Below are 115,343 nucleotides of genomic sequence, written 5' to 3'. Positions count from 1 at the left end.
AGAATTCTATCCTCAAAATGAGGAGGGGAAAATTGTTCCTCGGCTTCTCGTAACTTGGCACGAGGATACGCTCCACGGTCTTGTGAAGACCTGGTATGAAACTGGTGTCATGGAGAGCCAGCGCGAGCTCAGCGCGAATAAGAAGCAGGGGCTCAGCTTCGCCTGGTATAGAGATGGCTCGCTCATGCTCAATGAGGAGTATGATAATGACAAGTTGATCAAGGGCACCTATTTTAAGAAGGGAGAGAAGCTACCAACCTCTAAGATCGATGATGGAACCGGAACTGCCACACTTTACGACTCGTGGGGCAAGTTTTTGAAAAAGGTTAATTATGAGAAGGGAAAGCCTGTCTTCGATTAAAGCGGAGCAGAGAACGCTTCTGAGAGAGATACGCGCCTCAATAAGTGAAGCGAGGCGCAAAGAGGCGGAAGATGCGCTCTTTTTAAACCTGAAAGATCAACTTCAACACTTCAACTACATTCTCTCCTTTGTCAGTCTTCAAGAAGAGATCCAACTTTCAACTCTAAATTTCCACCTCGCAGCTGAAAAAAAACTTCTTCTGCCGAGAAGAAGCGGCGATAAACTTACCATCCATCGGATAAGCGACCTAACCTCACTCGAATATCGAAAGCCACTTTGGGAACCTTCGCAAAGCAGCAGTGAAATCTCTTTAGATAAAATCGAGTGCATCCTTATTCCTGGTTTAGGCTTTGACAAAAAAATGCAGCGCATTGGTTATGGAAAAGGCTACTACGACCACCTCCTTCACACACTAAATATCCACAACCTAAATCCACTACTCATCGGCGTAGGTTTCAAAGAACAGCTCGTTCCTGAACTTCCAATTGATGCGCACGACATGCCGCTCGACAAGCTTCTCCTCTTCTAAGAAGAGCGCTCGGAGAAGAAATGGACTTTAATGGACGAGCACGGACAGGAAATGGACAAAAAACGGACACGCGCTGAAGAAAGAAAGAGTGGACTTAGCTTCCTTCTCTCTTGCCCGCCTGTCCGTTTCTTGTCCGTGCTCGTCCTTTAATGTCCGTTGCTGTCCATTTTCTCCGGCGGGCCCTCTTCTCCGAGCGCTCTTCTTCTGTTCATAAGTTGGATCAAAACTTGTTCATGAAGCTGTTCACGGATGCAAAATGATCACATCTTCCGACTTATGATCCAGCTCTGAACAAACTATCGACAGGAAATTTTCATAGAGAAGCTGTGCACCCTTATCGACATTTCCACACCGCTAAAATAGGAGTATACCTTAGTATATATAATAGATTAATTAGAGAGGCTGTGAGAAGTGTCGACATCTCCCTACACCCCTTCAGAGTTCTTTGATCTCTCTCAATTTGCGCATGCTTCTCTCTTTGAAGAGTGCAACTATCCGTGGGAGGCTCTCATTCATCTTTCAACTTATGTGAAGATCAACACTTCTGGAAAAATCGAGATCGATATTCCTCAGGGTGTCTTTCTTGTTAACCCAGAATCCATCTCAATTGGCCCAGGAACAGTGATCGAACCGGGAGCCTACATCCAGGGGCCTTGCATCATTGGAGCGCGCTGCATCATCCGTCATGGCGCATATTTAAGGGGTGATGTTCTCTTGGGAGATGATTGCATTATCGGGCACGCCACAGAGATCAAACACTCGATTCTTTTAGATGGAGCTGCAGCTCCGCACTTCAACTACATCGGTGATTCTATCTTGGGTGGGAATGTGAATTTAGGCGCGGGTGTCGTCTGTGCGAACTTAAGGCTAGATCACGCTATTGTAAAAGTGGATTGCAATGGAAAAAAGATTGAAACGGGAATGAAGAAGCTGGGAGCGATCATTGGCGATGGAGCTCAAGTGGGTTGTAACTGTGTTCTCAATCCCGGAACACTTTTAGGAAAGTCTTCTCTCTGTTCTCCCTGTCTCAATATTTCTGGATTCGTAAAACCTCACTCTAAAGTAAAACCATTTTACAAAGCGTAACACATGACAGCGCAGATCTTCTCTATTAAAAATCAGACCGAAAAGAGCGCTGCCTCTTTTTTCTACTCGCACAAGGATAAGATCGAACAGGAGATCGCAAGAAGCATCAGCTCATTTGGAGAGAAGAGCAAGCTTAGAGATGCCGTTGAATACTCTCTTACGAGTGGAGGAAAGCGTTTCCGACCCGTTGTTGTTTTTCTGATAGCCGAGGCGCTTAAGCACGAGCTCAACGTCTCTGATGCCGCACTCTCTGTGGAGTTTTTTCATACCGCCTCGCTTATCGCCGACGATCTTCCTTGTATGGATGATGAAGATGAGAGACGGGGGAAGCCTACAGTTCACAAGGTTTTTGGGGAGACGATCGCTCTTCTTTCTAGCTATGCGCTTATCACAGCAGCCTTTGAAAGAATTCATAAAAATGCGGAAGCCATGAAAGAAGCGGGCGCTCCTTTTTCTAATTTTAGCGAACGCGCCTGCATGATCGCCCTCGAAAGCGCCTCTCGCTGTGCGGGAATTCTCGGAGCGACGGGAGGACAATTTTTAGACCTCTTTCCCCCCAACCACTCACTTGATACTGTAAAACAGGTGATCTACAAAAAGAGCGTTACACTCTTTGAAGTTGCGTTTGTTTTTGGATGGGTATTTGGCGGTGGAGATCTCTCTCAGATCGAGATGATCAAAAAGACCTCCTACCACCTCGGAATGGCCTTTCAAATAGCAGACGATATCACCGATATCGAAAGCGATGAGAAGAAGCAGCACGAGATGAATCTAGCTAGGCTCATCGGCAAGGAGCGCGCGCTCTATGTCTTTGAAGAGGAGCTAAATAAATTCCGACAAGCTCTTATCGATTTAAAGCTGAACACCCCCTCTTTTGAAAAGTTGTGCGGGATGCTCTCAAAGCTTGCCACTAACGCCTAAATTAGCTAGTTTGAGTTTTTTCAACTTCCCATATGAGGTGGATCGTGAAAAAATCTCTCCTGTTTCTCCTTCCTTTTCTTTTTCCACATCTAGTAGATGCAGCGGAAAAACCACGCGTTAAACAGGTAGAGTCTCCAAGAAGCCAGCGAAGGGTCGTCTCTAAACCCAAACAGGTAGCAGCAAGACCCCAAGCAGCGAGGAAAGTTCTGGTTGTCGATGCCTCTGATGCTCCCCCCGATCTATCCACTTCTTCTCCTCCAGATACCTCTGCAGACAAGAAAGAAAAGAAGTGCAAAGAGCCGTATGGCATCTATCTCACAGGAGATTTTCTCTACTGGACCGCTTCAGAAGAGGGCCTGACCTGCGCCTCCACAGGCTTCAACACAAATGAATCGGGAACCCGAGAAACTATAGTGAGCTCCGTAAAGAAAGGAGCGGCAAAAAATTTTCACACAAAGTGGTCGCCTGGTTTTCAGATTGGAGCTGGCGGACGTTTTCGTGAAGAGACTTGGGATGTCTATTTAAACTGGACGCGCTTCTACCAGCACAACACGAGATTTGTGCACAAGATGCCTCAAGAACTGCACACTCCCCTCAATCCAAATATGTCTCCCACACCGCTGAATACAGAGTGGATCTATTTCAACGTCGACTATGGCGAATCCCTTAACTTTGCGCGTGCAAAGTGGAGATTGCACTACAATACCCTCGATTTCGAGCTTGGAAGAACTTTCACGCCTAATCACAACCTGAGCCTGCGACCTCATGCGGGACTGAGAGGCGTTCTCATTCTGCAGAGATATAAAATTGACCAAGAAGAGAACCATCCCGGCATCACTCCTCCTAATCAGCACGATTTTGTGAACAACATTAATAATTTTCGCGGAGTAGCTATACGAGCGGGGCTTGACACGGTCTGGTATTTTGCCAAACATTTCGGGTTATATGGAGATTTTGCCGCTTCACTTGCATCTGGAAAATTTGAAATTTTGAATCGACAGAGAACGCAATCGCCTCGCTTCCCCGACCCCTACATCAATCAGGAAGACCACTTCTTTGCAATCAAGCCCTGCTTAGAAGCTGCGCTTGGTTTTCAATGGGATACAGGCCTCTGCTGCGAGCGCTACCACATCGGTCTCGACATCGGCTGGGAGATGCTCTGGTGGCCGCACCAGAACCAGATGAGACGCTACCTAAGCAATCCTGTACCGGTTAGCACCGTAGTAGGAGGAGAGCTGCTTATGTTAGACGATGGTCGTTCGATCACTGAGAAGGGCGACCTCAGCATTCAGGGTCTTGTCGTTGGCTTAACTTTTGGATTCTAGATTTTTTCTTTTTTGAGAAATTGACCTATCCGAATTGCTGCTGTTACAAACACGAGAAAAGCAAAAAGATAGGATAGAAAGAGATAGCTCTTCGGAAAGAGGATCATGATCGAAAAGAAGATAAAAGCTTCAGCCCTTTCTATTAATCCTGGACTATAGAAAAAGCCTTTTTGAGTTTTGTTCTCCGTAAAGATCCCCACGACTAAAAAAGAAGAGACGCAGATTAAGATGCTTCCCAGCATTACGATCGTCGGCAAAGCTCTCGAATGCGGATCGATAGAGTAGAGTCCTAGTAGGATCGCGAATTCGACTAGACGATCTGATACAATATCTAGAACAGCGCCTTTCGAAGAGGAGATCTTTAGATAACGAGCTAGAGAGCCGTCAAGCGTGTCTAAAAAACCGGAAAAAATCATGAAGATAAAGGCTTCAATGTAGAGGCCGAAGAATAATAAGGGAGTGACACTCAACCCGAATAAAGTAGAGAGACAGGTAAGAAGATTGGGAGGAAGCTTGTAGATAATTTTAAAACGTAAAAGAGGATCAACACAAACTGATTGATAGATTTTACGAAAATTAGCTTCGATCATCTGTTTTTTGTTTTTTTAAACCTCTTTATCAAGATGGGGACCAGAGACAAAACTCCTAAGAGAGAGAGAGCTATTTTGATTTCTGTATTAAATATAGCATTTAGAGAGAAATTCTGCTCGCTTTCCAAAATCTTCTCAAGCCCCCCTCCTGCAAGAGTGAAAACAAAGGATCCTGGAGTTATGCCGACAAGTGTTGTCCAAATAAAAGTACTTAATGCCACGCCAAAGAGCGCGGGAGCGATATTAACAAGCCAGAAGGGAAAGATAGGGACAAAACGCAAGAATAGAAGATAGCTCGTAGCATTTTTCTGAAAGTTTTTTTCCATTTTTTTCAAAAAGGGACCAGCCTTTTTTCGCAAAGAATCGCCTATGGCCGTACGGGCAGCCAAGAAAATCGCAGCGGCTCCGCAGGTCGCCGAAAACACCACGTAAATAGTGCTCCATGGCTGTGGAAAGAGGTAGCCGCCAAGTAGAGTTAAAAAAATTGCACCAGGAATGGAGAGAGCGACAAAGATGATGTAGGTCAAGATGTAAATAATGGGAACAGAGATGGGATGATCGGCGAGAAATATTTTTAATGCGTGATGATGCACTTTTAAGCTTTCAAAAGAGAGGAGTTTAGCAGCTCCGAAAAAATAGGCGATGAGCATTCCGGATAGGATGATGAGAATTGGCAGCCATCTTTTTAGAAATTTATTCATTTTTTTCTCTTAAATAATGAGAGAACAGTTTGAGTGAGCCACATGTCAGCGGCCTTTCTAATGGCTTGGCTGTAAGTTGGATAAGGAGGAATTAGCGAAGCCAGCTTGCGAAGCGGCATCTTAGCATGCATGGCAGTTGTAAGCTGTCCCAGCATCTCTCCAGCCCTGGGCGCCACAATGCTGCAGCCGAGAATCCGACTACTCCATTTTTTTGTGATGATTTTGATGAATCCCTCAGTTCTTCCCGCGGTGATCGCTCGATCTACTAGATCGAAGGGAACATAGTAAGTTGCGATTTTGTAAGAATCGGAAGCCTCTGCTTCAGATAAGCCGACGCTTGCGACTTCTGGATCAGTATAAGTCACTCTAGGTATTGGCTGCTTTAGGTCTAGTTTCTTTTTAAAAGAGAAAGGAAGCAGAAGAGAGGTCAAGACAGACCGTGCTTGATTTTCTGCGGCATGCGTAAAAAATGGGGCTCCTTTTGCATCGCCTATCGCCCAAATATGTTTCTGATTTGTCCGTCCATACTTATCAACAGGGACTCCCTTCTCCGAGTGGATGACTCCTGCGGCAGAGAGATTGAGAGAGGAGAGATTGGGCCTTCTTCCCACGCAAATGAGTAGAGCCTCAGATTCTAATTTTCTATTCTTGTCTAAGCTGATTTGAAACTGCTTATTTTGATAGGTGATCTCTTCGATTTTACTTCCGAGAAAAAGAGAGATCTTTTCTTCTTCAAACTGTTTTTTTATCACTATCTGTACGCAGAGCTCCTCTTTATTTAAGAGCTGGTCGTGCGAGTGGATTAAAGAAACACTACTCCCAAGTCTCTGAAATGCCTGGGCAAGTTCGCATCCAATCGGACCGCCTCCCATGACGGTGAGACTTCTTGGAACCTCTTCAAGATCGAAGATAGTCTCATTTGTCAAGTAGGGAGTGCCCTCTAATCCCCTGATCGAAGGAATAAAAGGAGTAGATCCTGTTGCAATAACGATCTGTTTGCCTCGGATCTCTTGGCCGTTTACTTCTAAAACATGAGAAGCTTTGAAGCGAGCTGTTCCAGTGATGGTTTCGATGCCAAATTTTGTTAATGCCTCGACATCTTCGTGAGATCTGGTTTTACCTACGATTTCCCGTACACGTTCAAGAGCTTTAGATGCTTCAAAATCAGAAGAGGTAAATTTAATGCCGAATTTTTGCCCGCTTCTCACTGCATTAGCTACATAAGCCGACGCGATCAGGGATTTGCTTGGAATGCAGCCGAAGTTTGTGCAGTCGCCCCCATAAGGCCCCTTTTCAATGAGAAGGACCCTCTTGCCGGCTTTTGCAGCCCCAATCGCAATAACAAGCCCTCCAGCGCCCGCCCCGATAACAACAAGTGGGTAGGATTTCATGTGCCTACTTCTGAATGAATTTTAAGGCTGCAGAATTCATGCAGTAGCGCTTTCCCGTAGGTGGGGGCCCATCATCAAAAACATGGCCTATGTGCCCTTCGCACCTGCTGCAATGAACCTCAGTGCGCGTTCTGAAGAACGATCGATCTTCACTATAGGAGACATTTTCTGGGCAGATCGGCTTAGAAAAGCTTGGCCAGCCAGTCCCGGATTCATACTTATCTTTAGAGCTATATAGAGGGAGTTCGCAACCCGCGCAAAGATAAATACCCTCTTTTTTATTATCGAAATAGGCGTTTTTAAAAGGCCGCTCAGTGTCTTTTTCCCGCAGCACCTTAAATTGTTCTGGACTCAGGCGGGCTCTCCACTCTTGCTCTGTGAGAACGAGTTTTTCTCCGTCAAAGCGATACTCAGGTAGGCACTCTTCCTGAGAAGTAGTTTGGATTTGACATACGCCTTGTGTCGACGTATTAATAAAAAAAGCAAACAACAAGATAAGAAGTTTTATTTTGCGCATATATTTGTTTTAGTCTCATTTTTTAAACATCTTGTCAAGGTAAGAAGATGAAATTGAACGTTATAAAAACTGTAATTTTTATATTTTGCAGTGTGTTCGGTTTAGCAAGTGCAGCGGAGCAAGACGCCCCTAAGAAGCTAGATTCAGCGACATTTGCAGGGGGCTGTTTCTGGTGCATGCAGCACGATTTTGACGATGTTGAAGGCGTGGTATCCACAACGGCGGGATACACTGGGGGCGTTAAAGCCGATCCGACCTACGAAGAAGTGTCAAAAGGCGGTACGGGGCATGTAGAGTCGGTTCGAGTTGAATATGATCCTAAAAAAATCAGCTATGAGCAGCTTCTCGACGTCTATTGGCATAATATCGATCCCACAAGAGACGATGGACAGTTTTGTGATTCGGGATCCCAGTACCGGCCTGTGATCTTCTACCATAATAAAGAACAGAAGAGGTTGGCTGATCAGTACAAAGAAGCGCTAATCCGGTCTAAAAAAATAGAGCCGATTCTCGTTGAAATTCTTCCTGCTAAGACTTTTTATCCAGCCGAAGAGTACCACCAAGAGTATTACAAGAAGAATCCCGGGCGGTATAAATTTTACCGTTACAATTGTGGACGCGATCAGAGACTCAAAGAGGTCTGGGGTAAGAAGTAGAGAGCTTTTTGGATGGTAGAAGAGAGGTGGCGATACCGGTTGCAAATGTAAGAGGAATTCCTAAAACTGCCCAGTACCAGGTATAGCCTCCTGCTTCTCCATAAATCAGATAGAATCCCACTCCTGTCGCGCACCCCATTGCTATGCTAAGATAGGCTCCTAAACGAGATGCTCTTTTCCAGTAGAATCCTGCGAGCAGCCCAAAGGAGAGAGCGGCAATGGGGATATTTGCCAAGATCAGCTTATCAAACACGCGATCAACAAGAGTATTTGCCAATAGAAGGGAGATCGCTGCAAAACATAGGGTCGCAACTGCGCTTCGTTTGTAGTCGCGCTGCTTTTCTGAAGAGTGCTGTTTTAAGAAATCCCCAATCCACATAGCCGACATTGCACTCCACACCCCCGTAAGAGTTGTAGCAGAAGTTGCAAAGAGAAGCGCATAGGCTGCTCCCCTTATTCCCAGAGGTAGGCACTTATTGATTAGATAAGGAAGAGCCTGCTCGGATGAGTGAAAAGAGAAGCCCCGGTAGCGCAAAAATGCTGTGGATAGAATGGCAGAGCTATACAGAAGAAAAACAAGAACAGCCGAAGAGACTACTGCCCAAAAGGCTACTCTGCCAGATTTTGCAGCGAAGATCTTCTGCCCGTACCAGGGGGCAAGAATATACGTGAACATCGTCAAGATCGTCAGAGAAAAGACAAAACGTAGGGGTAGTATAGCTTGAGATTCAGCTAGAGAGGGTAAAGAGTAAGAAGGATCTGGAAGAGAGGGGCTCTTCCACATAAATAGCGCTACAAGAGGAAAAAATAAGACCATGAGAAGGAGGCTTAAAAGATCGGTGCGTATGATTGCGAGAAGACCTCCCCTTAGGCTCATGAGAAAAATGATTAAAAGAAGAAGCGTGCTGAGCAGCCACTGGTTCAGTTGAGGAAAGAGCGGTAGAAACAAAAGAGACAATGATTTGATGTAGGCAGCGCTAAATCCCGACATCGCAAGTAGCAGTAGCAGGCTTGCAAATCTGCCTAGGCCCTCCCCGTAGCGCTGGCTAAAAAAACCAGCTACTGAGACGCCATCAAAGGCCTTCCACTTTTTTGCGACCGTAAGGGCATAAAAAAGAAGGCCGATAAGAAAAATACATGGGATGATTAGGGCCCAGAATCCCGCTGCATATCCCAATGAGGAGAAAGAGATTAGGGTGGCGCTGTTAAATTCAGTCATGACAAGTGTTGCCGTGAGAGCTGCCCACTCTATCTTTCTCTCTCCAAATAGGTAGGAGGATTCAGAGCGAATCGCTCTAGACTTATAGATGCCAACAGAGGCGAGAAGGAGGATAATCGAACCAAATGCAATAAAGTCGAAGATCGTCATATCTCACCTCTAAAACGGTAACCGCTTGAGCTCTTAGACTTCAGCGAGTTCAGCAGCAGATTCTGGGGCTTCTTTCTGAGGAAGACCTCCCTTTTCTGAAGATGATGCCATGATCAGAGTCTCAATCTCATCGCAGAGCTTTGGATTTTTTCTCATCTCTTCACGCGCGGCTTCCCTTCCCTGGCCAAGGCGCTGACCTTTGAAGCTAAACCAGGTTCCCTTTTTCTCGATGATGTTGAATCCAACGCCGAGATCGATAAGCGAACCGATACGAGAGATTCCCTCGTTGAACATGATGTCAAACTCTGCTGTCTGGAAGGGAGGGGCCATCTTGTTTTTGACGACCTTTACTTTCACGCGATTTCCCACGTCAGCATTGTCGGCTCCCTTAATCCCGCCGATACGGCGGATATCCATACGGATAGAGGAGTAAAATTTAAGAGCGCGTCCCCCAGTTGTTGTCTCTGGGTTGCCAAACATCACACCGATCTTCTCACGGATCTGGTTGATGAATATCGCGGATGTATTGCTCTTAGAGAGGGTAGCAGCGAGTTTGCGGAGCGCTTGCGACATCATGCGCGCTTGCAGGCCCATGAAAGAGTCTCCGATCTCTCCTTCGAGTTCGCTTTTTGGCACGAGAGCAGCAACGGAGTCGATCACGATGACGTCAATCGCATTGGATCTTGCGAGCATCTCTGTAATGTTAAGCGCTTCTTCTCCTGAAGAGGGCTGAGAGAGTAGAAGCTCGTCTAGGTTAACGCCAATTTTTCCTGCATAAGAGGGGTCTAGCGCGTGCTCAGCATCGATGTAAGCTGCTATTCCGCCATTTTTCTGCGCATTTGCCACGATGTGGGTTGCGAGAGTGGACTTTCCAGAAGACTCTGGACCGTAGATCTCGATGATTCTTCCTCTTGGAATGCCGCCAATGCCAAGGGCGATATCCAGTGAGATCGCTCCTGTTTTGATGACGCTCACTTCATGACTCAGCGAGTGTTTGCCGAGCGTCATGATCGAGCCTTCGCCAAACTGCTTCTCGATGTGTGAGATAGCGAGTTCTAAAGCTTTCTTCTTAGCGTTGTCGTTTGACATGAGACCTTCTCCTTCTTTTATTGGATAGGCTCATTATGCTATAAGGAGCAAAAAAGAGGTAGAAGGATGATTTTAGCAGGAGATGTCGGCGGAACAAAGACGCACGTGTCGCTCTTTCCAAGTGAAGGAGAGCTTAAAATGCTGCGCCATGAGAAGTATCATAGCAAAGATTTCCAGAGCCTATCTCAAATTATCGACCTCTTCCTCAAAGATTATAAGGGCAAGATCCGGAAGGCGTGCGTCGGAATTGCAGGGCCTGTTGAGAATGGAGTCTGCCGCGCGACAAACCTCCCTTGGATTGTGAAGAGCAGCGAGATCGCAGAGCATTTAAAAATAGATAAGGTCTGGTTAATCAATGATTTAGAAGCAAACGCCTACGGAATTCCCCGCCTTCAGCCGTCCGAGCTTCGCGTGCTAAACGAGGGAAAGCGGCAGAGTGGAAATGCTGCTCTCATCTCTGCAGGAACGGGTCTGGGAGAGGCTGGGCTCTTCTGGGATGGAAAGAGGCATACTCCCTTTGCTACGGAGGGGGGCCATGCCGACTTCGCACCGCGCGACGACTTAGAAGTTGACCTCTGGCGCTATCTGCATGGACAATTTGGACACGTCTCTTATGAGAGGGTCATCTCTGGGCCCGGCATCTATAATATATACCGCTTCCTCATCGATACCGGTCTTGAAAAAGAGGATCCGGAGGTGAGAGAGCGTATGCAGAAAGAGGATCCACCGATGGTCGTGACCGAGTTTGCGGTTAAGAGAGGGTGCGGCGCCTGCTTCCGCGCTCTAACCTGGTTCTGTTCGATGTATGGAGGCGCTGCGGGAAATCTCGCTCTTAAGTTTCTCGCTGTAAATGGCATCTATCTAGGAGGCGGGATCGTGCCGAAGATCTTGGAGTTCATGAAAGAGGGTAAATTCGTCGAATCTTTCTGCGCTAAAGGTCGTTTTGCTCCTCTCCTCTCACAGATTCCCATTACAATTGTGTTAAATGAGAACACAGCGCTCCTCGGCGCCGCCAGCTACGCTAGAGGAAGCGGTTGATGACGAAGCGAAGATCTTTTGGGTCTAGGGTGTTATCCCAGAAGTTGACAGGGCGGCGCTTGTGTCCGGTGAAGACCTCTTCAAGACGAGCGAGCAGGTCGCACTTCACGACGCCAAAGCCTCCCCGGCTCTCAATTGTTTCAGCAGAATTTAATACGATCACCACGTGCCCCTTCCATACGATGAGGTCAAGAGGCTTAAGCATCGCTTGAATCTCTTTAGGGGATTTTCCATCTATAGACAGGCTCTTTCCAAAAGTGACAAGCTCAGAGGTGTTTCTCGGCGAGCAGCCATCTGTTGCCCAGTAGAGGAGTCCGGAGCAGTCGACGCCCTGAAAGATCCAGGTTTTTAAAGATTTTTCATTTAGCAGGGCCCTTGGAGGGTAGAAGTCGAGCATCTGTGGAATGCAGGGCCAGCTTCCTCCCCAGACATACATGGATCCAATCAGGCTGCGCATTCTATGCAGGATAAGCTCTGGGTTAGGCCAGATCCTCTTCCTTTCTGGAGTTTTGAAATCTGCGGGAGTAAGAAATCTCTCATCCACAAAAAGATCGCCGCCCTCATAGTCAGCGGTCTTAACGCGTAAAATATGGCCGGCACACTGCTCGATGAGTTCAAATTTTGTCTGAGGTAGAGCTACGGTTTCGACGGCGCGCAGGAGCCCCTGTTCGTCTAGAGGAAGCGCCTGGCAAAAAACGTCGCGAAAGCGAGGAGTATTGAGAATTGGCGTGGGAAATCTGGCGATAGCAAATTTTCGAGACGGATTCATAGTCTATGAAAAAATCGGATTCAGGGTTACACTGCAGCAAAAATCATGAGGTCGATCGATGCTGAAGCCAAGGGATCTAGTCTTATTCGTTATTGTGGCCCTCTCTTTTTCTTCTTGTCAACCCTCTCCAAAGCAGCAGAACAGGCAAGCCCTTAGGATTAATCTCGCTGAAGATCCTCAAACTCTGGATCCAAGAGCCGCCCGCAACCTGAACGATTGGGCCGTGATGCGCATGTTCTTCGAAGGCTTAACGCGCATAGATAAAGAGGAGAAGCCAGCGCTTGCACTCGCTTCTAAAATAGAGGTCTCCGAAGATCTAAAAACCTACACCTTCCACCTACGCCCCTCTCGCTGGTCTAACGGCGATCCTGTTACCGCGGAGGATTTTGCCTACACATGGAAGAAGATTTTAGATCCGCAATTTCCTGCAGACTACGCCTTCCAGCTCTATGTACTTAAAAATGGAAAAGCTGCCAAGCAGGGCGCGGTCTCTCTTGACGAGATCGGCATAGAAGTTGTGGATCCTCTAAAGTTAAAAATAGAGCTCGAACAGCCCACTCCCTATCTACTGCAGCTTCTCGCTTCCCCCTGCTTCTATCCCGTGAATAAGAGGGTCGATCAGACGGATCCCACATGGATGCAGAAAGCTGAAACGTACGTTTCCAATGGGCCTTTTCTTCTTACAGAACTCAAGCACCGCGATCTGATAAAAGTCAGAAAAAATGAGAAGTATTGGGACAAAGATGCCGTCTCATTAAACGAGATTGAAATCGTGATGGTGCGCGAAGAGACAGAGCTCAAGATGTTCGAAAAAGAGGAGCTGGATTGGGCGGGCTCTCCGCTTTCCACGCTTCCTGTCGACGCGCTCAAAGAGCTTAAAAATGAGAAGATCCTTCAAACCAAACCGATTCTAGGAACGCACTTTCTCAGAGCAAACGTCGATCGCCCCCCCTTTAACCACCCTTGGATTCGCTGGGCATTTGCTCTCGCTGTCGACCGTCAATCGATCATCGAACACGTGATGCAAGGAAACCAAATTCCCGCAACAGGGCTTGTTCCCGTTGCCCTCAATCTTCAGAAAGAGCCCTACTTTCAAGATGCCGATGGAAAGATGGCCCTCTCTCTCTTCGACGCGAGCTTGAAAGAGCTAGGGATAGAGCGAAAGAAGTTTCCCGAAATCACCCTGACTTACGTGCAGAGCGAGCGCAACCATCTTCTAGCGCAAGCCTTGCAGCAACAGTGGTTTGAGGCTCTTGGAGTACGCGTAAAGCTCGAAGCTGTAGAAAGAAAGATCTACTTCGATCGCATCTCAAAACAGGACTACCAGCTCTGTTCAGGATCGTGGATCGCCGATTTCAACGACCCTATCAACTTCTTGGAGATCTTCAAGTATAAGAAAGCAAGTACCAACAATACCCAGTGGGAGAGCCCCCAGTTTGCGCAGCTGCTCGACACCTCTTCGAAGCTTCTCGATCCAGAGCAGCGCCACGAGGTTCTAAGCCAGAGTGAGAGAATCCTTGTCGATGAGATGCCGATGATCCCTATCTTCCACTCGACGCTTCTCTATCTTAAAAACAAGAATTTACAAGGGGTCGTCCTCACTTCAATGGGGCATATCGACTTTAAATGGGCCTACTTTGAGGAACAAAAATGATCAAGGCGTTATTTTTTTCGCTTCTGCTACTGAGCGGCAGCTCGGCCTTTGCATCTTCGGTTCGTCTTGTCAATGACAGCCCTACTAAACTTCGCGCCGTTGTGCGGGGAAGCAGTGGAAACAACCTGGGAGAGATGATGATCGAACCCAACCAGTCGACCACCTGGACCGATCAATACGATACCACCGGGAATCTGCAAAAGGGGAACATCTACCAGAACCAGCCCTCTAAGTCGCAAACACCTTACACCGTCCTCTGGTACTGCATGGATGGCAATGACTTCTCCTTTTGCGAATACGTCAACACTGGCAATACCGTGACTGCTAAAGGCTGTGCCGGTACCCGCCAGTGCAAGCTCGTGAAGAAGAAAGAGCAGCAAGAGCCAGAAGAGCACGAAGCCTTCTTCGAGCGCGACGCGAAGCGCGAGCAGGACGCTGTCGGCCCTCCCAAATACTAAATCGATCATTTTGAGTGGTAAATCCACGAGAAAATATCGGACAAATGTTCCCAAAAATACTCGAAAGGTCGGAGATCTTTCACCTGATGATGGAGCATATTTTTCCATTCAGACAAAAACTCCGCTTTTTGAGGATGTTGCTCAATTGTCACTAGATTGGGCATGGGCATCTTTTTAAAGGCGCATTTGCCCTGAAGGGACTCCAAGAGCTTTTCTATGTCGGTCAGTCGATGACGTTCTTGGTAAAGGTGGACAATGTCATAGAGATCACGGGGCCGTGCTCTCTCTGCCAAAGCTCGCAATTTTTCAGCGAAAATTTCTTCATATGAATAGCTTAGAATTCGTGGTGTTTCGATTGGGCAATCGGAATACTCGTGAAAAAGAATCCTCTTTTCTGGCCTAAGCACAACTTGTTCATTGGCTGTGAGATCCAATTTGATAGAAGGATAGGGAGCTGGTTGCTTCAGGGGGCCTCGGTACGCTAACTTGCCTTGCACAGTTAGACTGCGATGCGGATCTAAGGAGATCTGGTTTTCAGGGATTTCGATCCCAGACTGTTCATAGATCCATTGTGCGATCTGTTTTAAGATTGGTCTTAGCGTTTCTTCTTTTATTTGTTGAGAATCCAGCAGAGTGAAATCTAAATCCTCCGAAAACCGATACTTGTTGAAATAACACTTCTTAAGGCATGTACCCCCTTTAAAAACCCATGAGTCTCTTGTCTGTGGGTGGTTCTGAATGCCAATCAGTATCCATCCCAAAACGTAGTCTTTTTCAATAGTGGAGGATTGCAATCCGCTCTCTTTTGCTTTTCGAGCAATTTCAAATTTATTGATCAACGAAATCCTCCCTCTAATCCTTCAGGAATCCATAATCTCCACCTTTTGATGAGGCGCTTTCCTTTTGATGCTGGGTCTAATTGTGAATTTCCTTGGCTCAAATGTTCTAGGCACTTTGTAATCCAACGAGTCTCATCGGGCTTTAGTTTTGATAATACAAACCCTAAACGCTTGAAAATTGCTTTGTTGTTCATCTTTTCTGCATATTGGATCAACACGTTCAGGTCGCATTCATTCGAAGATAGATATTTTTGGAAAAAGTCTACTACAGAGCGAATTCCTCCTCCAAGCGATGGATCATCGAAGATATCGATAATCGTCTTATGAATATCCGACACTTGTATTTTGATTTGATCTTTCCAAATGCCTTTTATGCCGAACATTTTATCGGGTGTTAATTTTTTTATCAAAAAAGTCAGCTCTCCGAGAGACTGTTCATTTTGATTAAAACGTCGTGACGTGAGAACAATGGTTGATTCGAAAATTTGTTCTGTTAGATCCCAATGCTTGGCTGCCGACCATCCTCCAATGTAACAGGGAGAGAAAACCTGAGATGCGATCACCCAGGGGTCAAGAAGGACCTCATCGGGAGTTTCGGCGGTTAAATCTACTGGGCAATATAGTCCTCGCCGAATTCTCCGCAGCCAGCCATTTTTTGCCCATGAGGACAAGTATAGCCTTGCTTGTTTCCTTGGGACATTTAATGTTTCTGCTACCGAACTTACTGATATACAGCCTTTTGAATTGCGAAGTACGTCTGAAAGTCTTTTGCGAGATAATTTGCCTAGCCCAGCCAGCTCATCCATGGTACATCCAACGCAGTAATAGTACACTAAAAAGCATGTTATTCATGATTTAGATATACCTTAATGGTATATTTTAAACAAGAAAATAGCATTTTAGTCTACTATTGGTGATTCCAATATACCTAAGTTTTCGCCTTTTTGATGAATATGATAGTGAAAAGAATCTGGGTGATAGGATTCGAACCTACGACCCCAAGCACCCCATGCTTGTGCGCTAGCCAAGCTGCGCTACACCCAGATAGAAAGATTAGATAGTTGTGATGCCCTCGAATTGGAATTCAGAGCGCTTAAACTCTTTAACTCCAATGCGCGCGCACTCTTCGATAATTTTCTCGAGAACATCCCCTGCGTGAACTTCAGCAGCAGAGATGTCGACAGAGATCGAAGCGGTGAAGTTGACCCCGCCACGGACTCCCTTCACTTTGAAATTGGCAAACATCGTCTCTTTTTTCTTAGAGATGTTCTTAAAACGGATTAGATTATTTTCTGCCAAGTCGTGCATATTAGTGGGACCTCGAATATTAGTTTGTGCGAGAGCGTAGAGGCTGAAGAAGGTTTCTGTCAAGTTAGAGAATAGGTGCATCAATGAATATGACCCTAGAGCCAAGTTGGCATGCAGCGCTTAAGAGCGAGATCGCAAAGCCCTATATCCAAGAGCTTAAGAAATTTTTAGAAAAAGAGAAGGCTAGTGGAGAGGTGATCTATCCGCCAGAGCCGCTGGTCTTCAACGCTTTTCGTCAGACTCCCTTTGCTCAGACTAAGGTCGTCATCATGGGGCAGGATCCCTATCATGGCGAGGGGCAGGCGCACGGACTCTCGTTCAGCGTTCCCTGCGGAATTCCTCAGCCTCCCTCCTTAAAAAACATTTTTAAAGAGATAGAGAGCGATCTGGGGATCTCCCCTCCCAAGGATGGGTGTCTTTCGTCGTGGGCAAAGCAGGGGGTTCTGCTTCTGAATGCGACGTTAACAGTGCGCGCGGGGCAGGCTAAATCTCATCATGGCAGAGGATGGGAGGAGTTCACCGATGCGGTGGTCATGCGCCTTATCGAGAGAGAGGATCCTCTCGTTTTTGTTCTCTGGGGCAGATCAGCGCATGAGAAGTATGAGAAGATCAAACGGCACCAGAAGGTTGAGCACGCAGTTCTGATGGCAGCTCACCCCTCACCTCTCTCTGCTTATGCGGGATTTTTGGGATGCAAGCACTTCTCGCAGATCAACGCCCTCTTAAAAAAATTTGGTAAAACTCCTATCGATTGGAAATTAGATTAAATGATGCTACCTCCATTTAAACGGCAGCTTCTGCCCTATGCGATCGTCGTTCTCTTCGCCTTCATCGGCTTCTCTCTGCCGCTGCCGATTTTTCCGGCGATGTTTTTGGATCCAGTCGCGTCGATCCTGCCTGAAACTTTTTCAATGCAGAGAAAGATGATGATTCTTGGGCTTCTCATGACCTGCTATCCGCTTGGGCAGTTGATCGGCTCTCCCCTTTTTGGACGCCTCTCTGACATTTACGGCAGAAAGAAGATCATTTTGATCACCCTTTTAGGCACGACAATCGGATATATCATCACAGCTATTTCAACCTCCTTTGTTATAATCGAAGGGATCTTTGTTGGTCTCTTGCTATGCGGTTTTTTTGAAGGAAACATCGCGATTGCTCAAGCGGTAATTGCCGATCTAACTCGAAATGAAAATCCCCAAGATAAGATTTTTCACTTTGGCTGGATCAACCTCTTTGTATGTATCGGTTTCATCGTCGGACCTTTTTTGGGAGGGATTCTGGCCGATCCGACTCTGGTCAGCTGGTTTACCTTCGCAACCCCTTTCTGGATCGCTGCTGCGATGACAGCTGTCGGTATTGTCATCATCTATTTCGGATCAAAAGAGACGAGGATGATCACGCTAGATATGCCGGGTCCTTTTCTTAAAGAGCAGATCTCTATTCTTGTAAAACAGCCACTACGCACCTTATATATAGCCAATTTCTTCATCTCGCTTGCAGCCTTTAGTTTCTTTCGTTTTTTCCCCGTCTATCTGGAACAGGTTTTTGATTTCACCTCTTCGCAGCTCGCCTATGTCATGGTCTACAACTCTATTGCCTTCGCTCTCTGTCTTCTCTTTTTTGCTGCGCGCTTTTCGCAGAAACTTGGATCTAGAAAAGCCGCGATTCTTTTCACGCCTCTTCTTGGAGTCATGTTTATAGCAATCGTCCTGCCTTCAACGATATCGGGAGTGATGTTTATAGTTCCTCTCGTTGGAGCTCTTTTAGCTATGACACTCACAAATGCCAGTGTGATCGTATCGAATGCAGCAAGTATTGAGGCTCAGGGTCAAGCGATGGGCACTCTCACCTCGGTGCAGGTGTTTGCTGAGCTCCTTGCAGCAGTTATTGGAGCCGCATTTGCTGCGCTTCTCCCCTCCCTTGCAATTGTATTTGGGGGAGTCATGGCAATTATTGGGGCTCTTATTTTATGGTTGCAGAAGAAACAAAGAGAGGTTTTATGAGAGGAGCATTTGTCGCGGTTCCTACGCCATTTACTGAGGCGAGAGAGTTCGATCAAGAGGCGTTTCAAGAGCTCATCGAGTGGCAGATCCAAGAGGGCACAGACGGCCTTATCGTGTGCGGCACAGCTGGAGAAGCTCCTACCCTTTCTGAAGCCGAGCAGAGAAAAATAATTGAGCTTGCCGTCCAGATTTCAAATGGAAGGGTTAAGATTATCGCAGGCACAGGATCCAATGATACGCGCAAGAGCCTCTCTCTAACCGAACAGGCGAAGGGATGCGGAGCAGATGGCTGCATGGTCATCGTCCCCTACTACAACAGGCCCTCTTTTGCAGGTTGCGTAGCCCACTATAAAGAGGTGGCAAAGGCAGAGCTTCCCATCATTCTCTACCACCATCCTGTAAGAACAGGATTAAGGCTTACTGGAGCCCAGATTGCAGAGCTCTGCCAGATCGAGCAGATCGTTGCAGTTAAAGAGGCCTCGTGCGATTTAGATCTGATGCAGGAGCTTCTCCAACTGACAAAGAAATCGATCTTTACCGGCGACGACTCCTTCACTTTAGCGACCCTTGCAGCAGGCGGAGCTGGAGTCATTTCCACTGTGGGGAATTTAATTCCTCGCGAATGGAAAAAGCTCATTACACTCATGTCAGAGGGAAATGTCTTAGCAGCGCGCGAGCTCTTCTTACGCTATCTTCCCCTTTGCAAGGTTCTCTTTTTAGAGGCAAATCCTTCCGGAGTGAAGTATGCGCTTAGCCTGATGGGCAAGTGCCTGCCTCATCTCCGCCTTCCCCTTGTTGAACTCCAAGAGTCGACAAAGCTGCGCGTTTCAGAAGTGCTAAGTAAAGCTGTTTTACTCAGCAACCTCCGAGGATGCCTCAAACCTTAAGTGAAGCGGAGTGGGAGCGCGCGCGGAGAAGAGGCCCGCCGGAGAAAATGGACAGCAACGGACATTAATGGACGAGCACGGACGGGAAACGGACAGGCTGGCAAGAGAGAAAGAAGCTAAGTCCACTCTTTCTTTCTTCAGCGCGTGTCCGTTTTTTGTCCATTTTCTGTCCGTGCTCGTCCATTAAAGTCCATTTCTTCTCCGAGCGCTCTTCCGTTAAAAACCTCTTAGAGACGAGATCGTAAAAGCCACTCTCTAGTCCTATCATCACTGCGCTGTAAATCTTGAGCTATTGAGGGACGTAGGCGCAGCAAGCAGATAACAACATTCCCAGCTGCTGTAGCTGCTCTTGAGGCAAGACCTGGCTGATGGAATTTACGCCAGACATCCCAAGCAAAGTAGTGGGTGTAGTGTTTATCAAGCTCTAAGTTTAAGACTGCGGGCAGGTTCCGAACGGCGTCGATAATCTCATTTAATAATTCTGGATCCTCTTCTTTTGCTTTGGCACAACTTTTTGCAAGCTCTGGCAAAGTTGTTTTAATGTGTTTGAAAGAGGATTCAAGCGCAAATTCTCGCGCTCTTGTTGAGCTGGCTGTGCTAGTCATAATTGTATGTCCTGTTTCAAGGAAGCCAAGGGCAGCAAAGTAGGCCTGTCCCTATGAAACCAGCAGCAGATTCTACAGCGGTAACAGCGCCTGCGACACCTCCCGCACTCGAGACTGTAGCAACAGTAGCTTCCGTTGCAAGCAGAGTGGCAGAAGGCAGGGAGCCGATTGCACCTGCGACGAAGGCAGTACCTGTTGTTGTTGAGGCCGTTGCTACCAGACCTCCTGTAAGAGCTGTTCCCCCAGCGCCTGCTATCGCTCCTCCAGTTGTTATAACTGCCGCTGCGCCGGCTGCAATAGCCGCTCCGTAACAGATCGCTTTTGTGCCCCAGTAGCCGATCCATCCTGCAAGGGGACCTCCTCCAGGCAAGCGGTAGTTGAGCTCAAGACCATACTCTTCCCCGCTCTTTTTTAACCTGAGATAGCCAACACTCAGGCTTTTTTGCAGTTCACTTGCCGAAATTCCACGAAGCTCGCTAGACAGATTTGCTCGCGGAATTAAAAAACTTTCCGCTCTTTCGTTAATTACAAAAAAATCGCGGCCGTTGTGTCTTACCTCTAGGTTGCCTAAGCTGGTTGGGATGCGGAGATTCTCTTCGCTAACTCTCGTAGAGGAGAGTTGCACAAACACATCTGCATCAATATCGAATGAAACTGGAGATGCCATAATCGGCTCCTTGGTTAACATGTTCTTAACAAAGGAGAGAGTTTAGAAGAGTGTGAATATTTTTTTCAAATCGTATTAGATCTCGAGAGGCGGCAGAGAGGGCTTGAGGTCGGCGTGTTTTTTTAAGATGGGGGCGACCTCATCTTTAAGGAACTCTTCGATCTGCTCCTTAGCGCGACCGGTAAAGAGTTCGATGCGGCAGAGATTTGCGATCTCTTTTTGGGTAAGGCCGATCTCTCTATCTTTCGAGATCTCCTGTAGGAGAGAGGAGGCGTCCCCACCCTCTTTTATCTGCAGTGCAGCTTGGTGTGCATGCTCTTTAAGGCGAGCATGGATCTTCTGTCTATCTCCTCCTTTTTTCACAGCTTCCATCAGGATCGTCTCTGTGGCGAGGAAAGGGAGCTCTTCATTCAGATTCTTTTGAATGATCTTGGGGTTTACGACAATTTTTGAAGTGACGCTAGCGAGAAGGTTGAGCACTGCATCTGCCGTTAAAAAGGCCTCGGGAAAGGCGAGTCTGCGATTTGAGGAGTCGTCGAGGCTCCGCTCAAGCCACTGAGTGGCAAAAGTGTAGGAGGGGTTCTCTCCGAGAGAGAGGAGGAAGCGGGCGAGGCCGCAGATTCTTTCCGAGTGAATGGGATTGCGCTTGTGAGGCATCGCTGATGAGCCGACCTGTTTCGAAGAGAAGGGCTCTTCTAGCTCTCTCATGTGGGCGAGGAGGCGCATATCTGTTGCGAACTTGTGGGCAGATGCGGCTATACCAGAGAGAATTGAAATGATTCTCATGTCCTGTTTGCGGGTATAGGTCTGGCCGGAAAGCGAGAAGAGCTTGGAAAATCCCATCTCTTTTGCGATGAGCTCGTCGAGTTTTTTTACTTTCGACTGGTCCCCTTCAAAGAGGAAGAGAAAGGAGGCCTGGGTTCCGGTCGCTCCCTTGGCTCCTAGAAAGGGGAAGTCGTTTAGAAGTGCATCCAGATCTTTTAGATCCAGGAGAAGATCTTGAATCCATAGGCCAGCCCTGCGTCCAACGGTTGTCGGTTGAGCAGCTTGCAAGTGAGTGTATCCGAGGCAGGCGAGAGCTGCATGGTCTTTTGCAAAGAGGCTTAAGTTGCGGATGACATGGACCAGCTTGCCTCGCAGGATCTTCAATCCCTCATAAGCTTGAATCAGATCGGTGTTGTCGGTAACAAAGCAGGAGGTAGCTCCCCAGTGGATAACCCCTTTAGCAGTTGGGCAGACATCGCCAAATGCGTGAATATGCGCCATCACATCGTGGCGGAGCTGCTTCTCATGCTCCGCGGCATTCTTATAGTCGATATGGCGCAGCTGCTTCTCCATCTCCTGGATCTGAGAGTCTGCGATGGGAAGGCCGAGCATTTTTTCTGCTTTAGCAAGGGCGATCCAGAGGCGTCGCCATGTTGTGTATTTGAATTCAGGAGAGAAGACAAAGGAGATCTCGGGGCTTGCGTAGCGGGTGGCAAGCGGGCTCTCATAAACTCGGTGTGAGGACATGAACCTACCCAGAAATTAGGGAGTTTAAAAGCTCTTGAATCTCTCGTTTCTGTTTAGACGAGGGAGAGAATTGCGGATCGCGAAATAGCTTTTGCAAGCGGGCAAGTGAGCTAATCGCTAGATCTGCAAGGTCTTGCGCCCTTCTATCCTCTTTTGCAAGTGGGAAGGTCTGCCTAATTAGAGAGAGGAGTTCCTGCTTGGGCTGGCCCTTGTAATTTTCAATGATCTCTCTCTTCTTCTCTTCGGCGCCGGTTCTGCTTGCAAGCGCGTAGACCGCTTGACGAGGCATCTCCTCGATCTTGGTATGAAGGGGCTGGGGAAGAGACTCGTAGAGTTCGAAGTACTGGAGGAAGTTGTAGGGCGTTTGGCGGTTTCCGTAGGTGGCAACAAGCCATGAGCTGAAAGCGCCGTCGCGATATTTTTTTAGCAGCTGTTGAGCCTTTTTGATCCGCTCTCCATGAAGAATGGCCGCCTGGTTGTTGATCGCTTTCACCTCTGTCGTGATCTTCGAGAGCTCGATGAGGTCTTCAGATACGTTTGCATCTTCAGTGCTGTGCTGGCTTAAAATCTCCTGAAGAGCTTCATGCTCTTGAATCGAAAGAGGTGTTACGCGGAAGATCCCCGAAAAGCTCGAGAGATCGCCCTTTGTTGAAAGCTCGGCCAGAGCTGTCATTTTGGAAAATTTTTGGGTGGCCTGTTTCAGTCGCTCTGTGAGGAAGGAGTTCACTTTTGCCATGTCAAACCGTTTTACATCCGTATTAAAAGTTCTTTCGCGAGGCCCATGTAGTCTTCTGCTGCCCGGCTTTTAGGAGAGGTGTCAAAAATAGGTTTTCCGAAGATAGAGGCTTCGGCTACGCGGATGTCTCGTCGAATTTTTGTATCCAGAAGCTTATTCGGGAAAGTCGTCTCAATCACATCCAGAAAGCTCTTGTTGCTCTTTCCTCTAGGGTTCCAGAAAGAGAGAGCGACGCCGATCACATCCATGGGATGTCTCTCCCCAATATTGGAGATGAAGGTCGCAAGGCGCTGCAGCCCTTTCACGCTATAAAACTCGGGCGTTGCGCAAACCAGAGAGTGGTGTGAGGCGATCAGCGCAGACTCTGTTAACCAGCAGAGCGAAGGAGGAGTGTCGATGATGATCGTATCATACTTTAGTGGGATGAGAAGCTGCTTGAGTCTCTCGTGGGAGTAGCGATCCGCTGCAAGCGGTCCCGTAACCTCCACGCGTTCGAGCCAGGTGTCTGCGGGAATAAGGTGCATGTTTGGAACGCACGTTTTGATAATGAGCTCTTCAGGCTTCTTCGTTCCCTGAAGCGCTGCCGCCATGCTCTCTTGGGCATCGGGATCATATCCGAGGCCCGTGGTCAAATTTGCCTGTGCGTCAAAATCAATAAGCAGAACTTTCTGCTTATGAAAACGCGCAAGAGCAGAAGCGAGGTGAAGGGCCGTGGAGGTCTTTGCGGTTCCTCCCTTAAAGCTGCTGACAGCGATTCTTTTCATCCTTTTACCCAGCGTTTACCTGTGTCGAATAGGGAGAGTGAAGAGCGCGCTCTGCCTGCTCTTTTTGCAAACTATGCAAGAAGCTATCGATCTGGATCTCGCCATGCACCACGTTGTCTCGTGTGCGCATTGCAGCTGTACCGTTTTCGATCTCTTTATCGCCTACTGTGAGCATGTAGTTAATTTGCATAAGCTGTGCATTCCTGATTTTTTTATTAACGGACTCGTTTGAATCGTCAACATCACAAAGGAAACCAGCCTTTCTAATCTTCTCTGCTAGCTCATGCGCATACTCACTATGCCTATCGGCCACAGTGATAATTCTAACGGGTAGAGGAGAGATCCACAGTGGGAACTTGCCCACGAAGTGTTCGATCAGAATCCCCAAGAACCGCTCTATCGAACCGAATAGCGCTCTGTGCAGCATCACTGGTCGTTTGTGATGGCCATCGCTATCCATATATTCCAGTTCAAATTTTTCGGGAAGAGACATATCTAGCTGCACAGTGCCGCACTGCCAAGAGCGATTGAGCGCATCGCGAATATGAATATCGATCTTGGGTCCATAAAAGGCGCCGTCTCCCTCATTAATCTTGTAGGGCTGACCCCACTCGTCGAGAGCCTCTTTTAATCCATTTGTCGCGCGCTCCCACTCCTCATCGGTCCCGATGCTCTTCGCAGGGCGTGTCGAGAGTTCAAGGCGATAGGGAAGGCCGAAGGTTCCGTAGATCTCTTCGATCAGCGCAACAATTCTTAAGATCTCCTCTTTGATGCTCTCGGGGCGCATGAAGAGGTGGGCGTCATCCTGGTGGAAGCCTCGCACGCGGAAGAGACCGTTCAGCGATCCTGAAGGCTCGTGGCGGTGTACGTGACCAATCTCTGCTACGCGCAGAGGGAGCTCGCGGTAGCTATGGCTCTGAGAGCGGAAGTAGAGCATGCAGCCTGGACAGTTCATCGGCTTAATTGCAAAGTGGCGCTCTTCGATCTCGAACGAGTACATGTTCTCTCGGTAGAACTGCCAGTGGCCGGAGCGCTCCCAGAGCTCTTGACCCATCAGCTGTGGTGTTTTAATCTCGACGTAGCCCGCTCTCTGGTGGATCTTGCGCCAGAAATCTAGCAGCCGCTCCCACATGATCATCCCCTTCGGAAGGATGAAGGCTATGCCAGGAGACTCCTCCATCATGGCGAAGATGCCGAGCTTAGGCCCCAGTATCTTATGGTCGCGTTTTTTTGCTTCTTCCAGAATTGTCAGGTACTCCTTCAGCTCTTTTTTATCTGGGAAGGAGATCCCGTAGAGGCGAGTGAGCATCTCGCGCTTGGAGTCCGCTTTCCAGTAAGCTCCTGATGTCTTGAGCAGTTTGAACGCTTTAATTTTTCCAAGGCTTGGAAGGTGGGGTCCTCTGCACAGGTCAAAAAACTCACCTTGTGTGTATCCCGAGATCTCTCCCTCAAAACCCTCGATCAGCTCGCGCTTGTAAGGATTGTTTGGGAAGCGTGCGAGCGCCTCTTCGCGGTTTTTGAAGACCTGTCTTTTGGTGCGGAAGTTCTCTTTTAGAATTGCCTCTACCTCTTTTTCGATCTTCTCAAAATCCTCTTCTGAAACAATGAGATCGGCAAAGTCGTAGTAGAAGCCATTTTCAATTGGAGGGCCGATCGTCGGTTTTGCGTTTGGAAAGAGGCGAAGAATCGCTTGAGCGAGCACGTGAGCCGAGGTGTGCCAGAAGATCTCTTTGCCCTGCGGATCTTCAAAATTGAGAAGGATGACCTTGTCTCCCTCTTTGAGGGGGTGTGGTAGATCGTAGAGGGTCCCGTTGATGTTCATCGCTAGAGATTCATTCGGACCTCTTCGGTTCAGCTTCTCAGCTAGATCCAGGCCGCTGCCGCCCTCTGCGATCTCAACTTCTTTGCCATCAACGTAGACTTTCATCTTTGGAATCCTGATTTTTAAGGTATTGATAGAGTTCCGGATAGTGGCTCTTCAACCAGTTTTGCAGCTGCCTTTTTGGTTTTACCAGCTGCTTTCCGACATATCTTTCATCTGTAAAACGCGCATCTCTAACAAAGGGGCCGACATCGATTTTAACCGCGCGGTCTCCAATAAAGCCCAAGTTGGTTTTGACATTCGGATCGAGATCTTTGATCCCCTTGCGCGCAATCTGCGCTGGCAGGAGAAGGATCTGATCGACTGCCCTCTTGGCGCCTTCTATGTTGTTTTCAGCCATTAAACGATCGATGTGAGAATAGGCCATCTCAGCCTTTTTTTGCAGGAGAAATTGCACATCGTCTGCGAAGAGCAAGTGGGCGATTCCCAGCTTATCCACCAGTGTAAAGGAGGTCTTGAGCTCCTCATCCCTATTTAGGTGAACGCAAAGTAGACCCGTCTCCTCTTTAAATTCTTGGAAAGCGAGCTTGCAGCTTTCGAAGACCCTCTCCCTCTTTTTCCCATGGAGATGGTGCTGTTTGAAGAGTTTAAGAACATACTTTCCGTCGGCGCTTTGAAAGGCGTAGCAGGAGCCCCCGCTCGCCAGATAGAAAAATTTCTGAGAGAGCGCTTCGATGACCACAGGATCCGCTTTTTTCTGCGCCCCTCCCTCCATCCGAGTAAGTACCTTCTGCAGCGCAAAGCCATCCGTCTGCCAGTGGCAGAAGCGCTCGACACCCAGAAAAATCAACAGGAAGAGAGCTGCTTTATAAACTACTTTCATAGGAAACGTGTTTTAGTGAAAAATGATAACATGAATGGGATCCCTTTTTCAAAGACCTTCTTAGAGCTCGTAGAGGAGCAGCCTGCTGGGGAGCTGGGGGAGATCTTCGATCTCAAGCAGGAGGTTAGCCTCTGCTACGCGGACAGAGAAAGGGTCTTTAAAGAAAGTTTTAGATTTAGGGCGACGCGAAGGGCGCGCCTAACTGCCTGCTACCTTATAGATGAGAAGGGAGAGCTAAAAAGAGAGGCTCTACTAAAGCTGATTGGGCTTGGAGAGAAGATCCCTTACATCTTCTACCCTGACGGGACCTCTGATGCCAAGTTCATGCGCAGGTTCTGGAAGCTCCTTAAAAAATTAAGCCAGGACGCCTCTTTTGCAGCTCAACTTAAAAAGTTTTATGCTCCTGTCTGCCACCTTGCCGCTGAGCAGCTGATCCGAGACTCCCTGCTTCTTCCCTCCTCAGCTCCAGTTAGAGATGCAGAGGTCAAAAGAGCCGCTTTAGCCTCCTGCCTCTCTTCTCTTCGCCAGAACGTCGGCTCCTGTTTTGCAACTGCGCCAGCGATTCTCGTCCACGAGGAGCAGGTCGCAGCCTACCTAAACGACCTCTACGAACTCCTCACAACGGGAAGGCTTAAACGCACGATCGGAGGAGTGGAGCTTGTCGTTCCTCTAAGCCCTAGCTGGGGAGCTGATGAGATTAAGAGAAGAAGTCTCCTCACAGATCCGCACGCTCAGACCGACTGCGCTCTGCTTAAGGCCTGGGAGTTTACCATCGCCTCTTTTTGCGATGTGAAGATGGATTTTTCCAAGTGGAATCTCTATGCGAGTTTGGGACTTCATCCCGAGGAGAGAGGGGGCATCGGAGAGAGAATCCATCAGGAGCTGAGCGAGAAACTCGCGGAGTATAACCGCGAGATCGAAAAGGCGACAATGGATTATGAGATCGCTTTCGACCAGCTTAGAATGGCCGAAGTTCTTCTAAGACAAGCCGGATCAGAACGCGAAGCGAGCTCGAGAAAAGCTGAGTATCAGGCCAGGCACTACCACATGCAGGCCTGTTTAGAAAAGAGGGATACGATCTATGCCAAGGCGCAGGGTCTCTCTCAACTTCTCCCCTTTCTTCTCAAGCAGTATGAGGAGAAGTTCGTCTCCTATTTTCAAGAGGCGTACGATCCCGAGATGCGCGGGTATAAAGCTGCGCCTTATGAAGATAGCCCTGCCGGCTTCCGCTTAATTTATAAGCGAGGCCGCACCGATCCCTCTTTTTGGACCTGGATTCACACTCCTGAACAGTACATCGACTCTCTAGTCGACTTTTTTCGCAGCACAGAGAATGAGATTCTCGCCGCTTGTAAAACGACTCCAGAAAGGGAGGAGATCGTCAAGATTACAACCTCGATTATTCACCATCTTAGAAGTCAGCGCTTTCTCGAGGGTGCGATTCTCCGGATGGCAAAGGCGCACGAGGTGCCTCTCGTCAGAGATCCTCTTGCAGATCTGGATAAGATTGAAAAGAAGCCGTGGGCCTACACCTCCGGAGGCACGATGAATACTCTTTTAAAGAGCTACTTCCGCAGGGAGGGGATGGTCTCAGAGGAGGTAAAGCGTATGGAGGGAGCAGTTGAGCTCGGCATCTTCCTCGTCGATGCCATCAAACACCTTTCAGCTCACCTCTCCGATCCTTTTGTGAAGAGTCCTGAAAAGGGCGTTCTGATGCAATCTCCCACCCACGCTTTTATCCTGCATCCCGGCTCCCCTCTCTTTAAGGAGGGGTGGCAGGATGAGATCTACACCTACACGTGGGTGCGGGATAAGCTTCTCATTCCCGGAAGAGAGTTTTATGAGAATATCCGTCTAAGTCTCAAACAGCAGCAGCACCTGGTTGATGCTTTTGCCGATCTGCTCCCTCTCGATCTCGCACATCTTCTGCGCGGAAGGTTTTCCCCCTCAACTATAGATGCCACTCCATTCGAATTTAGGTGCGGGATGCTGGACGAGCTCGGCTCGATTTTCTCAGGGCAGGGAAGAGAGACTCCTGCATTTCTTGCGGATATGATCGACTCTCTTCTTTATGAGTCGCTGCCGCTTACCGATGGAAGACGCTGGAAAGAGAAAGTTAGAGATCTGTTGGGAGAGGATCCAGAAACAGAGAAGATTTTAGATGAGGCTACCTCTTATCCCGCACCATTTTTAGGAGCAAGAGAGATCCAAGAGGCTGCAAAGATCTGCTACCTCCTCTCTCAAAAAAGCGCCTTCACAACCGTCGATCTACATGAACTTGTCCTTGAACGCGCCCGTGCGCTCGGACTCTCACCCCCAGCTCCCTTCATCTTTGCCGACACCAACTGGACCGATAGTTTTTTTGCTCTCATTGTCAATCCCGGCAGCAGTGAGCTCGAGCTATGGCGCGTCGACCCGCTGGGGATAAAAGGAGAGCCGATGAGTAGTTGGAACTCCCACCTCCAAGCAAAGAGCCGCCACCCCTGGATCATCTACCCCCGCACCTTCGAATACACCATATGAAGAAGGGAAAGTAAAGCTACTCTAAAAGTTGGCCGAAATCGACTACCCTATCAAAGTAACCCTCATCTAAAACGGCATCTTCTATCCCGTTTACATGTATTAACACTGGCCTAATCGAAAAACGCTTCGGTAATTTTAAACGTTTTATTTTTTTCTCTATCTCTTCGATGACTTTTTTACTGATAGGGTCTTTTGAAAATTTGATTTCGCACAAATACAGATTATGAAAACGCGTTTGGATCATGTAATCGACCTGACACCCAGATTGCCTGATTGTTGGACTTTGAAAAAAAGGTCCATCCATGACTATTTCTTCGACTGAAATATTTAACATCTTCCAAAGAGCTTTAAAGTTATGGACAACAAGATTTTCAAATTGCAAACCCATAACGCCTTCCCAGCCAGGGAGATTATTCAACATGGAAGCCGATATCTTGCCCTTTTCAATTTTGATCCGATTCGGCGCTATATGTTTCAAATAAAAACGCAAATAATTATCGCTCAAGCGATAACGACTCAATTTTCTCTGCTTTCCGCTTTTTAGATCCCAGATGAAATCCCTTTTTATAAAGCCGGCTTTTACCAATTCATCTAGATACTGGCTATACAACCCTCCCTGACTTTTCCCAAGTTCCTTGCAAATTTGCGTAAGCTCTTTTGGACCATTCGCAAGACACGTTACAATTTTCTTGTGAATTCCCTTGCTGCGTGAAAAGAGATCGGAAAATATCTCATCAAATTCTCGGACGAGCAAGCCGCCTTTGGTAAAACAGAGGTCTCGAATGTTTTGCTCGGCAGGTAGGTTTGCTCTAATTTGCTCTAGATAGAGTGGGACTCCTCCGGTTATGGATAAAAGCTTGAATTTTTCGTAGGCTGAGATACGCGTTTCTTTGGGATGCCAGAAGGCATTACAGGAGCGCAGAGGAAGCTCTTCAAGGACAAGATCTATGGTGATCCTTCCAAGAAATCCAGTGCTGCTGAGAATGTTTTTTTCGATCCACGAAGAAATCGAGCCGCAAAGCGCAATAATTAAATTTGGATTTTTGCTGAAATACATATCCCAAGCAGTTTTCAGCTGTCCTAAGAAATGAGGGTCTTTGCCTCCCATCCAGGAGATTTCATCGAATACGATGAGAATCTGCCCTTCCAGGGTATGCTTGGAAAGATGCCAAAAAAGATCGCCCCAATTATCCGGCCTGACACCAGGAATCCCTGCTCTTTGGAGCTGATGAGCAAAGACGTCTCGTTGAGATTGAGCTGTTGTCCCGCGTACTGGAGGGTTTCCAGAAAAGAAAAAGCTTTTCATCTCTTTTCCAAACTCGGCCAAAAGCCTGCTTTTACCAATACGCCTCCTGCCTCGCACCACAATAAGGCTGGCGCTGTTTTTGCTTAAAAGTCCTTTCAGCCTATTCATTTCAGTTTCGCGACCAATAAATGGGGCGTGTTTCATCCAATTGCTCCTGTATTTTGAACGGCCCCTCGCCGCAATCCCGGCTCCTTCAGGGCCGGGTCCAGGCGGGATTCATATTCTCTTTTATCCTTAGCCGAAGAGAATCTCCTTTCTTCAGGAAGGAGTTCTTTAACATAAAATATCTTTTTCCCTATATAAGATCAATCCGTAAATAGGCAAAAGTCGATTTGCGGATAAATTTTTAGAGTCTAAAATACATCCGTAAATTAGCAAATGTCAATTTACGGATGTGTTTTTTAGCTATCTTTTTTAGAGCGCGCGCGACCCGGCTAAGTCTTGATTTAAGTCTACAAAGAAGGGGGGTGTTTTAGAGAGCAGGTCGGTATAAGACGGGGTTGTTTTATAGAAAGGCCCAAAGAGAGACATCGTAGCTCTCCAAAAAATGAATTCTAACTATTTAATATACAGGTTGTTATAGATTTTCATTGGCTAAGGCCTGCGGCACCTTGCAAAATCGAGGCCGGAGTTCGAATTTACAAGGTCGGATTAGAAGTTAGTCTTCCAGCCCTGGTGTTTTTTTAGAGGAATGATTTCGAAGCGCTCGACAGGCTGGTAGATCTGACGGTCTGTCACGCACTTGCGCTGCTTCTTATTCTTGGTGAAGAAGAACTCATAGAAGGGCACATTCACAATGATCTGTCCTTGGTAGTTGGTGCCAAAGAGCCCATCATGGCTCGCGACAAATTCTAGAGCGAGGTAGTCTCTGAACTGAGGGCGCACGCGCACCCTTCCGCCCCAAGACTCACGATCTGAACCAGAGAGGTAGTAGGGGCCTGCAGCTGCATAGAGCAGGAAGTTTGAAGACTTCACTATCATGTATCCGGCCTCGCCGTTAAATCCAGAGAGTGAGAACTCCCTTCTGCGGAAGATCGCAAAGAAATCCCCATCGAAATCATCGAATACGCACTTAATCTCATGCTCATGTCTTCCAAGTGGGATATAGCCGTTCACACGGAACTCCCACCGTTTGCAGAGCAGCTCTGTACCAAGGCCTAGCTGGTTGTAGTTGCCCATGCATCCTTGGCGGAAGTCGTAGTAGGCGTTCACGCCAAAGATGCGGCATCTAGAGTCGAAGATCTTTCTACCGATAATGCCCACGTTACCCGCATAGGTGTCGCCATACAGGTGGTGGGCTCTTAGATCTACCATCGGAATCGTATCGCCCTGGAGAGAGGCGGGAGCCAAGAGAAGTTCGGCTGTTGCATATCCTCGCTTGTAGCCAATTCCCTCTCTTTCGATAGAGCGGAGAGTGCCTCGTTTAGGCACAAACCAGCGGTTTGACTTCACATAAGGCTCGCTCGGGCTTTTTTCAGCGTTCAGGGAGTGGGAGGCGCTAATACTGGCTAGACTGCTTTTTGCCCTTTCTAATAGAGAGCCGAATCGAGGATAGACAGCTAGTTGTTCTCTGAGTTCATCAAAATTAAAGTAGGCGGATGGAACTCCAGATTTTCCAGAGAAGATCACCTTTCTTTTCTCGATTTCGTACTGAGAGTTTTCTCCAGAATCGAATAGATGCGCTCTACCTAACTTCTCTTGTTTATTCCAGATAGCAAAATCACCTTGTGCTTCAGGCTCGAAGAGGAGGAAGGTCTCTCGGTAAGGTAGAGAGCCTTCTTTTGTAAGAATCGGAGCTTGTAGCGACTGTCCCTTCCCCCCGTCTTTTTTAGATAAGATTTCTTGGTTCTGGTCAGGATTTTGATCGGAAAAAAGTGCTATTTTGGGGTTTTCTTGGGCATGTAAGGGCCCGCGCACGATCCCACTGGAGCATGCGATCACCATGCCGATAAAGACGTAAACTACTGACAATAAGGCACTCAAATTAGCTCAAAACGCCTCCTTCCCTCTTGCGTAGAGGGTCCCATTTCTCATTGTGCCAGGAAAAAAATGTATATTCAATTTTTTACTTGATAGTCGGAAAAGAAAAAGGGGTCTTTAGAAATTGCTGCAGCGCTGAAGGAGGCTTCGTCTACGGAAAGCTGGTGGTAGCGAGGCTGCTTTGGCAGTAGTTGTTGCTGAACGCCGCAACGCCATAGGTTACGGGTTCATTTTCGCCTCGGTTATGATCTTCAAATTGAAGAACATCTGCTGAGGTAGAGAAGATGCACTGCCCATTTCGGAAGATCCGATATCCTGCTGTGCTGGGATTAGGACTCGGCTCCCAACTTAGGACGTTGTAAAATTCGGTAAAGATATTGAATGCATTTGTTTTCTGGGTAACGCCCAGGTTGGTTGGAGGAAAAAAAATCGTTCCGGTTGTTGTCGCGCTGTGAACCACATTGTTCATCCCATCGAAATGGACCCAAACTGCAGCTTTGTAGTAGGAGTCTTTTCCTGCAGAAGCCGCTACACGAGGATAGCCATTCTCAGCTCCTTGGGATAGTGTATCATAACCCGGGACCCAGCAAGGACTAACAGCGAGAGAGACCAGTTTTGATGAATAGATTTCAATTGAATAGTTCGAAGAGTTATAGGCCATCATGGCAGACGTTGCAAAGCCGCACGGGTCCACAGAGAGATCAAAAGAGTAGCCGTATAAATTTGAACTTACAAAATCTAATTGTTGAGACCAGCTCTTTCCAAAAGGAGATATCGAACTTGAAGCTGAAAAAGAGAAGCCGTCATACGAGTTATTCCAAGTGGCGATTCCATTTCCATAGTCATCAATTGTTACCAGTGCTGTAAGAAAAGCAGGATTGAAGATGCCTGGTGGTGAAAGATCTGTCGGAGTCGTCCAACTTTTACCGAAAGGCTGCGAGGAGGCCTGTACCACCACTTCTGAATAGATATCTCCGCTGGCGTGATAGCGATACCAGATTGCGATCGCATTCCCGTTTTTATCAACGGCAACTTTCGGATATGCGCTATTGTATGAGTGGCTTGAGATGGTTTGAGCGCTGCTCCAGCTTCCATTCACTATTTTACTTGCTGCGAAAATGGTATCAACAGATGAGATCACCTCACGCCAGACTGCGACCGCTTTTCCATTTGCTCCAATTGCGATTTGCGGAGAGTCGGCTCCTTTATCGGAAAGCAGATCGGGTGTAGCTTGCCAGCTACCACCAGATAGTTTTGTCGATGATTCAATTCCATCGGCTCCAACCCAAACAGCAATTAAGTTGCCGCTTGTATCTACAGCAATTTGCGGTGAAGAACTTGACGAGGATGAGAGCGAGATGGGGGTAGACCAGTTTTTATTGGATGGTTGAGATGAGGTCCAAATCAGATCATTCTGTATCCAGATAAGGGTTGCATTTCCGTTTATATCGACGACAAGGCTCGGAGAAGAGGCTTGAGAGTCTGAGACAGCTATGGGCTCAGACCAGCTTCCTTCGAATGAGAAGTTGCTAGAGATCACCACTCCATTTTCAATCCAAGCTGCAACTGCATTGCCGGCGGTGTCGATTCCGATCCGCGGATCTGAAGCGTCTTGTCCTTTTGAAGAGATCGTCACAGGGGGAGAGGTCCACGACGACGCCTCGAGAGAAGAAAAACAGTGAAGAATTACTAGCGCAAAACAGAGAGATTTTTTCATTTTTTCCTCTTATCTTTTGACGGAAACTATAAAGAAAAGCTGAAGAAAAGCAAAAAAAATCTTGCATGCAATCATTTTTTTAAGATCTAATTGCCCACTTGGCAAATAAATGATTCTGGTGTGAAGAACACCTCACGCAAAACGACACCGCTCCTCTACCGACAAAGTCCCTCCACAAACGAATACCGCAAGCCGATGAATCTCGAAGAAGAAGAGTTAAACCCTGCATAATGCAGCCCGAGTAGGGGTTTAATTCGAAAAAAACCTTCAAGCTCGGGTTGCAATGGCGGTAAACATGAAAAGGTTTCTGATTCTTGCGCTGGCGTTAAGCGCTCTCTCTTCAGAGCTAATGTCCAACGATCTCTCTTGGAACTCTCCGGTCACGGTCTCAACTGCAGGCGTCGATGCTAGCGATCCAAACATCGTGATGGATCCTAGTGGCAATGCAACAGCAGCTTGGGTTGAAGGTGGATTTGTCAAAGCCAGCTCACAGCCTGTGGGCGGAAGCTGGAGCGCACTCACAACGCTTTCTGGTTCTGGAGCGTCTCTTCCAAAATTAGGAATTGATACAGCCGGGAATGTCACTGCAATCTGGCTTGAAGGCGGAATTGTTAAAACTGCAGCTCTGCCTTTTGGCGGAAGCTGGAGCGTTGCAAGCAACGTCTCTGGAATCATAGGAGCGGCATCTGATCCTCGTCTTGCTGTGGATAGCTCAGGAAACGCAGTAGCTGCCTGGGTTAAGGGAGGCCTCATTGAGGTTTCAAAAAAGCCATTCGGCGGAAGCTGGAGCCTTGTGAATACTTTTTCTTTAAATCCGGCTTCAGATAATCCCAAAGTAGCAATTGGCGGCGGAAGAGCTCTTGTAACATGGCATGCAGTCTCTAGTGGACAGGATCAGATTCTCGCATCGACATCGACGGTTGCGGGCAGCTGGGGAACAGTTCAAAATCTCATTTTTGCAGCAACTGCAGGGCATAATCACAACTATCCTCGCGGAGCGATGGATACATCAGGAAATGCACGCGTGATCTGGTTTAGATCGGATCTCTCTGGATCGGACTATATCAACGATGTCGTTATAAGCTCATCTCTGCTTAGCGGAGCTGCGAGTTGGGATACTCCCGTTCAGCTCTCAAATGTAGGGATGCGTAATCCCTCAGAGCTGATCAACCGCATCGCTTTTGATCAGAATGGCAATGCAATTGCTGTCTGGACCTCATCCACAGATGGTTCGACTTTTAACGTTGAATCGACTGTAGTGCAGCATGGGGGAGTTTTAAACAACTCTACTCAAGTTGCAGGGAATAACAAATATGCATTTTCTGCCGATCTTGCAGTTAACAGTTTGGGTTGCGCGCTAATCCCTGTAATGGTTTTTGATGGAACGAATTCATCTATTTTTGCTCAAGAAACGGATTTTGGTGGTTTTGAAGTTAACGTTTTTACCGATTCAGCCCTGATTTCTACAGGAGCTGATAATGCATATCCTCGCGCTGCGACGGGATACTCTGCCGGCACAGTCAATGCTGCGGTGGCTTGGATTAATTTCGATGGGGCGCATAAAGTCATACAAATTGCTACCGGAACAAAACCGATTGTTGCACCACCAACAGGTCTTGGTGTAGTACAAGGCAGCAGTAATTTTGGAGTGTTTACAGAGTATTACAATACATTCACTTGGACTGCAAGTACCGATCCAAATCTAACTGGCTATGTCTTTTATCGAGATGGCGTGCTGTTTGCAACTGCGGGACCTACTGATACACAAATAGTAGATCATAATAGGGTCCAGAATGGAGCTGTGACCTACAGTATAGCGGCCTTCGATAATAGGCTTATACAAAGCCCAATTGTTAGCGTTAGCTTCCCTTAAAAAAGGAGGAAGATTTTGAATCCGGTGGAGCTTAATAGCTCCGCCGGTCTTGTCCTTGTCGATCTTGAAAAACAAGATTAAGATCGCAAGCAAGCTGAAGGTTTTTATTTCAAAAACAAAGGTTGAACGATGAAAAAACTATTTACTCTCTTTTTCACGATACTCTCTCTTTCTCAGCTGATGGCTGATGATATCGTCTGGACATTTCCTCCCACCACTCTTTCGACAGCAACAGTGAACTCTTCAGATCCACAAATTGCGATCGATGCAAATGGCGATCTTGTTGCTGCATGGGTGGAAAATGGTTTTATTAAAGCTAGCACAAAAACTGTAAGTGGAAGTTGGGTAGCGCCTGTGACCCTCTCTGCTACAGGGGCCTCTTCTCCAAGGATCACTGCAGACTTGAGTGGAAATGCTGCCGCGATCTGGCTGGAAGGTGGAGTGGTTAAAGGGGCTACGAAGCCTTTTGCAGGAAGCTGGACGAGCTCTACCACTCTATCTTCAACGACTGCAACATCTCCAAGCCTCGCAGTCGACGCAGCTGGAGATGTAGTAGCGGTGTGGGCAAGAGGGGCAAATATTGAATCTTCAACAAAACTCTTTGGAGCCGCTTGGCAGGCAAAGGTGCAAATCACAAGTGCAGCAGCTGCAGCTCCTCATGTTGCAATTGGAGGATCTGGTGCAAATACAAGAGCGGTAGTTGTCTGGCAGGGAACATCAAGCGGAGCAAATGTTGTATTTGCTTCCTCTAAACTGATCTCTGGATCTTGGAGCGCGCAACAGGTGATCTCAGATATAAACCACAGTGCAGGATATGCGCATGTTGCTCTTGATGCGAGTGCAAATGCCACTGCTGTCTGGTATGAGTATAACCTGACAGGATCGATCTATTCGCAAGTTACTGCCCAAGCTGCGACGAGAGATGCAGCGACTGGAGTTTGGAGCCCAGCGGTTGCTATCTCCTCTCCTGGAGCTTTCAATCCTGCGAATCTGGTTGCTCGTGTAAGTTATGATGCAAATGGCAATGCTATTGCGATCTGGAACAACTCTTTTGATGGCGCAACTTTTACTATCCAATCAGCGGTAAAACCAGTGCGAGAAGACTGGAGCACACCCGTTGAAGTAGTAAATAATCTCTACGCGTATGAGGTGGATTTGGCCGTTAGCTCATTGGGAGACGCAATCGCCTCTTACATGTTCTATAACGGCTCCTCTCTGCTCGTACAATCCACAGAGATAAACTTCTCCGGCTTCCTAGAGAACGCCTGGGCAGTTCCTATCAACCTCTCTTCCGGAACCAACAACGGGTTTCCTCGCCTGGCTGCCACTCTCACAGGAAATGTGATCAATGCAGCTGCAGTCTGGATCAACTCAAATAGCCATACGACTATCCAGGCAGCAACAGGAACGAAAGCGGTTGTGCTTCCTCCTTCAGGGCTATCTGTAACTCAGAGCGTCAATAACTTTGGCGTCTTTAATGAGTATTACAACACTCTGAGCTGGACCGCTAGCACCGATCCAGATCTCGTTGGCTACGCTATTTTCCGCAATGGCGTATTCTTCGAAACAGTGGGTGCAACGGTTGTGAGCATCGTCGATCACAACAAAGCTCAAAACGGACCTGTGACTTATGGTGTGGCGGCTATCAATAGCCAAAACTCCCAGAGCCGCGTGGTTAACGTCAGCTTTCCTTAAACTGAAACAAACAGTTTTGTGAATTGCAAAGGCGCCTCCCTTCGGAGGCGCTTTTTATTTTTTTGGAAATTCTCAGAAAAGGTCCCTCTCTTCCTCTGTGATCTTCGTGATCTCTGTGGTAGAAAAATCTTCTGTTTTGATACGGAAAGCTGAGCATTTTTTAAAACATAAAATCATAAAATTATTAAGATTTTCTACCACAGAGATCACGAAGATCACAGAGGAAGAAAGAGAAAAGAGCTTATCTCACTAGTTAAAGAATCTCCTCTTTTTAGAAAGGAGTTCTTTAAAATAGTGGGATAGGTTCATAGGTTTATAACCGTTTGATGATGGTCATGAATGCGGCAATACCAGTGGTTGAGCCGTCAGTGGAGTTCATATTTAAGGTGTTAACATCGTTGCGCAGAACAAGAGTAGATCCGCCTGGAGTTGTGAGGTTGATGATAGTAGTAAGTCCAAATGGGAATCCAGGTCCACCTGTGCAAGCGTTGGTGAGTCGCTGGTTATTTGGAGCAGAAGCAGCGCCATTTATTCGTATAGAAATACTAGACTGTGTGTTGACGCCTACCTGCGGTATGATACCCCAAGTAATTTGATAATAACCCACATCAGCAATATTTATTCGAGTGCCTGCGCCGCCGCCGAGAGGTGTTATCGATATTTTTGATCCTACGGGCTGATTGGTAATTTGTGAAAACGGAATGGCATTGCCAGCAGTCACGACTATTGGAGCCGCTGCGTTTCCAGTACCCGGAACGAAAATCCATGCAAAATCATATGACAAGCTTCCTTGGGGTCCCGTGGGTCCCGTTGGACCCGTTGCGCCGGTGCGGCCCGTAGGTCCAGTCGGACCGGTCGCGCCTGTTGGCCCCGTGGGGCCCGTAGGTCCAGTAGGTCCAGTCGGACCTGTTGCTCCCGTGGGCCCCGTTGCACCAGTTGCTCCCGTCGGGCCTGTTGGCCCCGTGGGACCCGTTGCTCCTGTTGGACCTGTTGCGCCGGTGCGTCCAGTTGGCCCAGTAGGGCCTGTTGCTCCAGTAGGTCCAGTCGGACCTGTCGGGCCCGTTGCGCCGGTTGGCCCAGTTGCTCCAGTAGGTCCCGTTGCTCCTGTTGGACCTGTTGCGCCGGTGCGTCCAGTTGGCCCGGTAGGGCCAGTTGTTCCCTTAGGTCCAGTCGGACCCGTTGCCCCTGTTGGTCCAGTCGGACCTGTTGCTCCTGTTGGACCTGTTGCGCCAGTAGCTCCGGTAGGACCTGTTGCGCCAGTAGGTCCAGTTGGTCCTGTCGGTCCAGTAGGGCCTGTGGCTCCGGTTGGCCCCGTCGGACCGGTTGCGCCAGTAGGTCCAGTTGGTCCTGTTGTACCGGTAGGCCCCGTCGGACCGGTTGCCCCAGTAGGTCCAGTTGGACCTGTCGCTCCAGTAGGTCCAGTTGGACCTGTCGGACCAGTAGGTCCAGTTGGACCTGTCGCTCCAGTAGGTCCAGTTGGACCTGTCGGACCAGTTGCTCCAGTAGCGCCTGTCGCTCCAGTTGGACCTGTCGGACCAGTTGCTCCAGTAGCGCCTGTCGCTCCAGTTGGACCCGTTGCCCCAGTAGGTCCAGTGGGACCCGTTGAACCGGTAGGACCAGTCGCACCAGTAGCGCCTGTCGCTCCAGTTGGCCCCGTTACCCCAGTAGGACCCGTTGCACCGGTAGGACCGGTTGCCCCAGTAGGTCCAGTTGGTCCTGTTGTACCAGTAGGCCCCGTCGGACCGGTTGCCCCAGTAGGTCCGGTTGGACCTGTTGCACCAGTAGGTCCAGTAGCGCCTGTCGCTCCAGTCGATCCCGTTGCTCCAGTAGGTCCAGTGGGACCCGTTGCACCCGTCGGTCCAGTTGGACCAGTGGGGCCGGTCGGACCCGTTGCACCGGTAGGACCCGTTGCACCAGTAGCGCCTATCGTTCCAGTTGGCCCCGTTGCGCCAGTAGGTCCAGTGGGACCCGTTGCTCCTGTGGGTCCAGTCGGACCAGTAGGTCCAGTGGGACCCGTTGCACCGGTAGGTCCAGTCGCACCAGTAGGCCCCGTCGGACCGGTTGCGCCAGTAGGTCCAGTTGGGCCGGTCGGACCAGTAGGTCCAGTGGGACCCGTCGCGCCCGTCGGTCCAGTAGGACCAGTAGGTCCAGTGGGTCCAGTCGGACCAGTCGGACCCGTTGCTCCTGTAGCTCCAGTCGGACCAGTGGGTCCAGTCGGACCAGTCGGACCCGTTGCTCCTGTAGCTCCAGTCGGACCAGTAGGTCCAGTGGAACCCGTTGCTCCAGTCGGACCAGTTGGACCAGTTGCACCAGTGGCTCCAGTGGAACCTGTTGCTCCAGTCGGACCAGTTGGACCAGTGGGGCCGGTCGGACCCGTTGTTCCCGTGGGGCCAGTCGCGCCAGTTGGGCCGGTCGGACCCGTTGCTCCGGTGGGACCTGTCGCTCCTGTGGCCCCAGTGACTCCAGTGGGACCCGTTGCTCCGGTGGGGCCAGTGGCTCCTGTTGGACCCGTTGCTCCCGTAGCTCCAGTTGCACCTGTGCCCCCAGTGGGACCCGTTGCTCCGGTGGGACCTGTCGCTCCCGTCGGTCCAGTTGAGCCTGTGGCCCCTGTCGAACCAGTCGGGCCCGTTGCGCCTGTCGGGCCTATATCCCCTGTTGGACCAGTTGGGCCCGTTGCACCTGTTGGTCCCGTCGCCCCAAGAGGTCCATCTAGTCCCGTTGCTCCCGTAGCACCTGTAGGCCCTGTAGGACCAGTGACTCCGGTAGGACCCGTTGGTCCGCTGGATCCAGTTGCTCCGGTTGAGCCCGTAGGTCCCGTCGGTCCGGTGGCCCCCGTCGGTCCAATTGAGCCTGTTGAGCCTGTTGGTCCCGTCGGGCCAGTTGCCCCAGTGGGCCCATCAAGCCCCGCTGCTCCTGTTGGGCCTGTGGCTCCGGTCGGACCAGTTGGACCTGTTGCACCATTAGATCCGGTCGCACCAGCAGCTCCCGTCGGACCTGTTGGACCAGTTGCTCCTGTCTCTCCTATAGCAACCATTGGGCCTGTTGAGCCAGTCGCGCCTGTTGGTCCCGTCACGCCAGTAGGACCCTTCGAACCGGCAGCTCCTGCAGACCCCGTTGCTCCAGTTGGGCCTGTGGGTCCTGTCGCTCCCACGTGCCCCATCTCGCCTGTCGGTCCAGTTTGCCCCGGCCCTCCCCCGCCTGTGCAACCAGAGCACGTCCCAGTTGGTCCGACTGGTCCAACAGGACCTGGTGGTCCTTGGATGGGACGCTTGGGACAGTTGGAGCACTCTCCTTTGGCAACAAGGATGTGTCCAGGTGGAACAAGTCTGTCGTAATTTGTGAGATGGTGCAAAGGATCATCGTTTGCATCAGCGCTGATGAGAGAAGGAAGAGAGGCTAAAGCTGCAAATAGATATAGAGTTGATCTTTTCATTTATTGCAATTTGACGATGGTCATATATGCACAAACACCGGAGGTTGAAGTGTCGGTGGTATTTAGAGTTGCGTTGGTGCCATCGTTGCGTAGAAGAAGAGTAGATCCACCGGGATTTGTGAGTGCGATGATGTTAGTAAGCCCTGCCATTGTTCGGTTTCCTCCGGCCATTGTTTGGGTGACCTGCTGGTCGGCTTGCGCAACGCCATTTACTAACAAGGTGAACTTGAGGTTTGTTATGTTGGTGTTATTTTGCACACCCCAGCTAACCTGATAAAAACCCACATCATTAATAACTATTTGAGTGCCAGTAGGAGCGCCGAGCTGGTTTAGCGATATTTTAGATCCTGGAGGCTGATTGGCAATTTGTGAAAACGGAACGCTTGTGGGGTTGCCCGCCCCACCTACAAGTGTGTTTGTTCCACCAGGTTGAAAAATCCAGGCAAAGTCAAATAACATGGTACCCCGAGGACCTGTAGGCCCAGTGGGACCCGTCGGGCCTGTAGGTCCTGTTGGGCCAGTTGCGCCAGTAGGTCCAGTTGGGCCTGTCGCACCGGTTGGTCCCGTCGGACCAGTTGCTCCTGTAGGCCCTGTCCGACCTGTAGGCCCCGTTGGACCAGTTGCTCCCGTTGGCCCCGTCGGACCTGTTGGTCCAGTAGGCCCTGTCGCACCTGTGGGTCCGGTCGGGCCAGTGGCTCCTGTTGGTCCAGTAGGCCCTGTCGCACCTGTGGGTCCAGTCGGGCCAGTTGCGCCTGTTGGTCCAGTAGGCCCCGTCGGACCTGTTGGTCCAGTAGGCCCTGTCGAACCTGTAGGTCCAGTCGGGCCAGTGGCTCCCGTTGCTCCTGTCGGACCAGTCGCACCAGTCGGACCTGTTGCTCCCGTAGGACCTGTTGCTCCCGTAGGACCTGTTGCTCCCGTAGGACCTGTCGCACCCGTGGGTCCAGTCGGGCCAGTTGCGCCTGTAGGCCCTGTCGGGCCAGTGGCTCCTGTTGCTCCAGTCGGTCCAGTAGGACCTGTCGCACCTGTGGGTCCAGTTGCGCCTGTAGGCCCCGTCGGGCCAGTGGCTCCTGTTGCTCCTGTCGGTCCAGTAGGACCTGTCGCACCTGTGGGTCCAGTCGGGCCAGTTGCACCTGTGGGTCCAGTAGGCCCTGTCGCACCTGTAGGTCCAGTCGGGCCAGTTGCGCCTGTAGGCCCCGTCGGTCCAGTGGCTCCTGTTGCTCCTGTCGGTCCAGTGGCTCCTGTTGCTCCTGTCGGTCCAGTAGGCCCTGTCGCACCTGTGGGTCCAGTCGGGCCAGTTGCGCCTGTAGGCCCCGTTGGGCCAGTAGACCCTGTTGCTCCCGTAGGACCTGTCGCACCTGTGGGTCCAGTCGGGCCAGTTGCGCCTGTAGGCCCCGTTGGACCAGTAGACCCTGTTGCTCCCGTAGGACCTGTCGCACCTGTGGGTCCAGTCGGGCCAGTTGCGCCTGTAGGCCCCGTAGGGCCGGTTGCACCAGTAGGACCTGTTGCGCCTGTAGGACCTGTTGCACCTGTGGGTCCAGTTGCGCCTGTAGGCCCCGTCGGTCCAGTGGCTCCTGTTGTTCCTGTCGGTCCAGTAGGACCCGTCGCACCTGTGGGTCCAGTCGGACCCGTGTCTCCCGTAGGACCCGTTGGGCCCGTTGCTCCCGTCGGGCCGGTTGCACCAGTAGGTCCAATAGGACCTGTTGCTCCCGTCGGGCCGGTTGCACCAGTAGGACCTGTCGCACCTGTGGGTCCAGTCGGGCCAGTTGCGCCTGTAGGCCCCGTTGGGCCAGTTGCGCCTGTGGGTCCAGTCGGGCCAGTTGCGCCTGTAGGCCCCGTTGGACCAGTAGACCCTGTTGCTCCTGTAGGACCTGTCGCTCCCGTCGGTCCCGTTGGACCAGTTGGTCCTGTGGCCCCCGTCGGACCAGTTGGTCCTGCATCACCCGTTGCGCCAGTTGGCCCTGTCGCACCCGTAGGTCCAGTAGGACCTGTTGCTCCGGTAGGGCCCGTTGCACCAGTGGGTCCGGTTGCGCCTGTTGCTCCCGTCGGGCCGGTTGCACCAGTAGGACCTGTCGCACCTGTCGGACCTGTTGCTCCAGTGGGACCTGTCGCTCCAGTTGGCCCTGTCGCTCCCGTAGGTCCAGTCGGGCCGGTCGCACCGGTAGGTCCAGTCGAACCTGTTACTCCAGTAGGACCTGTTGCTCCTGCCGGACCAGTTGGACCAGTGGGGCCCGTGGCCCCCGTCGGACCAGTTGGGCCCGTATCACCTGTTGCACCAGTGGGTCCGGTTGCGCCTGTTGCTCCCGTCGGGCCGGTTGCACCAGTAGGACCTGTTGCTCCCGTCGGGCCGGTTGCACCAGTAGGACCTGTCGCACCGGTCGGACCAGTTGGCCCAGTCGCCCCGGTAGGTCCCGTTTCCCCCATCGCTCCAGTGGGACCTGTCGCACCTGTGGGTCCCGTTGGTCCGGTTGCACCGGTTGGACCTGTTGCTCCCGTCGGTCCCGTTGGCCCAGTGGGGCCTGTGGCCCCCGTCGCACCAGTTGGGCCCGTATCACCTGTTGGACCAGTCGGTCCAGTTGGCCCAGTAGGTCCGGTCGCACCTGTAGGTCCTGTCGACCCCATTAGACCAGTGGGGCCTGTAGGTCCAGTCGGTCCGGTCGGACCCGTTGGGCCTGTATCACCCGTTGCTCCCGTCGGTCCAGTTGGCCCAGCAGGCCCAGTCGCACCTGTAGGTCCTGTCGGTCCGGTTGGACCAGTGGGGCCTGTAGCACCTGCTACGCCTGTCGCTCCTGTTGGGCCGGTCGAACCAGTCGGTCCAGTCGGTCCGGTTGCTCCCAGAGGGCCCGTTGCTCCGGTTGGTCCAGTGGGACCTGTAGGTCCTGTTGTTCCCGTTCCTCCACCTGTACAGCTCGAGGAAGGGCCAGTTGGTCCTGTGGGACCAACAGGTCCCGGCGGTCCTTGGATGGGACGCTTGGGACAGTCGGAGCACTCTCCCTTGGCGACGAGGATCTGTCCAGGCGGAACTAGTCTGTCGTAATTTGTGAGGTAGCGCAAAGCATCATCGTTTGCATCTGCGCTGATGAGAGAAGGAAGAGAAGTTAAAGCTGCAAAAAGATAGCGAACGAAGAGAGCCCTCTTCCCAGATCTTGGGAATTTATTGACCCGTCGGGTAAATAATATTCGTCTTTTCATATCTGGAAAAAGCAAACGCGATGGAGAAATCGTAATAGAACTTTTTTACATCTTTTTTCGATTGGACTCAACGAAAAAATAACATGATCCGCATCAAGAGCTTGCTCACTTCTATTTTGCGTTGTAAACCAAGAGTACAGGATAAAGAAGATCGCCCTTAAAACTGGGCGGCAGGATGTGCAGGATAAGAGAAAATCATTATCCTCAATATCCTGCCGCTCCATTGAAATGGAGCGATCCTATCAGCGAAGCGGATCCTGTTTTCTTTGGATCTCTCTGGTTATCGAGCTGTTGCGGGCAAAACGCGGATTCGCGTAGTCTTCATGCGTGAAAACAATTATCGCTGCGCTACTTCTATTCTGCTGGATGCCGCTGGCTCACTGCTTGTATCAGGGAAATCCCGCTCTTCCAAAATGCCCTGAAGAGGGCTTCTTCCTTGCGAAAGAGGCGGAGCTCGGCTTGCGTTTGGGATACGAGGGAGATTTTGTCTGGAATCGCAAGATGAGTGGAGCTGAGAAGTTTCAGATCCTTGAAAACTTTGGCACAGCGACTGCTACTCTTTTCGATCGTCTGGATCTCTATGTCAGCGGGGGAAGTTTTTCTGCAGAAATCCGCAAGCAGAGCAGGATGCGGCGGCTAGAGTTTAATACGCATGCAGGGGCGGCGTGGAAGGTGGGCGCGCGGGGGGTGATTTACGAGTATGGAAATACCTTCCTCTCGCTTAGCGCCAGCTATCTGCAGGCGCATCCCTCGCTAAAAGAGGTCTCTCTGAATGGAACGCCTCTTGCAAGAAAAGGCGCTAAGCTCTTTTATCACGAGATAGGGGCGGGTCTGGGAGTTGCGCATAAGATCGATATCTTTGTGCCTTATGTTGGCATAGAGGGCTCCTATGCGAGAAGCCGGCTCGAGCATCTGAAGCAGATTGGAGAGAGCAGCATTAAACTGCATAGCCGCTCTCCCGTCGGTCTGTTTCTAGGCTGCGGATTCTCTCCCGGAATAAAAGTGATTGTCAATATCGAGGTGCGTCTTGTCGATGAGCAGGCCATTACACTCGCAGGCGACCTCAAGTTTTAGGTCGGATTCTTTTTCTTTGAAAAAAATGGCTTCTCTCTCTGAGAATGTCTCCTTCTATTCCACGCATCAAGGGCATCAAGGAGAATTTCGATGAAAATGTTAGAGCGTCTACTTCCGTTTTTTTGTGCAGCTACTCTTTTCACTGCAACGGTAGAGGCGGATACGATCGATCAGGGCGGTGCTGGAGGAGATATCGACGCTAGAGAGATCCAGGCTCTTCGCGAGTGGATCAACACGAAGCGTCAAGTTACCGTTAAGGAGAAGGGTGGTTCGCTTGCGATCAGCGGCGAGGTACGCACCGAGATGCAGGCGGCATACGAGACGGTAAATGGAGAGAGTCAGCGCGGCGCAAGGACTCCATTTGGAGTTCCTCACGAGGTGTTCGACGTCGAAGTCAATCTGATGTTCGACTATCGCACCGATCGCTCGTGGGCATCTGTGAAGCTCGAATTCGATAACAACGCCGGTATTTTTGGTGGAACTCTCAACAGATTGAAGCTTGAAAGAGCCTATTTTGGCGTGAGACTCATGGAGCTTAGCTCTGTGATTGTCGACGTTGAACTGGGCCGCAGAAGAATGAACTCCTTCCTCGACTCCAAACTTGAGGGAGACTCTTTCTTCGATGGAATCTTTCTTAAATACGATCAAGCTTTTGAGACGATTGCAGACTTCTACATTCACGCGGGTCCATTCTTAATCGATGAGCGCGCATATCAGTATGGCTACCTGGGCGAGATCGGACTTCTAGATGTGGCAGACACCGGCTTCTACACCAAATACCTACTTATCGACTGGAAGACGAAGCATTTCGAAGATCCAATTAAAAATGAGCGCTTTAACTTCATCGTCTCACAGCTGCTCTTTGGATATAAGTTTCTTCCTCCAACATTCCAAAAAATTGTTGTTCTCTACGCAGCAGGCCTATGGAACCACACCGCTAAGAAACTCAAAGTTACCAACCATAGACGCGCAAACTGGGGCGCATATACAGGCCTTTCTATCGGTGAGCTAAAGAAAAAGGGAGACTGGGCTCTCGATACAAGCTACCAGGTTGCAGCGGCTCAGGTTGTTCCCGACTTTGATGCAGCGGGGCTTGGCATTGGAAATACAGCAGGCGCGGGTCTTTATAACACTAAAGTCGATGGCACAGGTGTTGCGACTACACGTAAAAATGCGGCTGGGAATAACAACTACCAGGGCTACAACATTACCTTCGAGTATCTCCTCACAAACAACCTCGTTCTTTTCCAGAGCTGGACGCAGTCCTTCACTCTGGATGATTCGATAGGGCCTACTCGCCGTTACAAGCAGTACGAGATAGAATTCAACTACGCCTTCTAGGAAGACCCGCCCGGGAGAAGCGCTCGGCCCGCTGGCAAAGTGGACATTAGTGGACGGAGTGAACAAGCGGGCAAGAAAGAAGGAAAAGAGAGTCTCTTTCTTTCTTCAGCGCGCGTCCACTCCGTCCACTTCCTGTCCACCTCGTCCACTAATGTCCACCTCTTCTCCGAGCGCTCTTCGCTCTTCCTATTTCTTAAGCTGAACGGCCCCTCGCCGCAATCTCGGCTCTTCAGGGCCGAGTCTAGGCGGGATTCATATTCTCTTTTATCCTTACGCCGAAGAGAATCTCCTTTCTTTAGGAAGGAGTTCTTTAAAGGAGACGGTCTGGCGATAGGGGCCGGGCTGGATGTCGACGAGGATGTAGGAGGCGTTTGGGCGAGAGAAGCGCTTCCAGAAAGGAAGGGCCTTCGGATCGACTGCAGGAAGGGATGTTAACCCGAGGAAGCAGGGGCGCATCTCCTCTTTTGGTTCCGGAAGCTTCTCCCTGCCCTTTTCTGCTGTCAAAAAATGAACTGAGAAGAAGAGCTTATTGAGCCAACTTAAATTCTTTTCTGAAGATTTAATCACGAAAAGCTGAGCATTGGGAATGAGATCCAGGAGAATAAGAGCTTTCTTCATGCTCGGGTTTTCCAAGATGACGACCGCATCAGGCGACTTTTCCAAAAGTTCAGATCCTGTGATCTTAAGTTTCCAGAAGATGGAGGCCTTGCGAGCGAAGTAGGGTAGCGAGAGATCAGAGAGTCTTCCGATAAACCAGAGCGAGACCAGGAGGGTGCAGCCGCCAAGCACGGCAAAGCCTGTTGCAGAAGAGAGCTCGAGAACATTTCCAAATAGATAGAGAGCGATAGAGGCGACGAGAACGCCGCAAAAACTTAGAAAGTTAGCGGCTGCGATCACCTGCCCCCTGTGCTCATGAGGGCTGGCGAGCTGGGTATAAGAGTCGAAGGGAACGATGAACGCCCCGCCGAAGATACCCAGCAGAATAAGAAGTAGTACAGCGGTGATGAGGCTGGTTGAGGTGGCGGAGAGGAGGAAGAGAAGAAGCGAAATGGCCACTCCCGCAAGGCAGGAGAGCCCAAGTTCGATCTGCTTTTTTGAGGCCTTCCCTGCGATAAAGGAGCCGATGGCAATGCCAAGAGCGGTCGGAAGAAAGAGATAACCTCCCGCAATATCGCTCAAATGAAGAGATTGCATCGCATAGGGAATGATGTTGAGCTGGGTGAAGGCTCCGATAAATAGAAAGTAGGCCGAGCCGAAGATCGAAAGGAGTAGGTGCTTTCTTCCTTTGCAAAAGCAGAGAGTCCGGTAGATCTCGCGGAGAAAGAGGGGATTGATCTCTTTTTCAGAGCCTTGAGGAAGAGTCCTCTTGATTCCAAAACTGGAGGCCAATCCGATTAGCGCCATCACAAGGCAGAACGCGGCAGTAAGAACGAATTTGCGGCCTGTGATCTCTGTAAAAAACGAGGCGAAAAACGTTCCCAAGATCATGGCGAGGTAGGTGAAGCCCGTGATCAAGCCGTTTGCCTTTGAGACTCGATCGCGGACGACGATCTCTGGGATGATCCCATACTTGGAAGGACCAAACATCGCGCTATGTGACGCGAGGAGGAAGAGAAGAGTGTAGCCCGCCCAGATGCTCCGATATCCAAAGGCGAAGAGGGCGAGGGTCATGATAAGGACCTCTGCGATCTTCATCATTACCAGCAGCTTCTGCTTGCTAAAACGGTCGGCGAGCACCCCTGCAGTAGAGGAGAAGAGGAGAAATGGGAGCACGAAGGTGGCTCCTGCCGCCGAGACGATGAGATTTGCCTTTTCGGGACCCTTGATATCGATAACGAGGAAGACTAGGATCAGCTTGAACATGTTGTCGTTCATTGCGCCTAAAAACTGAGAGAGATTTAGAAACGCGAGGGAGTGGCGCCTCTCCTTGGAAAGTCCCGGAAGGCTAAGCATGTGACGCTTAAGAGCGGATAAAGAATCCCGAGAAAATAAAGACATGTCCCTATAAATTGAGAGTCAATAATCCTCACTCTAACAGCTATGAAAAATGCCGGCGAGCTTAATTCTCAAATTATTCTTAGCAATAAGCTGGAAGAGCTCGCTGACGCTTTGAAAGAGCGCCTCTTTTTTTCAGGAGGGCACCCCTTCGATCGCAGGGTAGTTATCGTCCCTAGTCTCAACATCAAACGTTTTCTTATGATGCGGTATGCAGACGATCCCGATCTGCAGATCGCAGCTGGCATCGAGATCTACACCCTCTCCCAAGCGATGGGGGAGCTATTTGAAAAAGATGAGAGGAGGAGGGTCCCCACTCTTCTAGAGCTCTCTTTCCAAATCGAAGAGGAGATCTGGAAGCTCAAAAGTGTGCAGGATGAGGACGAGAAGGCGCTTCTGTCCCCTCTCTTTTCATACGTAGCAGATGAAGAGAATATCGCTCCACTTAGCGAAGAGCTAGCTCTTCTCTTTTTGCGTTATGGAAGACAAGAGAGAGCATTCCTCGATGATTGGCTTGGTCAGGAGGGGTGGCAGCAGTCTCTCTGGAGAAGAATTTTTAATCCTACTTCCAGATGGATCCCACTTTCTCAGCTGGTTGAGAGCACATCTCCAGCGCCCTTTCCCCTCTACATCTTCCATTTTTCGGCTCTGCCAAGGCTCTTTTTAAACTTTTTTGGTAGATGCAATTCTATCTACTTTCTTCTATCTCCCTCGCCGCTCTTCTGGGGAGATCTCTGCAGCGATAAGGAGCGCGCCTATTTGCGCAAGCTTCTAGAGAGGCGCGGGGCAAAAGAGGCGCAGAAGAGCAATTTAGAGGCTCTTCTCGGGGATCAGAACTCTTTTTTTGCCAATCTTTCAAAAGTGGGAAGGGATTTTTTCAATGAGCTTTTAGATGCGAATCTCTTGGAAGAGGAGAGGTATGTTGAACCGTCTAATGAGTCTACGCTGCTTGAAAGGATTCAAGGGGATGTCTTTGAAATGCGCTCCCCCGAAGGAGAGATCTTTTCCAAAGATAACTCCATCGAACTGCGTGGCTCCTCTTCAAGATGGAAGGAGGTCGGAGCTCTCTACGAAGCACTATTAGAAGTTCTGGATAGGCATGCGGCGGACAAGGCGCCGATCTACGCAAAAGATATCCTCGTGCTTGCCCCCGATATTACCCTCTATCTTCCCTATATTCAGACCATATTTGGCGCCAGCGAAAGTCGCTTGAAATTTACGGTGCATGATCTTCCAAGAAGCCGAGAGAGTCAGCTGGTTCAAGGCCTCCATGCACTCATTGCACTTTCAACGCAGCGGTTTGATGTAAATGCAGCTCTCAACCTCTTCTCCGATCCTAGCTTTCAGAAAAAATTTGGGCTCGTTTCTGAGGATCTAACTCTTTTCAAGCGCTGGGCAGAAAAAGCAAATATTCTCTGGGGCGCAGATGCCGATCAGCGCTCTCACTTTCTTCACGAGACGAGCGAAGAGGGGAGCTGGGAGGCGGGTTTTAAGAGGCTGCTGCTGGGTCTTGCAATGGTCGCTCCTGAGGATGAGGAGCTCCTCTCTTCTACCTTCCCTCTTTCGATCGTCGACAAGACGGAGATGGAGAAGCTCGGTCTTCTGATTAGAATCATCCGCAGCCTTAAGATCGATTTAGATCCGATTCTGAAAGGAGAGAAGAGGCCCATAAGCGCATGGCTCACCTATCTAGAGCATCTCGCCCAGAGCTATCTCGAGTTTGAAAAAGAGGAGAGAGGAGTCTTTGGTGAAATTGGCAAGCTCTCCTTCTCCTGCATCGAATTAGAGTCTCCAGTCTCTTTCCAGAGGGTGATAAAGGCTCTTGAGAAGCAGCTCTTCCAAGTGAGAAGCAGCTCTCTTGCAAGCGCAGGACTCAATGCGATCTACTTTGGCAATCTGCAAGAGGGAGCGGCTCTTCCTGCGCGCATCATCTGTATGCTCGGAATGGAGGAGGGGGCCTTCCCGCGGATGGAGGAGAGCCGCTCTCTATGTGCTCTCTCAACCCATGCTTTAGGTAAAAAACTCCCAAAAAGAAACGAAGAGGATCGCTACCTCTTTCTGCAACTCGTCCTATCCGCGCGTGATTACCTGCTGATCAGCTATCAGAAGATCTCTGCGCAAGATGGTAAACCCCTTCTCCCCTCCCCTCTCGTTCAAGAGCTTGTCTCCTACATAAAAAGGGGATATGGAAGTGAGATAACAAGCGAGCTCACTCAAGTTTATCCTCCTCAAAAAGAGGCAAGGCCCTTCCTCTCCTACTCTACTCCAAGCGCCACCACGAGTTCTGGGTCATTTCAGGTGGATATTGCAGATCTTAAGAAGCTAGCGAAGAATCCCCTGCAGTTCTACTTTCAGAAGAGCTTGGGCCTTTCACTTAACTGGGAAGAGGAGGAGAGAGAGTTCTCCCTTTCTGCTCTAGAGAATGCACTAATAAAAAAACGTGCTCTACATCAGCCGCTCTCCTCCATTTTAAAAAGCGCTGAAGCGAAGGGCTCTCTACCCTTTGCCCACTACAAAGAGCTCACGCGCATCAAACTCGCTGAAGAGATCGGAGAGATGGACCATTTCTTTGAAAAAGAGGGGCTGAGCGGGGATGAGCTTATCGAGGTCGAATGGAAAGAGGGGTGCAAGCAGAAGGAGGAGTTGAGTAGCGGCAAGTGGATCCTTCCGCCGCTCGTCATCCCTCTGGAAGAAGGAAGCGAAGCGACTCTAGTGGGCAAACTATCAGGCGTTTGCAAAAGAGGCCTTGCTCTGCATGCAGAGAAGGGTTTTGAAGGTCTCATCAAGAGCTGGCCGGAGGTTCTTATGTCGATGCAGATTCCGCTCTTCGAAGCGAAGACGGAGACCTCTCTATTTCTTCTAAAAGATAAAAAAAGGGTGGATATCCGCATCGCAGATCCTCTGAATAGCCTGAAAGAGTACTTAAAGTACTACCAGATCGCATTACATGCTCCATCGCCTCTTTTTTCAGAGTGGGCAGAGCCCCTGATTCACGGTTCGGAACAAGATCTTGAGAAGAAGATGACAGCCAGCAAAAACAGCAGGGATCCCTATATCACCTGGCTTTTTGCGCGCGATCCCTCGCTTTCTGCAGCGCAGATCTTTGAAAACTGGTCGCCGCTCTTGCGCAACCTGTTCGATGAGGTTCCAACATGAGCAGCTTCGATGTGCTGAATAGAGAGCTGAATATTTTTGGCTCGCGTCTTCTAGAGGCCTCTGCGGGAACAGGCAAGACCTTTGCAATCGAGCATCTGGCTGTCCGTCTAATCCTTGAGAGCCAAGAGCCCCTAGTCCTAGATAAGATTCTCATCGTTACTTTTACGCGGGCGGCAACGCGTGAGCTAAGGATGCGCATCCGTTCAAATCTTGAATCGGCGCTCTCTCAGATACGAAAACGCAGCGCGAAATTCGACTATCTCACCGCTATTCTGGAAGCGGGAGAAGAGAGAGTCGCCGCGGCTCAAAGACGGCTTGAAGATGCGCTCAGCACTTTTGACCAGGCTCAGATCTTTACAATTCACAGCTTCTGTTTCCGCATGCTGCGCGAGTTTGCTTTTGAGGCGAAGCTTCCTCTTGATCTTGTCGATCCTGAAGAGGGGGATGAACCCGCACGAGTGGCTAGCAGCATCTACGATTTTTTCAGAAATGGTTTTAAGCCACCTCGCTATGGGATGAGTCAGATCCAGCAGGTGCTGAGCAAGCATCAGTCCGATTTTGCACTTCTTGCAAAGCGTCTGAAGCCGCTCATAGAGAGAAGAGCGGAGATCGAATCTGTCCCTTCATTTGAAGAGCTCAGAATTCAGTTCAATGAGAAGCTGATTGCACTGCCGAAACTCGACAAGGAGAGGGCGTTAAGCGACTATCGAAAGATCGCCCCGAATTACAAGAGGGTTTCCATTGAACAGGGGGAGAAGCAGCTCTCTACTCTCATCGATCTTACTGAGAAAGGAGGAGCCTCTCGAGAGGAGTTCGATGCTCTGCTCTCTGTTGAGGGCTGGTTTCTCCAGCCACTCCATGAACTCAATCTCAAAAAGAGAACCTCGATACCCTCTTCTCAAGAGCTCGCCTATCCAGGGCTATTTACCGATCTTAGAAGCGCCCTTCTTCCCCTGTTTGAAAGAGCAAAAGATCCTCTTCAAACAATGATGCGCATGGCGAGCGACTGCATTCAGGAGAGCTCTCAAAAAGGGCTCACATTTGATGGGCTCCTTCATAAAATGAGCGAGACGCTGAGCAGCAGAGAGTTCTGCCAGAGAGTGAGAAGTCGCTACCGCGCCCTCATCGTCGATGAGTTCCAAGATACCGATCCGATCCAGTGGAAGATATTTCACACCCTCTTTATCACTGGGGCTGAGCAGCCCTCTGCCATCTATCTCGTTGGAGATCCTAAGCAGTCGATCTACGGCTTTCGAGGCGCTGATGTCTATACCTATCTTGATGCTGCGCGCTGCATGCATGAGAAGGCGCATCTAGGAACAAACTTCCGTTCGGATAGCTCTCTTGTTGCTGCGCTTAACACTCTCTTTTCCGCAAGGGCTACTGGAGAGAAGGGGTGGCTTCCTCTGCCTTCTCAGGAGAGCAAGCTCGACTACATCCCTGTAAAAGATAGAGGCGGAAGCGAAGAAGGGTTTAAAGATGGAAAAGGAGCCGTCCACTTCTTTCTAGCCCAAGCAGAAGTGGGTAGAGAGAGAAGCTGGCCTACAGCAAAAATGGAGAGAGAGCTCTTCTTTCCTTTTATTGCAGAAGAGATCGATCGCCTAGCTTTTGAAAAGGGGCTTCCCTTCCGCAGTTTTGCCGTGCTTGTGAAGGATCGCTTTCAAGCCGAGCGGTTGAACGAGTATTTAAAACAGCAGCAGATTCCTTCCACAGTAAGCCGAGGAAGAAGCATCCTGGAGTCGCAGGGCTATCCCGTAATGCAGCAGCTTCTAGAAGCGCTTCTCTATCCATCAAAAATAAAAGCTCTTCTCACAACTCCTCTTTTTGGACTTACAGAGGAGGAGTTTAAGCAGGCGCCATTGGATCGATTCAGAGAGCTTCTTTCGACCCTCTCAAAAACAGGAGAAGAGAAGGGATTCGCCTGCATGATAGCCGATTTTTTAGCAGCTTCATGGGAAGGAAAGAAAATTTCCGAGAGAATCTCTGAGACTCCTGATCTTTATGAGGAGTTCACAGCAGTCGCAGAGCTTCTTATGGAAGAAGAGCTCAAGAGAGGAAGAGCCCCTCTTTACGCCCTTCTTCTCTTCATGCAGTCGCTGAAGAAGAGCAGCATGAGCAGTGAAGAGACCTCTCAGATGCGCCTCCATGCGGAAGAGGACGCGGTCTCCCTCATGACGGTCCATATGAGTAAAGGGCTCGAGTTTGAAGTTGTCTTTGCTCTTGGTATCGCCTCAAGACACACGCACAAAGAGGAGCTCATCTTCATTCGAGAAAAAAAGAGCGAGAGATTAGAAAAATTAGATCGAGATCTCGCCTCATCGCTTCTCTACCTGCAAGAGAGGGATGCAGAAAAAATGAGACAGTTATATGTCGCTCTAACCCGCGCCAAGAAGCGGGTCTACATACCTCTTGCGTTCCGCATGAACGAAGAGGAGCCTGCATCGGAACCGGAGCTTGGCACCCAGGCGCCTGTAGAACTCTTCTTCTCCTCTTTTAATTTGCAAGAGAGCCTCCTCTTTTTGGAAGAGGCGAAGCAGCGCGCAAGCATTACCTACTCCCTTCTCGATCAGCTCAATCCACCTCTCACCTCGCGAAGAGAGCTCCCCCAGCCTCCGGTTCCACAGATAAGATCTTTTAATATGCCTATCTTTGAGCGCTCTCTTCTCTCCTTCTCCTCTCTCGCAAAAAAGAGCGAGAGCGAAGAGCGCATCCTCCTCGGCGAGGAGAAGAGTGCTCACACTCTTCCCGTTGGAGCAGAGACGGGAACTCTCTTGCATGAGATCTTAGAGAAGATCTTTAAGAAGGGGCTATCTTCTTCTTCTCGAAAAGATGAGAGAGGCCTCCTCATCCAGAAAGAGCTGAAGGGGACCCTCTTAACCGGCTGGGAGGAGGTCGTTATTGAGATGATAGATGGCGCTCTTGCTCTACCCCTTCCGGGAATAGAGGGCTCCTTCTGCTTAGGAGATCTGCTACCGCATCAGATCGCGCAAGAGATGGAGTTTCTCTTTCCCATGCAGAATAACCTTATCAAAGGATTTGCCGATCTCTTCTTTGAGAGAGAGGGCAGATACTACCTGGTCGACTGGAAGTCCAACTGGTTGGGACAGACAGATGCGGCTTACACTCTAGAAAATTTAGAAGCAGCAATGAGATCGCACGACTACTTTCTTCAAGGATCTATCTACGCCTCAGCATTTGAGCGTTATGTAAAGCTGTTTGACAAGCGCCCCTTTGATCAGCTCTTCGGCGGCGCCTACTACCTCTTTTTACGCGGAAGAGCCGCCTACCATTTTATTCCGGATCTCCCATGAAAACAGAAAAACTTCCCTTTTCCGAGATCGATAATATCTTTGCTGCAAGCCTGATTAAAGATGGAAGCAGAGAGCAGCACCTCTTTATGGCAGCGCTCCTCTGGGCTTCCAGGCAGGGACACCTCTCTCTCCCCGCGCAAGAAGAGGAGCTGCTTGAGCTTTTTGCCTTAAACAGGGAGATCGCTTCAGCGATTCTAAAAGGGTCGAGGGAGATACCTTCAGAGCTTCTCGACGAGAAGGGCTTAGATCTTCCCAGAACGCCTCTCTGCCGTTTTAAACACTACTACTATCTCCAGAAAAACTGGGTCTTTGAAACCAGATTTTTGAAACAGCTAGAGAAGCTCCTAGCCTTAAAGGCTGAAGCTTTTTCTGCTTCTGAAGAAGAGGATCTAACCGAAGAGCAGAATAGAGCTGTCGCTGCTGCCCTCTCTCTTCCGTTCTCACTTCTCTGCGGAGGCCCTGGAACGGGAAAGACCTACACAGCTGCGCGGATTGTGCGCGCATTCAGAAAGAAGCATAAAGAGGCGCGCATCGCTTTGGCCGCTCCAACGGGAAAGGCGGCAAAGCAGCTCCAGCTGCAGCTTATCAAAGAGGATATCCGCGTAGAGACGCTGCATGCGCTCTTGGAAGTGCATCGAGAGAGCGATTTTTTTAGCGCGCCCTCTCCAGTAATGGCAGACCTACTCATCGTCGATGAGTGTTCGATGATCGATGCGCGCCTCTTCTCTCGCCTTCTCGAATCTCTCCACCAGGGAGCCCATCTCGTGCTGATGGGAGACCCCTACCAGCTTCCTCCCGTTGAGAGCGGCACACTTTTTGCGGATCTCGTAGATGTATTAAAAGGGGGCTTCTCACAGCATCTCACAGAGCTCACGCGCTGGCTTCGGTCGGACCGGCAGGAGATCTTGCGCTTTGCTGAAGCTGTAAAGTCTGGAAAGGCGGAAGAGGCGTGGAGACTGCTCAGTGGATCTGAAGAGGGGGCGCTGCACTATCTCGAATTAGGAGAGGGCCCCAGTGCGTTTGAAGCGATCTGGAATCTTGTTTCCAAGCGTTTTCCGCAACCCTCTACAAAACCTATCGACCATGCGGCTCTCTGGGCTGAAAAGGAGAGTTGTGCGCTTCTCTCCTGCCTGCGCAAAGGACCCTTTGGTGTCGATCAGCTCAATGAGATGATTGCAGAGCGTTTTACCAGCAGAATGGGAAGAGAGGAGCACCTTGCAGTGCCCATACTTATTACGCGTACAGATCCTGAATTGGGTCTCTACAATGGAGAGACGGGCATTCTTATCCGACGCTTCTCTGGAGAGGGCGAGTATGCTATTTTCGGTCCCGCTCCGTTTAGAGAGATTCCAGCTAGCAGACTTCCAGCTTATGAGTATGCGTATGCGCTCTCCGTGCACAAGAGCCAGGGCAGCGAATACGAGGATGTTCTGCTTCTAGTTGGCCCCGGTTCTGAATATTTTGGGAAAGAGGTGATTTATACGGGAGCGACCCGCTCCAAAAAGAGCCTTACCATACTCTCTCGAAGGGAGGTTTTAGAGAGCTCCCTCGCACGGGCATCTAGAAAAATATCTGCGCTACATGCAAGACTGCAAAAAACCCCTTAAGTAGGTTCTATGCGGCTTATCCGACGTGCTCTTTGCATCTCTCTCTGTTTTCTGCTCATTTCAGCGGCGGATAAGGAGACAACCTCGAAAGAGGATCTCCACTTTCTTAAAAACGCGATCGATCGCATCATTCAACAGGTCGATCCCAATGTGCACATCGGCATCGAGGTCATCTCACTGAAAAATGGGCAGAAGCTCTATGAGAAAAACCCTCGCCACATGTTTGTTCCCGCGAGTACGCAGAAGATTTTTACCGCAGCTTCAGCTCTCGCAATTTTAGGAACCGACTTTCGTTTTGAGACGCAGCTCCTTGCGATGCGCGAGCAGAAAGAGGGGGTCTTAGATGGAGATCTCTACCTTAAAGGTTCAGGTGATCCCTCTCTCGTTACAGAGGATTTGCAAGATCTCGTCTTTCAACTCTCTCTGGCAGGGGTGAAAACGATTAAAGGTGATCTAGTCATCGATAACTTTGAGTTCGATAATATCGTACAGGGACCGGGCTGGATGTGGGATGAGGGGGCAGAGTATTGGACCTCTCCTATCGACGCTCTTCTAGTTAACCATAGCAGCATCAGCGTCTGGGTAGAGCCCGGACAGCAGGTGGGAGCCCCTGCGCGCGTTGGGATCTTTCCAGAGATCGAAGGCGTTGTGATTCAGAACACAGCAAAGACGGGAGAAAAGAAGAGCGATCTGCGCGTCAGCCGCCGCTGGGTTACGAGAGAGAATCTCATCGAAGTTGACGGAACAATCGACCTGAAAAGCAAGCCGCAAAATTATAACATTCCCCTCGAAGCGCCTGCGATGTATACAGCAACGCTCTTCCGCGATCTGCTCCAGCAGAAAGGGATAGGGATCTGTGGAGAGATACGCTTTAAAAAAGCGCCGGAAAATGCTCTTCTCCTCGCAACTCACCGTTCAGCTCCACTGAGCGAACTTATCTACCCCGTTCTTAAAAAGTCGGACAATCTCTACAGCAACTGTCTTTTCAAGAAGATGGGTTCAAAGCTCCATCAAGCTCCCGGAACCTGGCCAAAAGGCTCTCAGGCGATGCGCTCATTTCTCTCCAGTCAGGCGGAGATCGATGTGGAGAATCTGGCTATTGTCGACGGAGATGGAGAGTCGCGCTACAACCTGATCAGCCCTCATCAGATGGTCTCCTTTCTTGTCTGGATGGAGGATCAGTTCCTCTTCTTCCCTGAATTTCTAACTGCTCTTCCCATTAGTGGAGTCGACGGAACTTTGAAAAATCGAATGGACGATCCAGTTTTAAAAGGGAAGATTCGCGCTAAAGGCGGAAGGATGACGGGCATTTCGGGAATCGCAGGCTATGCGTACACAAAAGACAATGAGATGCTCGCCTTTTCTATCATGATCAATGGTTTTATAAAGCCCGCAGAAGAGTACAAAAAGAATCTGGAAGATCAGATCTGCAAGCAGCTCACACAATTCTCACGCAAGCAACATTAGAGAAAGAGAAAAAAAGAGGGGTGGGGAGTTTCACAGAGATCACAGAGACACAGAGAAAGAGGAGAGGATCATTTTTTTCTGCGGAGGCAGAAAAAGTGAATACTCTGCCGCTTCGCGGCAATTTTCTTCCTCCTCCCTCTCTGTGTCTCTGTGATCTCTGTGTAAAACTCTTCAAGAAAAATGTGCGGTTTTCCGAAAGGAAAACGCGCACATCGATAATTACTTTGCGAGGAGCTTTTTAGAAAGGCGCGCTTTTACGCGGTTAGCCTTATTTTTTTTCAGAATGCCGCTTTTTACACCCTTGTCCATGATGCTATAAACAGCGCTGAGCTGCTCTTGAGTCTTAGCTTTGTCGCCAGACTGCATCGCTGCTTCAAGAGAGCGCACTGTTGTTAAAGCTCTAGATTTGAAAGAGCGGTTGATCAGGCGTCTCTTTTCGCTTTGGATATCGCGTTTTAGAGCCTGAGGACGTCTTTGCTTTGCCTTTTTTTCTTCTTCTGCCATAGTTTTACCCAATTCTTTTGGTCAATGAACGTTAGAATATACCTCGCGTGAGATTAATGAACAAGAAGAGATGGCTTATTCTACTGGTTTTAGCAGCTGGCGCCACCCTCTGGTTTGGCGGCCTGGCGCTTTCGCAGCTCTATGGCTATCTGCGTTTAAGAGAGCACGCACCAGCAAAAGTGGTGGAGTGGAAAGTCGCGGGGAGCTCTTCAAAATTTTTTATCACAGCGCACTATGTCTTTGAGGCCAAAGGCCAGCGGTATGAGGGGAGCTGCATGCTAAAAGAGCCCTCCTTTCTTAACCCCATCGCTGCTGAAGCCGAGCTTAAAGAGTGGGCAGAGTGCAGCTGGTCGATCTGGTATGATCCAGCCGCTCCTCAGCACGCCTCTCTTCAAAAACTTTTTCCCAATAAGCAGATTTTTAATGGGCTCGTGAGCCTCGGAGTTCTCGGCTATTTTCTCCTTTTGCCACGGCTCTATCGACAACTTTTTTCTAAAGCGGCCCCAAAGAAGATTTGATAGAAGCGTCGGATTTCAGAGAGTAGAGTGGGTTTTGAAGGAGCTCTCAAAATTCTTCTCTCCATTTCAAGCATGGAAGAGGCGTCTCCCTTTGCAAAATGATCGAGAAGATCCCCGGAAAAATAGAGGGGGCCTTCTCGGCTCAAAAGAGCCTTTGGAGCCTCCTTTCCCTTTATGAGATGCGGGGAGAATCTTATCGGCTCCTTCACGTTCACTTTTAGGCGAGGTCCAGAGAAGAGTCTTCTCCCTCGAAGGCAGATATCAAACTGGTCAAAGATTTCCCCATGGCCTTTTTCGTCGATATTAGTATAATAAGCGCCAGTTTTGCGAAGAAGCTGTTCTGCAGCGCAAATTTTGCGTTTATTAAACTGCTTCTCGTGCAAGATCCAGATGGGAGTGTAACCGATGCTGCGATAGTCAGCGCATCTGGAGCGCGCCTCCTGAAGGGAGATTGGCGAGTATTGAATTTCGAAGACGATTTTTCCTCGCTCCCAAGCGACATCGGCAATACGTCCGATCTCTGGGAAAGGCCTCTCCATCCTGGCCTCCCCAGAAGGGAAGAGCGCTTGAATGATCCACTGGATTCTGAGATGCGTCAAGCTCTTTTTGTGCTGCAGGCAAAGAGCGGGGACTGTAGGATGGTAAAAATGAGGTTGACGATGCGCTCCTTTGCGCAACCGAACCGCACCCTTGCATTCAGGGCAGCGGTACTCCTCATGCCTTTGAGCATGAGTTGCTAAAATCGGGAAATCTCCGTCTAACGCATAGAATTGCATGGAACTAATTTACAATTTTATTTATCAAGTTCACAAGAAACTTTAGATTTAACTCTTTTTATGACCGTCAAAGGAAGCTTCGGCACACTTTTTAGTCAGCAGCACCAGCAGAAGATCGAAGAGCTGGTTGCTATTGCCAAAGAGCAAGGATACATCACCTACGAGGAGATCAACGAGATCCTCCCGATGACCTTTGACTCTGCAGAGCAGATTGATCAGGTTCTGATCTTTTTGAGCGGCATGGACATTCAAGTCCTCAATCAGGTTGAGGTCGATAGACAGAAAGAGCGCAAAAAAGAGGCGAAAGAACTCGAGGCGCTGCCGAAACGCTCTGAAGGAACTTCTGACGATCCCGTTCGCATGTACCTCAAAGAGATGGGCTCAGTACCTCTCTTGACTCGCGAAGAAGAGGTCGAGATCTCGAAAAGAATCGAAAAGGCGCAGATCCAGATCGAAAAGATCATCATGCGCTTCCGTTATTCGACCCGCGAAGCGATCTCGATCATCAACTACCTCATGCAGGGAAAAGACCGCTTCGACAAGATCATTGCCGAGAAAGAGGTTGCCGACAAGCAGAGCTATCTCGCTCTCCTTCCAAGACTGAGCCAGCTGCTGCGCAAAGAAGATGGCATCCTAGACGGGCTTCTTCTCCAGTTGCGCAATCCGAAGCTCAAGAAGACCGACAAGGTAAAAATTTCCGAGGACATGGAGAAGTGCCGCATTCGCACGCAGGCTTACCTCCGCAGACTTCACCTCCGCCATAACATCATTGAAGACTTCGGCGAAGTCATCCTCAACGCTTATGAGCGCTTCCTCGTCCTTGAAAAAGAGACGCAGGAGCTCGCTCCACGAGCGCAGAAGAATAAATTTGCAGCGAGCAAGCTCTCCGCTCTCGAAAGACGCCTCCGCAAGCGCGAGCTAGCAGCGGGAAGATCTCTCGATGAGTTTAAGAAAGATGTGCGCATGCTCCAGCGCTGGATGGATAAGAGCCAAGAAGCCAAGCGCGAGATGGTCGAATCCAACCTGAGGCTCGTGATCTCGATCGCCAAGAAGTACACAAATCGTGGACTCTCCTTCCTCGATCTCATTCAAGAAGGGAACATGGGCCTTATGAAGGCTGTTGAGAAGTTTGAATACCGCAGAGGGTATAAGTTCTCAACCTACGCCACCTGGTGGATTCGCCAAGCGGTTACTCGTGCAATCGCCGACCAGGCGCGCACGATCCGTATCCCCGTGCACATGATCGAAACGATCAATAAGGTTCTGCGCGGAGCTAAGAAGCTGATGATGGAGACAGGCAGAGAGCCGACTCCAGAAGAGCTAGCAGCAGAGCTTGGATTAACTCCAGAGCGTGTCCGCGAGATTTACAAGATTGCGCAGCATCCGATCTCTCTACAAGCAGAGGTTGGAGAGGGCGGCGAGAGCCAGTTTGGCGACTTCCTGGAAGATACAGCTATCGAGTCGCCCGCTGAGGCGACCGGTTATGCGATTCTGAAGGATAAGATGAACGAGGTTCTCTCGACCCTTACAGATCGCGAGCGCACAGTGCTCATCGAGCGCTTTGGCCTGCTAGATGGCAAGCCGAAGACGCTAGAAGAGGTGGGCCTTAGATTTAAAGTCACACGCGAGCGCGTGCGGCAGATCGAAGCCAAAGCTCTCCGCAAGATGCGCCACCCAACCCGCTCCAAGCAGCTCCAAGCCTTCCTCGACCTCCTCGAAGGCGAATAATCCAGTCGCGGCGCCTCTCGCGCCGCTCAACATTTTACAAGATTTTCCTCAATTTTTTATCTGGTGCCGGAATAGACATGTCGGATGGTGTGCATATCGCACAGCAAAATTGCACCCGCAGGAGAGCGCGGCGAGCGCGCCAACGGGGTAGTACTCTGTACACCCCTTCTCCGAGGACGCGATTTGGCAAAGCGAGATGCAGCGCAAGAGGGTCGCAGGGAGGCCCCGAGAGAAAGCGAAGCTTTCCCCTGGCCTACCCGACATGTCTTTCTGCCAATATACACCAAATAAAAGCTCTAAATCAGATGGTGCGCTGCGAGCTTACATTGAGTTGGAGCAGGTGCCTGCAGGTACGTTTGTGACGGTGCCTATGTTGACTTCAATCTGTCCTATATTGCCTGTAGCTGGTTCAAGCTGGAACACGCCGCCGGCCTGATTAAGCTGATAAGCATGGGCAAACGGGATGGCAGTGTTGTCGACCAGTTTCAAACAAGTAGTCCCGTTAAATGAGGTCACGGTTGCAGCAGATGGTACATTACCAATAAACGTATTGTTTAAGATCTTCCAGCTGGCGAGGCCAGTGCTTGTCGCTTCCAAGACAATAGCGCCGCTTACATTCGCAAGGAAGTTATTCCCCGCAATTGTAGCAGCTCCGTTAGCAGTGGCCTCTATAAGTCCAAAAACTCCAAGTTCTGATGAAACAATTTTGTTATCCAAAATTTGAAGAGCGATCTGGCTGCTGTTTTGGGCGCCAAAATTGATTGGCTCATGGGAATTCTTATAAGTTGTGAGAGAGTTGCCCTGAATCGTTGCTGCAAGCTCAGAACTGTCTTGTGTGAGGAGTTGTAATATATTCTCATTGTCGCTTGAGAAGGCGTTGTTCGTGATTGTACATGCAACACTTGCGGAGCCGGATATGGGCGACAATATCATAATATTGTCCCAAGCATTCGCAATATTGCTATCTACATTAAGAGCTAGATGAGAGGCGTCGCCGATTGAGAACTCCATAATAGCGGCATCTGGCGTGAAGAGATTATTCGAAGCTATGGTTACCGCTGCATCAGCAAAATTTGACATTGACAGCAAGATATTTTCTCCTTCAGTCGTGATGAGGTTATTTGCAATGGAGAAGGTCTTAGGAGCAAGGTTGTCGATTGCATCGACCACATTGAGATTGATTGCATTGCCGGAAGAGAAGACATTATTTCCGCTAATATTGGTATAGGTTCCTAAACAATTCGTAAGGCTTATGTTAATACGTGGATCGCTTCCGGATTGGTTGTTAATCAAGTTGTTGATGATATGGTATTTAGCACCTGTAACGCCGGTGCTTAGGATGCTGATTCCAACGTCTTGATTGGTAATAATGCTATCTGCAATCAGCACTGTTCCGGAGATATTGTTAAGCGCAAAGCCATTTGCAGTGTCATCGCTTTGAATGGTGTTTTTTCGGGCGGTGAGATTAATGACCGCAGAAGGAGCGCTGATCCCGATCTGGCCGGGGTGTTGAATGTAGAATCCCGAGATCTCGTTATTGTTAGCAAGTGTGACAACAGCTCCGCCTCCGTTTGTAATAATAGGAGTGGTGCTCGCCTGTGCAGGCACAGTGATCAGGCCAAATGGCGTATTAAACTGGTTTGAGATCGAAGCTCCCAAGAAGCGCTGATTGTTCTTCAAGGTAATTCCCGCATCCATTCCTGTCGTGGTGTTATTGCCTGGGAAGACATAGATCACATCATTGGGGCTTGAGGCGTTCTGAGCTTGGAGTAGGGTTGGGTAGGGGCTTTCGAAAGTGCCGAGAGAGGAGCTCGTGTTGTCTACAAAGATAAAGAAGTAGGGAAGGCCTGTTTCTGGATTGATTGCAGCGCTACGCTGTGTGTGATTTTTAACTGGAATGATCTCTTGTCGGACGACGGGATCCATCATCCTCTGCGTGATCTTGACCGGGAAGGAGCTTCTGTTAAAGCAGCTCTTGCCGGTGCGTTTTACAGTAGATCTTGGACCGAAGGGTATGCGGATGCCGATCTCCCCTTGGAAGATATTATGAAAGACTCTGTCGTAAGAGTCGCTGATCTCTAAAGTGACGTAATCTGTGATCTGGCCGAGTAGGCGCGCTTTTCCACCCCAAGAGTGTGTCCCAAACGCTCCTGAGATGTAGTAGGGTCCAGCAGCGAGAGAGAGGTCGAAATTTTTACTCTTCCAGAAGTGCCAGCCGATCTCTGCATTCGCCTCTTTGAAGGCGAATTCAAACTTGCGGCTGATGATCGCCTCATGGCCTGAGAACTCTTCAAACCCGAGGTCGAACTGGCGGCTCTTCTTATCTCCCACTGGCAGGTAGCCATTCGCGCGAAAATCCCATCTCGTTCCCAGCGTCTCGAGACCTGCTCCAACCTGGTTGTAGTGCTGGCGGCGTGTTTTGCGGTAGTCGTAGTAGGCGTTCACTCCATACACTCTGCAGCCGAGAAGGCTGCGAATACCGAGACCCGCGTTAGAGGCGAGCCTCCCATCATTAAAGACGTGACCGCGCAGATCCAGGAAGGGCGTGATGCATCCTTTGGCAGGGTCGCGAGCGAAGAAGCCCTCGATCGTGGTGTACCCCTTCTTATAACCGATACCCTTCCCTTCGATATGACGCGCACCCAAACGCATATGTTGAGGGGCATCCTCCGCCTTCATTTGCGGCGAGGCGTCAGCATAGGTTGCTGCGGTGAAACAGATACAAGAGAGAAGAAGAGAGCTGAATGGCTTATGCATAAAATGGTCCTTTAAAAAATTTTTCTTAAAAGAACTTCTTTTACGCGGAGTGTGATTTTCGAACTAGAAAATTTATGGAGCGTAGCGGGATCGAACCGCTGACCTCAACAATGCCATCGTTGCGCTCTACCAACTGAGCTAACGCCCCAGAAATCGCTGGTAAATTCTAGGTCTTTCTGCCATTTTGTCACAAGGGGCAAGCTCCCCATCCAAAGGTATGTATATGGGTTTTTTTGAACACGTCACATTAGCTACGCCAGATGCGATTTTTGGGCTCATGCAGGAGTATAATGCAGACAAGAGGCCTGGTAAGATCAACCTCACGGTCGGGCTCTACAAAGACGAAAAGCTCATGACACCCGTTTTAAACTCTGTGAAAAAGGCGGAAGAGGAGCTCCTCGCTAGCGAAAAGAGTAAAGAGTACCTGCCGCTCGATGGAGATAGGGCCTATCTTGAAGGAGCGGGCGAGCTGATCTTTGGAGAGTTCTGGGCTCAGTCGAAAGAGAGAATTGCAAAGGCGCAAGCGGTCGGAGGAACTAACGCGCTACGCATCGGCGGCGAGCTCCTCTTCCACGAGAAGGTCGCAGAGACGATCCACATCCCAGACTACACATGGCCTAATCATAAAGCAGTTTTTGTACGCGCAGGTTTGAAGGTCGAGATCTACCCCTACTACAACCGCACCGAACATGCGCTGAATTTTGAGAAGATGATGAGCTACTTTAGCGCCCTTCCTCCGCGTAGTGCAGTGGTCTTGCACGCCTGCTGTCACAATCCCACCGGGATGGATCTCTCGTTAGAAGAATGGAAAAAACTCTCTGCTCTCTTCCTATCAAAAAGGCTGATCCCCTTTTTCGACATGGCCTATCAAGGCTTTGGAAGAGGATTAAATGAGGATGCTGAAGCGGTACGCCTCTTTGCTAAAGAGGGTCATGAGATGCTGGTCGCCTACTCGTTTTCTAAAAACTTCTCTCTCTATGCCGAGAGAGCAGGTGTCATTTTTATTATTGGAGATTCACATAAGACAAGCAGCCACCTAGTTAGCCGTCTTATCACAACGATCCGTCCAAACTACTCCAATCCCCCCTTGCATGGCGCCAAAATTGTGGCGACCATTTTGAACTCTCCAAAGCTTAGAAAAGAGTGGGAGCAGGAGCTAAATGAGATGAGGGGACGCATCGATGAGATGCGCACCTCTTTTGCAACAAAACTCATGAAAAAAGCTCCAAAGGTCGATTTTAGCTTTTTAAAAGAGAGAAGAGGTCTTTTTTTTATTCTTGGGCTGAACGAAGTCCAGGTCGATCGTTTGCGAACAGAGTCTAAGATCTACATGACACGCGATGGTAGAATCAATGTAGCAGGATTAAATCACGCTAATCTAGACTATGTCGTAGACGCTATTTCAAACATACTATGAGAAAGATCAACTACCGTCCCTATCTCCTTCTCGCTGGCTTCTTTTTTATCGTGCTGATCTGCCCAGAAACAGCAGCCGAAAGAATGAGACATGTCGCGGTGAGTTCTATCGCTCCCTCGTGGAGGCTTCTCACCTTTTTAAAGGGTTTTTCGCTTCAGCTTCTGATGATTACACCTCCTGGAGGAAGAGCGGGCAGCGCCGAACTCTCAGCTGAGAATGACGCATTAAAGCAGGAGAATCTAACCCTGCGCACGCAGCTTGCAAATGTGCGTCAGTGGCTCCTTCAAGAAGAGCGCGTCGATGAGCAGCTTCAGCGCTGGAAAGAGCTCTCGCATTCACAAGAGGTCTCTCCAGAGCTAAAAGAGTTTTATAAGAGAAGGGCCAGCCATCTAAAAGATGGTCTCGATCTGCAGCTCAGAGCTCTGCCTGCCCGCGTGATCTTTCGCGAGCCGACCTCTTGGAGCAGCTTCCTCTGGTTGAATGTGGGAGAGCGTGACAATAACGCGCTGAAGAAGAAGATCGTCGCTAAAAACAGCCCCGTCGTTATTGGAACCTCGCTTGTTGGGGTTGTCGAAGAGGTGAGCTACAAGCAGTGTAAGGTGAGGCTGATTACAGACGCCCGTCTCATCCCCTCCGTTCGTGCAGTGCGCGGTAAGGAGCAGAACCGCTTTCTGCGAGAGCACCTTGAAGGACTTCTTCTTGGCCTCGGAACGCGCTCCGACCTCTTTGCAACGCAGGGTGATGCGCAGGGGGTTATCTCCCTCCTTTCAAAGCTGCACGACCATCTGGGAAGTGATTCTGACGATCAGTTTCTCGCAAAGGGCGAGCTCTACGGAACGAGCATGCCTCTCTGGCGCTCGCGCGATCTCGTACTACGCGGCGTAGGATTTAACTACGACTACGCGGATGCAGAGGGGCCTTCTCGAGATCTGCGCACTGGTGAGAGCAAGGGTGAGAAGAAGAACCCTGCGCAAGTTGTGAAAGTCGGAGACCTTTTAGTGACAACTGGCATGGATGGGATATTCCCTGCTGGACTGCGCGTTGCAGTAGTCTCTGAAGTTACCGCACTGAAAGAGGGCGCCTGCTCTTATGACATCGAAGCAAAAGCCACTTGTGGAAACCTAAACCGCCTCCTTCACCTCACCGTCCTCCCCCCTCTCGAAACCGAATCATCTTCTGCAGGGGGAATACCATTTGATAAAATCTCCCAGAGGGGCTAAGATTTCATCCGTTCCCAATCTCATAAAAACGGAGTTTAATATGCGTCAACTTTGGATTGCCTTAACAGCAATGGTTTGCCTCTCTTCTGGATCTCTCTTTGCAAACGAAGGCAAAGAAGTAGTACAAGCTTCAACAGAGCAAGTTGCTACAGAACAAGCTTCTGCAGAACAGACAACTGCTGCTGCTGACGAAGCTGCAACACAAGAGAAGAACGGTTAATTTCTCTAAGAGGGTGTCTGCAAAGTCAGAAACTTTGATTTTTCTGCCTTTGCAGACACCCTCTAAGGCTGCACTTCTAGCTTTCTAGAAGTGCAGTTTCTATCTCTTTTTTAATCTCTCGAATCTCTCTCTCTTCTCCAAACGCATAATCGTAGATCTCTCGGCGCTTGTTTGAGCTGCCCTCGCTCGCATTCTCTAAAAACTTTCTGAGATTTCTGCTCTCGGCCTTAGGGATCTCTACACCGCACTGGTAGAGAGTCGGTTTTGCAGCAGCGCTCTCTTTTAGGTTGAAGAAGTAGAGAGGTCTATCGAATGCGAGGAAGTCGTACCCGATCGATGAGAAGTCGCCCAAATAGAGGTCTGCGCGCGCAAGCAGTGGATAGATCGCTGGGAAGCTTGTGACAAAGGCGAGGTTTTTTGCTCCTTCATAAGTGGTCTGGAGGTGTGCCAGGTGTGCCGGCTGCTGCTCTTCAAGAAAGGGGTGGGGTTTGATCAGAAGGTTGTAATCTGGAGCCAGCTGCTCGATGATCTCTCTGCACGTCTCAAAAAAAGCGGTCGGTTCTTCTCTGCTCGACCAGGTTGGCGCATAGAGAATTGTCTTTTTATCTTTGGAAAAGTTTGAGAAGACGCGCCTCAAGGCAAGCTCGTCATAGAAGGAGCGGTATCTTCGATAAAAGGGATAGCGGTAGTTCCCCGTGGTGATCGTTCCCCCGATCTCAGCCAGCGCTCCCGTGCGGGTTAAGAGATCCCTCATGTGATTTCCATAAACCAGAGCGAGGTCTTGAGGTGGATGAGAGCCAGCTGAAAGAGTTGAGCCCTTATCGGAGTTGCCATGGGGGCAGAGAATGTGGCGCATCCTCTTTCCAAAGAGGAGTTGAAAGAGTGGCTGCAATTCTAAACACCAGTACTTTCCGCAGCCGAAGAGAACGTCATAATTCGTAGCTAGAAAATCTAAGCTAAGATCGGAGTGCTCGATGAACTCTGTTTTTGCGTGAGGATAGAACTCTTTTGCCAGCTCATAGCTTCTCCTCTCCGTTACAATAAGCGGAATCTCCAAAAGCGACGCGAGAACACCCAGATGGTCCAGGTGCGTATCAGGTCCCGTACTAACTGCAGCAGCTCTCATGTAAACCCATTTTACAAAGGTGAATAAAAAAAGAGCGCGGAAAAAAGAAGCCCGCTCGGGAAAATGGACACTAACGGACGGGAAACGGACAGGAAATGGACGAGAATGGACAGGCGGGCAAGAGAGAGAAAGAATTCTTTCTTCGGCGCGTGTCCGTTCTCGTCCGTTTCCCGTCCATTAATGTCCATTTTCGTCCATTTCTTCTTCTGCGCGCCAGGCCGGAGGCTTTCTTGTGTCGAAGCAGTAGGTGTAGGTTGCGAGGCGGGCTGGGGAGAAGAGGGCGTCGCGGGCGCAGCCCTGTTCGATTTGGGTGTAGAGGTTGGCTGAGGGGTCGATCTCCGTTCCGCAGCGAAAGAGGTAGAGGCCGGGGTCATTTTGAGGATCTCTCTTATTCTTGTTGAAGAAGAACATCGGCCGGTCAAAGCTGAGAAAATCATAGCCGATCGAGGACATATCTCCCAGGTAGATATCGACGCGCTCTAAAAGAGGGTAGATAGGAGGAAAATCGGTGAGGATGCAAAGGTTTGGCTTCTTCTCTACATGCAAGCTTTCCTGAAATCTGAGATTTGGGTGCGGCTTAACGATTAAGTTAAATTTATCGGGTAGCTCTTCGATTAATTGCATTATAGCTTTGAAAGAGGAGGAGTCCTCCGCATCCTGCCAGGTCGGCGCAAAGAGGATGGTGCGACTCTTTGCGTTCAGCGAGGAGAAGATCTCTTTTTCTACGAGAGGAGCGTAAAAATTTCTGTGTTTTGCAGAAAATTCCCTGCGGTAGTTCCCTAGACGAATAAGCTTTTCGATCTGCTGGTATGCTCCTTTCTGAACGAGAAGGTCGATCATCTTCTGTCCGTAGACAAAGACGCTCTTCTCTTCAGATAGGGCCTCCATGAAGGGAGATGCGTGTCCCTTGTCCGAATTTCCATGCGGGCACCAGACTGCTCTTAGCTCCTTTCCCAAAAGCCTCTCTGCAAGGAAGAAGAGCTCTCGAAGGGCGGGCTTTGGAAGGGTGGTGATAAGGGTGTCATACTCTCTTGTGAGATCGAAAGCGAAAGAGTGTGGATTTAGCAGAATGAGGTCTACCATCGGATAGTAGGTGCGTGCAAGATGCGCAATCTCCTCGTCCGTCACTGCGAGAGGAGCTTTTAAAAGTGCGCAGAGAGGGACGATGTGGTCGAGATAGTGCTGTGCAGGCCCGTGGATGAGCCCTACCGGCCGAGAGAGAGTATCCATCCTCTCTTTTTTACCGACTTATTCATTAAAAGAGTAGTTGAGGTTGGGAAGAAAAAGAGAAGATCGGGCACCGGCACGGGCACGCACACGTTTACGAAAGAGAAGAAGGCAAGATCGGGTACGAGAATCGGAAAGATCTTTTTCTGTTCTTTCCTTCGTGAACGAGCCCGTGTGCGTGCCCGCGCCCGTTCTTCCTTTCCTCTCTTTTACTCATTAAATGGATAGGTGATGACGGAGGCGCGTTTTTTCTTTTGCGGTGCGGCAGAGGCGTAGTGGCGCTGGATCGGAGGAAGGTCGAGGTGGTTTTCCACCTGGTGAGAGAGGGTCATATTGCGGCTGTTTTGTCTATTCATTCTCTCGGCAAGAGCCATGATCTGATCGCGAAGAGAGAGGACTTCGCAGCTATTCTCATCTTGAGATGGAAGAATCTCTTCAAGCGGGGCCTCTTTTTGGACGCGTCCGGGCAGGAGTTTTTTTACCGCTTCCATGCGGGCGAGCCTCCAGGAGCCCAAGCGCTGGATGATGCCTGCACGCTCCTCCATCAGCTGGTTCCAGGAGTTGCGATCATGCATGAGCAGAGATAGCTCTTCTTGATGCAGATTGGTCAGGAGGTCTCTCATGAGAGTGACCTCTTTCTGCATAGAGAACATCAGCGCGCTATGAAAGTCGTTCCACTGGGTTTGTATCATCAGACCTCTTGCACAACCTCATTTATTTGACAAAATCGTTCTTTTTTCGCGGATTTTTATCGCTCTCTCTCGCCGACTCGCTCGTTTGATCCGAAACTGGAAGCAGTTTCTAAAAATCGGCAAAAAAATCTCCGATTTTTTCAAACAAAGCAGGTTATGCAAGAGGTCTATTTCCCCGTCATGCCACTTTATGTGGGTGATATGAATATATGCACCTGGCGTGCCAACTCACCTAACCATCTGATTTTTCGATACTTGAATTTTTTGTTCATCGGCTTTTATGCTCTCCACAGGGAAAAACTTGCCGATCAATCTCGGCTTCAAAGGGAAAAAGATGCCCTACTTCGATAGCTTTTCATTGAAAGAGTGGTTTTTAGAGGAGAGAAGGGCTCTTCCTTGGAGAGAGAATCCCTCCCCCTACAGGGTTTGGGTCTCCGAGATTATGCTGCAGCAGACTCAGGCAGCAGTTGTCATCCCCTATTTCGAACGCTGGATGCGCAGTTTTCCAACGATAGAGGCCTTGGCGCAAGCTCCCCTTGAAGAGGTGATCAAGCTCTGGGAGGGGCTTGGCTACTATGCGAGAGCTCGGTATCTGCATGGAGCCGCAAAAGAGCTCCTTCAAAAGCACGCTGGCGTCCTGCCGAGTACAAAGGAGGGGCTTCAACAGATCAAAGGGATTGGGCTCTATACGGTCGGTGCTATATTAAGTTTCGCATTTCATAAGAAGGCCGCTGCAGTAGATGGAAATGTCTTGCGCGTCCTCTCTCGCTACTTTGCCATCGAAGAGGAGATTGAAAAGGCAAAAAAAAGAATTGAAGCTCTAACAGAGGAGATTCTTCCCGAAGAGGAGCCTTGGGTGGTAATGGAGGCGCTAATAGAGCTCGGAGCTCGAGTCTGCCGAAAAATCCCCCTCTGTAACGAGTGCCCGCTGAAGAGGAGCTGTGTAGGCTATAGTCAGAAGATCGCCCATCTCCTTCCGAATAAGCGAGCGCGTCCCAAAACCACCCTTTTAAAAAGAGCTGTTCTTCTCATTTTACATGGAGATGAGATCCTAATCGGGAGGGTTGAAGGGAAGAAGGTGATGGCTGGTCTCTATGAGTTCCCCTACAAAGAGTTTGCTCAGGGAGAGCCCCTTGCCTCAGCAGAGGAGATGGTTTCGAAAGAGTTTAAAATCTCTGCGCAATTCATCAGAGACCTAAAAGAGGAAAAGCATAGCTTTACACGTTACCAAGCGACATTATATCCTTCTCTCTGGAAGGCCCACGAGAGGATCCGATTGGAAGGCTATGAATGGGTGAGTTTAGACGCCCTAGCCTCGCTCCCCTTCTCTTCGGGGCATCTCAGAATCATGAGAGAGTTTTTAAAATGAAAATATTACATACAGAGAGCTCCTCTGGATGGGGTGGTCAAGAGATCCGCATCCTAAAAGAGTCGCTCGGAATGCGTACACGTGGGCACACCTGTTTTTTTGCTATCGCTAAAGGTGGCGGCCTTGTCGCCAAAGCGGCAGCCGAGGGATTCTCGGTTACAGAACTCTCTTTTAAGCGTCCTCAAGCATTCAAAGTGATCTGGCAGCTTGTAAATCTAATTCGCAAAGAGGGAATCGATCTAGTCGTTACCCACTCTTCACTAGATGCGTGGCTAGGAGGCATCGCTGCGAGGCTCACTCGCACCCCTGTTATGCGGATGCGACACCTCTCCACGCCCATACGATCGGGATTAAACAGCCATCTCTTATATCGAGGACTCGCAGATTTTGTGGTGACGACATCGGAGCTTGCGGCCAAGATGATCATCGCCCAAGCCAAACGGACTCCTTCTACCTGTATCTCCGTCCCTACAGGCGTGGAGACAGAAGTGCTCGCTGTAAAGCCAGAAGAGGCGCGTGAATTTCGCAAGAAGATCGGCGTTCTTTCTGAGGAGTGTCTTGTGGGAAGCGTCTGCTTCGTGCGCTCATGGAAAGGGATTGGGGATTTTCTCCGTGCTGCAGCACTCTTAAAAGAGGAGAAGTGGATTAAGTGGGTGGTCGTAGGAGGGGGCTATGTCGATCAGTATAAACCTCTGGCGAAAGAGCTCGGCGTCGAAGGAAGCGTGATCTTCACTGGCCACTTAGAGTCTCCCTTTGCAGCGATGGCAGCCCTTGATATCTTCGCCCTTCTCAGCACGGCTCATGAAGGGGTCTCCCAAGCGAGCCTGCAAGCGGCCTATCTACAAAAACCACTCATCACCACCCCCACTGGAGGGCTGCCTGAAGTCTGCATACATGGTGAGACGGGGATTATCGTGCCTCCTTTCTCTGCAGAGCAGGTCGCTGAAGCAGTCAAGAAACTCGCGAGCGACGCCTCCCTCCGCAAAAGATTCGGCCAGAATGCCCACTCGCTTGTCCAAGAAAAGTTTACCCTTCCCTCCACTCTCTCCCAGATGGAGTCCATCTACCTCTCCCTAAGCAGAGCTTGAAGAGAAGATGAGAAAGTTTAAGGGAAATTAGATGGGGAAATAATAGACATGTCGGTGGTCCAGGGGAAAGCTTTGCTTTCTCTCGGGGACCCCCAGCTGCCCCCTGGGGCCTAACTAGGGCTTTGATCACCGCTCACTGACGTGAGCTATCGCGTCTCGGGTTGCTCGCCGTGCGGAGCACTGCTCTTCGCAACTTCACCGCAATTGCTCTTTGCCCTAGCGGCCGCGGCCTGCGCCTTACTGCGTGGCGCAGAAATGATGCGGCTTTGCCGCTATGAAGAAGAGATTGAAGGGGGAAGTCCTTAGTTTCTTTAGATATATCTGCGACTGGACGCGAAAGGGACCCACGTCGAAGAAAGTGGGATGAGCGCCTTGAGCAGCCCTTCGATTCAGATCGCAAAGCAAAATCGTAGCGCAGAAAAGCCGGTCAGGCGTGCAGGGTAGGGCGAAGGCCCACTCTGCTTTCGAGCACACGGTTTGGCAAAGCGAGGTGAAGCGCAAGAGGGTCGCAGGGAGGCCCCGAGAGAAAGCGAAGCTTTCCCCTGGCCTACCCGACATGTCTATTCACCTCACAACTATCTTTTCGTTTTAGGTTAGGATTGGGGGCCGATGCTCATGGCTAGTTGCTGCATGCTTTTGCCGCCGTGTAGTCCTAACAAGAGGAAGATTAGAGGAGGCAAGAAGATCGAGAGCACGAGCTTGAAGATCCCTAAAACTAGTTGTGTCGTCTGTTCCTGTTTGAAAACAAAAACGAACATTTTCTTAGCGAAATTGTCCACTTTTGCAGGAAAAACAGCTCCCAATATGCCACCAATAGCTGCAAATATTACCGCCCAGCCTGTACCAAAAAAAACAAAGCTGAAGAAGCAGGCAATGATAAAGGAGAGGCAGAATACGACTTCGATGCGATGTTTTTTTGCAAAGAGCTCTATCTCTTTCACAGTAACCCCTTCATTTTTTTTATTCTCATCCATAATAAAAACCGCTTAACACCAATAGGTGTCGTCCTTAATTCCGGATTTAATGATAAATATAATTTATTGCAATTGTATTTTTCGCTGTTTTCTCTTTGAGTTTTTTTTCGAATCTCATAAACTCGCTCTTCGATTTAGAAAAAATCCCTCTTCGAGACAATTCATGTTTGTTGGACAGCTCCATCAAGTGAAAGTGGAAGAGCTCCTCTACTGGGGGGTGCGGCTGCTTTGGGCGGCAGCGGCAGTGCTTTTTTTGGGGATCTACCTGTTTTTCAAGCTATCCAGTTCAGATTTCGAGTGGAGTGGGGCGCAAGCTGATCCCGGAAGAGGCCAGGGGGTGGCGGGCTATGAATCTATCGGAGGGGGCCCCTTATCTCTCAATGCGTCGCGCTCCTCTCAGTTCATCCCTCGTCTGGGAAGCGAGCTGCTCCTTCTGGGACGGAATACGCGGCCCGATGCTCACCAGACAGAAACCCTTATGCTTCTAGGATCTAAGGCAACCGGCGAAGAAAAGTGTGTAAAAGTAGGCGAAATCGTTTATCTTAGTGAGCTCGATAAGGAAAAAGATGGGAAAAGAGGGCTCCGCTTTAGTGGAGATGCCGCCTCGATTTGGGTGAAACCCATCGCAATGAATAGGCATAGTGTGACATTCGAAGTCTACCGCTTTCTGCAAGATGAACAAAAAGAGGAGAGGAGCCAGCTCGTGCTCTCTCCAGTAGATGAAATACAGAGAAAGCGCTCGATCTCTTTAAGCCAGAAGGATGAGACTCCGTATGCAAAAGCGGCAAAAGAGGCGAGGCACTGGGGAAAGGACCGCCTTCTAGAAGTGTATGGAGGGGATGAGTACCGACGGCTGAGAGAGAAGGAGAAGGTTCAATTCGGGCAGGATGAGGCGGGATCTGTATTCTTTGTCTCTTCGGGAGATCTCTTGGCTTGGGATGAGGGCAGATGGAATAAGGTCTCCTCTATTTCAGAGGTCTCTTCTTCGCAGCCTCTAGTTCAGATTAAGAGCGCTTCTCCACGAGGAGTGGAGGCGGAGCTCTGGGACGAGACGGGGTTTTTCAACCTTCCTCTAAAAATCTCCCCTCCTTCTGGAGGAAGCAAGTCACCTGGAAAAGAGACTCCCCTCTTTTCTGCAATTCGCTTAAGAAATGGGACGCAGGTGAGCTGCATCGCAGGAAAGAGACGCATGGTTCTGCGCGAAGGAGACTGGCTATTAAAAACGGCTTCCGGTTGGCGAAACTTAAAGAAAGCGGAGCAGATCGAAGATTGCATCCACCACAAACTACAGGGAGAGTTGTTTATTTTTGACGGATTAGAAACAGCAGCTGGAAAGACTCTGCTAAAAGGACATCTTTTTGACCCGATGCGCTCTCAGATGCAAGTGGTCTCTTTTCCTGTTTCTCCAGATAAGAAGACAACCAAATCCAAAGAGAGGAGGGGACGTCGATGAGAGTTTTCGCTGCCCTTCTAATGCTTTTATCTCTCTTCTCATCGGGCTTTGCGGCGAGTATCGAAGAGAAAAAAGCGCAGAGTATTCAGAAGAGAGAGGGCTCATCTTCAGCATCGGATCAGCTTCTTCAAAAGGTCAACCACGACCTTCTAGATCTACGCGCCCAGCTTGAACTCTCTTATCTCAAGGCCTCCGAGCTATATAACAAAGAAGCCCATGCAGAAGAGTACTCGATTCTCCTTTCGCAAGTGAGCGCGCTTAAAGCGCAGATGCTCGCCATTGAAGAGAAGTGGAGAGAGGCCTCTGTATCTGATGCCAAGGGAGAGGAAGAGGGGTATGCGCTCTGGGACCAAGAGGAGACAACCCTCGGACAGCTGATCATGGAATATGGCGCGATGGACTACCTCTACATCGTTCCTCCAGAGATGGCAGCTTTAAAACTCAACATGCACTCCAACATTCCCATTCCTCGTGAATCGTGGAATGAGGTGCTCGAGATCATCCTTTCGCACAACGGGATTGGAGTAAAAAAACTCAACCCCTACGCGAAGCAGCTCTTTCTACTAAAACAGGATCCCTCTTCCATCAAGAATATCGCTGCCAATCCCAGCGACCTGCTTCGAATCGCCCCTCACTCTCGCGTCTTCTACCTTCTCTCACCTCCTGTAGAGCAGGCGAAGAGCGTCTTTCAGTTCTTAGAAAAATTCGCCGATATCAAGCAGAGCTTCGTCTATCAGATCGGTGGAAAGATCGCGATCGTCTCCTCGAAAGAAGAGGTGGAGAGGATGCTCTCCCTGTATAACACCGTATGGGATGGCAATAAAGGCAAGGTTTCTAGAGTTGTTCCTATCGGTAAAATGGGCGTGAAAGAGATGGAGAAGATCCTCTCCTCCTTCTTCTCCGACTCACTAGATAGAACGAGAAATCCATTTGGAAAGATTGAAGGAGATGGATTGACCGTTCACACCTTAAATCAAGGAAGAGCGCTCATTCTCGTTGGATCGCAGGCTGTTGTCGATCGCGCAGAAAAGATCATCAAAGAGACGGAAGATCAGCTGCAGGACCCCTCCGAAATGACCGTCTTTTTATACTCGTGCCGCCATAGCGATCCTACTGAACTTGCAAAGGTTCTGGATAAGGTGTACACCTCTCTCCTCTACGCAGCTCCAGAAGGAGAGAGCGACAGCTACGAAATTAATTATGCCCTGCAGGGACCTGGAGTCAGACCTCCAGACGGCTACGCGCCGAATCCTCCCGCTCTAGCCAATCCTCCTCCTCCTGCACGTCCTTCTATCGTCTCCCATCTTGAGTATGAGCAGGGAGGTTCGGACCATTTTATTGCCGATCCAAAAACCGGAACGATTCTGATGGTCATCCGCAGAGATACTCTGCCTAAAATCAAAGAGCTTCTGCGCAAGTTGGACATCCCTAAAAAAATGGTGCAGATCGAAGTGCTTCTCTTTGAAAAGAGATTAAATACTAACAATAGCTTTGGCCTTAACCTACTCAAACTCGGCACGAAGTCTAATCATGTGAAGTACACATCGGCAAACGCTCCTGTAGGAAGAGGCGTTCTAGACTTCTTTTTCAGTGGAAAATCCTCTAAGCACTTCCCCTCTTTCGACGTCGCTTACAACTTCCTCTTAAGCCAAGAAGATATCCAACTGAATGCTGCCCCCTCTCTGATTACAGTTAACCAGACGCCTGCCACTATTGCGATCACTGAAGAGATCTCGATTAATAATGGCGCTGCACCAATCGATACGAATAAAGGGATCGCATTTGAGAAGTCGTTCACTCGAGCTCAGTATGGAATCACGATCGTTCTTACGCCAACAGTTCACCTTCCAGATAATGAAGAGGAAGCAGAAGAGGGCAAGGGCTTTGTCACTCTTCAGACCGACATCACCTTTGATACCACCAAACCCAGCCAAGATGATAGACCGCTTGTAGACAAGAGGCATATTCAGAATGAGGTGCGCGTAGTTGATGGGCAGACGGTTATCTTGGGCGGGCTGCGGCGCAAGTCGAGCCTCGATACAGAGGAGAAGCTTCCCTTCTTTGGAGATCTTCCAGGGATCGGAATGCTCTTTGGTTCGACAAAACTCATCGATCACAGCACAGAGATGTTCTTCTTCATCACGCCAAAAATCGTCCAAGATCCCAAAGAGGAGCTCGACCTGATACGCGCTGAAGAGTTGAAAAAACGCGCAGGCGATATCCCAGAATTCCTAGAGAAGGTGGTTGAGGCGCGCGACAAAGAGAAGAGAAAATTCTTTAAAGAGAGTCTGAAAACCTTTTTCACAACAAAAAGATGAGCTCTGAAACTGCCTGGGAAGAGTTAACTAGTTGGGCGAAAAAATTCGGAGTTGAGTGCAGCTCCGATCTCTCTCTCTTTCCTCTTGTTCAAGAAAAAAAAGCGCTTCTTCCCTACGCCTTTGTTAAAAAACATCAGATTCTTCCCGTCGCCGAAATGGAGACCCATTTCCTGGTAGCGACCTCAGATCCTCTCGATTTAGAGGCTCTAGAAGAGGTGCGCGTGCTTCTCGGTAGATCTATTCAGGAGCTCGTCACTCCAAGAGGAGTGATAGAGGAGGCGATCGAGCGCTGCTACCACCAGAAAGAGAATGAGGCGTCTCAGCTCATCGCGAGCTTCCAGGGCGGCCCAGAGAGCGGACAAGTCGTCGAAGCTGAGGGGTATGATCTGCTCGAGCAGCGCGGAGACTCTCCCGTCGTGCGCATGCTCAACGCGATGCTCTTAGAAGCGATTGGGCAGGGATCATCCGATATCCATTTTGAACCTCTAGAAACCGGCCTAGGCGTCCGCTACAGAATAGATGGCGTGCTGCAGATGAGACACGCTCCTCCAAAAGAGTATCAGTCACAGCTGATCACGCGCATCAAGGTGATGGCAAAGTTAGACATCGCAGAGCAGAGGCTTCCACAAGATGGCAGGATCAAGCTGCGGATGGGAGGCCGGCAGATCGATTTTCGCGTGAGCACAGTCCCTGTTGTTTATGGCGAGAGGATCGTCCTTCGTATTCTCGATAAGAGCAATGTCGTCGTCGGCTTGAATAAGTTGGGAATGAGACAGGAGATCTTAGAGAGTTTAAAAAAGCAGATTGCACACAGCGAGGGGATCGTCCTCGTCACAGGTCCAACGGGAAGCGGTAAGACAACTACACTTTATAGCGCCCTCTCAGACATCAGCTCTCAAGAGGTCAACATCATGACCATCGAAGATCCTGTGGAGTATAAACTTCAAGGGATGGCTCAGATTGGTGTGAACTCCAAAATTCACCTCACCTTCGCAACAGGCCTAAGACATATCCTGCGTCAAGATCCCGACGTCATCATGATCGGAGAGATCCGCGATAAAGAGACAGCGGAGATCGCCATTCAAGCGTCGCTCACAGGGCACCTTGTCTTAAGCACGCTACATACGAACGACTCTCCCTCAGCACTCACTCGCTTAGTGGACATGGGGATCGAGCCCTATCTCCTTACCTCCTCCGTTCTCGCTGTATTAGCACAAAGGCTTGTGCGTTCCATCTGTCCAGAGTGTCGCTACTCATACACCCCGACCTCTGCAGAGCTTGTGGAGCTGGGTTTAAATGAACAGGAGCATCGCAGTGCGTTTTTTCATAAAGGAAAGGGGTGCGCCAGCTGTTACGGATCGGGCTATAAAGGCCGCCTGGGAATTTACGAGCTCATGCTCATGAGTCCATCGATAAAGAGGCAGCTGCTGAAGAGCGCGGATGCCGAGGAGCTGCGCAGGATCTCTCTTTCTCAAGGAATGACCAGCTTGAGAAATGAAGGGGCCCTCCTCGTGATAAGAGGAGCCACAACAACCGCAGAGGTGCTGCGCGTGACGCGCGGCTGTGAAGAGGAGGTCGTGTAAATATGGCCCTCTTCCGCTACCAGGCCCTCACTCAGAGCGGTAAGAAGATCGCTGGCGTCATCGATGCCGACTCCTACGCCCTTGCAAAAGAGAAGCTGCTGAAGCAGCAGATCATGCTCGTCGAGCTGGCGATGCATGAGAAGAGGGAGATCGTCGTAGATCGCACCCTACTGCTAACCTTCACTCGAGAGCTGGCTCAGCTACTTCAAGCTGGCCTCCCTTTGTACGAGAGCCTGCTGACCATTGAAGAGAAGTATCGGAGTCACAAGTGCCATCCCCTCTTTTTGGATCTCTGCGACAGGCTGAAATCGGGAACCTCTTTTTCTGCAGCGCTCTCTCGCTATCCGAAGAGCTTCGATAGCATCTATCTGGCTCTAGTTAAAGCAGGAGAAGAGGGGGGCTGCCTTGAGACTGTTGTCCATCAGCTATCGCAGCTCATCGCGCGTCAGCAAAGGCTGCGCAAACAGCTAATTGCGGCGCTTACCTACCCAGCCATCCTTTTTGTTTTCTGCCTTCTAGTCACGGTAGGACTCCTCGTCTTTGTGGTCCCATCCCTTCAAGAACTATTTGAAGGCCGCCAGTTGCACCCCGTTACGCAGCTTGTTCTTGGACTCAGCAACTGGGTGAATAAATATGGTCTGCTGTTTCTTGGGCTGGTGAGTATAGCATGCGTCGGGATCGCGGCATTTTTTCGCTCAGATAGGGGCAAGACCGCCCTGCAAAAGGGACTTATGAAGATCCCCTTCATGCGCATGCTGCTTTTAAGATCTTCACTCACGCGCTTCTGTCAATGCTCATCGCTTCTGATCGTAGGCGGGCTTCCCCTTCTAGATGCGCTCAGGCTTTCTCGCAAGTCGATGAAATTTAAGCTGCTTGAAGAGGTAGTCGAAAGAGCTGAGATGAGAATCATTGAAGGAAAATCTTTAAGCGCCGAACTTAAACGCTCTCCACTTATTCCCTCCCTTGTCGTCCGCATGCTGAGCATTGCAGAAGAGACTGGCAAGATGGGCCATATCTTTACAAAGCTAGCCGAGATCTATGACGAGGAGCTCGAAAAAAATCTTATGCAGCTCTCCGCCTTTCTCCAGCCGGCACTTCTCATGACCCTCGGCGCCATCGTCGGCCTCGTCGTTCTCTCCATCCTTCTCCCCCTCACCGACGTCAGCTCCTTCCTCTCCTCCTAACAAAAGAAAAAGATCGGGCACGTTCACGAGAATCCGGAAAGTTACCCAGGAATTTCCTAATCTTCTCCCGCTTCTTTCGTGTCCCCTCTTTTGCTTTCGTGAACGTGCCCGTGTGCGTGCCCGCGCCCGATCTTCTTCCCTCTTCCCTCCCTCTTCCCACTCTCTTCTTCCAAAAAGAGGGGGGCATGTGTATGCTATGGAGGCTTAGCCTGAGGTGAAACCATGCAAAAGAGAAAGAAGCAGCCGCTGACGCTTTTAGAGATCATGATCGTGATCTTTTTAATCGGACTAATTGGAAGTGTGATTGGATATAATATGAAAGGGAGCCTCGATGAGGGCCGCTATTTTAAAACTGAACAATCCGCTAAACAGATCCGCGAGCTTCTCCTTCTGGAAGTAGCTAAAGGTGCATCGATCGACGATGTTGTCTCCGACCCAGAGTTCTATCTAAGAAAGACCGGGATAGTAAAGGATGCTAAAAAAATCTTGAAGGATGGCTGGGATAATCCTTTTAAGATCGAAAAGAAGTATACCGACGACATCAAGGTTACAACTGCCAAATTTACAGAGATGCGCTCCAAAAAGAATAAGAAGCATGACGGAAAAGAGAAGGCAGATAGCGAAGATGGCGATGAGGGGTAAGAGACCCTTCTCCCTTCTTGAAGTTATTCTTTGCATCGCAATTTTAGCGATCATCTCCGGTTTTTTGGGTGTCGAAATCAAAGATACGATCAACTACCAGCGTTTCGAAAGCTCCGTTGCGGGGTTTGTATCCGATCTAAGAAGAGTTCAGGCGCTTGCCCTGAGCTACCAGGGAGAGTTTAATCTTACACTTGTCAAGCATGAGAATGGGTATGCCTATGCCTTTTTCTCCGATGAGCCGAAGGAGATGGTTCGCAAACTGCCGAAGGGAACTCTCCACGGGGTTAAGTCGATGCATCTGGACAATAGGCTGCAAGAGAAGGTGTCGATTACCATTTTTGCAACAGGCAGGGTCGAGCCCTCTAAGAAGTTAAAAATCGGGACAGATTCCAGAACTCTTGCTCTTGACCTCGGCTCCCCTCTTAAGTTAATAGAGATGAAACACGAGGAGTCGTGATGCATCTTTCAAGCGCAGCTTTTACCCACCAAGGAAAGATCCCCTCGAAGTACACCTGCGAAGGAGAGAACATAAACCCTCCCCTTTCGATTAAAGATGTCCCATCACAGGCTAAAAGCCTCGTTCTCATCATGGATGATCCAGACGTTCCTGAATTTGTTCGCAAGGATCGCATGTGGGTGCACTGGGTAGCCTTTGACATGCCCCCGACATTGAAAGAGATCAAAGAAAATAGCCCAGCACCCGGCATCTCTGGAAAAAACACCGGTGGCAAACTCGGTTATCAAGGCCCCTGCCCTCCAGATCGCCAGCACCGCTACTTCTTTAAACTCTACGCATTAGATTCTCTTCTCTCTCTTCCTCAAGGCTCGACCAAGCAGCAGGTCGAAAAAGCCATGGAGGGACACATCCTCTCTTCTGTTGAACTCATCGGCACCTACAACAAAGCAGCTAATTGTTAGTTGTTGACAAACAATTAATTTAATTAGTAGCGTCAGGTTTGGGTATAAATCTTTATTTTAACTCCGTAGGGGGATGTATGATGATGGAGAATGCTATATTCCTGGCCAAAATTTTTGGGCCACTATTAGCTATCGTGGGCTTCTGGATGCTCACTTACTGTGACAATTGCAGCAAGGTGATGGCTTCTATGAAAGCTACACCAGGTGCTCACTATGTTTGCGGTGTAATGAATGTACTGCTCGGCCTTGTGATCATCTCGATGTATAACGTCTGGATGTGGCAGCCAGCACTGCTCGTAACTGTTCTTGGATGGTTTCTCTTATTAAGAGGCGTCAGCTGTCTCTTTTTCCCTCACTTTTGCATGAAGTGTTCGGCTTCAGACAAGTGTGGAATGAAAGTGTTATGTGCAATTCCTCTCGTTTGGGGACTTGCTCTCTGCTGGTTCGCATACTTAATGTAGGAAAAATATGGACATGATTAATCAAAAAGCTATCTGGATTGCTACAGTATTTGGTCCATTTTTGACCATCGTTGGCCTCTGGATGCTACTTCGTAAAGACGCGCTGATGAAGACCTATAGTTCGATCAAGGGAACACCTTGCGTGCTATACGTTCGTTCAACATGCAACATTTTTCTCGGCCTACTGATTATCAACCTATACAACATGTGGATGAGCAACGCTTTTCTGCTTGTTACGCTACTAGGTTGGGGCTTTTTAGTAAGAGGAGTTGTAACTCTTTTCGCTCCTCAATTTGCTGTAAAAGCTGGAATGTCAGATCAGAAAGTTCTCCGTGCGCGTGGGATCATCCCTCTCGTTTGGGGCCTTCTTCTGATGTGGCTCGCTTTCTGGAGATAAAATTTTCCTTAAGACTGTTCCCTCTTAATCGAGGGAACAGCTCTTGTCTCTAAACCTCTTATTTCCTATTCTGCATGTTAGATTTTCTAACGTGTTAAAATATTTTTTGAGGTTCTCCTATGCAAGCTCTTCTTCTTTTCGCATTTTCTCTCTTCTGTGCAACGGCACTGGTCTCAGAAGAGCCGCAGCAGCAGCTTGCGCTACCTCCCACAGTTGTTTCACTAAAACCGCGCCTTCCCCACTGGCGTCCGCAGATCGTACAGACCTACCCGAATGGCAATCCCGAGCGCGTCCTCTTTTTTGAAGCGAATGACAAAGATGAGAAGATCGCAGTTAAGCAGCAGAGATTTTATGAGAATGGCCGCCTGAAAAATGAGATGGATCTCACGACGGTAGCTGAAGGCTCAGCGGGATATGAGGAGTGGAAGAGCACGATTGTGCCCCATGGAATCAGCGTCTCTTTTTTCTCAAACGGCAAAGTTGAAAAGATCGCCACCTATGAGAAAGGGGTGATGAATGGAGAGCTCCAGATCTACTATCCAACCGAACAGCTCAGAGGCAAGGCAGCATATAAGAATGGACTGCGCGATGGGCCGATGATCTCCTATCACGAAGATGGTTCGAAAGCGGAAGAGGGCACCTACAAAGAGGGCAAACTCGTTGGAGAGTACAACCGTTTTACATCAAAGGGGGTGCGTGTTGCGCTTACTCCTTATGAGAATGGAGTTCCTCACGGAAATGCTCTTGAGTGGTATGAGAGCGGCGCTCTGAAGGCCAGCTACCAATATATGAAGGGCCTACTCCATTCCAATGGGCAGAATCCTGCGCTCATTGTTTATGGAGAGGATCGGTCGATTCAGGAAGCGCAAGATTATAAAGAGGGAGAGCCGGTCGGCACCCATTTTAAATACTACCCTAACGGAAAAGAGAGCTACAAAGTCGTTTATAGAAAGGGCAAAAAGCAGGGTAAGGAGCAGTTTTTTGCACAGGATGGCAAGCTGCTTGGAGAGGGCGAATACAAGGATGGAGTTAAGATTGGCAAACACTGGCGCAACCATGAGAATGGAAAAGCGGCATTCGTCGCCATCTACAATCAAGATGGGAAGCTGCTCGAGCCGATTGTCGAATATAGCTCAGAGGGGCAGAAGATTGCCGAATACTCGCTTATTGATGACCTTCGCGACGGCGCCTTCCGCGAGTGGTATCCAAACGGAAAGATAAAGACCGAGTTCTCCTATATCAAAGGGAAGTTTAACGGTCCGCAGAAGGAGTACTACGAAGGTGGACAGCTCAAGGTTAACACCTCATATAAAGAGGGCGTTCAAGATGGCGTCTATGAAGAGTGGTATGAGAGTGGCAAGCCAGCGGTCATCTACCATATCGCCAGCGGCATTAAGCAGGGCGAGTGCAAAGAGTGGTGCGCAAATGGACAGTGCCAGATCGAAGAGCACTACCAGAATGGCCTCCTAAACCAGATCAGACGCGAGTGGCACGAGAATGGAACTCTGAAGTTTGAGGGCGCGTTCCAGCTGGGCAAGAGAGAAGATCTCCACCGCGAGTGGAATGATAAGGGCGAGCTCATCTTTGAAGCGCGCTTCGAAAACGACCTTCCCCAGGGGCTGATGCGCACCTGGTACGCTAAAGGAAAGCCAAAAGAGTTTGCCGAGTTTAACAAGGGCAAGCAGCACGGTAAAGGCGAAGAGTTTTATGAAAATGGTCAGAAGCGCTCTATCGCTTTCTACAAAGAGGGGCAAGCCGACGGTCAGGTTCAGATCTGGCATGAAGATGGAACTCTCTGGCTAGTCAAAAACTACCGCATGGGTGTGCCTTGTGGAGAGCAGATCGAATACTTTTCAAAAGAGATGACAGAGAAGAAGCAGGCGCAAAAAGTTTCAAAACGCTACTTCTATAACGAGGAGGGCAAGCTCCACGGCGAGCAGAAGACCTTCTATCCCGATGGCGTTGCACAGACTCTTATCGTTTATGAAAATGGCGAGCTCCATGGAATGAAGGCGCTCTGGGACCCTAAAGGTAATCTGTTAGAAGAGTCGACCTACGATAAGGGTAGACTCAACGGGAGATTCTACGAGCTTACTCGCGATGGAAAGGAGATCATCTACAACTACAAGAATAACAAGAGACACGGACCTCACGAGGTCTTCTATGCGCCGCACGAGTTCTTCGGAAAGGTTAAAGCCCTCGAGGCGAACTTTGTCGATGATAAGGAGGAGGGGGAGTTCTGCGAATACAATGAAGCTGGCACAAAGGTTACTAGCACCTTCTACAAAGAGGGCATGAAAGAGGGCCCAGCCCAGGTTTTTGGAACGCAGGGCAATGTCATCATGCGCATCGAGTTCAAGAGAGATAAGAAGAATGGACCTGCCATTCAATACTTCCCAGACGGGAAGCTCTTCAAAGAGATCACCTTCGTCGATGATATGAAAGAGGGCGAGGAGAGGACCTACTTTGATACTGGCAAAGTCGGCTCTATTATTAACTACAAGAATAACGTGCTCGATGGGCCTTCAACAGAGTGGAATGCCCAAGGCGTGATCGTCTTTGAGGGCGAGTATAAGATGGGTAAGCGCCACGGCAAGTTTAACAAGTACTTTGAAGATGGCAAGCCGCGCCTCCTTCAAGTCTTTGTAAACGATGAGCTCCATGGCATCAAAAAGGCCTACGACGCTCAGGGCGCCTGCACCGAAACCCGTTACGATAATGGCCGCAAACTCTAACAAGTAAAGGGATCTTTTTTGGAGTGCGGCGACCCGGCGCCGCTTTTTTCGAGATCGACCTGGCGATTCGTCTAGCCGATGTTGAGAGAAGCGGCGCCGGGTCGCCGCACTCCAAAAGAGAGGTGTTTCCTAGATAGTTGCTCCCTTTGCTCTATTGTTAGGAGTTTAGAGGTTCGAACTCGTGTTCGGAGATAAGATCTTTTAGGCTTTCAGGAAGGCGAGGGTCGTGATAAAGATCCGCGTAGCTGCGGTGCTGGTGGGCATCGAGAGTGCCAGTGTTCATGCGCGTGCCTGCACTAAAGCGGTGCTTATCGAGCTCGTTGATTGCGCGCTCTCCGTCTGGGTTAAAGCGGAAGACAAAGGAGTGGGAGACCATCGGCGTGGAGGGAGGAAGCGCAGCTGTCGCATTTAGCTCTAGCGGCATGATGATCGAGAAGAGCAGTGTAAAATCCTGGAGATGGCGATCGGCCCTGGCAAAATATTGCAATAACGCGATATCTCCATGTAAGAGCTGTCTGAAGCTATTCTCTAGTCTATGTTCATTGCCAGTATCATCCATGATTACCGTTGCAATTCCCCGACCATCTATTGTCCCTCTGATCCCATAGTTTTTATATGACTCAGCCTCTTCATAGAATTTGCATTCGATCTGAGCGGTAAATCTTGCTCCACCCTCTCGACCGTGCTGGATGCTACTGCAGACTTCTGGGCAGAATTCCTCAAATTTCGTCGTAAGGAGCTGATCTAGCTGCTGCCTGCAAGCAGCTGCTGTTCTGGTAAGAGAGGCCTCTGAGGGAGAAAAAATCCAAGCGACAAAGATGCAGATGCGGTCGATTAGCTCGACGACGCACTCTGGAAGATAGTCGACGAGGCAGGCGCAGTAGCGCAGCTCTAGAATGGGAGGGATAGCATTCAGGTTGAATGGCACAGATAGTTGTGCAAGGGAGACGCGATCTAAAGCCGCATCATCGCCCTCGTCTCCTTCATGCTCTTGGACGAAGATCTCTGGAGATCCGGATCCCGAACCTACTGAACTTGCATGTGACATAATATCCTATTTTTTTATCTACCTGTAACCCGCACTAAGTTGAAGTCGGGATAAGCGCTGTCGAGATTGCTTTGATCCATTTTTTTTTCTTTTTCAGCCTTTGTCTCGTATGTTTCCCTCTTCTTTACAGGGGTAAAATCCTCTTCGGAGACAATATCTTTTAAAGCTTGAGGAATGAGACCACTTTTCTGAAAAGAGTCGTAGTCCCAGTGCTGATTGGTCTCGATATTGTGCATATTCCGCAGGTCAGTTGGCTTGATAACTGGTTCGACTGCGTTAAAGGCCCCCTCTCCGTTTGGATTAAAACACATGGCGAAGGAGAGAGAGTCCATTCTATCTCCGAAGTAGCGAGATTTTGTGAAGATTGTGAAGAGCAGGGTAAAATCCTGAACAAAGCGGTTGTGTCTGTTAACTTCTTTTGATAGGTGTGTATCGTAAAAGAGTCTTCTGAAGTTGCTCTCTCCTAAATGAACAGCTCCTCTCTCATCTATAAAACTTGTAGTCCCATCAGGATCTATGATTCCGGTGTGACTGGCGCTTTTGCAGCTCTCTGGTTTCTCATTGAATTTCAAAATGAATTGAGCAGCGTATCTGCCTTTTTCTCCATTTCGAAGCTTTGGACAGTAGTATTGAAAGCTAGTTGTAAGTGCTCGGTCCAGCTGTCCCAGGCAAGCATTATGTCTATTTATAAGAGAATTTAATGCAGGATCAAAAAATGAGGCGATGAAGATGCAGATGCGGTCGATCAGCTCGACGACGCTCTCGGGAAGATAGGCAGCCAGGCAGTCAAAGTAGCGGAAATTTGGAGTTTGGACAGGGAGATCCGGATACTCGTAGTAGCTGTGCTCTACCGAACTGGGTTGTTGCCCCGCTCGTTGTAAGGCTGTCATGATGGCTTGCTCTTGAGGGTTTAATTCTAATAATTATAAGTGAAATCTGGTTATTTTATAATAATTAAAATTAAATTTTGTGGTTATTCTACGAAGTTAATGCTCCCCTCCTTGAATATAAAGTGTCCCGCTTCGAGAACGATGTTAAAACCTTTTTGAGTGTATATATCGAATGAAGAAAAATTGTGGCATGAGAAGTGAGGCTCGTTTAGATGTCGATTATATAGAAATTTATTTAATGAGCCTGCGACCTCTTCATCCGCACCATGCCTCAGTTCAATGATCTCCAATTCGAAATAATTAAAGTTGGTCTCTTTGCCATAAGGGAGAATGTGAGTGTCGTAGAACTGTTTAAGATCTTGATGAAACCGTCCTCTCTCATCGTGTTTATAGGTGTATGATCCCTGAAATTCTTTAGGAAGAACGCCTGGGTTCTGAGAACGAATTACAATATGCAGAATCACATCGCGTACCGCGTCGTGATGCAGCGAGAGCCTCCAGGCCGTTTCTTGGATACCAAATGCATCGATAATCTGCTGACCGTTTTGGAGGTGGATAGCCGCAGCCTGCCTTGCAAAGGGCTCTTGCGATTCTAGCCGTCTAGAGGGCAAAACTTCTCTCCCCTTCTCTGGACTATAGCTGAAGCCGCGCACACTTCCGCTGATGCTCTGATCGGTGTGAGTAGTTAGTGTTGTCACGTCTAAATCAAAACTATGGATATCTTTGCCACCCGTTTTTCTAAGGGCATACTGAATAAAGCTCTCGATATCATGATGGAGAACATCACGAGGGACTGTTCTGTAGACGAAGACCCTATTGGTCGTGGAAGGTTCTTTGCGCGGGTCTTCAAGTGCTAACTTAATGTTCACGACGAGATGAATCTCTTCCGTAGAAGCGTCAAGCGGCTCCCAAGAGCGGACAAGATCATCTCTTGCGACGCCTAGCTCCTTGAGATTGCTCTGATGGATTGGATTAGCAAAGAGAGAGGCGATCCAACAGCAAAAAGATTCGAGGAGGTCGATGGCCCACTCCGGCAGCCATCCTTGAAGGAAGGCGCAGTAGTGGAGTGAAGAGGAGGGGGCGGGGTTCAACGGATCGAGAGAACTCAAGGTGGAGCCTCGGCGCTCTAGCGCTGCGTGTGAATGTGATTTTGCCGAGGCATGGTGAGGGCTTGCGGAGGCGCGAGCGGCACTCTCTAATTCAGATTGAGAAAGAGGAGGTGTTAGTTCTCGTGCTAAAAGAGGTGGTGCCATTGAAGTGTCTCCGCGGGTTTAAACGCGGAAATGTATAAACTTTTTTGGATTATAAATCCACCCTCGAAAAGCCTCCCCTCTTTGATTGAGCGGAGCGAAATTCCTGGAGTGCATATGACTTGGTCTAGCGTTTTGCAGACTAGAAGGAGTATGAAGAAAAAATAACAGGATCCGCTTCGCTGGCAGGATCGCCGCATGCGCGGCGGCAGGATAAGAGAGAGAAAAAGATTCTTTCTTTCTATCCTGCCGGCGCGGTTAGCGCCGATCCTGCCAGCGAAGCGGATCCTGTTTTTTTACTCTTGAAAAATCGGTGAAAGTCCAAAAAAGCTGCCAGCGGGATTTTTGCAATTACCTCTGGGGACCTCTTTTCGTTCGGTCAAAGAAAGAGAATATTCTTCAGGCTTTTTCTTGGGCGGGGAGGCGCTCTGGCTTGACCCAGCCTTCGAGGAAGGGAGGGATGTCATCAGGTTCTCTCGTCTCGTAATCCTCTTTGGAGTTAAAGGTGCGCGTATGGAGAGCTGCTCCATGGCAGCTGTAGTAGATGATTGTGCTATCCTCGTGCACTTGCATGACGCCAAATTTGAAATCGACGACCAGTTCATTGCGCTGCTCAACGAGTTCAAGCACATCATTTTCAAGCGCAAGCATGAGCGATTCTAAATTCCGATAGTTGTCTTGTGTAAGAGTTCTGATGCGAGCAACATGCTGAGGAAAACGGGGATTTTCTTTTTGTAGAACAACTTCGAGGTGGAGAGTAACTTCGCAGCTGAATGGCTGATCTAAATCTGTACGGTCATCAAGAAGATCAGCTATATTGCTGTGAATTTTACTGGCGATCTCTCTCTTCCAGGCCTCGAATATCACCCTTCGAGCTTCTCCTAATTCTCTTCTGATCTGAACCTCTGATAAAGCAGGAGCGGGTTCTGTGACGAACCAGGAGTAGACGAGAGCGCAAAGAGGCTCGAGCATGTCGAGCAGGCATTCGGGAACCCACCCCTCCAGACATCCGCTGAATCGCCGCGGTGCGGGAGCTGCATCTGGCTCCTCCTCTTCCGCAGGAGAAGCTGCTGCACTTGCAATCGTAGAGCGTGGGCTTGTCAGGGCTGTGCGCAGGTGCTGTTGTGCACTTCGCTGTCCAGAGTCACTCGAAATAAAGGGCGTTCCCTGCCTGCGGTGGCTGCCTTCGGTTAGTTTGTCCATGCGATTTTCTCTCCTGAAAAAAGAGAAAATATGAGCGAGTAGGGCTTAAATTCCAAGACTCAAAATTTATTCGTGAAAAACAGGCCCGCCATCTCCGCCAAACCTGGGGTCCGTTAAGATCTCCTGATATTTTTCTCTACTAGAGAAATGTTCAACTAGAAAAGGGCCCCTGGTTTGATCTGTTAGCGGACGATATGTGTATGAGAGTGCAGTTCCATCGACTCCGGCTTTAGGCTTGTGGAGTATCACACAGCTGAGTTGGAAATTAGTGCAGAGAGAGTCTGTTGAGTGCGCGGTTTTTATTTTATGGAATAGATCTATCATATTCTGATCAAAATCTTTACGCGTCTTCTGCGTATACGAAAGGTTTGTAGTGACAAACGGTTTTTCTGGCGTGCATTTCAACATGATAGAAACAGAGGTGGTAAACTCCTCCTCTTGGACATCTTTCTCTTTGAAATACTCTTTCCAGTAGGCTTTAAGCTCAACAAGAGCATCTTCAACCTGCATCAGATTGCGCAGAAGAAGCGCTCCCTCATCCGTAGGCATTAATTGGGCGGCCTGAATGCCCGCCTCTTGGAATAGAGGGGAGGAGGCTAAAAGAGTATCGGGAGAGCGAACTCCTCGGGTGGTTTTCTGATCGGAGAGAGTGACGGAAGGAGACTCGGGATCGAATTTGCATGTGACAAATTTTGACATGACCATTGGACGCCCAGCAAAAGACTCTTGAGAAACAGTCAAGAATGCCGTTTCAAAGTTCTCTAGATTATCTTCCGGTTTTTCTTGTGTGCGCAAATGACGAAGGATGTCGCGCCTTAGCTTCTCCCTGTTCTCATTGATGTAGAGCTTTGAGAATTTGATAAATTTGACCTGCTCATCTGGTAGATAGAGTTTGATGATCAGAGTGGCTTGGCAGGCAAATGGCGTAATTTTTTTGGTTCTTTCTGCAGACCTTTCTGCAAATTTAGAGTCGCGAATCCACTGCTCAGTGAGCTTGTCAACGCTATGCCAGAGCTGTTCATGAGCAGAAATGAGATCAGAAGCTTTTGATGCAGCAGGAGCTTCTGGAAAACATAGCTCGATTAGCTCTTTAAACCAGACAAGAACCGTGAAAATGCAGGAGGGTAGATTCGACTCTAGCCAGCCCCAGCAGCCAATATCGGACTCTTTTTTAATTGCGCTTTTGACGGGCGATTTGTGAGGTGTGCTGATGACATTGAATTCGGAATCCTCCTCTTTTACGTGGGGGGTGATCTCTTCTTCCGGTTCTTCAGCAGCAGCGCTATCTTTAGTCTCAGGAGCTTCGACTTCAGGTTCATCTTCTTCTAGTTCGTCTGTAGCTACAAATAGTTCTCCGGGTTTTGGCACGACAGGTTGAGCATCATCGAATACTTTCATGCTTGTGAGCGTGCTTCTGCCTGCCTCATCACCGAAGGAGATTTTTCTCTTGTGGCCAGGCTCGCTGGCTGGAGGAGAAGGGAGGCGGTCGGGGCCTTTGGATTCGAGCGGTAGAATTGACATAGTGCGCTTGGTGTGTAGAGTTTGCGAAATATTCTTACACTACAGCGCGAATTTGTGAACTATCTTTTTGATAGCTTCTGAAAAATCTGCTCTTCGATCTCTGCAGGGACAAAGTCGTGCAGTCGTCTTTTTTGGTGAGCGATCTCTTTGATGAGAGTGGAGCTGATGTGGCTGAGCTGGGGATCTGTGATGAGAAAGAGGGTTTCGATGCCGGAGAGCTTGCGGTTTGCAAGAGCGAGCTGAATCTCGCTTTCGAGATCCGCAGCAGAGCGAAGTCCGCGGATGAGAAGAGAGGTCTTCTTTCTCTTTGCAAAGTCGACAGTAAGTTCGGAGAAGCTCTCTACTTTTACAGAGGTTAGATTTTTAGTGAGTTTGCGCAGCATCTCCTCGCGCTCTTGAATGGTGAAGCTACTCTGCTTGGAGAGATTAGCAGCAATGCCAATGTGGAGCTCTTTGAAGAGAGGGGCTGCGCGTTTAATGATATCGAGATGGCCGAGTGTGGGCGGGTCGAAGCTGCCTGCAAAGAGTGCACTGTCCATAATTAGACATTATGAAACAGGCAGATATTGGTGCAAGATCGACCTGCCGAAGTGGCGTCTATCTTTGCAGATGAAGTGTTTGAGGGGGATGGGCTGCTTCTCCCACGGAGAGGGGTAGGCCTCTTCGATGAAGATATCCGCATGGCGCGCAAGCTCCATTCCGTCTAAAAGGGTGAGGAGTTCTGGATGGTAGGTGTTCTTCTCGTAGGGAGGATCGATGTAGATCAGGTCATACTTTTTTTTCATCTCTTCTAAACGGCGTAGAACAGTTTCTACATCTCCTGTGAGAAGTGTGGCCTGCTCTTCGAGTTTTAAAGCGCGCAGGTTCTCTTGGATGCAGAGGATAGAGCGTCTGTCGCTGTCGATGAAGGTTGCGTGTGCTGCACCGCGACTTAACGCTTCGATGCCGATGGCGCCAGAGCCCGCGAAGAGGTCGAGGAAGTTTGTCTCGACGATCCTATCTTTGCAGATGTCGAAGAAGGACTTCTTCAGAAGTCCAGTTGTGGGGCGCACGGGCGCTCCCTTCGGAGTTTTTAAGACGCGGCCGCGCAGCGCGCCGCCTAAGATGCGTAGTGACATAAAAAAATTTATTCCTCTGTGCTCTCCGTGGTAGAAAATCTTAGCAGTCTGATGATTTAAGCTCGAAGGGGAAGAATTTTTCCGGAATAAAAAACAGGATCCGCTTCGCTGGCAGGATCGCTGCTGACGCAGCGGCAGGATAAAAAAAATCCGAAGATCCTGCCGGCGCGGCTAGCGCCGATCCTGCCAGCGACGCGGATCCTGTTTTTTCTTTTTGTTTCTTTTTGCTTGCTATAGAGCGATATCGTTGCCAGAGGATTTTAGCAGTTCTTTGGCTTTTATGAGATGGGCAACTTTGCCCTCTCTTAAAAAGTTCTCGTACTGCTCCTTAGCACGCACCTTTGCCCAGCGCTTTTCTAGGATGCGAGGGGCTTTTGCTGCGTCTTTTAAAGAGATCTCTTTAGTAATGGTCACCCACTGATCCTTATACTTTCCTTGAATCAGGAGGGTAAAGTCGCCGAACTTGTTTAAAGTGCCTACAATGTCGTAGGGGCGCTTTGCAAACAGAGTTGGCATGTTGGATGTCGTAGGATAGAAGTGGATCTTGCTGCTGCCATCTTTTGGGATAGCGGTAACTGTCATGTTGGTAATCAGAGGATTACGCAGATCGAGCAGGAGCTTGCCGAGACGTCTAGGGAAGGCGGCGTGTGTGTCGGAGTAGAGGAGCTGGCCTCCACTGCAGCTGCTTAAGAGATCGAGCATGATCAGATTGTTTCCCTGTCCAACTGCTGCTGAGTGCAAGGTAACTTTCCCCTCATTCTTCTCGAGCCACTTGCCGATGCTTTTTTGATGTCTTACTGTCGCTTGCGAAGAGCCGCCGTCACTGAGCAAGATAGCGGTGTGAACCTCATCGTCAGAGAGGGTGCGAGGGATGATCTTTTCAAGAGAGGAGTAGAGATCTGCAGAGGCGAACATCCCGCCATGCTCTTGTCCTTCGAGGAACTCTTCTGCGCGGCTGATTGAGGCCCTTGAGAAGGGTAGCGAGCTTTCGCTTAGGCGTCTTACCTTCTTGTCGAAGAGGATGATGTTGAACTTGTCTCCCTCTTGCAGGCAGGAGAGAGCTTTTATGACGGCGCGCTTATAGGCTGCAAAGCGGTGGCGCTCGATAGAGCTAGATCTGTCGATTAGGAAGTAGTAGTTCTGCGGCTGGCTCTCTAGCTGGAGCTCATCTGTTGGGTTTAGGCTGAGAGAGAAGACGTAGCCTGCGCCCTCAGGATGAGGCATCAGCTGCATCTTCACTTCGAACGCTTCATCCCAACTTTGAGTCTGAGCGATCTGAGGAAGTAGGTAGGCGTCCACTTCGGGAAGAGAGTCTCTTGATGGGATTCCCAGCATGGAGCCCTCGCCAAGGGTGATAATGGGGCTCTGAGGCAGTAGAAGCGTAGTCTCTTTCTCGCTCTTCTCCGAAGAGAAGAGAGAGGCATCTAGTGCCGGCTTCAGCTCTTGTGGGGCTGCAGCGTTAGGTTCTTTGCTAAAGCTCTCCATGAATGAAGCTGGAGGGAGGGTGGATTCTGCCATTGCAATGGTTGGCATCGATTCAAAACCGAGGTCATCCTCCTCTTCTACGCCCTCTAGGACAAGAGAAGAAGTGAGGATGTTTTTTGGATCAGAACTCGCCCTCTTTTCAAGCGAAAGCTGTGGAAAGATAGTCTCCTCATCGCGCACGCGCTCCATCTCGTCGAAGCTGGCTAGAACAAAAGCGAGAGAGGGAGCGACCATTGTAGGTAGCTGCAAGCTCTCACTCTCTGTAATCTCCGCTTCAGGGAGAGGAGGAAGTGTAGCGATGATCTCTTCAGAAGGCTGCTTATAATAGTCGGAAGGATGGAAGCGTAGATCAAAAGGAATCTCTTTCTGATCTGGAGAAGCAAGCTCCTCGAATACCTCTTCAAGCTCTTCCTGTCGCACGAGATCCTCCTCGTTTGCAGCCACACTTTCCAGAGGAGGTGTAGATTTGCGGAAGAGAGAGGTAAATCTATTCTGCAGAACTAGCGGCTGCTTCACCAGAAAAGCGACCAGAAAGAGGTGCAGACTTACCGATATTAGAAGGCATGTCGCAAGAAGAGAACGCTTCTTATTCTTCATAGGCTTGTTGTTTTCTCTAACTTATCGCGCAGATAGGGTGTCAGTTCGGAATTAGAATTTTTCAGCTCTTCAAGCAGCGCATCTGCTTTGAGCTTCATCTCTTTGGCTTCCTCTTCGTTTTCTGTCAGCGCAGCTTGTGTTTGAAGAATTAGGGAGTCGATAAATTTCATGTAGGTGACAAAGAGTTGATCCTTGTCAGACTGACGCAGTCTGCACGCTTGATACTCTTGAGCATCTGGATCCTCTTCACTCAAGAACTCTTCTTTGGCACTCTTCAAGAGAGCGAGCAGTTTTTCAAGGCGCTTCTCCTGAGGAACGAGCTCAGATTTGATCAGCGCATAATCTAGAGCCGCTTCAAGGTGAATAGGCTCGCTAGTCAGCCGTTTCTTAATTTGAAGGTCTTTAAGAGCTGCGAGAATAGAAGAGAGGCGCGGATTCGCATCGCTCTTCTCCTCTTTTTGCAGGAGGCCATACTCTAGACGAGCGCGCTCTAAGAGTGCTGTATCCGCTGCAGTGGAGAGGGTGTGAGATGAGGTGTTAATGAGGTAGTCGTAGGTTGCAACAGCTCTCTCTGTCTCTTTAACATGGGCATAGGCTCTGCCGAGGTCTAAGAGGGCTCTTCTCTGGAACTTCCACGAGAGGTCGGGTTTTGCTTCATAGATCGACTTTAAGTCGCCTAAAAGAGCAATGGCCCCCTGGTAGTTATCTACCAGAGTTAGGAGCTCAGCATACTTCAAGGCCTCCCCTTCTAAGAATAGGGTATCGGCTGTGATCGCTTTGAGCTCTTTAAGTATGCGCTCAAAAAGCTGTGTAGCGCGTGCAGAGTAGTTTCCACCCTTATCCGCTTTAGCTCTTCCATAGTAGTAGTTGGCAAGCCAGAGCAGATTGTCTCTCTTGACTTCAACATCGTTCTGCATTGCGCACGCATAGAGGTGGTCTGCAGCTTTCTCGATGAGATCTTTGTCGCCTTGTCGCTGACCCGCCTCTTTGAGGTAGGCGTTGTAGAGCATGAGACGGAGAACGGAGCGGTTTTCAAGATTTGGATTTAAGGAGAGCGCCTGTTCAGCGTGAGTTAAGAAGTTCATCCCTTCGGTTCCAGCTCTATGGAGAGCGAGAGCCACGAGAAGGTGCGCTTCCGCGGAGGAGCTGGAGGTTGCAAATGCCTGTAAGAAGGTTTCTAAGCTTTTTGCGCTCTCTTCCCATCTGCCCATAGAATAGAGAGTTTTTCCCATGAGAAAGACATAGCTCTCTTTCTCTTCTTGTTTCCAGACCTGATCTTTGCTGAGGGCCTCTTTTAATACTGAGACGAGCATCTCATTTTTAGCTCCGAGCTGCTCTTCTTTTGCGTTTTTACGCTCCATCAGAGCTGCATGAACGAGCTGGTGCCAAGCAGATGCAGCTTGCGCGCTGGAGGAGAAGGTTTGAAGGAAGTCGGAGAAGGCTGCTCTGCCCTGCTCCCACTGTTGAGCTTTAACGAGAAGACGGCACTGTTCAAAAGAGAGGGCCTCCTTCTCTTCATGGTTAGGGAAGGCGACCAGTACTCTCTGGATCTGCTCTCTTGCCGCAGCCACATCGCCAAGTTCTTCAGCGACCTGAGCGTGAAGCACAAGCGTTTTTGCATAGTCTAAATCTTCAGGGAAGAGCTCTCCCATCTTTTTAACAGAATTCTCCATCAGAGAGAGGTCCCTTGTCTCTTTTGCACAGTTAATGAGGCAGAGTAGAGCGCTCTTAACTTCTGAAGATGAGGCCTGTTTGTCAGCTAAAAACATCTGGAGGGGAACCACTGCCAGCTTGTAATTTTTCAGAGCGAAATGGCTCTTGCCGATATAGAATTGAACGAGGGGGAGCTTCTCTTGAGCGAGATACTTTCTCGCAATCTCTTGTGCTGTAATGAGCTCGGAATACTTCTCCATTTGAAAGAGGAGGAGAAGCTGGTTGAAGGCTGCGGCCTTCGCTTTCTTCCCAGCGAGCTGGTAGACAGATGCGAAGGTTTTGCACGCCTCTTCTTTATTGGTCTGTACTTGCAGACACGCCGCTTGAAAGAGGAGCTCCTCTTTTTTATCTGGATACTTCTGCGCCAGCTGCAGAAATAGGGCTGCTGCTTCTGCGCTCTCTTTCATCTCTCTATGGATATAGGCCATTGGAAGGAGAGAGGCCTCTTTAAAAGAGGTTTTTTCTAAAATTCTATACTCCTGTTTGGCTTTCTCTAGGATGCGGAGCTTCTTCTCCTCATCTTTTGTCTGCATGCCTTGGCGCCAGAGCGACTCTGCGAGGAGGTAGTGGAGTTCGAATCTATCCCCGCCCGCTTCGTTCAATTCTCTTGCTGTCTCTTTAATGACATCGGGATAGCGATTGAGAGAGAAGAGTGAGCGCAGATAGTTGAGCTGCGACTTCTTTTTTAGATCTGCATCGGTGACTTTAGCATAGGCGTCTACGGCTTCGGCGTGCTTGTTGTCGAAGAAGTAGAGATCGCCGAGCATCGTGTAGAGCTGCTCACGCGCATTGGTGTCTGGTTTTTTTGAGAGAAGGTCCAAAATCTGCATTTTGGCAGCTTGATAGTCCCCCTCTTTCCAGAATTCTGCGATCCGCCTTAGCTGCAGAGCTTCTTGCGGAGAGGTGTTCTTAATCGGTTTCAGTGAAGGAAGAAGAGGAGCTGAAAGAGCGAGCAAACAAACAAGGAGATAATCTCTGCGCATGACTCACCTGGGGCTAAAGAGTTTGGGCCGATTATACTCACAACATATTATTTTACAAACTTCATGCAACGAAGAGGAAGAGAAGATCGGGCGCGGGCACGCACACGGGCACGTTCACGAAAGGGGGAACTGGGGAGCGGGAAGAGAAGATAAAGATCGGGTGCTGACAGGCAAGAAAAAAGAGAGAGTCCGATCTTCTTCTCTCTTTCGTAAACGTGTCCGTGCCCGTGCCGGTGCCCGATCTTCCTCTTTCACGTAAAGCGAAGCTTTCTCCTGGCCTACCCGACATGTCTCTTCTGCCAACTTATTAATATAATCTAGTTCTAATAGTGGGCGATGAGGTCGTCTGCGCGGGGATCGTTTGCTTTTTTGAGCTGCTCGTAGAGGAGAAGTGCTCGCGCGGTCTCCCCTTGCTTGAAGTAGAGGACGCCTAAGCGGAAGATTAGTTTATGGTCTTGAGGAGAGAGTTTTAGAAGGATCTCATACTCTTCGATCTCTTTCTGGGCCATTTCGAGGTCGTGATAGATGCTTGCCAGTTGCGCATGGACCCAAGGCTCGTTAGGTGCTAGGGCGTCGAGAATTTTAAACTCTTGAACTGCTCGAGCGGTGTAGGATTCAAACTTCTCTTTCATCGGCTTTGAAGAGTAGGCGGAAGGAGTCCAAGGCCAGCTCTGATCTGCACGCTGAAGGTTTGCCATTGTTAAATAGGTGTGCGAAAGCGCCGCGTGCGCTTCTAAATCTAGCGGCTCTTTCCTGATCAGATCGAGATGGTGCTCTATCGCGTTTGAAAGCAGCAGCTCCCTCATCTGATGGATCTCCTTCCAGTGCATCCAGACTAGACACTTCTCGAAAAGAGGCTGTAGAAAAGGGAGGGGAGCTGGCGACTGTGCGATCCACTTTTTCATCTCTAACAGATCTGAGAAGTAGCGGAGCGCGTAGGCTAGGAAAATGGAGTCGTCATCCGCTCCTTCACCTGCGGCCTCTTTGCAAGAAGAGAGATAGCGCGAGGAGATCTCTTCCATCTGCTCCGGTTTTTTCGCTTCCATATAGAAGGAGAGAAGAAAGTAGGAGAAGACGGTGAGGCAGAGTCCAGCGAGACAAATGGCGATGAAGAGAGATTTTGAAAGTGCTGAGAGGAGAAGAATGGCGACGAGTTCAGTGGCGGCGAGGGCGAAAAAGGCCAAGTTGAACTGTTTTGTCGCGTGAGTGAGAGAGAAAAAGTCTCTAAATGCGTTCTCAGCGTGGTGTTTTACCCTCTCCTGTACGACAGGCGAGTCGAAGAGGCGCACTTTTTTTTCTGTAGAATGTGTCTGTGTTGTCATGAAAGAAAAAGCCCTCTTAATGGGGTAAAAAACTAACTAATCGCTGCAATTTTCTCAAGAGAGATCGCGATCGCGACTACTCGCCAGTCTCAATCATGTAGTCGATCACATTTTGTGAGACGCCCGATTTTTTTAGATCGATGATCTGATCGCTTGTCAGATGATAGACGCTATTTGTCGCTTTAATCTGGTTGATGATCGTCTCATCTTTAAGTCCATTTTTGGACATGTTCTTAATGTCTTGGACTGTCATCTGCTGCCCGCGGTCGATTCTATCGAGAGTTTGAGGTGAGCGCGACTCCATGATCTTACGATCCTGCTCATCTAGGGCGTATCCAATTAATGCTCCAGTGCCTGCGCCGACTGCACCGCCGATCAGGGCGCCTGTTCCGCCACCGGCAACTCCTCCAATCAGAGCTCCGCCACCCGCTCCAACAAGTGCACCTGTGCCAGCTTTGCTTTCACAGCCTGCTAAAACTAGTGCAGCTCCTACAACTCCGAATAAGATCTTCTTCACGTCTACCCCCAGACTCTATATATTCCACTAATAACTGATAGTTTCCGAGACTGTCTATCTTTTTATTACTATGATTACGTTTGCCGAAGCGACTTCCCTTTGCAAAGAGATTAAAGAGGTTCTCTCCTCTTTGAGCTTTGCTTCCATGAGAGAGAGCTCAGAAGGGAAGTGGTTGATAAATTTTAACGAGGGAGAGAGGGAGAAGCATCTGCTAGTTTGCGTGCGCACCCCCTTTGAACGCTTTCACCTGGCTCCAGCGCACGAGGGAAGGGAGACTCCTTTTACAAAGAAGATAGAAGAGGAGCTTAGAGGAAGCGAGCTTACGTCCATCGCACTTTTGGGAGAGGATCGAATTTTAGAGCTTCAATTTAAAGGTAGGAAGAAGGGGCTATCTTTAATTTTAGAACTGATCCCCAGACACAGCAACCTCTACCTTGTGGACGAGAAGAGAAAGATCCTCCTCTCTTTTCGTCCAGCCAAAAGTGTCGATTATTCTCTGCCCCCGCGCAGCTTCACCCACGAGAGTGAACCCCACTTCTGCTCAAGCCCAGGGGTGAACGCGGAATATGCAAAAAAAGAGAGAGAGGCTCTCCGTGAGCAGAAGATCCACGCCGCAAGGGCGCAGCTTGTTAGACAGATTCGCAAGCAAGAGAAACGCGTAGCTCAGCTGAGAAAAGAGAGAGAGGAGGCGGAGAACTGGCCCGCAAAAGAACATGAGGCTGCACTTTTACAGAGCAGCTATTTCAAGTTGAAGCATGGAATGAGCAGGATTGATCTGGAGGATTGGGAGACGGGAGAGCTTCGAACGATCGAGCTGGACCCCTCTCTTGAGCCGAGTGCCCAGCTCAAGCGGGTGTTTGGATATGTGAAGAAGCTAAAAACTAAGGTCTCTTATGTTCAAAAATTTCTAGAAAGGGCCGAGAGCGAACTCGCTCTTCTCCAGAAACGTTTGGAGACTTTTGAAGATGAAGGAGCTGCTCTTCAACTTGAAGAGTTACCAAAACCAGAAAGTAAACCTCCCGCAAAAAAGGAGCACTCCTTTCGGGAGTATACCTCTGAAAAGGGGCTTAAGATCTATGTCGCAAAGAGCGCCAAACAGAATGAGGAGCTCACTTTTTCTTTTGGAAGGGGCTTGGATTACTGGCTTCACGTCTCCGACTTTGCAGGGAGTCATGTGATTGTGCGTGGGCAGAAGAGAGAGGAGCCAGACCAGGAGACCCTTCTGGACGCGGCACAGCTGGCGCTATATTACAGCAAAGCGCGTGGAGAGAAGGTGGCAGACGTCACCCTCTCTCAGGTGAAATTTCTCACTCGCGGGAAAAAAATGGGACAGGTCGGGGTGGGAAAGTATAAGACGATGACCATTCGGTACGATCCCGAACGCCTCGCTAGACTACAAAATTTTACTCCCTAAATCTGTAGCCGACTCCGCGGACCGTTTCGATCCAATCGAAGTTTGGCCCCAGTTTTTTCCGGAGAGAGGCGATATGCACGTCGATGTTGCGATCGACAATGAGCGCATCATCATTATTATTTACCTCTTCGAGAAGCTGGTTGCGCGTTAAGACCTTTCCTCGACTCATGAGCAGCTGTTTTAAGATGCCGAATTCGGAGAGAGTGATGGTCAGCGCTTTATTCTCTTTTTTCAAGAGGTAGCGGTCGATATCTAGAGAGAACTCACCGAATGGGATCGCCTTTGTGGGTTTTTCTGGCTCTCTTCCTCTGCGGAGAACAGCTTTTACTCTAGAGAAGAGAACTTTTGGCGAGAAGGGCTTTGCGACATAGTCGTCAGCTCCGAGCTCAAGTCCGAGAATCTCATCGATCTCTTCGCTTTTGGCAGTTAAGATGATGACGGGAGTGTTTTTTAGTTCAGGGGAGTTTTTGATCTTCCGGCAGACGTCGAAACCATTCATCTCCGGGAGCATGATATCCAGAATAACTAGATCTGGTTTCTCGCGTTCTACAGCACGGTATCCCGCGGCTCCATCGGTTTCGGTAAGCAGTTTGTAACCGAGGGCTTCAGCTTGCAGCTTGATGAGAGCGGCAATATCCTCTTCATCTTCGATCAGCAGTATTCTCTTTTTCTGACTCATTACTGTTTCTCAATGAATAATTGAAGTAACGGATCATGCTTTAGAACTCTTTTCGCATCAAGAATTTTGCACAACTAGAACATCACTTCTACAGAGGAGGAGAAGTTGCCCATAGATGTTGAGTTTGCAAAAAAATCTGCAAGAGCATCAATAAAAGAGATGGAAGGTCGAGGTTCTAAAACCTCCAAAGCCTTTCTTCTTGATCTGCCCGCTTCTTTTATTCTCGCAAGTAGACCATTATCGGAAACTCTGATTTGTGGATCCCCGTTTTCTGCGAGCTCAAGTAATCCATTGAGCTTATCCCTAGAAGTCGCGTTTGCAATGCAGCTTGTGTAGAGAGCTTGTTTAAAATGCTGTAAATAATGGGCTCTTTGTGAGGGGGAAGTTTTTGGTGAAAAGAAGATGTTTTTAACAAAATGAGTGATGACGATTCGTATCGTCCTAACATCCAGAGCTCCTAAAAAGCGTCTGCTGCGTAAGAGAACACGAGCGCCCTCTGGATCTGAAGCAAGGGCGATTGCCATCATCCCGCTTTCAGGGTGAGCTGTTGCAAAATCATACTCGCGAAGCGCAGGGAGGTAGTTTTTTATTACTGAGAAGAGACTCATTTCCTCTCCGCCATATCTTTTATGAATTTTTAGAATCGCAGAAGTAGCTTTGTGATCTGCATAAGTATGCGTATCCATAGCTCTACCCCAAATTCTAATAGCCTCTTTCGGGAAATAAAAAGATGAGACCTCGAGGCATTGCTCTGGATCGAGATAGGAGACGAGAATGGAGAATGCGCCTTTGATTTGCCAAAAGCCTTGAAAAGCAGAAGGTAACTTTTCAGGTTTAGAAGCTGCAGATTTATTCGAAAATAACATTAATTCTGATGTCATGCAAAATACCAATTGTTTTATTGGTATTTTATATGAAAATCTATTAAAAAACAATATATTATGAGTTAATTAGAAAGACGTTCTTTATTTTCTGATTCAAAAAGTTTTTACCTAGTTTTTGGAACTTTTCGGGATCGTCGGAGACAAAGAATTGAACCTCACCAAAGGTGGTTTGTTTATTTACTAGATCCTTCTCTATTAAGATCTTACGCGTTTCCTTTGCGCAACTAACCCCGGGGTCGATTAAGACTACCTGGTCTCCCAGCTCTCCTTTAATAGTCTGTTGGAGGAGAGGATAGTGTGTACAGCCTAGAAGAGCTGCATCTAAGTTTTTCTCTTTAAGTGGGTTAAGATACTCCTGAACAGCTAGTTTGGTTAGGAGATGCTCTGTATACCCCTCTTCTACGAGCGGGACAAAGAGAGGGCATGGGATCGCAAAAATCTCTGTCTCAGGGAGGAGCCCTGCGATCTTCTCCTGATATACGCCCGAGGCGATTGTGCCTCGTGTGCCCAAGATGGCGATTCTCTTGTTCTGTTTAAGTCGTGCGAGCTCGTCAATCGAGGGAGGGATAACGCCGATCACAGGAATTGAAAGTGTGCTTGAGAGCTCTTCCAAAGCATAAGAGCAGGCGGTATGGCAGGCAATCACGAGAAGCTTAATCTGACTCTTCAGCAAAAAGCTGCTATTTTCACGCGCATAGTTGCGGATCGTATCGGCGCTCTTATTTCCATAAGGAAGCCGAGCTGTATCGCCAAAATAGATGAAATTTTCAAAGGGGAGCTCATCGATGAGTGCTCTAAGAACGGTGAGCCCACCAAATCCAGAATCAAAGATCCCAATACTTGAAGGAGAATTAGTCATGTGGAAGTTTGATCTCTTGGCCTACGACGATGCGGTCGGAGCTTAGATCATTGAGTTTCTTGATCGCTTCGATGGTTGTGTGCTGCTGTTTTGCGATCTTTTCGAGCGAGTCGCCCGACTTAACTTTATACTTGCGGTAGGTGTGAGTGTTGCTGCTCTCTTCTCGCGACTTCTCCTTTAATACTTCGGAGAGAGATGAGAGAGTTCCTTTGAGCTTAACAATCTCATCCAGGCGTCTGTTTTGCGCTTGGATCTCCTGTTCGAGATCGTGAAGTTTTTCTTGCTGTTTCGCAAAGGTGGTGCTGGCTTGATTAGCGTGAGTCCCAAGCTGTCTCAGGTCTTGAGCTAGCTTCTCTTGACTCTTTTGTAGTTCTGCGAGCTTCCGGTCGAGCGTTGAAAGTTGAAGGGAGCTTTCGGCTCCCTTCACTGGTGTTTTCTGCTGTTTTATCTTCTCGTCGAGGATCTGCAAGTCGACCCTTGTGCCGCTAAGCTCATGTCTCAAATCGGATAGCTCGATTCTCACCTCTTCCAAGGCGACATCTGCTGGACTCCTCTCCTCCTGCCAGGAGGTCATACGAGAGGAGCAGCTGCTCAGCGCAACACAAGAGATCAATGCTAAGCGTTTCATTTAGCGCTGGTAGATCTTAAATTGTGCACGACGGTTTTTAGACCATGCCTCTTGGCTATGGCTGATCTCGAGAGGACGCTCTTTGCCGTAAGAGATAGTGTGGATCTGGTTGAGATCAACGCCTTTCTGTACGAGTAGTGAACGCACGCTGTTTGCTCTTCTTGCACCAAGAGAGAGGTTATAAGCCTCAGGTCCACGCTCATCGCAATGTCCTTCCACAAAGATGTAAGTATCAGGGTGGTCTTTCAAGTAGGCTGCAATGCGCTCGACTGCTGCAAGAGACTCTTTGCCGCGAACGCTATGCTCATCGGTGTTGAAGTGGATATTGCGGAAGATCGAAGCGAGCTCAGCACTTGGCATGCTAAACTGATTGATGCCAGGAACGCCGCTGCCTGCTTCTCCAGGAACATGGCGAGACTGTGGGATCGCTCCGTCAGCGAACTGAGATTTTAGATCATCATCGCGGAGAGGAACGAAGTCCTCGTGGCTTGGGCCGCCATCAAACTCGCTATCTGCGAGCTCGGAGCCATCATTACCCCAGAGAGATTGTGAGTGCTTATACTTATAGCTGGAAGCGGACTTCGAGTCGTCCCAAGTATTATCTTTTTTTCCGCAGCTGGTAAAGAGTGTGCAGAGTGCTCCACACGCCAGTGCCATTTTTAAAACATTCTTTTTCATTTTAGTCCTCAATAGTTCAGCTTGTTAAATTCTAACGTGGGCCCCATGTGGGGTAATGGTTTTTTCCCTGGCCTTTCGTAATTCTTATCGCATCCGGCTGGTTCAGATTCACGACATAAAGTTCAGAAGAGGAGGCGTCGGTCGAGTTAAAAACGAGATGCAAACTATCCGCTGCCCAGGTGGGGTTTTCTTTATTGCCTGCCCCAGAAGTCAGCTGCCTCTCCTCTTGTGTGGCGAAGTCGTAAATCCATATTTGCCTCACTCCACCAGTTTTAGCACTATAGGCTAATTTTCTTCCATCTGGAGACCACGAGGGGCAGGAGTTTTCACTATTCTGCTTCGTGATCAGCTGCGGATTTGCGCGTCTTCCGGAGCCTGTCGCGGGAATCACATAGATGCGCATGCTTCTGTCTTTATCTGACACAAACGCGACTTTTGTTCCATCAGGACTAAAGGTGGGTGATGCTTGCGTGGAGTGAGGATAGGAGAAGAGCTGCTGAGGCTTTCCTACTTCTCCAGTCTGAGGATTAAAGGGCTGCATGAAGAGGTCGGATCTGCCGGCTGCATCGCAAATGAATGCGACCTTGTCGCGCTGAGGAGAAATTGCGGGAAGAAGCTGATTTCCTCTTAGATCGATCAGACGTCTCCCTACTCCTTCTTTTAGAGAAGCGAGGAAGATCTTCGGCTGACCAGACTTGTAGGAGACGTATAAAAAGCGGTCGCTCGCACCTGGAAAGCTAGAACTAACAGGAATGAATACAGGTGTGACGCAGTAGCTTCTTTCGCTTGTGATTTGACGCGCATTGTGTCCGTCCCAATCGCACTCCCAGATCTCGGAAGCCCATCCGGCAGCATCGGGGCTGTCGGCTCTAACCTCTTTTGCTTGTCTTGCAAAGAGGATGCGACTGCTTGCAATGCCATCTCTGTTAAAGAGAGACTTGTGAATCCCATCCGCAAGTTTATGGATCTGGCGGCGGTCGTGAGCGATCTCTCCAGTGAGTGTGATATCGCTGAAGTGTTTCAGCGAACCAGAACTGGTGGTGAAGAGATCAAGAGATAGGGTCTTTCCAGTGATGAGCACTTTCATCACATGGGCGATTCCAAAGCTCTTCCATGCTTTTGGTGAAAAGCACTCTTTTGCCTCTTTTGCAGTAAGAACTTTCTCTTTCTGGTCGTTAATTGGGAGGGCTCGTGTCGATCCATTATTATTTAAATCGAATAGGAGGACGGATTCGAGCTGAGAGAGGTAATTTCTATCTAGGGATGTCTCGCCATCAAATCTGCCCATATAAACTGGAATCAGGGAGCTAGCAGTTGAGAGCTGAACGCGGATTTCAGGGTTTTGCGGGGCTTCTGCCTGAATGCTTGCGCAAAGAGTAATCAGACAGAGAAGAGTATTTTTAAGAATGTTCATAGCTACAACTCGTTACAAAATGTGAAGACAAAAGTCTCCTGTTTTCTACTTCCTTCCAATTGTGGAAATCTCAAACGGGGAAGGCTAGCCTCTAGATACTTCCTATTTTTCTCACTTTCCGTTTTTAAGACCACAAGATTTACGACGGAGCCGTCTTGTTTTAGCGTGAGCTGGATCTTCACCTCTCCATATTCGGGGAGATTGAGCGTCTCTTTTAGATATCCGATCAGAGAGGCTTCATAGCTCTCATCAATGGATGCGTCTCTCGATGAAGCATCGATACTCAAGGGCCCAATAGGTGCGACGGGTGACGGCGCATCGAATTTTTTCGATGCTGCTCTCTTTTTGTCTGGCGTAGGCTCTAACTTTGAAAGGTTATCCTCCAGCTCCTGCAGAAGTTTTTGAGACATCTTCTCTCTCTTCTCATCTTGCACGGGCTTTACCGGCGCTTTTTTCTTCGCTTGGACCAGCTTTTTATCGGCGATGGGGGGTGCTTTTTTTGCCGGAGGCTTTGCGGGCTTTGGTGTAGAGGCGGGTTTACTTGCTGGAGGGGCACTCTGTTTGGGCTTAGTCTGGCTAACAGCTCTGGTGGGTGATGCGCTCTTCTCTTTTGGCTGAGCGCTAGGTGTGATCGTCTTCACAATGAGAGGTTTATGCGACTTCTTGTTTTCGGGATTGAAAGACAGATGGATATAGAAGAGGAAAAAGAGGTGCGCCGAGAGAACCGTATAGACAATAGCGCGCTTCATCCTATATCAGCCGGGTTGCAGAATAATATCTAACTGCTCAAAGCCTGCGAGTTCAACGGCGTTTTTTACGATCTGGTAGGTGCCAAACTGCGCTTTCTTATCGTGAAAAAGTTGGGGAGTGCGAGTCGAGTGGTTCTTTTTCGCTTGCTTTAATAGAGGGAGGAGCTCCTCTTTAGAGACGATCTTTCCATTGAACCAGATGCTATTATCCTCGCGCACGCGGATCGTAACAGGGCTACTATCTTGAACAACCGCCATCTCTTTGCTCTCTTTCTGGCTTGCAGATGCGAGCTGGATGCGGTCGAGTTCCAGCATCGGGGCGATGATGATAAACATGATGAGAACGACGAAGACGACGTCGATGAGTGGAGTCAGATTGACGGACGCCTCTTCATCGGCTTGACTACCTGAAAATCTTCCTGGTCTTCGTCTCATAGTTTAGTTGACCTTGCGGTACTGGAGTTCAACTGTAGAGAGGAGGAGGTAGAGGAAGTCCTCCATATCTGAGGAGAAGGTGCGGACCGAATTTTTCAAATAGTTATAAGCGACGAGAGCGGGAATCGCAATGACCAGGCCAAGCACAGTGGTTGCAAGCGCGGTGGATAGTCCGCCGAGCATTGCCGCATTGGATCCTGCAGAGGCGCCGCTATGCAGTTCGGAGAAGGTGATTAGAATGCCCCAGACGGTGCCGAGCAGTCCTAGAAAGGGGGCTAAAGTGGCGATAGTCGAAAGAACAAAGAGGTTTTTTTCCAAGAGCTTAGTTTGAGATGAGATTGTTGTAAGGACGTGCGATTCGATAAGCTCGAGATCTTTTGGAGAGAGGTAGACGGGAGCTGGCTCAGGGCTATCTTTAGCCGAAAAGAAGTGGTTCTTATTGAGGAGTTCAACCGATTTTTGTTTGAGTGTATCAAAAATTTCTGCAAAGGGGTTTGGAAGTGCTCTATTCAGCTGTTTTGGAAGGTCTGCAACATCAAGTGAAAAGAGAGGGCGCTTGTTTTGGGCGATCGCTTTCTGAAAAGAGAGAGAGACTCTCTGGACATTACGCGTCATCCAGGTCTTCTGAATCAGAACGATCCAGCAGGCGATAGAGAGCGCAAAGAGACCGAGAAAAATAAGTTTACCGAAAAAGTCGGATTGAGAATAAGAGCTAAGGAAGATATTTGCCGCAAGAAGAGATGAAGTCATAAGCCTACCGAGATTACCTACATGCATAACGAATTCGAGGGGCATTTGTCAAGGAAACGCGGGCCGCTTGCAACAGTAATTAGTTTTTGTACAAATGATTGGCGGTTTCTGGAGCGCAGTATCCAAGAGGCGCGGCTCTTTTCCGATCTAATCATGATCGTTATTTGCGACCACTTTTTCGATGGGAGTCTTGAAGATCTTGCTCTCATTGAAGAGTGTTACAGGCGCTATCCCGATTGCAGCTTCATCGAATTCGCGTTTGACCCTGAGAAACCCTACGGCAGGAGCTCTCCCTTCGCCCATGAAGATTTAGACCGGGTGCACCACTGGCACAACACGACTAGGCTTCTTCCTTTCTATCTGCTACCCAAAGAAATAGAGAGCATTCTCTTTTTAGATGCTGATGAGATCGTGGATGGAAAGAGGTTTGCAGCGTGGATAAAGGATTTCCCTTTTGAGGAGTATTCGGCGCTTCGCCTTGCGACCTACTGGTACTCGCGATCTCCCTATACTTGCGCGAGTATCTTCCCGGATTCAACTATGTTAGCTAAGAGAAGAGCGCTCACACCCGACCTGCTTTTGCATGACGATGAGCGCATAGGAACATTTTTAAGAACTCCAGGACCTAAACAAAAAGGGGTAGTTGCAAAAGATGGGCTTCCGCTCGTGCATCACTATAGCTGGGTGCGCACAAAAGAGGAGCTGTTCAAAAAAACAGAGACCTGGGGCCACCATTGGGAACGGGACTGGAAGAGTCTGATCGAGAAGGCGGAAAGTGAAAAGCATATCGAGAAGGAGTTTGTTCGCGGTTATGAGATTGTTGAAACCTCGCTTTTTTTCGATCCTCTCTCGTTGAAACCCCCTGCTCTTCCCCAGATAACTTTAGAGACGCATATCCGCAACCTCTCCGACTTTCCTCACGTCCGACGCGTGACCTCCCAAGAGATTTTCCGCCTCGACCTTCTCCTCCACTGCCAATAATGAACATTTTTCTGATCAAACAAAAGCATTTCATTTTTTTATTATTTGGGATTTTTACTCAGTTTTTTTAGAGCCCAAATAGACATGTCGGATGGTGTGCGCTCGCGCCACACCTCCCGCGACCACCTTGCGCTTCACCTCGCTTTGCCAAACCGTGTGCTCGAAAACAGAGTGGGCCATTGCCCTACCCTGTACACCCCTTCTCCGAGGACGCGATTTGGCAAAGCGAGATGCAGCGCAAGAGGGTCGCAGGGAGGCCCCGAGCGAAAGCGGAGCTTTCCCCTGGCCTACCCGACATGTCTTTTCTACTATTAAAAACATTCACAGCTTTTTAATCTGTTGAAGGGAGCAACTTTTTATTTTATCATGAGCAGCATGATCATTGATACGCATGCACATCTTACGGGAGAGGAGCTGGCGCCGCTGGCGGATGAGATTCTCGGACGCGCTCAAGCGAAGGGAGTCCAGAAGATCGTCAATATCTGCACGGATGTTCAGAGCCTCGAAAAGGGGCTCGCGCTCGCTTCTCGCTACAATTGGGTTTTCAATACAGCTGCTACCACGCCCCACGACGTAGAAAAAGAGGGAGAGAGCTTCTTTCCTCTTGTCGAAGAGGCTGCAAAACAGAAGAAGCTGGTCGCGATCGGAGAGACGGGGCTAGACTATCACTACGAGCACTCTCCTAAAACGACGCAGCAGAAGTTTCTGCTCCGCTATCTTGCCTTAGCAGTAAAATACTCTCTGCCTGCTGTTTTTCACTGCAGAGATGCATTTGAAGATCTCTTTGCGATGACAGATGAGGTCTATAAAGGCAGACCGGCACTTCTTCACTGTTACACGGGGAGTGCTCAAGAGGCTGCCCGCGCAGTTGATAGAGGCTGGATGATCTCCTTTAGCGGCATTCTCACTTTTAAAAAGTCGGAAGCTCTTCGCGAAGTTGCAAGAGCAGTTCCTCTTAGCCATATCGTCGTTGAGACCGACGCTCCCTATCTCTCTCCTCAAAGCATGCGCGGCAGCCCAAATGAACCTGCCTTCATCACCGAGACAGTTGAGGTTTTAGCTCGCATCAAAAATCTTAATCCAGATGAAGTTGCACGCGCCACTTCTGAAAACGCGATTAAATTTTTTTCTTTCTGAAAAACTATTTAGACGAGTACAAGTATCTTTTCATTTTTTGGTAAGATGGATGAGTGTAGATACGACAATTAAGCTTCCGCGCGCTTTTATATGGAGAAGACTCCACTCTTTGATGGGCCTCTGGCTTGTTCTTTTTCTCATGGAGCATCTGCTTGTAAATTCGCAGGCGGCACTTCTGCTTGGAGATAATGGGAGGGGATTTGTCGAGATGGTCAACGGGATCCACAACCTCCCCTACCTCTCATTCATCGAATTCACACTTCTTGGAGTGCCGATCGCCATCCACTTAATCTGGGGTGTGAAGTATCTCTTCACTGCAAAGCCCAATGCTCACAAGACAGACGGGTCGACTCCATCCCTTCCCGAATATGGCCGGAATCGCGCCTACTCCTGGCAGAGGATCACCTCCTGGATTCTGCTTTTTATGCTCGTTGCCCATGTGGTTAAGTTCCGCTTTATCGACTATCCAGCTTCTCTAAATATCGGTGGAGATGTCGCCTACTTTGCGCCGGTAAAGGTTGACAATGGACTCTATACGGTGGCGGACCGATTGAAAGTTGCTCTCTTCGACAAGGAGGCAATAGAGATCGAAAAGAGAAGTTTAAAGGACCGCAGCGATGAAGAGGCTCTTTTTGAAGCGGCGGACTCTTTGAAGAAGAATGAGATTCTCACTTGGGACGGCCCCGCTTCTGTGAAATACGACTCTCAGCGAGAGGTAATTTTTACCTCAGCCCAGAAATTTCAAGATAAGATCAACTGGGTCAAGATGCTTGGGAGCTACTCTCTTGCCGATGATGAGGTGCTTGCTGTTTCAGATAATTTTGGAACGGCATCTCTTCTGCTCGTGCGCGATACTTTTAAAAGCCCGATCTACGTATTTCTCTATACGATTTTTGTGCTATCTGCCTGCTTCCACGGCTTCAATGGCCTATGGACATTTCTGATCACCTGGGGAGTCGTGCTGAGGATGTCGGCTCAGAAGTCGACGGCCACTTTTGCAATTGGACTCATGCTGCTTGTGGCATTTTTGGGGCTCGCTTCGATCTGGGGAACCTACTGGCTAAACCTGCGTTACTGAAAAATTCTATGAGTGCGAAGAAGATGGGAAAAGAGGTGATAATGGTCGGCGGAGGCCTTGCAGGTCTTTCTGCTGCGATGAAGCTGGCTGAAAATGGATGCCATGTCAAGATCGTCTCTGTTACAAAAGTCAAGCGTTCTCACTCGGTCTGTGCCCAAGGCGGAATCAACGCGGGCATGAATTTAAAAAACGAGGATGACTCTCCCCTCGTGCACGCATACGACACGATCAAAGGCGGAGACTTTTTAGCCGACCAGCCACCAGTTCTCGAAATGTGTATGGCAGCTCCTGGCATCATACGCATGATGGAGCGTTTTGGCTGCCCTTTCAACCGTACAAGTGAAGGAAATCTCGACTTCCGTCGTTTTGGCGGCACACTCTACCACCGCACAGCCTTTTGCGGCGCCTCGACAGGCCAGCAGCTCCTCTACGCTCTAGATGAGCAGGTGCGCCGTTATGAAACGAAGGGCAGAGTGGAAAAATTTGAAAATCACGAGTTCATGCGTCTTGTCATGGACGATGAGGGAAACGCCCGCGGAATCGTGATCATGGATCTCTTCACAATGAAGCTGGACATCCTGAAAGCAGATGCAGTGATTTTTGGAACCGGAGGGCCGGGCCTGATCTTTAAGAAGTCGACAAACTCTACTTTCTGTACGGGAGCCGCGAATGGACGCCTCTTCAAACAGGGAATGAAGTACGCCAATGGTGAGTTTATTCAGATCCATCCGACGGCGATTCCTGGAGAAGATAAGATGCGCCTAATCTCCGAGTCGGCTCGAGGAGAGGGAGGAAGGATCTGGGTGTATGGAGATTCGACAAAGACGATTGTCGATCCTGAAGGCAAGACGATTCAGTGTGGAAAGACGGGAGAGCCCTGGTACTTTCTAGAAGAGATGTACCCCGCTTTCGGGAATCTCGTGCCGCGAGATATCGGATCAAGAGAGGTCCTCCGCGTTTGTGAGCTTGGCCTTGGCATCGATGGGAAGATGCAGGTCTATCTCGACGTCTCCCATCTTCCCCCCTCTCAACAGCATAAGATCGAATCTGTTCTTGAGATCTACCACAAGTTTACGGGCGAAGATCCCCACAAGCTTCCGATGAAGATCTTCCCAGCCGTTCACTATTCGATGGGAGGCGCCTGGGTAGACTGGCCGGCCGCCGATGATCCCGATCGAATGACGCGCTACCGCCAGATGACTAATATTCCCGGCTGTTTCCAAGTTGGAGAGTCGGAGTTCCAATACCATGGAGCCAACAGACTAGGAGCTAACTCTCTCACGGCCTGTATTTTTGCCGGCCTTGTAGCTGGAGGCGAAGTTCCGAGATATCTGGATAATCTGAAAGATAGCTATGGCAATCTCTCTACCAAAATGTACACGGATACACTTGCAGCAGAAGAGGCGTTAAAGCACGACCTTCTTACGCGCAGTGGAAAGGAAAATATCCACCAGCTGCACGATGAGCTCTCCGATGTGATGATCAGAAACGTCACCGTAAAAAGAGATAACGAATCTCTTAAAAAGACGATGGATGTTATCAAGCAGCTCCGCGAGCGCTACAAGCAGATCTCTCTCGATGACAGAGGCGGTACGCTCAACCAGACCTATGCCTTTGCCAACCAGTTTGGCTACATGCTGGAGCTGGCACTTGTCATGACCAAAGGCGCACTTCTGCGCAATGAGTTCCGTGGAGCCCACTTCAAGCCGGAGTTTGCCGCACGCGACGATGAGCATTGGCTGAAGACGACGATAGCGACCTATGATCCGCAGAAAGATGAACCTGTGATTAGCTATACACCCGTTGACTTAAGACACTTAAAGCCGATAAAAAGGGAATATTCTAAAGCAAAAAGGTTCAAGCCTACTTTGGAGAATATCCCTTCAAACATAACTCTGCCGGTCTAATTACATGGAAAAACAGACTTTTACGCTGAAGATTTTTCGGGGGACCTCCGAGAAGCAGTATTGGGAGGAGTTTGAGCTTGAACTCCGTCCGCTCTTAAATGTCACCTCAGCGCTGATGGAAGTGCAGAAGTCTCCAGTGAATAAGAAGTCGGAAAAAGTGACTCCTGTGGCTTGGGAGCAGGGGTGTTTAGAAGAGGTGTGCGGATCCTGTTCGATGCTGATCAATGGTAGGCCGCGTCAAGCGTGCACCGCGCTGATCGACAAGATCATCGAGTCGACTGGAAGCTCGGTTGTCACTCTTGCCCCCTTCACCAAGTTTCCGCTTGTTAAGGATCTAGTTGTAAACCGCGATATCATGTTTGAACAACTCAAGCGCGTGCGTGCTTGGGTGGATGTCGACGACTCCTTCGATAGAGGTTTTGGACCAAAAATCAGTTCCAAAGCTCAAGAGCAGAGCTATCTTCTCTCAACATGCATGACTTGCGGCTGCTGCAGCGAATCGTGTCCTCAGGTGAGTGCTCGTTCTAAGTTCGTTGGACCCGCTCCCATCTCGCAAGCAAGACTTTTCAATGAACACCCCGTTGGTAAGCTCATGGCTGAAGAGCGAACTCGCTCTCTCATGACAGAAGGCGGCGTAAGCGATTGCGGCAATGCGCAGAACTGCGCTCAAGTCTGCCCCAAAAAAATTCCTCTTACAGAGTCGATCGCAGTCATGGGCCGCGAAGTGGCCAAGCAGGCCATCCGCGATCTTATCAATCTCCCTGGCCGCAACTAGCCCCAGCATCAGAGCAGATTTTTAATAACAGGATCCGCTTCGCTGGCAGGATCGGCGCTCACCGCGCCGGCAGGATGGAAAGAAAGAATTCTTTTTCTCTTTCTTATCCTGCCGCCGCGTATGCGGCGATCCTGTTAATTTTTCCTATGTCTTATCTTGAATTTTGTTCTTTGAGAAGGGGGAGCTTGCGGCGGATTTTTGTTTTTGGATCGGAGTAGGTAACCGTTTGAGAGGGGACTCCTCTTCTCGTGAAGTTGAGTAGATCTGTAAGTGTTGTTAGCTGAATCTTTGGGTCTCCATTCTTAACAAGAAGAGCTTCGAGCTCCTCTTTCTTTAGTGGAGGGCTGACTCCCTTCTCTCCCTTCTCTTTCTCCTGCTCCAGAATGGTTTGTAAAACACTCTCTCCAAAGACCGATCTAAGTAGTGGAGTCGAAGCAAAGCAGAAGAGGATCGGCTTGCTCTTCTTTCCGTTATCAAGAAGAAAGAAGTCTTCAAGAGGCGGATACCCCTTCTTCTCATCTACCGAGTAGTGTTTGGTTCCCTTTATCATTTTAATGTAGAGCTCCCGCAGGCTCCTCTCTTCAGGAATGAGCTTTTCGAAAGAGAGAGTCTCTTTCTGCGACCTGCCAAGCTCGATTAAAGCGTCTAGAATTTTATACTCAAAATCGGCAATCGATGCAGCAGCAGCGGCCTTCTCTATACTTGTGCCTACATAAATATTTCTGAGGAGTTTAGCCGCGATCTCATAATGTTCACTATGGGTGGAGGGGGCTGGCGAGACGAAGAGAGGGCTTAAATTTAATTTAGAGAGTTCTGAGGGGTTTTCTCGATCTCGCTTAAAAATTTTTGGCTTACTCTCTTTTTTCTCCGATTTAGAAGTTTCCGTTGAATTCTCTTTCTTTTTTGTTTTGGAGGCTTTTGCAAGAAACTGTTTCTTCTGTGCTGCATTATGCACGCGCTTCTCCACATTCATAGAAGAGGTAAAGTAGGTCTGTTTTAACAGAGAGGATGTCCCATGTTTAACAAGCGTTGCAGCTCCGAAAGAGAGAATCAGAAGAAAGCTGCCTACGAGAATAAGAATGTTCATGAACCTATCCGCAAATTATAAGTTTTTGAGTTCGTGGATAGGTTCATTGTTCATAGAAGGTTGGAAGTTGCGAGGGAGGGAGGAAGAAGGCGAAGCTAATCTCTGGTCTCACTTCGGGTTTCGCCTCAGAATCTAGCTCAGGTTTCACCTCTTCCTTCTCTTTCAAAGAGATTTTAACCATAGGAGGAAGCGACTCATTCTCCTGATCCCATGATGTCACCCAGGACTCTTTAATCGGATCAAAAAAGGAGAAAGAGAGGGAGTTTACTTGCTGCATCAAGACCTCTCTTCTTCTAATCGATTCTCCTTCTAGGGGCAGTGTATGCAACTCAAGCAGCCCTTTTTTAGTTAGAAGAAGCACGCCTCTTACTTTTCCAGACAACTTCTCCTCAGTATCGACCCCCTGATCGAACGAGAAGACAAGGCTTAAGTCGACCCCCTCTGGGGTAGACTCTGTGTAAAAGAGGGGGGGCGTCTTCTCATCTTCGGGTGGAAGATTGGAGAAGATCTGCATGAGACGCAGCTGAGTCTTCTCTCGTGCGGAGATCCTCTCCTGGATCTTCTCCGCCTGCACATCCAGCAGAGTCAACTGCCTGTAAAATCCAAAGAGAAAAAAGAGCAGAATAGAGGTGAGCGAAAGGGCGATGACCACTTCCAAAAGTGATAGGGCTCTACGTCGGCGTCTCATGGGCACAAGATGATACCCCGCCCCCCCATTTATTAACAGGAGCGGTGAAAAGGTGACAATAAGAGAAGAGATAATTAACAGGATCCGCTTCGCTGGCAG

At 49.3% G+C, this 115,343-nt stretch carries 97 protein-coding genes and 2 tRNA genes (1 of these 99 running past the window's edge); 44 read left to right on the top strand and 55 right to left on the bottom strand.

Annotated features, from left to right (window positions below; translation table 11 throughout):
- The 5 genes from HYX48_00495 to HYX48_00475 all read left to right on the top strand — a co-directional run.
- Nucleotides 1-361, top strand: the end of a protein-coding gene (locus tag HYX48_00495) for a hypothetical protein (GenBank protein MBI2742381.1). Its footprint begins 917 nt before the window's first position; only the last 361 of its 1,278 coding nucleotides appear in the window; its start codon lies beyond the left edge, outside the window; the stop codon is at nucleotides 359-361.
- Nucleotides 333-890, top strand: a complete 558-nt coding sequence (locus HYX48_00490) for a 5-formyltetrahydrofolate cyclo-ligase (GenBank protein MBI2742380.1) — start codon at nucleotides 333-335, stop codon at nucleotides 888-890. Before HYX48_00495 ends, HYX48_00490 begins: the two co-directional genes overlap by 29 nt.
- 411 nt (nucleotides 891-1,301) lie before the next feature.
- The gene (locus HYX48_00485) at nucleotides 1,302-1,976 is read left to right on the top strand and encodes a UDP-N-acetylglucosamine diphosphorylase (protein ID MBI2742379.1); all 675 of its coding nucleotides are present in this window, start codon (nucleotides 1,302-1,304) and stop codon (nucleotides 1,974-1,976) included.
- 3 nt (nucleotides 1,977-1,979) lie between these two features.
- Complete coding sequence (locus HYX48_00480; GenBank protein MBI2742378.1) at nucleotides 1,980-2,897, top strand: polyprenyl synthetase family protein; 918 nt, start codon at nucleotides 1,980-1,982, stop codon at nucleotides 2,895-2,897.
- Between the two features lie 44 nt (nucleotides 2,898-2,941).
- Nucleotides 2,942-4,222, top strand: coding sequence for a hypothetical protein (locus HYX48_00475; protein ID MBI2742377.1), 1,281 nt, complete (start codon nucleotides 2,942-2,944; stop codon nucleotides 4,220-4,222).
- On the opposite strand, the gene HYX48_00470 is transcribed toward HYX48_00475, so the two are convergent.
- The 4 genes from HYX48_00470 to msrB are packed head-to-tail and all read right to left on the bottom strand — an operon-like array spanning nucleotide 4,219 to nucleotide 7,421.
- Nucleotides 4,219-4,812: a CDP-alcohol phosphatidyltransferase family protein gene (locus HYX48_00470; GenBank protein MBI2742376.1), complete on the bottom strand. Its 594-nt coding sequence runs from the start codon at nucleotides 4,810-4,812 to the stop codon at nucleotides 4,219-4,221. The genes HYX48_00475 and HYX48_00470 overlap by 4 nt on opposite strands.
- Nucleotides 4,809-5,513, bottom strand: coding sequence for a TVP38/TMEM64 family protein (locus HYX48_00465; protein MBI2742375.1), 705 nt, complete (start codon nucleotides 5,511-5,513; stop codon nucleotides 4,809-4,811). Before HYX48_00465 ends, HYX48_00470 begins: the two co-directional genes overlap by 4 nt.
- Nucleotides 5,510-6,904 carry an FAD-dependent oxidoreductase gene (locus HYX48_00460; GenBank protein MBI2742374.1) on the bottom strand — a complete coding sequence of 465 codons (1,395 nt, stop codon included), beginning with the start codon at nucleotides 6,902-6,904 and terminating at the stop codon, nucleotides 5,510-5,512. The genes HYX48_00465 and HYX48_00460 overlap by 4 nt, the downstream gene beginning before the upstream one ends.
- A gap of 4 nt (nucleotides 6,905-6,908) precedes the next feature.
- Nucleotides 6,909-7,421 (bottom strand): peptide-methionine (R)-S-oxide reductase MsrB, encoded by a 513-nt coding sequence (gene msrB, locus HYX48_00455; protein MBI2742373.1) that lies wholly within the window; start codon nucleotides 7,419-7,421, stop codon nucleotides 6,909-6,911.
- Between the two features lie 47 nt (nucleotides 7,422-7,468).
- On the opposite strand from msrB, the gene msrA reads away from it, so the two are divergent.
- Complete coding sequence (gene msrA, locus HYX48_00450; GenBank protein ID MBI2742372.1) at nucleotides 7,469-8,077, top strand: peptide-methionine (S)-S-oxide reductase MsrA; 609 nt, start codon at nucleotides 7,469-7,471, stop codon at nucleotides 8,075-8,077.
- Here msrA and HYX48_00445 read toward each other — a convergent pair.
- Together HYX48_00445 and recA are read right to left on the bottom strand one after the other, a co-directional pair.
- A complete protein-coding gene (locus tag HYX48_00445) occupies nucleotides 8,052-9,446 on the bottom strand; it encodes a sodium:solute symporter (protein ID MBI2742371.1) in 1,395 nt (464 codons plus the stop codon). The two genes, msrA and HYX48_00445, sit on opposite strands and share 26 nt — an antisense overlap.
- A gap of 33 nt (nucleotides 9,447-9,479) precedes the next feature.
- Nucleotides 9,480-10,535, bottom strand: coding sequence for a recombinase RecA (gene recA, locus HYX48_00440; protein MBI2742370.1), 1,056 nt, complete (start codon nucleotides 10,533-10,535; stop codon nucleotides 9,480-9,482).
- Nucleotides 10,536-10,601: 66 nt separating this feature from the next.
- On the opposite strand from recA, the gene glk reads away from it, so the two are divergent.
- Entirely contained in the window at nucleotides 10,602-11,573 is a 972-nt protein-coding gene (glk, locus tag HYX48_00435; protein ID MBI2742369.1) for a glucokinase, read from the top strand.
- Here glk and HYX48_00430 read toward each other — a convergent pair.
- On the bottom strand, nucleotides 11,557-12,342 hold the full coding sequence (locus tag HYX48_00430) for a peptidoglycan endopeptidase (GenBank protein MBI2742368.1): 786 nt from the start codon (nucleotides 12,340-12,342) through the stop codon (nucleotides 11,557-11,559). The genes glk and HYX48_00430 overlap by 17 nt on opposite strands.
- A 58-nt stretch (nucleotides 12,343-12,400) precedes the next feature.
- On the opposite strand from HYX48_00430, the gene HYX48_00425 reads away from it, so the two are divergent.
- On the top strand, nucleotides 12,401-13,996 hold the full coding sequence (locus HYX48_00425) for a peptide ABC transporter substrate-binding protein (GenBank protein MBI2742367.1): 1,596 nt from the start codon (nucleotides 12,401-12,403) through the stop codon (nucleotides 13,994-13,996).
- Nucleotides 13,993-14,454: a hypothetical protein gene (locus HYX48_00420; GenBank protein ID MBI2742366.1), complete on the top strand. Its 462-nt coding sequence runs from the start codon at nucleotides 13,993-13,995 to the stop codon at nucleotides 14,452-14,454. Before HYX48_00425 ends, HYX48_00420 begins: the two co-directional genes overlap by 4 nt.
- Nucleotides 14,455-14,459: 5 nt before the next feature.
- Here HYX48_00420 and HYX48_00415 read toward each other — a convergent pair whose 3' ends face one another.
- From HYX48_00415 to HYX48_00400, 4 genes are all read right to left on the bottom strand, one after another.
- Nucleotides 14,460-15,293, bottom strand: a complete 834-nt coding sequence (locus HYX48_00415) for a nucleotidyl transferase AbiEii/AbiGii toxin family protein (protein ID MBI2742365.1) — start codon at nucleotides 15,291-15,293, stop codon at nucleotides 14,460-14,462.
- Nucleotides 15,290-16,099 carry a type IV toxin-antitoxin system AbiEi family antitoxin domain-containing protein gene (locus tag HYX48_00410; GenBank protein ID MBI2742364.1) on the bottom strand — a complete coding sequence of 270 codons (810 nt, stop codon included), beginning with the start codon at nucleotides 16,097-16,099 and terminating at the stop codon, nucleotides 15,290-15,292. Before HYX48_00410 ends, HYX48_00415 begins: the two co-directional genes overlap by 4 nt.
- A 163-nt stretch (nucleotides 16,100-16,262) precedes the next feature.
- Nucleotides 16,263-16,337, bottom strand: a tRNA-Pro gene (locus HYX48_00405).
- 9 nt (nucleotides 16,338-16,346) lie between these two features.
- Nucleotides 16,347-16,601 carry a hypothetical protein gene (locus HYX48_00400; GenBank protein ID MBI2742363.1) on the bottom strand — a complete coding sequence of 85 codons (255 nt, stop codon included), beginning with the start codon at nucleotides 16,599-16,601 and terminating at the stop codon, nucleotides 16,347-16,349.
- A gap of 83 nt (nucleotides 16,602-16,684) precedes the next feature.
- On the opposite strand from HYX48_00400, the gene ung reads away from it, so the two are divergent.
- The 3 genes from ung to HYX48_00385 are packed head-to-tail and all read left to right on the top strand — an operon-like array spanning nucleotide 16,685 to nucleotide 19,491.
- Nucleotides 16,685-17,368 (top strand): uracil-DNA glycosylase, encoded by a 684-nt coding sequence (gene ung / locus HYX48_00395; GenBank protein MBI2742362.1) that lies wholly within the window; start codon nucleotides 16,685-16,687, stop codon nucleotides 17,366-17,368.
- Nucleotides 17,369-18,604 carry an MFS transporter gene (locus tag HYX48_00390; protein MBI2742361.1) on the top strand — a complete coding sequence of 412 codons (1,236 nt, stop codon included), beginning with the start codon at nucleotides 17,369-17,371 and terminating at the stop codon, nucleotides 18,602-18,604.
- On the top strand, nucleotides 18,601-19,491 hold the full coding sequence (locus HYX48_00385) for a 4-hydroxy-tetrahydrodipicolinate synthase (GenBank protein ID MBI2742360.1): 891 nt from the start codon (nucleotides 18,601-18,603) through the stop codon (nucleotides 19,489-19,491). The genes HYX48_00390 and HYX48_00385 overlap by 4 nt, the downstream gene beginning before the upstream one ends.
- Nucleotides 19,492-19,718: 227 nt before the next feature.
- Here HYX48_00385 and HYX48_00380 read toward each other — a convergent pair whose 3' ends face one another.
- The 7 genes from HYX48_00380 to HYX48_00350 all read right to left on the bottom strand — a co-directional run bounded on the left by HYX48_00380 (nucleotide 19,719) and on the right by HYX48_00350 (nucleotide 26,480).
- Nucleotides 19,719-20,096 carry a hypothetical protein gene (locus HYX48_00380; GenBank protein MBI2742359.1) on the bottom strand — a complete coding sequence of 126 codons (378 nt, stop codon included), beginning with the start codon at nucleotides 20,094-20,096 and terminating at the stop codon, nucleotides 19,719-19,721.
- A gap of 16 nt (nucleotides 20,097-20,112) precedes the next feature.
- The gene (locus HYX48_00375; protein ID MBI2742358.1) at nucleotides 20,113-20,763 is read right to left on the bottom strand and encodes a hypothetical protein; all 651 of its coding nucleotides are present in this window, start codon (nucleotides 20,761-20,763) and stop codon (nucleotides 20,113-20,115) included.
- Between the two features lie 75 nt (nucleotides 20,764-20,838).
- Nucleotides 20,839-22,275, bottom strand: coding sequence for an adenylosuccinate lyase (locus HYX48_00370; protein MBI2742357.1), 1,437 nt, complete (start codon nucleotides 22,273-22,275; stop codon nucleotides 20,839-20,841).
- Nucleotides 22,276-22,279: 4 nt separating this feature from the next.
- Entirely contained in the window at nucleotides 22,280-23,011 is a 732-nt protein-coding gene (locus tag HYX48_00365; protein ID MBI2742356.1) for a CT583 family protein, read from the bottom strand.
- A gap of 11 nt (nucleotides 23,012-23,022) precedes the next feature.
- Nucleotides 23,023-23,775, bottom strand: coding sequence for a ParA family protein (locus HYX48_00360; GenBank protein MBI2742355.1), 753 nt, complete (start codon nucleotides 23,773-23,775; stop codon nucleotides 23,023-23,025).
- Between the two features lie 4 nt (nucleotides 23,776-23,779).
- Nucleotides 23,780-25,702, bottom strand: a complete 1,923-nt coding sequence (gene thrS, locus HYX48_00355; GenBank protein ID MBI2742354.1) for a threonine--tRNA ligase — start codon at nucleotides 25,700-25,702, stop codon at nucleotides 23,780-23,782.
- Complete coding sequence (locus tag HYX48_00350; GenBank protein ID MBI2742353.1) at nucleotides 25,686-26,480, bottom strand: hypothetical protein; 795 nt, start codon at nucleotides 26,478-26,480, stop codon at nucleotides 25,686-25,688. The genes thrS and HYX48_00350 overlap by 17 nt, the downstream gene beginning before the upstream one ends.
- A gap of 15 nt (nucleotides 26,481-26,495) precedes the next feature.
- Here HYX48_00350 and HYX48_00345 point away from each other — a divergent pair, with 15 nt between their 5' ends.
- Nucleotides 26,496-29,003 carry a hypothetical protein gene (locus HYX48_00345; protein MBI2742352.1) on the top strand — a complete coding sequence of 836 codons (2,508 nt, stop codon included), beginning with the start codon at nucleotides 26,496-26,498 and terminating at the stop codon, nucleotides 29,001-29,003.
- Between the two features lie 16 nt (nucleotides 29,004-29,019).
- Here the strand turns inward: HYX48_00345 and HYX48_00340 are convergent, their stop codons facing one another.
- The 3 genes from HYX48_00340 to HYX48_00330 form a co-directional block, all read right to left on the bottom strand.
- Nucleotides 29,020-30,453: an ArsR family transcriptional regulator gene (locus tag HYX48_00340; protein ID MBI2742351.1), complete on the bottom strand. Its 1,434-nt coding sequence runs from the start codon at nucleotides 30,451-30,453 to the stop codon at nucleotides 29,020-29,022.
- Nucleotides 30,454-30,960: 507 nt separating this feature from the next.
- Complete coding sequence (locus tag HYX48_00335) at nucleotides 30,961-32,292, bottom strand: inverse autotransporter beta domain-containing protein (GenBank protein ID MBI2742350.1); 1,332 nt, start codon at nucleotides 32,290-32,292, stop codon at nucleotides 30,961-30,963.
- Between the two features lie 148 nt (nucleotides 32,293-32,440).
- Nucleotides 32,441-34,006, bottom strand: coding sequence for a hypothetical protein (locus HYX48_00330; GenBank protein MBI2742349.1), 1,566 nt, complete (start codon nucleotides 34,004-34,006; stop codon nucleotides 32,441-32,443).
- Between the two features lie 295 nt (nucleotides 34,007-34,301).
- On the opposite strand from HYX48_00330, the gene HYX48_00325 reads away from it, so the two are divergent.
- Nucleotides 34,302-35,879, top strand: a complete 1,578-nt coding sequence (locus tag HYX48_00325) for a hypothetical protein (GenBank protein ID MBI2742348.1) — start codon at nucleotides 34,302-34,304, stop codon at nucleotides 35,877-35,879.
- Nucleotides 35,880-36,008: 129 nt separating this feature from the next.
- On the top strand, nucleotides 36,009-37,574 hold the full coding sequence (locus tag HYX48_00320; GenBank protein ID MBI2742347.1) for a hypothetical protein: 1,566 nt from the start codon (nucleotides 36,009-36,011) through the stop codon (nucleotides 37,572-37,574).
- A 313-nt stretch (nucleotides 37,575-37,887) separates the two neighbouring features.
- Here the strand turns inward: HYX48_00320 and HYX48_00315 are convergent, their stop codons facing one another.
- Both HYX48_00315 and HYX48_00310 read right to left on the bottom strand, forming a co-directional pair.
- On the bottom strand, nucleotides 37,888-41,007 hold the full coding sequence (locus HYX48_00315; GenBank protein MBI2742346.1) for a collagen-like protein: 3,120 nt from the start codon (nucleotides 41,005-41,007) through the stop codon (nucleotides 37,888-37,890).
- Nucleotides 41,008-44,196, bottom strand: coding sequence for a hypothetical protein (locus HYX48_00310; GenBank protein ID MBI2742345.1), 3,189 nt, complete (start codon nucleotides 44,194-44,196; stop codon nucleotides 41,008-41,010).
- 327 nt (nucleotides 44,197-44,523) lie between these two features.
- Between HYX48_00310 and HYX48_00305 the strand changes: the two genes are divergently transcribed.
- Entirely contained in the window at nucleotides 44,524-45,270 is a 747-nt protein-coding gene (locus tag HYX48_00305) for a hypothetical protein (GenBank protein ID MBI2742344.1), read from the top strand.
- Between the two features lie 90 nt (nucleotides 45,271-45,360).
- A complete protein-coding gene (locus HYX48_00300) occupies nucleotides 45,361-46,611 on the top strand; it encodes a hypothetical protein (protein ID MBI2742343.1) in 1,251 nt (416 codons plus the stop codon).
- Between the two features lie 270 nt (nucleotides 46,612-46,881).
- Here the strand turns inward: HYX48_00300 and HYX48_00295 are convergent, their stop codons facing one another.
- A complete protein-coding gene (locus HYX48_00295; protein ID MBI2742342.1) occupies nucleotides 46,882-48,564 on the bottom strand; it encodes an MFS transporter in 1,683 nt (560 codons plus the stop codon).
- Nucleotides 48,565-48,651: 87 nt separating this feature from the next.
- Here HYX48_00295 and HYX48_00290 point away from each other — a divergent pair, with 87 nt between their 5' ends.
- The 4 genes from HYX48_00290 to dacB are packed head-to-tail and all read left to right on the top strand — an operon-like array spanning nucleotide 48,652 to nucleotide 58,147.
- Nucleotides 48,652-51,762: an exodeoxyribonuclease V subunit gamma gene (locus tag HYX48_00290; GenBank protein MBI2742341.1), complete on the top strand. Its 3,111-nt coding sequence runs from the start codon at nucleotides 48,652-48,654 to the stop codon at nucleotides 51,760-51,762.
- Nucleotides 51,759-55,073 (top strand): UvrD-helicase domain-containing protein, encoded by a 3,315-nt coding sequence (locus HYX48_00285; GenBank protein MBI2742340.1) that lies wholly within the window; start codon nucleotides 51,759-51,761, stop codon nucleotides 55,071-55,073. The genes HYX48_00290 and HYX48_00285 overlap by 4 nt, the downstream gene beginning before the upstream one ends.
- A complete protein-coding gene (gene recD / locus HYX48_00280; protein ID MBI2742339.1) occupies nucleotides 55,070-56,680 on the top strand; it encodes an exodeoxyribonuclease V subunit alpha in 1,611 nt (536 codons plus the stop codon). The genes HYX48_00285 and recD overlap by 4 nt, the downstream gene beginning before the upstream one ends.
- 9 nt (nucleotides 56,681-56,689) lie before the next feature.
- On the top strand, nucleotides 56,690-58,147 hold the full coding sequence (gene dacB / locus HYX48_00275) for a D-alanyl-D-alanine carboxypeptidase/D-alanyl-D-alanine-endopeptidase (protein ID MBI2742338.1): 1,458 nt from the start codon (nucleotides 56,690-56,692) through the stop codon (nucleotides 58,145-58,147).
- Nucleotides 58,148-58,366: 219 nt separating this feature from the next.
- Here the strand turns inward: dacB and HYX48_00270 are convergent, their stop codons facing one another.
- The gene (locus HYX48_00270; GenBank protein ID MBI2742337.1) at nucleotides 58,367-58,651 is read right to left on the bottom strand and encodes a 30S ribosomal protein S20; all 285 of its coding nucleotides are present in this window, start codon (nucleotides 58,649-58,651) and stop codon (nucleotides 58,367-58,369) included.
- Between the two features lie 56 nt (nucleotides 58,652-58,707).
- On the opposite strand from HYX48_00270, the gene HYX48_00265 reads away from it, so the two are divergent.
- The gene (locus HYX48_00265; protein ID MBI2742336.1) at nucleotides 58,708-59,169 is read left to right on the top strand and encodes a DUF3592 domain-containing protein; all 462 of its coding nucleotides are present in this window, start codon (nucleotides 58,708-58,710) and stop codon (nucleotides 59,167-59,169) included.
- Here HYX48_00265 and HYX48_00260 read toward each other — a convergent pair.
- Nucleotides 59,127-59,945, bottom strand: coding sequence for a hypothetical protein (locus HYX48_00260; GenBank protein MBI2742335.1), 819 nt, complete (start codon nucleotides 59,943-59,945; stop codon nucleotides 59,127-59,129). The two genes, HYX48_00265 and HYX48_00260, sit on opposite strands and share 43 nt — an antisense overlap.
- Nucleotides 59,946-60,005: 60 nt before the next feature.
- Between HYX48_00260 and HYX48_00255 the strand changes: the two genes are divergently transcribed.
- Nucleotides 60,006-61,673 (top strand): RNA polymerase sigma factor, encoded by a 1,668-nt coding sequence (locus HYX48_00255; GenBank protein ID MBI2742334.1) that lies wholly within the window; start codon nucleotides 60,006-60,008, stop codon nucleotides 61,671-61,673.
- Nucleotides 61,674-61,994: 321 nt separating this feature from the next.
- Here the strand turns inward: HYX48_00255 and HYX48_00250 are convergent, their stop codons facing one another.
- On the bottom strand, nucleotides 61,995-64,430 hold the full coding sequence (locus tag HYX48_00250) for an inverse autotransporter beta domain-containing protein (GenBank protein MBI2742333.1): 2,436 nt from the start codon (nucleotides 64,428-64,430) through the stop codon (nucleotides 61,995-61,997).
- Nucleotides 64,431-64,505: 75 nt separating this feature from the next.
- Nucleotides 64,506-64,578 (bottom strand) — tRNA-Ala (locus HYX48_00245).
- Between the two features lie 69 nt (nucleotides 64,579-64,647).
- On the opposite strand from HYX48_00245, the gene HYX48_00240 reads away from it, so the two are divergent.
- From HYX48_00240 to HYX48_00230, 3 genes are read left to right on the top strand one after another with little or no spacing between them, the layout of a single operon-like run.
- Nucleotides 64,648-65,847: an aspartate/tyrosine/aromatic aminotransferase gene (locus tag HYX48_00240; GenBank protein ID MBI2742332.1), complete on the top strand. Its 1,200-nt coding sequence runs from the start codon at nucleotides 64,648-64,650 to the stop codon at nucleotides 65,845-65,847.
- Nucleotides 65,844-67,067 carry a rod shape-determining protein MreC gene (locus HYX48_00235; GenBank protein MBI2742331.1) on the top strand — a complete coding sequence of 408 codons (1,224 nt, stop codon included), beginning with the start codon at nucleotides 65,844-65,846 and terminating at the stop codon, nucleotides 67,065-67,067. The genes HYX48_00240 and HYX48_00235 overlap by 4 nt, the downstream gene beginning before the upstream one ends.
- A 40-nt stretch (nucleotides 67,068-67,107) precedes the next feature.
- Nucleotides 67,108-67,287 carry a hypothetical protein gene (locus HYX48_00230; protein ID MBI2742330.1) on the top strand — a complete coding sequence of 60 codons (180 nt, stop codon included), beginning with the start codon at nucleotides 67,108-67,110 and terminating at the stop codon, nucleotides 67,285-67,287.
- A gap of 76 nt (nucleotides 67,288-67,363) precedes the next feature.
- On the opposite strand, the gene HYX48_00225 is transcribed toward HYX48_00230, so the two are convergent.
- From HYX48_00225 to HYX48_00215, 3 genes are all read right to left on the bottom strand, one after another.
- Nucleotides 67,364-68,413, bottom strand: a complete 1,050-nt coding sequence (locus HYX48_00225) for a CDP-glycerol glycerophosphotransferase family protein (protein MBI2742329.1) — start codon at nucleotides 68,411-68,413, stop codon at nucleotides 67,364-67,366.
- Nucleotides 68,414-68,590: 177 nt separating this feature from the next.
- Nucleotides 68,591-69,643: a CDP-glycerol glycerophosphotransferase family protein gene (locus tag HYX48_00220; protein MBI2742328.1), complete on the bottom strand. Its 1,053-nt coding sequence runs from the start codon at nucleotides 69,641-69,643 to the stop codon at nucleotides 68,591-68,593.
- Nucleotides 69,644-69,849: 206 nt separating this feature from the next.
- Nucleotides 69,850-70,332 carry a hypothetical protein gene (locus HYX48_00215; protein ID MBI2742327.1) on the bottom strand — a complete coding sequence of 161 codons (483 nt, stop codon included), beginning with the start codon at nucleotides 70,330-70,332 and terminating at the stop codon, nucleotides 69,850-69,852.
- A 334-nt stretch (nucleotides 70,333-70,666) separates the two neighbouring features.
- Here HYX48_00215 and mutY point away from each other — a divergent pair, with 334 nt between their 5' ends.
- Both mutY and HYX48_00205 read left to right on the top strand, forming a co-directional pair.
- Nucleotides 70,667-71,701: an A/G-specific adenine glycosylase gene (gene mutY, locus HYX48_00210; protein MBI2742326.1), complete on the top strand. Its 1,035-nt coding sequence runs from the start codon at nucleotides 70,667-70,669 to the stop codon at nucleotides 71,699-71,701.
- Nucleotides 71,698-72,789, top strand: coding sequence for a glycosyltransferase family 4 protein (locus HYX48_00205; GenBank protein MBI2742325.1), 1,092 nt, complete (start codon nucleotides 71,698-71,700; stop codon nucleotides 72,787-72,789). The genes mutY and HYX48_00205 overlap by 4 nt, the downstream gene beginning before the upstream one ends.
- Before the next feature lie 593 nt (nucleotides 72,790-73,382).
- Here HYX48_00205 and HYX48_00200 read toward each other — a convergent pair.
- Entirely contained in the window at nucleotides 73,383-73,763 is a 381-nt protein-coding gene (locus HYX48_00200) for a hypothetical protein (protein ID MBI2742324.1), read from the bottom strand.
- Between the two features lie 163 nt (nucleotides 73,764-73,926).
- Here HYX48_00200 and HYX48_00195 point away from each other — a divergent pair, with 163 nt between their 5' ends.
- The 10 genes from HYX48_00195 (at nucleotide 73,927) to HYX48_00150 (ending at nucleotide 85,454) form a co-directional block, all read left to right on the top strand.
- Nucleotides 73,927-75,216, top strand: a complete 1,290-nt coding sequence (locus tag HYX48_00195; protein MBI2742323.1) for a hypothetical protein — start codon at nucleotides 73,927-73,929, stop codon at nucleotides 75,214-75,216.
- On the top strand, nucleotides 75,213-77,534 hold the full coding sequence (locus HYX48_00190) for a type II secretion system protein GspD (GenBank protein MBI2742322.1): 2,322 nt from the start codon (nucleotides 75,213-75,215) through the stop codon (nucleotides 77,532-77,534). Before HYX48_00195 ends, HYX48_00190 begins: the two co-directional genes overlap by 4 nt.
- Nucleotides 77,531-79,117, top strand: a complete 1,587-nt coding sequence (gspE, locus tag HYX48_00185) for a type II secretion system ATPase GspE (protein MBI2742321.1) — start codon at nucleotides 77,531-77,533, stop codon at nucleotides 79,115-79,117. The genes HYX48_00190 and gspE overlap by 4 nt, the downstream gene beginning before the upstream one ends.
- 2 nt (nucleotides 79,118-79,119) lie before the next feature.
- Nucleotides 79,120-80,301, top strand: coding sequence for a type II secretion system F family protein (locus HYX48_00180; GenBank protein ID MBI2742320.1), 1,182 nt, complete (start codon nucleotides 79,120-79,122; stop codon nucleotides 80,299-80,301).
- 222 nt (nucleotides 80,302-80,523) lie between these two features.
- On the top strand, nucleotides 80,524-80,943 hold the full coding sequence (locus tag HYX48_00175; GenBank protein MBI2742319.1) for a type II secretion system protein: 420 nt from the start codon (nucleotides 80,524-80,526) through the stop codon (nucleotides 80,941-80,943).
- Nucleotides 80,933-81,400 (top strand): prepilin-type N-terminal cleavage/methylation domain-containing protein, encoded by a 468-nt coding sequence (locus tag HYX48_00170; GenBank protein ID MBI2742318.1) that lies wholly within the window; start codon nucleotides 80,933-80,935, stop codon nucleotides 81,398-81,400. The genes HYX48_00175 and HYX48_00170 overlap by 11 nt, the downstream gene beginning before the upstream one ends.
- On the top strand, nucleotides 81,400-81,861 hold the full coding sequence (locus HYX48_00165) for a YbhB/YbcL family Raf kinase inhibitor-like protein (GenBank protein ID MBI2742317.1): 462 nt from the start codon (nucleotides 81,400-81,402) through the stop codon (nucleotides 81,859-81,861). The genes HYX48_00170 and HYX48_00165 overlap by 1 nt, the downstream gene beginning before the upstream one ends.
- A gap of 188 nt (nucleotides 81,862-82,049) precedes the next feature.
- Nucleotides 82,050-82,322, top strand: coding sequence for a hypothetical protein (locus HYX48_00160; GenBank protein MBI2742316.1), 273 nt, complete (start codon nucleotides 82,050-82,052; stop codon nucleotides 82,320-82,322).
- 7 nt (nucleotides 82,323-82,329) lie between these two features.
- Complete coding sequence (locus HYX48_00155; protein MBI2742315.1) at nucleotides 82,330-82,719, top strand: hypothetical protein; 390 nt, start codon at nucleotides 82,330-82,332, stop codon at nucleotides 82,717-82,719.
- A gap of 119 nt (nucleotides 82,720-82,838) precedes the next feature.
- Nucleotides 82,839-85,454: a toxin-antitoxin system YwqK family antitoxin gene (locus HYX48_00150; GenBank protein MBI2742314.1), complete on the top strand. Its 2,616-nt coding sequence runs from the start codon at nucleotides 82,839-82,841 to the stop codon at nucleotides 85,452-85,454.
- A gap of 157 nt (nucleotides 85,455-85,611) precedes the next feature.
- Here the strand turns inward: HYX48_00150 and HYX48_00145 are convergent, their stop codons facing one another.
- The 12 genes from HYX48_00145 to HYX48_00090 all read right to left on the bottom strand — a co-directional run bounded on the left by HYX48_00145 (nucleotide 85,612) and on the right by HYX48_00090 (nucleotide 99,101).
- Nucleotides 85,612-86,502 (bottom strand): hypothetical protein, encoded by an 891-nt coding sequence (locus HYX48_00145; GenBank protein MBI2742313.1) that lies wholly within the window; start codon nucleotides 86,500-86,502, stop codon nucleotides 85,612-85,614.
- A gap of 14 nt (nucleotides 86,503-86,516) precedes the next feature.
- On the bottom strand, nucleotides 86,517-87,392 hold the full coding sequence (locus HYX48_00140) for a hypothetical protein (protein MBI2742312.1): 876 nt from the start codon (nucleotides 87,390-87,392) through the stop codon (nucleotides 86,517-86,519).
- 83 nt (nucleotides 87,393-87,475) lie between these two features.
- The gene (locus tag HYX48_00135; protein ID MBI2742311.1) at nucleotides 87,476-88,645 is read right to left on the bottom strand and encodes a hypothetical protein; all 1,170 of its coding nucleotides are present in this window, start codon (nucleotides 88,643-88,645) and stop codon (nucleotides 87,476-87,478) included.
- A 396-nt stretch (nucleotides 88,646-89,041) separates the two neighbouring features.
- Complete coding sequence (locus HYX48_00130; protein ID MBI2742310.1) at nucleotides 89,042-89,845, bottom strand: hypothetical protein; 804 nt, start codon at nucleotides 89,843-89,845, stop codon at nucleotides 89,042-89,044.
- A 66-nt stretch (nucleotides 89,846-89,911) separates the two neighbouring features.
- Nucleotides 89,912-91,366 (bottom strand): hypothetical protein, encoded by a 1,455-nt coding sequence (locus HYX48_00125; GenBank protein MBI2742309.1) that lies wholly within the window; start codon nucleotides 91,364-91,366, stop codon nucleotides 89,912-89,914.
- Between the two features lie 59 nt (nucleotides 91,367-91,425).
- A complete protein-coding gene (gene coaD, locus HYX48_00120; protein MBI2742308.1) occupies nucleotides 91,426-91,908 on the bottom strand; it encodes a pantetheine-phosphate adenylyltransferase in 483 nt (160 codons plus the stop codon).
- Nucleotides 91,909-91,914: 6 nt separating this feature from the next.
- The gene (gene rsmD / locus HYX48_00115) at nucleotides 91,915-92,484 is read right to left on the bottom strand and encodes a 16S rRNA (guanine(966)-N(2))-methyltransferase RsmD (GenBank protein ID MBI2742307.1); all 570 of its coding nucleotides are present in this window, start codon (nucleotides 92,482-92,484) and stop codon (nucleotides 91,915-91,917) included.
- Between the two features lie 231 nt (nucleotides 92,485-92,715).
- Complete coding sequence (locus HYX48_00110) at nucleotides 92,716-94,566, bottom strand: VWA domain-containing protein (GenBank protein ID MBI2742306.1); 1,851 nt, start codon at nucleotides 94,564-94,566, stop codon at nucleotides 92,716-92,718.
- On the bottom strand, nucleotides 94,563-97,262 hold the full coding sequence (locus HYX48_00105; protein ID MBI2742305.1) for a tetratricopeptide repeat protein: 2,700 nt from the start codon (nucleotides 97,260-97,262) through the stop codon (nucleotides 94,563-94,565). The genes HYX48_00110 and HYX48_00105 overlap by 4 nt, the downstream gene beginning before the upstream one ends.
- Nucleotides 97,263-97,323: 61 nt before the next feature.
- The gene (locus HYX48_00100) at nucleotides 97,324-97,551 is read right to left on the bottom strand and encodes a hypothetical protein (GenBank protein MBI2742304.1); all 228 of its coding nucleotides are present in this window, start codon (nucleotides 97,549-97,551) and stop codon (nucleotides 97,324-97,326) included.
- 34 nt (nucleotides 97,552-97,585) lie between these two features.
- Nucleotides 97,586-98,584, bottom strand: a complete 999-nt coding sequence (locus tag HYX48_00095) for a hypothetical protein (protein MBI2742303.1) — start codon at nucleotides 98,582-98,584, stop codon at nucleotides 97,586-97,588.
- 76 nt (nucleotides 98,585-98,660) lie between these two features.
- Nucleotides 98,661-99,101, bottom strand: coding sequence for a hypothetical protein (locus tag HYX48_00090; protein ID MBI2742302.1), 441 nt, complete (start codon nucleotides 99,099-99,101; stop codon nucleotides 98,661-98,663).
- Nucleotides 99,102-99,171: 70 nt separating this feature from the next.
- Between HYX48_00090 and HYX48_00085 the strand changes: the two genes are divergently transcribed.
- A complete protein-coding gene (locus tag HYX48_00085; protein ID MBI2742301.1) occupies nucleotides 99,172-100,515 on the top strand; it encodes a DUF814 domain-containing protein in 1,344 nt (447 codons plus the stop codon).
- Here HYX48_00085 and HYX48_00080 read toward each other — a convergent pair.
- The 9 genes from HYX48_00080 to HYX48_00040 all read right to left on the bottom strand — a co-directional run bounded on the left by HYX48_00080 (nucleotide 100,505) and on the right by HYX48_00040 (nucleotide 107,591).
- Nucleotides 100,505-101,194, bottom strand: a complete 690-nt coding sequence (locus HYX48_00080) for a response regulator transcription factor (GenBank protein ID MBI2742300.1) — start codon at nucleotides 101,192-101,194, stop codon at nucleotides 100,505-100,507. The two genes, HYX48_00085 and HYX48_00080, sit on opposite strands and share 11 nt — an antisense overlap.
- Nucleotides 101,195-101,268: 74 nt before the next feature.
- Nucleotides 101,269-101,880, bottom strand: a complete 612-nt coding sequence (locus HYX48_00075) for a hypothetical protein (protein MBI2742299.1) — start codon at nucleotides 101,878-101,880, stop codon at nucleotides 101,269-101,271.
- 253 nt (nucleotides 101,881-102,133) lie between these two features.
- Nucleotides 102,134-102,937 carry a glutamate racemase gene (locus tag HYX48_00070; protein ID MBI2742298.1) on the bottom strand — a complete coding sequence of 268 codons (804 nt, stop codon included), beginning with the start codon at nucleotides 102,935-102,937 and terminating at the stop codon, nucleotides 102,134-102,136.
- A complete protein-coding gene (locus HYX48_00065; GenBank protein MBI2742297.1) occupies nucleotides 102,930-103,565 on the bottom strand; it encodes a LysM peptidoglycan-binding domain-containing protein in 636 nt (211 codons plus the stop codon). Before HYX48_00065 ends, HYX48_00070 begins: the two co-directional genes overlap by 8 nt.
- Entirely contained in the window at nucleotides 103,566-104,243 is a 678-nt protein-coding gene (locus HYX48_00060) for an OmpA family protein (GenBank protein MBI2742296.1), read from the bottom strand.
- A 31-nt stretch (nucleotides 104,244-104,274) separates the two neighbouring features.
- Nucleotides 104,275-105,657, bottom strand: coding sequence for a Tol-Pal system protein TolB (tolB, locus tag HYX48_00055; protein ID MBI2742295.1), 1,383 nt, complete (start codon nucleotides 105,655-105,657; stop codon nucleotides 104,275-104,277).
- A 2-nt stretch (nucleotides 105,658-105,659) separates the two neighbouring features.
- A complete protein-coding gene (locus tag HYX48_00050) occupies nucleotides 105,660-106,406 on the bottom strand; it encodes a flagellar hook-length control protein FliK (GenBank protein ID MBI2742294.1) in 747 nt (248 codons plus the stop codon).
- A 6-nt stretch (nucleotides 106,407-106,412) separates the two neighbouring features.
- The gene (locus HYX48_00045; GenBank protein ID MBI2742293.1) at nucleotides 106,413-106,841 is read right to left on the bottom strand and encodes a biopolymer transporter ExbD; all 429 of its coding nucleotides are present in this window, start codon (nucleotides 106,839-106,841) and stop codon (nucleotides 106,413-106,415) included.
- 3 nt (nucleotides 106,842-106,844) lie between these two features.
- Nucleotides 106,845-107,591 (bottom strand): MotA/TolQ/ExbB proton channel family protein, encoded by a 747-nt coding sequence (locus tag HYX48_00040; protein MBI2742292.1) that lies wholly within the window; start codon nucleotides 107,589-107,591, stop codon nucleotides 106,845-106,847.
- 45 nt (nucleotides 107,592-107,636) lie between these two features.
- Here HYX48_00040 and HYX48_00035 point away from each other — a divergent pair, with 45 nt between their 5' ends.
- From HYX48_00035 to sdhB, 5 genes are all read left to right on the top strand, one after another.
- Nucleotides 107,637-108,572, top strand: coding sequence for a hypothetical protein (locus HYX48_00035; GenBank protein ID MBI2742291.1), 936 nt, complete (start codon nucleotides 107,637-107,639; stop codon nucleotides 108,570-108,572).
- A gap of 375 nt (nucleotides 108,573-108,947) precedes the next feature.
- The gene (locus HYX48_00030; GenBank protein ID MBI2742290.1) at nucleotides 108,948-109,709 is read left to right on the top strand and encodes a TatD family hydrolase; all 762 of its coding nucleotides are present in this window, start codon (nucleotides 108,948-108,950) and stop codon (nucleotides 109,707-109,709) included.
- 49 nt (nucleotides 109,710-109,758) lie between these two features.
- A complete protein-coding gene (locus tag HYX48_00025; GenBank protein MBI2742289.1) occupies nucleotides 109,759-110,787 on the top strand; it encodes a succinate dehydrogenase in 1,029 nt (342 codons plus the stop codon).
- Nucleotides 110,788-110,810: 23 nt separating this feature from the next.
- On the top strand, nucleotides 110,811-112,694 hold the full coding sequence (gene sdhA / locus HYX48_00020) for a succinate dehydrogenase flavoprotein subunit (protein ID MBI2742288.1): 1,884 nt from the start codon (nucleotides 110,811-110,813) through the stop codon (nucleotides 112,692-112,694).
- A 4-nt stretch (nucleotides 112,695-112,698) separates the two neighbouring features.
- Nucleotides 112,699-113,469 (top strand): succinate dehydrogenase iron-sulfur subunit, encoded by a 771-nt coding sequence (gene sdhB, locus HYX48_00015; protein ID MBI2742287.1) that lies wholly within the window; start codon nucleotides 112,699-112,701, stop codon nucleotides 113,467-113,469.
- 151 nt (nucleotides 113,470-113,620) lie between these two features.
- Here the strand turns inward: sdhB and HYX48_00010 are convergent, their stop codons facing one another.
- Nucleotides 113,621-114,556: a hypothetical protein gene (locus tag HYX48_00010; GenBank protein ID MBI2742286.1), complete on the bottom strand. Its 936-nt coding sequence runs from the start codon at nucleotides 114,554-114,556 to the stop codon at nucleotides 113,621-113,623.
- A 43-nt stretch (nucleotides 114,557-114,599) separates the two neighbouring features.
- Nucleotides 114,600-115,244, bottom strand: a complete 645-nt coding sequence (locus HYX48_00005; protein ID MBI2742285.1) for a hypothetical protein — start codon at nucleotides 115,242-115,244, stop codon at nucleotides 114,600-114,602.
- Nucleotides 115,245-115,343 lie beyond the last annotated feature (99 nt).

It is taken from the genome of Chlamydiales bacterium (assembly GCA_016185065.1).
Classification (GTDB): Bacteria; Chlamydiota; Chlamydiia; order Chlamydiales; family Rhabdochlamydiaceae.
This window is presented reverse-complemented; position numbering and strand designations above follow the sequence as displayed.

Bases quoted from the DNA above. Each gene is read 5' to 3' on its own strand.
- HYX48_00490 (MBI2742380.1), top strand. From the start codon at position 333: ATGAGAAGGGAAAGCCTGTCTTCGATTAAAGCGGAGCAGAGAACGCTT.
- HYX48_00400 (MBI2742363.1), bottom strand. From the start codon at position 16,601: ATGCACGACTTGGCAGAAAATAATCTAATCCGTTTTAAGAACATCTCT.
- HYX48_00205 (MBI2742325.1), top strand. From the start codon at position 71,698: ATGAAAATATTACATACAGAGAGCTCCTCTGGATGGGGTGGTCAAGAG.
- HYX48_00380 (MBI2742359.1), bottom strand. From the start codon at position 20,096: ATGACTAGCACAGCCAGCTCAACAAGAGCGCGAGAATTTGCGCTTGAA.
- HYX48_00080 (MBI2742300.1), bottom strand. From the start codon at position 101,194: ATGAGTCAGAAAAAGAGAATACTGCTGATCGAAGATGAAGAGGATATT.
- HYX48_00025 (MBI2742289.1), top strand. From the start codon at position 109,759: ATGAGTGTAGATACGACAATTAAGCTTCCGCGCGCTTTTATATGGAGA.
- HYX48_00125 (MBI2742309.1), bottom strand. From the start codon at position 91,366: ATGTCAATTCTACCGCTCGAATCCAAAGGCCCCGACCGCCTCCCTTCT.
- HYX48_00085 (MBI2742301.1), top strand. From the start codon at position 99,172: ATGATTACGTTTGCCGAAGCGACTTCCCTTTGCAAAGAGATTAAAGAG.
- HYX48_00200 (MBI2742324.1), bottom strand. From the start codon at position 73,763: ATGGATGAGAATAAAAAAAATGAAGGGGTTACTGTGAAAGAGATAGAG.
- HYX48_00060 (MBI2742296.1), bottom strand. From the start codon at position 104,243: ATGAAAAAGAATGTTTTAAAAATGGCACTGGCGTGTGGAGCACTCTGC.
- HYX48_00420 (MBI2742366.1), top strand. From the start codon at position 13,993: ATGATCAAGGCGTTATTTTTTTCGCTTCTGCTACTGAGCGGCAGCTCG.
- HYX48_00240 (MBI2742332.1), top strand. From the start codon at position 64,648: ATGTATATGGGTTTTTTTGAACACGTCACATTAGCTACGCCAGATGCG.
- HYX48_00410 (MBI2742364.1), bottom strand. From the start codon at position 16,099: ATGGATGAGCTGGCTGGGCTAGGCAAATTATCTCGCAAAAGACTTTCA.
- msrA (MBI2742372.1), top strand. From the start codon at position 7,469: ATGAAATTGAACGTTATAAAAACTGTAATTTTTATATTTTGCAGTGTG.
- glk (MBI2742369.1), top strand. From the start codon at position 10,602: ATGATTTTAGCAGGAGATGTCGGCGGAACAAAGACGCACGTGTCGCTC.
- HYX48_00135 (MBI2742311.1), bottom strand. From the start codon at position 88,645: ATGGCACCACCTCTTTTAGCACGAGAACTAACACCTCCTCTTTCTCAA.
- HYX48_00290 (MBI2742341.1), top strand. From the start codon at position 48,652: ATGAAAAATGCCGGCGAGCTTAATTCTCAAATTATTCTTAGCAATAAG.
- tolB (MBI2742295.1), bottom strand. From the start codon at position 105,657: ATGAACATTCTTAAAAATACTCTTCTCTGTCTGATTACTCTTTGCGCA.
- HYX48_00315 (MBI2742346.1), bottom strand. From the start codon at position 41,007: ATGAAAAGATCAACTCTATATCTATTTGCAGCTTTAGCCTCTCTTCCT.
- HYX48_00460 (MBI2742374.1), bottom strand. From the start codon at position 6,904: ATGAAATCCTACCCACTTGTTGTTATCGGGGCGGGCGCTGGAGGGCTT.
- HYX48_00150 (MBI2742314.1), top strand. From the start codon at position 82,839: ATGCAAGCTCTTCTTCTTTTCGCATTTTCTCTCTTCTGTGCAACGGCA.
- HYX48_00320 (MBI2742347.1), top strand. From the start codon at position 36,009: ATGAAAAAACTATTTACTCTCTTTTTCACGATACTCTCTCTTTCTCAG.
- HYX48_00235 (MBI2742331.1), top strand. From the start codon at position 65,844: ATGAGAAAGATCAACTACCGTCCCTATCTCCTTCTCGCTGGCTTCTTT.
- rsmD (MBI2742307.1), bottom strand. From the start codon at position 92,484: ATGTCACTACGCATCTTAGGCGGCGCGCTGCGCGGCCGCGTCTTAAAA.
- HYX48_00160 (MBI2742316.1), top strand. From the start codon at position 82,050: ATGAAAGCTACACCAGGTGCTCACTATGTTTGCGGTGTAATGAATGTA.
- HYX48_00255 (MBI2742334.1), top strand. From the start codon at position 60,006: ATGACCGTCAAAGGAAGCTTCGGCACACTTTTTAGTCAGCAGCACCAG.
- HYX48_00215 (MBI2742327.1), bottom strand. From the start codon at position 70,332: ATGATACAAACCCAGTGGAACGACTTTCATAGCGCGCTGATGTTCTCT.
- HYX48_00230 (MBI2742330.1), top strand. From the start codon at position 67,108: ATGCGTCAACTTTGGATTGCCTTAACAGCAATGGTTTGCCTCTCTTCT.
- HYX48_00075 (MBI2742299.1), bottom strand. From the start codon at position 101,880: ATGGATACGCATACTTATGCAGATCACAAAGCTACTTCTGCGATTCTA.
- HYX48_00040 (MBI2742292.1), bottom strand. From the start codon at position 107,591: ATGACTTCATCTCTTCTTGCGGCAAATATCTTCCTTAGCTCTTATTCT.
- HYX48_00005 (MBI2742285.1), bottom strand. From the start codon at position 115,244: ATGAGACGCCGACGTAGAGCCCTATCACTTTTGGAAGTGGTCATCGCC.
- HYX48_00300 (MBI2742343.1), top strand. From the start codon at position 45,361: ATGAAAATGTTAGAGCGTCTACTTCCGTTTTTTTGTGCAGCTACTCTT.
- HYX48_00070 (MBI2742298.1), bottom strand. From the start codon at position 102,937: ATGACTAATTCTCCTTCAAGTATTGGGATCTTTGATTCTGGATTTGGT.
- HYX48_00445 (MBI2742371.1), bottom strand. From the start codon at position 9,446: ATGACGATCTTCGACTTTATTGCATTTGGTTCGATTATCCTCCTTCTC.
- HYX48_00265 (MBI2742336.1), top strand. From the start codon at position 58,708: ATGAACAAGAAGAGATGGCTTATTCTACTGGTTTTAGCAGCTGGCGCC.
- HYX48_00260 (MBI2742335.1), bottom strand. From the start codon at position 59,945: ATGCAATTCTATGCGTTAGACGGAGATTTCCCGATTTTAGCAACTCAT.
- HYX48_00095 (MBI2742303.1), bottom strand. From the start codon at position 98,584: ATGACAACACAGACACATTCTACAGAAAAAAAAGTGCGCCTCTTCGAC.
- HYX48_00105 (MBI2742305.1), bottom strand. From the start codon at position 97,262: ATGCGCAGAGATTATCTCCTTGTTTGTTTGCTCGCTCTTTCAGCTCCT.
- dacB (MBI2742338.1), top strand. From the start codon at position 56,690: ATGCGGCTTATCCGACGTGCTCTTTGCATCTCTCTCTGTTTTCTGCTC.
- HYX48_00195 (MBI2742323.1), top strand. From the start codon at position 73,927: ATGTTTGTTGGACAGCTCCATCAAGTGAAAGTGGAAGAGCTCCTCTAC.
- HYX48_00350 (MBI2742353.1), bottom strand. From the start codon at position 26,480: ATGAAAGTAGTTTATAAAGCAGCTCTCTTCCTGTTGATTTTTCTGGGT.
- HYX48_00180 (MBI2742320.1), top strand. From the start codon at position 79,120: ATGGCCCTCTTCCGCTACCAGGCCCTCACTCAGAGCGGTAAGAAGATC.
- HYX48_00220 (MBI2742328.1), bottom strand. From the start codon at position 69,643: ATGGATACTCTCTCTCGGCCGGTAGGGCTCATCCACGGGCCTGCACAG.
- HYX48_00250 (MBI2742333.1), bottom strand. From the start codon at position 64,430: ATGCATAAGCCATTCAGCTCTCTTCTTCTCTCTTGTATCTGTTTCACC.
- HYX48_00325 (MBI2742348.1), top strand. From the start codon at position 34,302: ATGAAAAGGTTTCTGATTCTTGCGCTGGCGTTAAGCGCTCTCTCTTCA.
- HYX48_00030 (MBI2742290.1), top strand. From the start codon at position 108,948: ATGATCATTGATACGCATGCACATCTTACGGGAGAGGAGCTGGCGCCG.
- HYX48_00145 (MBI2742313.1), bottom strand. From the start codon at position 86,502: ATGTCACATGCAAGTTCAGTAGGTTCGGGATCCGGATCTCCAGAGATC.
- recD (MBI2742339.1), top strand. From the start codon at position 55,070: ATGAAAACAGAAAAACTTCCCTTTTCCGAGATCGATAATATCTTTGCT.
- HYX48_00480 (MBI2742378.1), top strand. From the start codon at position 1,980: ATGACAGCGCAGATCTTCTCTATTAAAAATCAGACCGAAAAGAGCGCT.
- sdhA (MBI2742288.1), top strand. From the start codon at position 110,811: ATGGGAAAAGAGGTGATAATGGTCGGCGGAGGCCTTGCAGGTCTTTCT.
- HYX48_00100 (MBI2742304.1), bottom strand. From the start codon at position 97,551: ATGTCGGGTAGGCCAGGAGAAAGCTTCGCTTTACGTGAAAGAGGAAGA.
- HYX48_00330 (MBI2742349.1), bottom strand. From the start codon at position 34,006: ATGAAAAAATCTCTCTGTTTTGCGCTAGTAATTCTTCACTGTTTTTCT.
- HYX48_00310 (MBI2742345.1), bottom strand. From the start codon at position 44,196: ATGAAAAGACGAATATTATTTACCCGACGGGTCAATAAATTCCCAAGA.
- HYX48_00430 (MBI2742368.1), bottom strand. From the start codon at position 12,342: ATGAATCCGTCTCGAAAATTTGCTATCGCCAGATTTCCCACGCCAATT.
- HYX48_00140 (MBI2742312.1), bottom strand. From the start codon at position 87,392: ATGACAGCCTTACAACGAGCGGGGCAACAACCCAGTTCGGTAGAGCAC.
- HYX48_00370 (MBI2742357.1), bottom strand. From the start codon at position 22,275: ATGTCCTCACACCGAGTTTATGAGAGCCCGCTTGCCACCCGCTACGCA.
- HYX48_00295 (MBI2742342.1), bottom strand. From the start codon at position 48,564: ATGCTTAGCCTTCCGGGACTTTCCAAGGAGAGGCGCCACTCCCTCGCG.
- HYX48_00470 (MBI2742376.1), bottom strand. From the start codon at position 4,812: ATGATCGAAGCTAATTTTCGTAAAATCTATCAATCAGTTTGTGTTGAT.
- sdhB (MBI2742287.1), top strand. From the start codon at position 112,699: ATGGAAAAACAGACTTTTACGCTGAAGATTTTTCGGGGGACCTCCGAG.
- HYX48_00425 (MBI2742367.1), top strand. From the start codon at position 12,401: ATGCTGAAGCCAAGGGATCTAGTCTTATTCGTTATTGTGGCCCTCTCT.
- HYX48_00175 (MBI2742319.1), top strand. From the start codon at position 80,524: ATGCAAAAGAGAAAGAAGCAGCCGCTGACGCTTTTAGAGATCATGATC.
- HYX48_00285 (MBI2742340.1), top strand. From the start codon at position 51,759: ATGAGCAGCTTCGATGTGCTGAATAGAGAGCTGAATATTTTTGGCTCG.
- HYX48_00360 (MBI2742355.1), bottom strand. From the start codon at position 23,775: ATGAAAAGAATCGCTGTCAGCAGCTTTAAGGGAGGAACCGCAAAGACC.
- HYX48_00385 (MBI2742360.1), top strand. From the start codon at position 18,601: ATGAGAGGAGCATTTGTCGCGGTTCCTACGCCATTTACTGAGGCGAGA.
- HYX48_00165 (MBI2742317.1), top strand. From the start codon at position 81,400: ATGCATCTTTCAAGCGCAGCTTTTACCCACCAAGGAAAGATCCCCTCG.
- HYX48_00270 (MBI2742337.1), bottom strand. From the start codon at position 58,651: ATGGCAGAAGAAGAAAAAAAGGCAAAGCAAAGACGTCCTCAGGCTCTA.
- HYX48_00050 (MBI2742294.1), bottom strand. From the start codon at position 106,406: ATGAAGCGCGCTATTGTCTATACGGTTCTCTCGGCGCACCTCTTTTTC.
- HYX48_00190 (MBI2742322.1), top strand. From the start codon at position 75,213: ATGAGAGTTTTCGCTGCCCTTCTAATGCTTTTATCTCTCTTCTCATCG.
- HYX48_00155 (MBI2742315.1), top strand. From the start codon at position 82,330: ATGGACATGATTAATCAAAAAGCTATCTGGATTGCTACAGTATTTGGT.
- HYX48_00390 (MBI2742361.1), top strand. From the start codon at position 17,369: ATGATGCTACCTCCATTTAAACGGCAGCTTCTGCCCTATGCGATCGTC.
- gspE (MBI2742321.1), top strand. From the start codon at position 77,531: ATGAGCTCTGAAACTGCCTGGGAAGAGTTAACTAGTTGGGCGAAAAAA.
- HYX48_00375 (MBI2742358.1), bottom strand. From the start codon at position 20,763: ATGGCATCTCCAGTTTCATTCGATATTGATGCAGATGTGTTTGTGCAA.
- HYX48_00365 (MBI2742356.1), bottom strand. From the start codon at position 23,011: ATGGCAAAAGTGAACTCCTTCCTCACAGAGCGACTGAAACAGGCCACC.
- HYX48_00130 (MBI2742310.1), bottom strand. From the start codon at position 89,845: ATGGACAAACTAACCGAAGGCAGCCACCGCAGGCAGGGAACGCCCTTT.
- ung (MBI2742362.1), top strand. From the start codon at position 16,685: ATGAATATGACCCTAGAGCCAAGTTGGCATGCAGCGCTTAAGAGCGAG.
- HYX48_00065 (MBI2742297.1), bottom strand. From the start codon at position 103,565: ATGAAACGCTTAGCATTGATCTCTTGTGTTGCGCTGAGCAGCTGCTCC.
- mutY (MBI2742326.1), top strand. From the start codon at position 70,667: ATGCCCTACTTCGATAGCTTTTCATTGAAAGAGTGGTTTTTAGAGGAG.
- HYX48_00340 (MBI2742351.1), bottom strand. From the start codon at position 30,453: ATGAAACACGCCCCATTTATTGGTCGCGAAACTGAAATGAATAGGCTG.
- HYX48_00225 (MBI2742329.1), bottom strand. From the start codon at position 68,413: ATGAGAGCTGCTGCAGTTAGTACGGGACCTGATACGCACCTGGACCAT.
- HYX48_00110 (MBI2742306.1), bottom strand. From the start codon at position 94,566: ATGAAGAATAAGAAGCGTTCTCTTCTTGCGACATGCCTTCTAATATCG.
- HYX48_00465 (MBI2742375.1), bottom strand. From the start codon at position 5,513: ATGAATAAATTTCTAAAAAGATGGCTGCCAATTCTCATCATCCTATCC.
- thrS (MBI2742354.1), bottom strand. From the start codon at position 25,702: ATGAAAGTCTACGTTGATGGCAAAGAAGTTGAGATCGCAGAGGGCGGC.
- HYX48_00045 (MBI2742293.1), bottom strand. From the start codon at position 106,841: ATGAGACGAAGACCAGGAAGATTTTCAGGTAGTCAAGCCGATGAAGAG.
- msrB (MBI2742373.1), bottom strand. From the start codon at position 7,421: ATGCGCAAAATAAAACTTCTTATCTTGTTGTTTGCTTTTTTTATTAAT.
- recA (MBI2742370.1), bottom strand. From the start codon at position 10,535: ATGTCAAACGACAACGCTAAGAAGAAAGCTTTAGAACTCGCTATCTCA.
- HYX48_00170 (MBI2742318.1), top strand. From the start codon at position 80,933: ATGAGGGGTAAGAGACCCTTCTCCCTTCTTGAAGTTATTCTTTGCATC.
- HYX48_00010 (MBI2742286.1), bottom strand. From the start codon at position 114,556: ATGAACATTCTTATTCTCGTAGGCAGCTTTCTTCTGATTCTCTCTTTC.